Genomic DNA, 112,538 nt, shown 5'->3' on the forward strand with positions numbered 1-112,538 from the left:
CAAAACCGCCGTCCTCCAGCGCCTTGCCGATCGTCGCCAGGCAATTACGCGTCTGCGCCTCGACGCTGTCCGGCATCGTCATGGTGGCATAGTCGTACCCGGTCGTGCCGGACACGAAGCACCAGTCGCCCTGCACCACCGCGCGCGAATAGCCTGCGGTCTTTTCGAACGGCGAGCCGGTGGAGATGAGTTTGCGCATGGTGAGGCCTCGCGGATGTTAGTGGCATTTTGCAGGGAAAGGGCTGGGGTGACCATGGGCCAAAGCAGGTGGATCAGCGGTGCAAACGCTTGTTGACGTCAGCGGGACAGCCACCCCCTCTGGCCTGCCGGCCATCTCCTCCGCAAGGAGGGAGATTGGCAGCTTTGGCGGACCGCCATTCTTTCAATGTTGAAGATTAGCGAAAGTCGTGGTGACGGCCGATCTCCCCCCTTGCGGGGGAGATGCCCGGCAGGGCAGAGGGGGGTGTGAAGGATCGCGGCGAAATGGTTTTGTTCACCGCCACATCCCTAATTCGCTTCGCCCAGCGCCTTGTCCAGCGCCGCCTTCACATCGGCCGGCCAGGTCTTCACGTCAGGCCAAGCGTTCGGCTGGCCATTGTCGCCGCGGCGGGCGAAGTAGAGCTTGTGCTGGGCCGGGTCGACGGCCATGAAGCCGTCATTGCCGCCGCAATCATGCGGCACGCAGCCGCTGGCGTAGAAGGCGCCGGACGCGGTCTTTTCCGTGCCGCCGCCGACCAGCAAGCTGGTCGCCATATCGGGCATGTCCTTGCCGAGCAGCGTCTCGGCTTGCTTGTAGACGGCCTCGTTGTGGAAGGCGTCGATGATGTTCTGGTACTTTTCCGGATCGATGTCTTTCCAGTCCGTGCCAGGTTCGGGCATGTAGGTCAGATTGCCTGAAATCGTCAGCCCGTCCGTCGGCGACCATTGCAAAGCCGGCTTCTGATCGCCCGGCAGCAGATAGGGCACGAAATAGATGGCGTTGTCGGACACCGCCGAGGGCGGCGCGCCGCACTCGTCCTGCTCGACCTTCGTGCTCTGGATGGGGCCGCCTTCCGGCTTCCAGACGATCACCGTCGCCGGCCCGCATTGATTGCCGCCGTCGCCGACATCGAACAGCGCCACCTTGACGCCGCCGACCTCGACTATTCTGTCGAAGAAGACGTCGTAGTTACTGGCCAGCTGCTTGCCGTCATAGGCGAGCACCTTCTCGCCATCTTGCTCCGGCTGCGTGATGGTCAACTGGCCGCCCTCGAACGGCACCGGTGCTTGGCTGTCGTCATCGGCAGCATCGGCGGCGCCCGTCCCCTGGTCGGTGGCCGGCTTTTCGGCCGACGGCGCCGGTTGCGCGGCCGGTGTCTCAGTCTGGGCAAACGCGCTCGCGGCGGGCATCAGCAACAAGGCCAACCCGCAAACGCCGGCGAGAGCAATTCCCCTGGGAATTGCGTCGAAACAAGGAGGTAGAGCGGTTCGGCGTTTCCGGGAAACGGTGAACCGCTCAAGAAGCGAACGTGTCATGACTGTCCTCCCCTCAGTCGCCGCAAACCCGGCCTGGGCGGCCGGGTTATATCTTCAGCAGGGTACCGCTCAGGCCCAGGGGCGCTGTTCGGCGTTCTTCTTCTCGAACGAGGCGATGGCGCCGGCCTTCTCCATGGTCAGGCCGATATCGTCGAGGCCGTTCAAGAGGCAGTGGCGCTTGAAATCGTCGAGGTCGAAGGTGACGACGCCGCCGTCCGGGCCACGGATTTCCTTGGCTTCGAGATCGATCGACAGCGTCGCATTGGAGCCGCGCGAGGCATCGTCCATCAGCTTCTCCAGATCTTCCGGGCTGACGGTGATCGGCAGGATGCCGTTCTTGAAGCAGTTGTTGTAGAAGATGTCGGCGAACGAGGTCGAGATCACGCAACGGATGCCGAAATCGAGCAGCGCCCACGGGGCGTGCTCGCGCGACGAGCCGCAGCCGAAATTGTCGCCGGCGACCAGGATCTGCGCCTTGCGGTACGCCGGCTTGTTGAGCACGAAATCCGGGTTTTCCGAGCCGTCGTCCTTGTAGCGCATTTCGGCGAACAGGCCGGTGCCGAGCCCGGTGCGCTTGATCGTCTTGAGATAATCCTTCGGGATGATCATGTCGGTGTCGACATTGACGATCGGCATCGGCGCGGCGACGCCGGTGAGCTTGGTGAATTTTTCCATGGCTTTGGCCCGTTTTTTCGTTGCGGGGGAATTTGCTGAGGCACGGTTTACACAAAGCCGCGGGCAAATAAAAGGCAATCGTTTATATGTGGAAGCCCACGCCGGCCGCGCAAAAACGGCTTCGAATTCGCCGGCCGATGATGCAGTCTGGCGGTCATGGCTCAAAGCCCCCTCGTCCTTTACGCGTGCGAAGCAGCGCTCGACATCGCCGAATTCCGCCGCGTGCTGGTGGAATCCGGCCTTGGCGAGACACGGCCGATCGATGACACCGCCAGACTGCAAGCCATGCTGTCAGGTGCCAATCTGGTGCTGACCGCGCGTCTCGACGTGGAGGGCAAGCCGCTGGTCGGCGTTGTCAGGGCCGTCACCGATTTCTCCTGGGTCTGTTACATATCGGAGCTCGCCGTCTCCCGGTCGGCACAGGGGCTCGGCATCGGCAAGGGCCTGCTCAATGAGGCACGACGGCAGCTCGGCCCCTCCGTCGCCATCAGCCTGATCTCGTTACCCGACGCCGTCGGCTTCTACGAGCGCATCGGCATGAAGCGAATGCCCGACGCCTTCTGGTCGTCCCGCAAGCGCTGACTTCTTCTCCGCTGACCGCATCCAGACGTCAGATGGCGCGCGGTCTTGCGGCTTGACATGCAACCAAATGGTTGCATATTAGAGCCATGAGCATGGATGCCGTTTTTCGCGCCCTGGCCGACCCGACACGCCGGCAATTGCTGGACAGCCTCCATGCCAGGAACGGGCAGACCTTGAATGCGCTGTGCGCGGAAATGGCCATGACGCGCCAGGCAGTGACCAAGCACCTGGCGATCCTGGAGGAGGCAAACCTCGTCTCCACCATCCGTCGGGGCCGTGAGAAGGAGCACTACCTCAACCCGGTTCCGATCAACGAGATCGCCGAGCGCTGGATCGGCAAATTCGAGAGGGGGCGGCTGACCGCCCTCAGCGACTTGAAGAAACGCCTCGAAAGGGAAGACTGATGATGAGCAACAGCTTCGTTTATGTGACCTACATCCGCACCACGCCTGAGAAGCTTTGGCAGGCGCTGACCGACCCGGAGTTCAACCGGCAGTTCTTCCTCTGCTCTTATCAGGAGAGCGAGTGGAAAGTCGGCTCAAGCTGGAAGCTGATATTCCCGGACGGCCGCGTCGCCGACAGCGGCGAGATCCTCGAGATCGACCCGCCCAAGCGCTTGGTCATCAAATGGCGAAACGAATGGATGCCCGAGGTGAAAGCCGATGGCTACACGCGCTGTACCTTCACCATCGAGCAGGACGGCGAGTTGATGAAGCTTGCTGTCACCCATGAGGCGGATGGGCCGCATAGCCTGATCGGCAACGTCGCCAAAGGCTGGCCGCTGGTGTTGGCCAGCCTGAAGAGCCTGCTCGAAACCGGCAAGGGTTTTGAGCGTCCGCCCTCCAAGTTATAAAGGATCGTTCCGGTTATGAACGAATTTCGGACGGAGGCATCCATGACGTATGTTCCCATGGTGCATAGCATAACCAATGGCGAGACGATCATGGCATCGGCCGAGATTGGCGCGCCTGTTGAACACGTGTTCCACGCTCTGGTTAGCGATGAGGTCGAGCGCTGGTGGGGGTCCGCCGACACCTACCGCGTGGTCGACTGGTCGGCCGATCTTCGCGTCGGCGGCCGCTGGACGGTAGTCGTCAGGACGGCCGACGGCAGAAGCCGGCCGGCCGGCGGCGAATTCCTCGACATCGAGGCGCCGCGCCGGATCGTGCAGACGCGGGCCTATGCGTGGGACCACCCGACACTTGGCCGGCGAGAGACCAAAGTGGCGTATCTGCTGGAACCGATCGCGATCGGCACGCACATTACGATCTGCCATGGCGGCTTTGCCGGCCTGAACGAAGCGGCGACCGAGCATGCCGAGGGGTGGGGACGGGTGCTGGCGTGGCTTCAGGCGTATGTCGAGGCTGGAAGGCTGGCGGCTTAGGCAGCGACGAGGCCGCAGCGGTCCTTCGCGCGCTGGTCTGCCGGCGTCAAATCACGTTCAATTCCCGGAACGCCCTTCCTTCCGCAACCCGGCCATACCCGAACGCCGAGCAATCCACCGTCCGGTAATCGCCATGCACGATCAGTTCGGCCAGCGCCTTGCCGACCGCCGGCGCCTGCTGCAGCCCGTGACCCGAAAACCCATTGGCGAAGATGAAATTGCCAACCTCGGGATGCGGGCCGATCACCGCGTTCTGGTCGAGTGTGTTGTAGTCGTAGTGGCCGGCCCAGGCGCGCGTCGACTTGATTGCCTCGAAGGCTGGAATGCGGGCCGCCAGCACGGGCCAGATCACCTCTTCGAAAAGCGGCCAGTCGACCTCGAAATCCCCCGACGCGGCCGGGCCGTCGCCCTCTTCGGGTTCCGCGCCGCCGGTGAGGTAGACCGAGCCTTCCGGGCGGACATAGATGCCGGAGGGATCGACCAGCAGCGGCATGTCGGCATACTTCTCGCGCGCCTCGAAGACGAAGACGTTGCGCTTGCGCGGCTCGACCGGCAGCTCGAGCCGGGCAAAAGCCGCGACCTTGCCGGCATTCGGCCCGGCGGCATTGACGACGATGCCGGCCTCCAGCGCCTGGCCGTTGTAGAGCCTGACGCCGGTGATGCGGTTGCCGTCGCGCGCGATGCCGGTGACATCGGCGGTGATGAAATCGATGTTCTTGTCGCGCAGCGCCTTGCGGAACAGCGTCAGCATCGCATGCGCGTCGAACCAGCCTTCGCCGGTGCGGCCATAGGCGCCGGCGGAAATGCCTTCGGTCGACAGCCAGGCGAAGCGCCGCGTCAGCTGCTCGGCGTCCTCCAACACGATGTCGGCGCCCTCGGCGATCTGCGCCTCGTGATTGGCCTTCAGGATCGGCAGCCCGGCTTCTCCGGCGAGGATGAGATAACCGCCCTCGCGGAAACCGATATCGGCATCGGTGCCGAACTCTTCCTTCAGCCGCCGGAACAGTTTCAGCGTGAACTGCGACAGCCGGATGTTTTCCGGAATGGAGAATTGCTGGCGGATCGAGGCCATGGACAGCGTCGTTGCCGCCTGCGCGAATTGCGGATCGCGCTCGATCAGCGCGATCGAGCCGGAAAACCCTTCCTCGCGCAGGTAATAGGCAATGGAGGACCCGACGATGGCCCCGCCGATGATGACGATGTCGTAGCGCACGCTTTATGCCTCTCCAAGCCTAGAGCATGATCCCGAAAAGTGGCCGCCGGTTTCGGAAAAGATCATGCTCACTCTCATACTACCGGCAGAATGATCTCGAAGCGCGTGCCGGGCTCGCTGTCAACCAGCCGGATCATACCATCATGCGCTTTCAGGAGGGCCAGCACGATGCCGAGCCCCATGCCGGTGCCGCCGGTAGAGCGCCGCGTGGTGAAGAACGGTTCGAAGATGCGTGCCCGGTTGCTCGGCGAAATGCCGGCGCCGTCATCCCCGACCAGCACCGTCGCCTTGCCGCCGGCGCTTGCAGCGATGATCGAAACCTGCGTCGCGCCGTGCCGGGCCGAATTGTCGATGAGATTGCCCAGCACGATCGCCGCATTCTCCGCCGATATGCGCAAGGCCAGATCGCCGCCGGCCTCGACGCGAACCGCCAGCCTGGTGTCGACCGGGAGCAGGGCAAGCGCTGCACCGATCGAGGTGCTTTGGCCGCTGGGCGCGAGATTTTCCGCCCGTGCCAGGTCGAGCAGCTTCCGCACCAGCAGGTTGAGCCGACCGGCATCGGTGACGATGTTGTCGGAAAAGCGCCGGCGCTCGGCATCGTCCATCGCCGAGCCGGAATCGCGCAGCAGCTCGGCCGCGCCCTGGATCGCCGTCAGCGGCGATTTGAGTTCATGCGAGACATGGGTGGCGAACGTCTGGATCGAGTCCGATCGCGCCTGCAGTTTTTCGGCCATGTCGAGGAAGGCGGCGGAAAGCTCGGCCATCTCGTATGTGCCGTGGTGGTCGAGCGGCCGGATCGCGTCGCGGTCGCCGGCGGCGATGCGTTCGGTGCGGTCGATCAGCGCATAGATCGGCCGGCTGACGGTGCGCAGGAAGACCAGGCCGATGAGCAGCGTGCCGCCGAGGATGGCGATCGCCGCCAGGGTCACCTTGCCGCGCTCGCCATAGAGATGCTTGACGATGTTGTTTGGCGTCCGCGACACATAGACCACGCCGGCGACCTTGCCGTCGACGGCCACCGGCAAAGCGACGAAGACACGCACCTTGGTGCCGCGGCTGACCGAATAGAGCGGCGGCGTCGGCTGGTCGGGAATGCGCAGCCGGAGCGCGCTGGCATAGCGGCCGCCGAGCGCGGCGCGCACCTCCTCGACCTCGCCGAGCGACTGCCCGACCTCGCCGCGCCCGGCGATGACGACACCCCGGGGGTCGAGCAGCCGGAAACCGGCCAGCGTGGTTTTCTGCGTGGCGTCGAGAATGCCCGACAGCCGCGTTCCGATCGTGGCGAAAGCGGGATCGGCGATTGCGGGCGTCGCCGCCGGCCGAGTCGGAAGCACATAATCCGAGGCGAGATCGAGGCGCGGCTCGATCGGCCGGTAGGGGCCGTCGGGATTGGCGCTTCGGATTGAGATCCCATTTGCCCCAGGTGTCGGCGCGCCAAGCTTTTCCGGCGCAATGGCGGCGTCGCGAACGTCCTGCGCGTAGATGGCGGCAATGGCCGCGCCTTGCGCGATCAGTTCCGCCTCGGTCTGCCGGATCAGCTGGTTCTCGTAGAGCCGGAAGAAGAACAGGCCGACCAGCGGCAGCGCCATCACCATGATCAGGATGGCGACGACGACGGTGGCAAGCCGTGGCCGCCATTTGCGGCCTATCCATTTGCGCGAACTGGTCAGCCGCATCGGCCGAGCCGGAAGCCGACGCCATGCACCGTCTCGATGGCGTCAAGGCAACCCGCCGCCGCCAGCTTGGCGCGGATGTTGCGGATATGGCTGTCGACGGTGCGATCGGCGACATGGACCTTGCCGGCATAGGCATTGGCCATCACCGCGTCGCGGTCGAGCACATGCGCCGGCCGCGCCAGAAACCCTTTCAGGATCGAGAATTCTATACCCGTCAGCGACAGCGGCTTGCCATCGAAGGCGGCGCCGTGGCTGGCCGGCACCAGAATAAGCTTACCATGCGCGAACTGCCTGTCGTCGGCCGGTTCGGGCGCCATCGGCCGGGCGCGCCGCAGGATGACGTTGACGCGGGCGACCAGTTCGCGCGGGGAAAACGGCTTCGTCACATAATCGTCGCCACCCATTTCGAGCCCGAGGATGCGGTCGATCTCCTCGTCCCGCGCGGACAGGAACAGCACCGGCACATCGGATGTGTGCCTGAGCCGCCGGCAGACCTCCAGCCCGTCCATCTCCGGCATGCCGATGTCGAGCACGACCAGGTCGGGTGTGTGCCGTTCGATCGCTCGCAGAGCGGCCGCACCGTCGGAAACGGCAGCCGTCTTCATGCCGGCTTTTTCCAACGCAAAGCAGATCACCTCGCGGATATGCGGGTCATCGTCGGCGACGAGGATGTGATGCGGCATGGATCAGCGGTCCCGCGCGGTAGGTTGCGAGGGCTGAGGAAGCACGAGCGACCCCTTGCTGTCGAGATCGCGCAGCAGGCGCCAGTCTCGAAAGCTCCAGGCCCGCCAGTTGTTCTGGACGCTGCGATACCAGCTTTCGTCGCTGTCGCGCACACGCTCCAGCTCGCGGACAGCGCCGGCGGCAGGCGTCTTGTCCTGGTGATCGAAGAACCGGTCGAGCGCCGGAAACGCGCCTGGGCCAAGCGAGCGCAGATACCAGGCGTCGAGGGGAATGCCCTGGCCGGTCATTTCAAGGGAATGGTCGACATTGTAATTGGCGATCGTTGCCGCGAAGTTGATGAAGCAACAGCCATAAAGCGCCAGGGATAACGTCAGAAGATTGGCGGAGAACAGCCATTCGTTGGATTTTTGCAGGGCGATGCGGGCGATGATCAGCGCAAGGCCCGCCGCCACCAGAGCCATCCAGACGAAAGCCGCGATGCGCCAGTAGGTCAGCGCATAGATGCCGACATAGAGGTCAAGCCGCAGGATCGACGAGATGACCAGCATGATGTTCTGCGCCACCCAGGCATAGACCAGCCGGCGGATGACCGGATCGGCCGAGGTCGCGCTGCCGGGCCGCAGCGCCGCGAGGACGAAACCGGCGGCGAGCAGCGCGGTTACGATAAGCGGATAGGCGCCGCGATGCGCATAGGCGGCGTAGCTCAAGCCGTCGGGAAGGCCCACCCCGCCCCACAGATAGGTGAAGTCGAGCCCGGTCTGCAGCGCGAACAGCACGTTGAAGACAACAAGCGCGCGCAGGATGGCCGCCTTGCCGAAAACGATGTCCTCGATGACGTGAATTTGCGGATTGGTCGCCGGCTGAGCAGCTGGGACATGGTTTGGCCGGGAAACGCGCCGACGAAATCGCGGCAGGCGTGGCCGCAAAAAGGCCCAGACGCCGGCGAGCACGAACAGCCAGAAGGCAATCCGCGCCAGCTGGATGAGATCGAGCAGCTTCAGAAGGTCGATCAGCGACAGCCAGTAGCCGATGACCGGATTGGCGGTGCCGAACAGCGCCAGGAAGACGGCGCCCAGTGTCAGCGGCATCACCCAGACGGCGATCGCCGCCAGCCGGACGCGGCGCCGGCCGAACCGGCGCGCTGTCCTGCGCCAGCGGATGAAATCGCCAACGAACCGAAACGGCGCCGCGAGCCAAAACAGGGCGATCTGCCGAGCAATGCGGGCGATGCCGTGCCGCAGGCGTCCGCTCAGCGAAAGCGCGAACACGACAAGGGCCGCAAGCGCGATCGAGACGGACAAGGCGCTGGCATTTTCGGCGAGCGGCAGCAGCGCGACCAGCAGCACGGCGGGCTTCAGCCAGACCCTGCTATCGCTGAGGGCCGCGGGATGCACGGCCACGACCGCGGCGGCGATCAATATGGCAAACAGCAAAACCGTGATGCCGACCGGCTGGCCGTAGAACAGGAAATCCGCCAGCACGACCAGCAGCAGCGCAATGCCGAAGCGGCTGCTATAGCTTGGTGCCGCTGTGAAAAACGACGTCATGATCTGACCTTCCTGGCAGCATCTGGCCTGATAGCTTCCGGCCGCATTGGCGGCTGGCTCTTTCGGACAAAGGGGACGAGTATCGCCGCAGGATTCCCGCGCGGCGGATCGGCCAGCCACCATCCGTCGCTGCGCAACCGGTAGGGCAGACGGGGGCTTGCTCGCTTTTGCATGCCGCCTGTCTCGCAGGCCGACGGGGAAACCGTGCGGCGGATGCAAGGAGGTTTCCCGCAGTCGCGTGCAGTTTTCGTGCAGAGGCCGCGCCTGAGGGCGCCGCCCCAGCCAGGCTCCTTTCCTCTCCCTCCGGAGGGGGGAGAGGTGGCTCGGCGCAGCGGAGACGGAGTGGGGGAACCACCTGGCAACCGCCGCGACCGACATAGCAAGGGCACCAGGCGCAAGCCTCGCCTTGCGCCCAAGGGTCGACCCCCACTCCGTCGAGCTTCGCTCGACACCTCTCCCCCGATCGACGGGGGAGAGGAAGGGCCCCCTTCCGCAACTGCTGCGGAGGACGGGCAGGCAAGGGGCAGCATAGTACCGGCCTTCCGCTTGCCTCGACCAACCACACGCGGCATAGATCGGGGCATGACCGAAATCTATCGCCCGCGCCGCTCGGTGCTCTACGTCCCGGCCTCCAACGACAAGGCGCTGGCCAAGATCGCGCAGCTTTCCTGCGATGCCGTCATCATCGACCTGGAGGATGCCTCGGCCCCGGCCGACAAGATCGCTGCCCGCGGAAAGTTGGCGAAGATCTTCGCCGATGCAGATCGCCGTTGCGAGATGGTGGTGCGCATCAATGCGCTGTCCAGCGAATGGGGCGCCGACGATCTGCTGGCCGCCGCAAGCTGCGAACCCGACGGCATCCTGTTGCCCAAGGTCGATACGCCGCGCGACCTGCTCGAGGCCGGCGATGTGCTCGACGACAATTTTGTCCCCGATAGCGTGAAACTGTGGACGATGATCGAGACGCCCAAGGCGCTGCTCAACATCGGCGCGATCGCCGAACTTGGCCGCGATCCGGCCTCGCGCCTTGATTGTTTCGTTGCCGGAACGAATGATCTGGTCAAGGACACCGGCGTGCTGGCGACGCCGGACCGCCGCTACCTCGTGCCCTGGCTGATGCAAATGGTGCTGGCCGCCCGTGCCGGCGGCCTCGACATGCTCGACGGCGTCGCCAATGACTTTCGCGACCTCGACGCTTTCGCCCGCGAATGCAGGGAATCCGCCGCCATGGGGTTCGACGGCAAGACCCTCATCCATCCGGCCCAGATCGAAGCCGCCAACCGCGCCTTCGTGCCAACAGCGCAAGCGGTGGCCGAGGCGCGCGCCGTGAAGGACGCATTCTCGCTCGCCGAAAATGCCGGCAAGGCCGTGATTGCGCTGAATGGCAGGATGGTCGAGCGGCTGCACCTGACGCAGGCTGAAAAACTGCTGGCGAAGGCCGCCGCCATCGGCGCATGATATCGGCCCTATGCTCGCGGGCTATGAATATTCACGACAGGACTGAAAAATGAAACTCTATCGCTTTCTGACGGCCCCCGACGATGCCAGCTTCTGCCACAAGGTGACGGCGGCGTTGAACAAGGGCTGGCACCTGTTCGGCTCGCCGACCTACGCCTATGACAAGAAAGCCAAGACGATGCGTTGCGGCCAGGCCGTGGTGAAGGACGTCGAGGGCCAGGAATATGGGCCGGATACCAAGCTCAGCGACTGGTAGACTCGATCAAAGACAGCGTCAGGCAGCCTCGGCGATTTCAAGACGCACGGTAAGCCCGGCCAGCGCGGCAAGGTTGATCAAGGTGTCCAGACTGAAATTGGCGATCCTGCCCCGCAGGAGGTCGTTGAGGCGCGGCTGGGTAATCCCGAGCCGGTTGGCCGCTTCAGCCTGGGTAACGTCCCAACTGTGCACCCGCTGTTCAATCGCGATCAGCAAATTGGAACGCATAGTCATGTTGGCGGCCTCGGCTGGAGTATTTTCCAGCGCGTCCCACACGTTCTCGAAACTCTGACGTTCCATCGTCATACCTCCACTAGATTTGCTTGAACCGCGATACGGCAAGATCCAGATCTCGTTTCGCCGTTTGTTGCGTCTTCTTCTGGAAGGCGTGCAGCACATAGATAGCGTCACCTATGCTCGCGACATAAAGCACCCGGAACGCGCCGGCATCGTCACGGACGCGGATCTCCCGCACGCCGGGGCCTACTGTCGTCATCGGCTTCCAGTCGCTTGGCTCAAACCCGAGCTGAACCTTATGCAACTGGACACCCGTTTCCTTGCGCGCCGCTTCTGGAAAATCCCGGAGCTGCGCAAGGGAATCTCCAAGAAATCTAGTCGCTTCACCGGCATGCGAATCTTATATCAAAACTTGTATAATTTAACAAGGCGATGGCGCACGTGATCGGCTCTCGGCCTGCTCCGACGCAGGCTGTATTGAGATTCAGGTCAGGCCGAGTCGAAAATGGTGGTGCCCGAGAACCGGAGCGGAGCGTACTTTTGGGTACGTGAGCACCGGAAGCGCAGGGGATCACCATTTGCAGGCCGGCCTCACCTGAATATCGGCACAGCCTACTCGGCAGCCTCTTCGATCCGCTCCATATCATCGTCCGACAGGCCGAAATGGTGGCCGATCTCGTGGATCAGCACATGGGTGATGATGTCGCCCAGCGTTTCCTCGTTTTCGGCCCAGTAGTCGAGCATGGCGCGGCGATAGAGCGTGATGCGGTTCGGGCCTTCGCCGGTCTGCGGGTTCCAGCGTTCGGCGATGCCGCGTCCCTCGAACAGGCCGAGCAGGTCGAACGGTGTTTCCAACGACAAATCGTCCATGATCTCGTCGGTCGGGAATTCGGCGATCTGGATGACGATCTCGCCGGTCAGCTTGCGAAACTCCTCCGGCAGATGGGCGTAGGCCTCCAGCGCCAGGAACTCCAACTCCTCCATCGAGGGTGCAAGTTCGCCGTGCCAGGTGCGGGTTTTGTAGATACGAGCCATGCTTTGTCCTTTGATCCCGGCATATAGGCTTTCGCACCGGAATCGGCAAACGGTGCGGCCGGTGCGCCCCGCGCTTGCGGATAGCCAGGAATAAATTCCTTGTGACTCTGCTTGACTCTTCGGACCGCCTCTGGAATCTATTAGAACATAACAGGAACAATTGTGAGTGGAAGCTGACCGTCATGGCGATGACCGCCGTGGCGCGGGAGACTGTTTTTGCCCTGCGCCGCCAGATTGCGAAGATCGAGGGAACCCTGCCCGAGCGCCTGCAGGCGCCGGCCGCCGCGCCCCTTGGTGCTGGCGCCAGCCCCGATCCCGTCTCCAACCTTGATCTCACGCCCGCCGATCTCACCTCCAGCCTTGATCTCACGCCCAGTCTTGATCTTACGCCCAGTCTTGATCTCACCATCGTCCGCCGCGGCCTTGCCGCGGCGGCACCGGATGCCTTCCTGCCGATCGGCGTCGGCCGCCTCGATGCGGCCCTGAGCGGCGGCCTGCCGAAAGCCGCGCTCAGCGAAATCCATGGCCTGGAAACCCGCGATGCCGGGGCCGTCGCCGGTTTCGCCCTGTCGCTCATCAGCCTGATCCTCAAGCAGGCGCGGGGATTGCCAATCTTATGGATCGGCACCACGGAAATCTTCCGCGAGGCCGGCTTTCCCTATGCCAAGGGGTTGCATGCCTCGTTCGGCATCGAGCCGGAGCAATTGCTGTTTTCCGAGGCGCCCAGGCTTGTCGATGCGCTGTGGGTCGCCGAGGAGGCCGCCAGGATGACGGCGCTCGCTGCTGTCATCCTGGAAATCCGCGGCAATCCGCAGCGGCTGGACCTGACCGCGACGCGCCGGCTGCATGCGCGGGCGATGAGTGCCGGCCGGCCGGTGTTCCTGCTGCGGCAGGCGGCCGGGCCCGAGCCGACGGCGGCGCCCGTCCGCCTCATCGTCGCGTCGGCGCCGGCGGTGCCGCGCGCCACGGTCGCCGGGCCGCTCGCCGGTTCGATCGGCCGCCCGGCCTTCACCATCACCATCGGCAAGAGCCGCACGGCCCTGCCTGGACAATTCACACTGGAGTGGAACCCCGATGAACGCGGATTCGATGAAAGAGCGGGCGACGAAAGAAGGCGCGAAAGAGACCGGGCAAAGGATCCTGTCCCTGTGGTTTCCCTATCTGGCGGTGGAAAGGATCCTGCGCCAGCGTCTGGGGCGGTCCTGGCGTTCCCGGCCTTCGGATCACCTGACGCCATCTCACCCGCCGCTGGTGATCAGCCACCGCCACGGGAACGCACAGCGTATCTCGGCCCTCGACGAGCGGGCTGAGGCGCTGCACCTGAAACGCGACATGGGCATTGCCGACGCGCGCGCCATGTACCCGTCGATCGACATCGTCGAGGCCGATCCCGAGGCCGACCGGCGCCTGCTCGAAGGCCTTGCCGACTGGTGCGACCGCTACACCCCGCTGGTGGCGATCGACGGCACCGATGGGCTGTTTCTCGACGTCACCGGCTGCACCCATCTGTTCGGCGGCGAACGCGCCATGCTGGACGACATCCTGTCGCGCTTCCTTCATCAGGGTTTTGCCGTCCGTGCCGGGCTTGCCGCGACACCGGGCGCGGCCTGGGCGGCAGCGCGCTTTTGCGGCGACCGCATCGTCGTGTCAGGCGAGGAGGAGGCCCTGCTCGCGCCCTTGCCGCTGGCCGCACTGCGCATAGCGCCGGAAACCCGCACCAGCCTGGAAAGCGTAGGCCTGCGCACGGCGGGCGCCGTCATGGCGGCACCGCGCGCCCCGCTTGCCCGCCGCTTCGGCGGCTCGCTGCTTTTGCGCCTCGACCAGGCGCTTGGCCGCCTCGACGAGGCGGTCTCGCCGCGCCTGCCCGTCGCGCCGCTTTCGGTCGAGCGCCACCTCGCCGAGCCGGTCACCGTGACCGAGGAGATCGAGCGGCTGGTGGGCATGCTGGCGACGACCTTGAAGGCCGATCTCGAGCGCCGCGGCGAGGGTGCCCGGACGCTGGCACTGCTGCTCTTTCGCGTCGACGGCGCCGTCAGCCGCATTGCGCTCGGCACCTCGCGGCCGATGCGCGATCCCCGGCTGATCCAGAAACTCTTCCATGAAAGGCTGGCCGCGCTCGAGCAGCATATCGATGCCGGCTATGGTTTCGACCTGGTGCGGCTTTCCGTGCTGGCGGCCGCCGCCTTCGACATGCAACAGGCCGATCTGACCGGCGAGGTGAACGACGACGGCGCCGACATCGCGCTGTTCGCCGACCGCATACGCGCCCGGCTCGGCGAGGGCGCTGTCCTGCAGCCGGTCGCCGTGGAAAGCCATCTGCCGGAACGCGCTGTCGCGACCATCCCTTTCACCGAGGCCCCGCGCCGGACCACGCCGCCAAGGAAGCCGGACAGGTTGCAGGCGCCGATGACCATCTTCCCGCCGGAACGGCCGATCCGGCTGTTCCGCGCGCCCGAGCCGATCGAGGTGCCGGCCACCGAAATGCCCGAGGGACCGCCGCTGAATTTCCGCTGGCGGCGCGCACTCTACCGGGTGACGCGTGCCGAGGGGCCCGAGCGCATCGCCGCCGAATGGTGGCGCGAGGCGTCGGACGATGCCGCGGCATCGACACGCGACTATTTCCGCATCGAGGATGCCGACGGCCGCCGCTACTGGCTCTACCGGCAAGGGCTTTACGGCGGCGCCTCGCAGATCCCGCCGCGCTGGTTCCTGCACGGGGTCTTCGCATGAATGCGCTGACCGTCATCCCCTATGCCGAGTTCGGCATCCAGTCGAATTTCTCCTTCCTGCGCGGCGCTTCCAAGCCGGAGGAGCTGGTGGTCGCGGCCAAGCTGCTGGGCTTCTCCGCGATCGGCCTTGCCGACCGAAACACGGTGGCCGGCGTGGTGCGCGCCTGGCAACAGGCCAAGGTCGAAAAGCTTTCCTATCATCCCGGCTGCCGGCTGGTCTTCTGCGACGGCACGCCGGACATTCTCGCCTATCCCAGGGACCGCAAGGGCTGGGGGCATCTTTGCCGCATGCTGACGCAAGCCAACCTGCGTGACGAAACCGAAAAGGGCGCCACCTTGCTCCAGCGCGGCGACCTGCTCGAATGGGGGGACCTTATGTCGCTCGCGGTCCTGCCTGATCCGATGGCGGGCGCTGAAGACAGTCTCGCCCTCATCCGCCAGCTCAAGGACCGCTTCGGCAGAGCCCTGCGGCTGGGCGTCTCGCCCGATTATGCCGGCAATGACCGTTTCCGCATCGAACAGGCAGCCGCGTTTGCCGGGAGTGCCGGCATCACGCTGATGGCGACCAACGACGTTCTCTACCACACCGCCGAGCGTCGCCCGCTGCAGGACGTGCTGACCGCGATCCGCCTCAACACGCCGGTCGCCGAGGTTGGGCTGCAGCTCACCGCCAATGCCGAGCGCCATCTGAAGCCGCCGATGGAGATGGCCCGCTTGTTCCGCCGGCATCCGCAGGCGCTGGCCGAGACCTTGCGGTTCGCGGAAGAGCTGACCTTCTCGCTGAGCGATCTCCAATACAACTACCCCGACGAGCCGACGGAATCCGGCCTCGGCCCGCAAGCCGAGCTGGAAAGGCTGGCGCGGGAGGGAGCCGCCAGGCGCTACCCGGCCGGAGTGCCTGCCTCCGTGATCAAGCGCATCGGGGAAGAACTCGCTCTCATCGAGCGCCTCAACTACGCCCGCTATTTCCTCACCGTCCATGACATCGTCAAATACGCCCGCAGCCAGGACATACTGTGCCAGGGCCGTGGTTCGGCCGCCAATTCGATCGTCTGCTTCTGCATCGGCATCACCGAAGTCGGGCCGGACAAGATCGATACGCTGTTCGAACGCTTCATTTCCGAGGAGAGGAACGAGCCGCCCGACATCGACGTCGATTTCGAGCATGAAAAGCGCGAGACCGTCATCCAGTACATCTACGAGAAATACAGCTCCAAGCGCACCGCGCTAGCCGCAGCCGTCATCAGCTATCGCGGCCGCTCGGCGCTGCGCGAAGTGTCGAAGGCGATGGGCCTGTCCGAGGATGTCAGGGCGTCTCTGTCCGGCTCGATCTGGGGCTGGTCGACCTCCGAGCTTGGCGAGAAGGAAGCCCGCGCCGGCGGCCTTGACCGGACCGACCCCGTATCGAGGCACGTGATGGAACGCGCCAACGAGATCATGGGTTTTCCCCGTCACCTCTCCCAGCATGTCGGCGGTTTCGTCATCACCCGGGACCGGCTCGATGAGATCGTGCCGATCGTCAAGACGGCGATGGATGAGCGCAAGATGGTCGAATGGGACAAGGACGATCTCGACGCGGTGAAGATCCTCAAGGTGGACATCCTGGCGCTCGGCATGCTGACCTGCCTGCAGCGCGCCTTCACCTTGCTTACGGAGCACTATCCGAAGGCGCGGGATCCGTATGGGCAGCCCTATGTGCTGGCCACGCTGCCGCCGGAGGACAAGCAGGTCTACAAAATGATCTGCCGCGCCGACACGATCGGCGTCTTCCAGATCGAATCGCGCGCCCAGATGTCGATGCTGCCCAGGCTCAGGCCACAAAATTTCTACGACCTCGTCATCGAGGTGGCGATCGTGCGGCCCGGCCCGATCCAGGGCGACATGGTCCACCCCTATCTGCGCCGCCGCCAAGGCAAGGAGGAGGCCGAGTATCCCAAGCCGGAACTAAAAGAGATCCTCGGCAAGACGCTGGGCGTTCCCTTGTTCCAGGAACAGGCGATGAAGATCGCCATCGTCGCCGGCGGCTTCAGGCCGGGCGAGGCCGACGAATTGCGCCGCGCCATGGCCACCTTCAAGCGCACCGGCACGATCGGCAATTACCGCCAGCGCATGATCGACGGCATGATGGGCAAGGGCTACACGAAAGACTTCGCCGAGCGCTGCTTCAAACAGATCGAGGGTTTTGGCGAATATGGCTTTCCCGAAAGCCACGCCGCCTCCTTCGCCTTGCTCGTCTATGCCTCCTGCTGGTTCAAGACCTTCTATCCCGACGTGTTCTGCGCCGCGATCCTGAATTCGCAACCGATGGGGTTCTACCAGCCGGCCCAGCTTGTCCGCGACGCGCGCGACCATGGCGTCGATATCCGCGAGGTCGACGTCAATTTCTCCGTCTGGGACTGCACCCTGGAGGAAACGCCTTTCGACCCGGCCCGCATCCTGCCGCGCCATGCCGAAATGCGCGGTGCCATCGAGACGGCCCATGCCGTGCGGCTTGGCTTCAGGCAGATCAAGGGACTGTCCAAGGAACGCATGGAGCAGTTCGTCACAAGGCGTGGCGACGGTTACTTGTCCGTCCGTGACGTCTGGCTGCGCTCCGGCCTCGATGTCGACGAGATCGAGCGGCTGGCGCAGGCCGATGCCTTCCGCTCGCTCGGCCTCGACCGCCGCGACGCGCTGTGGGCGGTGCGCGCGCTGGACGGCAAGAGTGCCGCCGAGAAGCTGCCGCTGTTCGACCAGCCGGCCCTGCGCCTGCGCGAGCTGGAGCCGGAGACGAAGCTGCCGAAAATGCCGCTCGGCGAGCATGTCATCCACGACTACCGCTCGCTCGGCCTGTCGCTCAAGGCGCATCCGGTGGCCTTCCTGCGCGAACGGCTCGACCGCGCCGGCATCACGCCCAATGCCAACCTTTCTTCCGTGCGCGACGGCAGGCGGGTCTCCGTCGCCGGCCTCGTGCTGGTGCGCCAGCGCCCCGGCAAGGGCAACGCGATCTTCCTGACGCTGGAGGACGACAAGGCCGTCGCCAACGTCATCTTTTGGGAGAGAACCTTTACCCGCTTCCGCCCCATCGTCATGGGCGCGCGGTTCGTGAAGGTCAGCGGGAAATTGCAGTCGGAATCCGGTGTCGTCCACATCGTCGCCGAGAAGATCGAGGACCTGACACCCTGGCTGACCGTGCTGCTGGAGAAGGTCAGCCAAGCGGGAGCGCCGGACGCTGCTTCTCAGGGGCACGTCTCCAGGGATGGTGCGGATCGCGATGGCCGCCCCGCGCTGCGCAACGCGCCGATCAAACAGGATCTCGCGGCGTTATCCGGAGAAGCGGAACAGGTCATGCCCAAGGGGCGCAATTTTCAGTAGCGGCTCCACAGTGCCGGCCATCCGAAAAGCGCCGCGACCCCCCGCGCACCTCTCCCCCACTTGGGCAGGGCACAAGGGTTGGCGAGTTTGCGCCTTTCCTCTCCCCCGTCGATCGGGGGAGAGGAAGGGTGCCAAGGTTGGCGAACAGGGGGAGATCGGCAGCTCCTGCAACGCTGGAGATTGGCGAAAGCCGCTGAGCGCATAATCTCCCTCCTTGCGGGGGAGATGGCCGGTAGGCCAGAGGGGGGTGCTGTCCCGCCAGCCTCGCCAGCTTCTGCACCCCAGCGGCGCCCGAACCTACGATGTCCCACCCAATTTCGGCGGCGACAGCACATCCTCCGCCGAAATCGTCCGTGCCTCCGATGGCAGCATGATCGGGATGCCGTCGCGAACCGGATAGGCGAGCTTGGCGACCCGAGAGATCAGCTCGCCCCGCTCCGGATCCCAGGCGAGCGGCCCTTTGGTCAGCGGGCAGGCCAGGAGTTCCAGCAGCTTGGGGTCGACAGTGCTCTTCCTTCCGTCACGCCCATCCGCCATCGTGCCCTCCTCCAGCTTCGCGCCGAAGATGTGTTGATATCCGGGTCAGGCCGAGTCGAAAATGGAGGCTTGCGAGAACCGGAGCGGAGCGTACTTTCGTACGTGAGCACCGGAAGCGCAGCAAGCCGCCATTTGCGGCCGGCATCACCCGGACATCGACCCATCTTACTGCAAGCTCGAGCCAAAATCTTCATTCTCGCGCGCCAGCGCCATCTCCGTGATGGCGATCAGCGTTTCGGCGCGCGTCTTCAGGTCCGCCGCTTCGAGCAGCGCCTGCTTTTCGGCCGGCCCGTAGGGCGCCATCATCGAAAGCGCGTTGACCAGCATGGCGTTCTCGGCGCGGCTGACGCTTTCCCAGTCGGCCTCCAGGTCGTTGGCCTGCAGATAGGCGCGAAATGCTCTCAGGAGCGCGGGCCGGTCGATCTCGTCCGCCGCCTGGTCCTCATCAAGGTCGGCGAGGAAAGGCGCCGGCTTGGCCTGGCGAAACGGCGTCTTGACCGTCAGTTCGTGGGTGATGCGGAACCGGCACACGCCCTGCAGCGAAATCAGGTAGCGACCGTCGCCGGTTTCGGAAAAGGCGATGATGCGCCCGGCGCAGCCGACATTGCAGAGCTCCGGCTCGCCATCGTCGCGCAGCGCGCCGTCGAGGCGAGGCTGGATGACGCCGATGAGCCGCGAACCGGCAACCGCCTCGTCCACCATCTGCAGATAGCGCGGCTCGAAGATGTTGAGCGGCATGCGGCCGCCTGGCAGCAGAAGCGCCCCCTCGAGCGGAAAGATCGGGATCGCTGACGGCAAATCCTTGGCGAGCCGGTAATGCGCGTTTCCCGCTTGCACCTCGTTCCTCCGATCGCTTCCATAAGAAAGCGCGTCAACTCTGCCAAGTTCCAGCCTGCCAGTTCCAGCCTATCTGGCGCTTTGGCCTGATCTCGCAAGCCTGTGCGACAAAACAACCGATAACCGGCTCAGGAAAACAGCAGCGACGACAATTTGCGCCGCGCCGCCAGCGTCGCCTCGTCGGTCATGCCCCAGGCCTCGAAGAACTGCAGCAATTGCGTCTTGGCGCCGTCTTCGTTCCACGCGCGGTCGGACTTGATGATGGCGAGCAGATTGTCCGCCGCCGCCGTGCGCTCGCCCCTCGCGTTCTGGATCATGGCCAGATCGAAACGCGCCTGATGGTCGTTGGGATTGTCGGCCAGGCGGCGCTCGAACTCGGCCGGATTGCCAAGCGAAGCAGCTTGCGCCGCCAGCGCGATCTTGGCGCGCACGGCGGCAAGCGCCGGCGCATCCTTCTTGGCCTCCGGTGCCGTCGCCAGCAACGCTTCGGCGCCGTCCGTGTCGCCGGCCTCGAACAGCAACTCGCCCAGCCCGGCGATCGCCTCGATCGTATCCGGCGCCTGCCCCAGCACGGCGTCATAGATGTCGGCGGCGGTCTGCATGTCGCCGGCGTCACGCGCCTCGGTCGCCGCCGCCAGCGCCTCGGCCACGGCCGGCGCGCCATTGCCCTTGCCGCCGACCTTGGTGATGAATTCGGCGATCTGGCTCTCGGGGATGGCGCCCATGAAGCCGTCGACCGGCTGGCCATCCTTGAAGGCGATGACCGCCGGAATGGACTGGATGCCGAGCTGGCCGGCGATCGAGGGATGATCGTCGATGTTCATCTTGACCAGCTTGACCTTGCCGCCGGCGGCCCTGACCGCTTTTTCCAGCTGCGGGGTGAGCTGCTTGCAAGGCCCGCACCACGGCGCCCAGAAATCGACCAGCACCGGCTGGCGGCGCGATTCCTGGATGACGTCGGCGGCGAAGGCGGCGGTCGTGGTGTCCTTGATGACATCTCCAGCAGCAGCGGGACCGGCAGCAACAGGTCCGGCAGGCGCTTCGCCAAGCGCGACTTTCGCGCGCGCCGGCTCGGTTCCGCCATACTGGACCGAGGTCGAATACTGGCCGCCATTGCTGCCGAATGACCCGCCAAACGGATTGTTGTCGCTCATCTCGTCACCCTTTCGGTTGCGCCGCCGGCCCGCGGGTCGGCGCAAAGTCTTCATTGGAAGTCGGTTTCGCCATCCATGTGGCGATCACGCCGAGACTTTCAAGATAGCAGCATCATGCCCGGTTGCCTCGACGAATCTGATCAGGTCGGCCGCCGCGATCGATGTCGTCGCTTCATTGGTCAGCGGATGCGCGTTGATGACGGCATGCTCCATCAAATCCTTGTCGAGCACCAGCTTGACCCGGTTTTGCCTGTCGTTGATGACGCCAAACACGGTAACCGCGCCCGGCGCGACGCCGAGAAGCTCCATCAGCATCTCCGGTTTGCCGAACGAAACCCGGCCGGCGGCGCCGATCAGCTGGTGGATCTGCTTGAGATCGACGACGGCGTCCTCGCCGACGGTGACCAGGAAGAAATTGTCCTTCTTGTCCTTCAGGAACAGGTTTTTGGTGTGCCCGCCGGCGATTTCGCCGCGCAGCGCCTGCGAATCGGCGACCGTGTAGAGCGGCAGGTGGCGTATCGTTGAAACAGCGATCCCGAGTTCGGCCAGGAATGCAAAAAGTTCGGCTTCGGTTTTCGGCATCGATCTTCTTCTTCGTCCGTTTGCTTGCCTTGCCGTTTACGGCCAATAAGGCGACAGACACAAGACCATCGCGCAAGGCGACGGTGAAATCCGCCCGGCACGGGCGGTTTGCCGGCATCACCCCGGAGCTTGTAAAAAGGCTCGCGATTCCCTGTTGCAATCGCCGCGCTCTTCAGCCATATAGGCCCGGCTTGCGGCCAAGACGCCGTGTGAGCGGGTGTAGCTCAGGGGTAGAGCACAACCTTGCCAAGGTTGGGGTCGAGCGTTCGAATCGCTTCACCCGCTCCAATTTCCTTCAGGGGAATCAAGCATCTACGAAAAGGCCGGGCTGTTGTCCGGCCTTTTCGTTTATCGGGGCGGGAACCGGAAAGCCCGGAAAAGCGGAGCCTTTGGGCGGACCAAAGCCAGGGTGACCAGCAGCGGCCGGCATTTGCACGGATCAGCTCAGAATGTCACGCGAGCCACGATCTTCGCCGGCTTTGCCTGGGGAATTGCGGGCGCGATCGTCTCCGGAACCTGGAAAGCCCTCAAATTCCGTGCCTTGCTGGTCGATCCTGGTATGGCTGCCTCCGCGGCGGCGATGTCCTTCGCGCTGACCTGCAGGGACTTGCAAGCGCCTTTCTCATCCCAAAGGTTCCTGGCGACGACGCTTCCGACGGCAGCCGTTATGGCACTTGGCGCCACGTCGTTGGGGGCCACTTGTCGAGCCTTGATCAGCGCCTTGATCGCTTCGCCGAGAATTGCGGCGGAATCGTCGAATTCTATGCCGCGAACCTGGTCGAACCGGTTCTCGCTGCTGCCGTCCACTATGCAATGGTGGGCGATAAAGACCCAATCATGAATCATATAGGCCGGCGCGTAGCCCCAAGGCGACAGCCCCTTGAAGACCTGCGCGATTTTCGGGATCGAACCGCCATCCGTGTACATCAGACCCGGCTGGATCGTGCTCCCCGGAGCAGACGGATCTGATCGATGGAAGATCAATGGGTCTCGTGGATCGGGCACGAACAGGAAATTTCCGTCGCCCGAACTGTTGCCCTCACCGACCCACATGACGAAAAGGCTTCCCGACAGCTGGCCCGTGGTGAGTTTCTGATAGTCGATTGAACCGCACCCCGCCGCCATGGCGACGAGCAGTCCCAACAGGCCCATGGCTGTCCTTTTCAGGGCACCGGCTTTGTCGATCCTCATGAAATCTCCCCCCTGCGCAAGTTTTGACATGGAATGCCATTGTTGTCTCGGTCGAGCCTTCCGCGAGGCCGCCACGCGGCTGCTCCGCTCAGGGATGATGAAGTTCGAGCAAACGGCTTGATTGTCCGCACCCGCAATGCTCCGTTGCCGCTTCAAGCATGCGGAGAAAGACTATGACCGGCTTTGTCGACCGCCAGCGCGCCGCGCATTTGATGCAACGGGCCGGCATCGCGGCGCTGGTGCTCTCAGCGCCCGAGGCGTTCCACTATGCGACCGGCGCCTGGATCGGCCCGGCGGGCCTGTTCCGGCGCGCCGGAGGCGGCTTCGTCGTCATCCCGGCCCGGCAGGACCTGCCGATCGGCGTCGTGGTCGCCGACTTCAACGCGGCGCAGCTGCGGACCGCCGCGCCCGAGGCGGTCGTGCGCTCGCACCCGATCTGGATCGAATCCGCACCGGTCGAGACAGTATCTCACGGCCTTCCCCTGGCCGGGCGCATCGAGGCGGGCCTCGCCTCGCTCGGCCGCGCGCCGGATTTCTCCCGTCCCGCCACGTTCGACCTCTCCGGTTCGGTGCGCCAATTGCAGTCCCTGCTCGCCGAATTCGGGCTGGCGCGCGCGACGCTGGGCGTCGACCTCGACTTTATCCCCGCCGCCGATTTCGCCGCCATCCAGGCCCTGCTGCCGGATTGCCCGATGGTCGACGGCTCGCCGGTGCTGGACAGGCTGCGGGCCATCAAATCGCAGCGCGAGGTCGATCTCCTGCAGCAAGGCATTTTTCTCTCGGAAGCCGGGCTGGAGCGGCTGCAGGTGGATGCGATGGCCGGCATGCGCCAGGCCGATCTCGTCGCGCTCTACCGGCAAGGCGTCGCCGACGCGGCGGCCGGGCTGTCCCATACGGTGGCGACGGCGGAATATGTGACGCTGGGCGCCCGGGCCAAGGGCGCCGACGCCAAAGCCACGGCCGGCGATCCCTTGAAGTGCGACATGGTCTGCACGGCCGGGTTCTATGCCTCGGACATGTCGCGCAATTTCACCTTCGGGCCGCCTTCCGCCGACCAGGCGGAACTGCACGCCATCGCCGAGCGCGCCTTCGAGGATGGGCTGGCCGCGCTAATGCCGGGAAACACGCTTGCCCATGTGCACCGGGTGACCACAGAAAGCCTGGCACGGCAAGGGCTGCGCTCCTACCGCCGCGGCCATTTCGGTCACAGCGTCGGTCAATCGGTCTTCTCCGAACAATGGCCGTTCATTGCCGTCGACAGCGATGTCGAGATCGAGGCCGGCATGGTGCTGGCCTTCGAGATCCCGCTCTACATAGACGGCCTCGCCAGCTTCAATCTCGAGGACCAGTTCCTGATCACGCCGGATGGACCCCGGCCGATGAACCGGCTGCCGAGGCGGTTGGAGGGGATTGGGTAGAGGAGCACCGTTGGCACTCTACGGCGCCCCCCTCTGCCCTGCCGGACAGAGGGGGCGCCACAGAACTCGACGGTGATCGCCTGGCGCCCCTAACCACTCACCGGCGGCCGCCTCTCCCTCCACGGCATCGCCTGCTCCAACTGCGCCGACGCGGCCAGCACCGTCGCCTCGTCGCCATAGCGGCCGACCAGTTGCACACCGATCGGCACGCCGCCTTTCGACCAGCCGAGCGGCAGCGAGATCGCCGGCTGGCCGGAAATGTTGAAGGGGAAGGCAAACACCGCATCCGTCCATTTGGCGTTGTAGCGGTCGATGTCGGTCTCCGACATGTCGTAATAGCCGAACGGCCGTGGCAGCTGCGTCAGCGTCGGCGTGATGAAAAGATCGTAGGCGCTGAGATCGCCAACAATGTCGCGGCCGACCTGCCTGAGCTGCTCGACATCGGTGATGTGCCTGATGCCGCTGGTCGCACGGCCGCGCTCGATGATCGCCCAGGTCACCGGCTCGACGTCATCTGGCGTTACCGGCCGGCCGATCACCGTTTCATGGTAAGCGAAGGTCGCCGCCGTCTGCACGCAGGTCATGTTGGTGTAGGTCGCCCAGACGGCATTGGCGTCGAGCGGCATGTCGTGCTCCTCGACGTCGTGACCCAGCCCTTCAAGCGTCGCGACGGTCGCCAGCACCGCCGCCTTCACCTCCGGGTCGATCGCCGTGCCGTTGGGCGGCGCCACGGAAAAGCCGATGCGCAGCTTCTTTGGGGCCCGCGCCGACAGGTTGAGCCAGGAGCCGGCCGGGACCGGCGGCGTATAGGGGTCGCCCGGCAGCGCGCCGGACACCGCATCGAGATAGGCCGCGGTGTCGCGCACGCTGCGCGAGCAGCACAGGAAATAGGCGCCGCCATACCAGTAGTCGCCGAATGGCGCGAGGCTGACGCGGCCGCGCGACGGTTTCAAGCCGACGATGCCGCAGCAGGAGGCCGGAACGCGGATCGAACCGGCGCCGTCGCTGGCCTCGGCGATCGGCACCATACGCGCGGCGATGGCCGCCGCCGCGCCACCGCTCGAGCCGCCGGGTGTGATGCCCTCCTTCCACGGGTTCTTCGTCGTACCGTAGAGTTTTGGTTCCGTGGTGATCGACCAGCCATTTTCGGGCGCGTTCGACTTGCCGATCAGCACCAGCCCCGCCGCCTTCATGCGGCGCACGACCTCGGTGTCGAAGTCGGCGACGATGTCTTTCAGGTAGAAGCAGGAATTGGTGTTCGGCGCGCCAGCCCAGGACGAGGCGAGTTCCTTGAGCAGGAACGGTACGCCGGCGAAAGGCGCCGATCTGTCGACCGTTTGCGCCTGCGCGCGGGCCATATCGTAGAGGCGGTGGATCACCGCGTTGAGCGCCGGGTTGAGCCGCTCGACCAGCGTGATCGCCGCCTCGACCAGCTCCGCCGGCGAGACCTGGCCGCCGCGCACCAGTCCCGCCAGATCGAGCGCATCGGACTCGGCATAGGTTTTCAGCAGACTGTCGGTGACCATCTCTCTCTCCCTTGCATGTTCCCGCATCGCCGAGGGCGAGCCCAGCCGTCGCGGTTGGATCATGCTGTGGTGGGGCTGGTTCCTCCTCCAGCGCCAGCCACCGGTTTGCGTCAGGCCAGCTCGACGGTGCGCCCCAGCGCGATGCTCTGTTCGGCGGCAAGCACGATGCGCAGGCTGTTGACCGCCGCATCCATCTGCTCGGTCAAATCGAGATCCTCGCGGATGGCGCGCAGGAAGAATGCCTGCTCGCGATCGCACAGTTCCTGATGCCCGGGCTCGTCCTCCATGCTGACGATCTCGTCCGGTTTGGAGAAGTTCTTGTCGCCGTCGACGGAGGCATAGTGGATCTTCAACGCATCGGTCTTGGTGTGGCGGTCGATGTCGGCCGAATTCGACACTTCGGCGTCCTTGTCATTGCTCGCGGCCTGGCCGGCGACGATCGACACCGCGCCCTTGGGCCCGACCACGTCCTTCACGAAATAGGCCGTCTCGCTCATCATCGGGCCCCAGCCGGCCTCGTACCAGCCGACCGAGCCGTCATCGAAGGTGACGTGCAGATGGCCGTAATTCTGCTTGTCGGCCTCCGCCCACAATTTGGCGCCGATGCCATGCACCCGCACCGGCTTGGCGCCGGTCAACTGGCACATGACGTCGACGTAGTGCACGCCGCAATCGACGATCGGGATCAGCGAATCGATCAGGTTCTTGTGCCAGTGCCAGGCGGTGCCGCTGCTCTGCTGGTTGAGGTTGAGGCGCATGACCAGCGGCTTGCCCAGCGTCTTGCCGACCTCGATGAACTTGATCCACGAGGGATGGACGCGCAGGATATAGCCGAGCACCAGCTTGCGGTTCTTCGCCCGTGCGGCGGCCACGACCTTTTCGGCGTCCTCGATGTTGGTGGCGAGCGGCTTTTCCATGAACACATGGCAATCGGCCGCGATCGCCTTCAGCGCATATTCGGCGTGCGTGTTTGGCCAGCTGTTGATCGACACGGCGTCCGGCCTGGTTTCCTTCAGCGCCAGATCGAAATCCTCATAGAGCGGATAGCCGGCTAATTCGGCCGGTATCTTCGTGTTGCTCTTGATCGACCGGCTCATGATGCCGACGATCTGAAACCCGTCCGACCGGTGATAGGCGCTGGCATGCGACGCACCCATATTGCCGAGACCCACCACCAGCACTTTTACCTTGTCGGCCATTTCAGCCCTCCTGAATTCTTCATTGAATGTGCGCGGCGATCGGCAGCCGCTCGTATGTCTATCCGGGACAATCACCTCAGGTCAGCGCCGCCGCCCTTGGCCCGCTTGGCTCCTTTCCTCTCCCCCGTCGATCGGGGGAGAGGTGTCGAGCGAAGCTCGACGGAGTGGGGGTCGACCTTCGCGCCCACCTGAGGTTACTTGCTCGCCAGATCGTGCCTATCTTGCGACGACTGCGCGTTTGGCGAACGCCTTCCCCCACTCCGTCGCCGCTGCGCGGCGCCACCTCTCCCCCCTCCGGAGGGAGAGGAAAGGAGCCAAGCGGGCCAAGGGCGGCGCTCACCTCGGCGCTGACCCTCACTTCACCGCCGAATCGAACAGATGCGCCTTGATCTTCTCGACATCGAGCGCGGCAAAACCTTCCGACAGCTTGACGCCGTCGGCATCGGCCTTGACCTTGGCCTTGTCGAAGTCGTTGGCCGCGGGAATAAGATCGTTGGTGCAGACGTCCTCGGCCTTCACCGGATTGGTGATCTGGCCGATCTTGTGGATCTCGTCGAAGAAGCCCTGCCAGCTCGCCATGTCGTGCGAACCCCAGCCGCCGCGCTTGTCCATGTCGCCACGGAAGACGTTGATCTGCTGCAGGATCGAGGTGGTGCCGAGCTCCGGCCCGAGATTCTTGGCCAGTGTCGGGAATTGCTCGAACACCGCTTCGACGGCCGCGCGTGGATTTTGATAGCCAAACTCCAGGCCCATCGCCCAGCCGCGAAGGTATTTCTCCAGGAATGCCTTCTTGTCGGGATCCTCGAGGTCGGCGGCGCGCACCACGAACGTGTTGGCCGGCAGCTTGGAGTTCTTCACGCCGAGCCAGTATTCGAAGTCGAGGCCCTTGGCGATCCATTCGGCGCGCAGCCCTTCCCATGACAAGGCAGCGTCACCCTGGCCGCCGGCAAGCGCCGTGCCCCAGGTCGGCCAGCCGGCCTCGACATATTTGACCTTCTTGATGTCGACGCCTTGCGCGGCGAGCAGCGGATCGGTGATCGACTGCCAGGCGGCGGAGCCGAGCAAGATGGTCTTGCCTTCGAGCTTCTTCAGGTCGTTCGACCCCTCGCCCTTGCGGAAGGCGATGCTGAACGTGTCGCGCGCGCCCATGTGGAACACCGACTTCAGCTTCATGCCGTTCTGGATGGCGAAGGAGAACACGCCGGGCGACGGGAAGCCCATGTCGGCCTGGCCGACATCGACGAACTTCACGGTCGCGGTGCCGTCCGACGGCCCCGGCTGCATGTCGGTCTCCAGCCCGTCGAAATAGCCGGCCTTCTTGGCCGCCCAGTAGGGATAGTCGTCGAGCACTTCGAGCGTGCCGCGCGGCGATATCCAGGTGAATTTTCCATAGGCCTCGGCCTTCGCCTTGAAGCCAGTGGCGCCGAGCGCCGTCGCGGTCACCAGGCCGGCGCCGGTCACCTGCAGGAAAGTGCGGCGGCTCATTCCCGCCTGGCGGATGAAATTGTCTCTGGTCATGGCATTCCCCTTTTTGTTTGACGTCAGTCTGCCACCCGCCTCCCGGGCGTCTTGCTTCAGATCTTCATGCCTCCCAGCTCGCCCACTTCTTGCCGATCAGGAAGAACAGCACGTAGATCAGAATGCCGAGCGTCGACAGGATCAGCACCACGGCGAAGAACTGCGGCATCTGGATCATCGACGAATAGGTGGTCAGCCGGTTGCCGAGGCCGAAGCCGCCGCCCACCATCTCGGCGCCGACGGCGGTGAGCAGGCCGAAGATGGCGCCGATCATCAGGCCGACCAGGATCATCGGCAGCGCCATTGGCGCGCGGATCTTCCAGAATATCTGCAAGGTGCTGGCGCCATAGGAACGCGCCAGCGCGATCTTGGCGCTGTCGACGCGGCGAAAGCCGGTGGCGGCGTTGATCATCACCATCGGCCCGGCGGCCAGCGCCACCGCGATGATGCGCGGCGTGTAGCCGAAGCCGAAGCGCAGGATGAGCAGCGGCACCAGCGCCAGCATCGGCGTGGTGACCAGCAGCAGAATGTAAGGCGCGACGATTTTTTCCGCGAACGGGAACTGGGTGATGACGGCGGCCAGCACCAGGCCGACGACGGCGCCGATGGCAAAGCCGGACACCAGCTCGACCAGCGTGTAGCCGAGATGCGGCGCGATCAGCGGGAACTCGTCGAACAGCGCAGAGGCGATCGAGCTTGGCGGCGGCATAATGTAGAGCGGCACATGGAACAGCCGCAGCGCCAGTTCGATGCCGCCGATGATGACGACGGCGACGGCGACGATGGCCGCCACTTCCTTGCCCGACTTGATGCCGGGACCGCTGGCGAAGGCCGACAAATTAGTCAGGCTGACATCGTGGCCGTCACCCGACTTGGCGCCCGACTTGGACTTGGAGAATTCCGGAATGGCGTCGCTCACGGCCTGATCCTCACGATCTCGGCGCTGGTGCGCTCCTGTTCCGGCGGCTTCGGCCTGGCGCGCTCGCCGACGATGTCCATCTTGATCCGGTTGGTGAGGTCGAAGACCTCCTTGGTCGCCATGATCTCCAGTGAGCGTGGCCGCGCGAACGGCACCCGGTATTCCCTGGCGACACGTCCCGGCCGCGCGCTCAGCACCACCACCCGGTCCGAGAGAAAAATCGCTTCCTCGATGCTGTGGGTGATGAAGACGATGGTGGTCTTGGTGTCGAGCCAGATCTCCTCGACCAGCCGGTTCATCTCCTCGCGGGTAAAGCTATCGAGCGCGCCGAACGGCTCGTCCATCAAAAGCACCGAGGGCTTCAGCGCCAGCGCCCGCACGATCGCGGCGCGCTGCTGCATGCCGCCCGAAAGCTCGCGCGGGAACTTGCCGCCGAAGCCGTCGAGCCCGACCCGGTTGAGCAGATGCGCGATCCAGGCGCGATCCGGCTTCTCGCCCTTGATCTCGAAGGGAAAGCGGATGTTGGCGTCGAGATTGCGCCAGGGCAGGAGGTTCGCTTCCTGGAAGACGATGCCGATATCGGGATGCGGCCCGGTGATCGCTTTGCCATCGAGCCGGATTTCGCCGCTGGTCAGGCCATGCAGGCCCGACATCGACCACAAAAGCGTGGTCTTGCCGCAGCCGGACGGGCCGACGATCGAGACGATTTCATTGGCGCGGACATCGAGGCTGCAGCGGTCCAGCGCCAGCAGGTCGCCGGACGCCGTGTGATAGATCTTGGTCGCTGCCTGCACGCCAAGCTTCGGCGTTGTTATCTCGCCCGCGTTCATCCGCCCCTCGGAGACTGCGTGATGATCCCAATGGTCATCGGACTGCCGAAAATCAGTCTGTAACTATCCTACTTTGCTGTCAAGCGCCGGCGGTGGTAACCGTATCATCAAAATTCCACCCCGATGCTAATACATTGTTTTTGCGACATTTTCTATATCTTGAATTCCGTGTTGCTTTCCTACATACTTGTCGAGAGGAGCGCGAACATGCCCTGCGGCACGCAACGGTTGCACCGTGGCCGGGCGCATGGAACGACAGCGTGCAAACATGATAAGAGGTCAGATCCAAAGGGGCGGAGGAAGACCCACTTCATGACCGAAGCTGCGAGCCACGAAGAGCCTGTTCCAGATCACGACCATGATGGGCGCGAGCCTGTCAGGCGCATTCCCGACATCATCTCGCTGGTCAAGGATTCCTACAGCGAGTTGCGCCGGGCCGAGCGCCGCGTCGCCGATGTCGTGCTCGACGATGTCAAATACGCGGTCGACGCTTCCAACGCCGCCCTTGCCCAGCGCGCCGGGGTCAGCGAACCGACGGTGACGCGGTTCTGCCGTGCCATCGGCTGCGAGGGCGTGCGCGATTTCAAGCTCAAGCTGGCGCAGAGCCTGGTCGTCGGCGCGCTCTATCTGGCCAAGTCGCCGGCGCCGGGCAGCGGCAACGGCATGCCGTTCTGGAATGCCGTGTTCGGCGAGGCGCGCCGGGCGCTGCAGGAGGCCGAGCGGCAGCTCGATCCGGTTGAGCTGGAGAAGGCCGCCGAGCTGATCGCCAAGGCGCGCCAGGTCACGGTGTTCGGGCTGGGCGGCAGCTCTTCGGCGCTGGCGCAGGAAACCCAGTACCGGCTGTTTCGCTATGGCATCACGGTCAATGCCCAGTGCGACCCCTATTTGATGCGCATGACCGCCTCGACCTTAAAGCCCGGCGACCTGGTGATCGCGATCTCGGCGACCGGGCGCACGCGCGAGGTGATCGAGGCCGTCGAACTCGCCAAGCATTACCGCGCCAACGCCATCGGCGTGACCGCGCCCGACACCGAACTCGCGCGCGCCTGCGACGTCAGGCTGGCCGCGGCGGTTCCGGAATATCCCGACACGCTGAAGCCGACGGCCTCGCGCTATGCCTTCCTGGCCATGATCGACCTTTTGGCCGTGGCCTCGGCCTACAAGCTCGACGCCTCGGCCCGCGAGACGGTCCGCCGCATCAAATACAACGCCCAGATCCACCGCACCGGCAAGGAGATGGAGCCGCTGGGAGATTAGGTGCGACTTTCCCTTCTCCCCTTGTGGGAGAAGGTGGATCGGCGCGCAGCGCCGAGACGGTTGAGGGGTGCGTGACGGAGCGCCGTCGGCGCCAAGCTGGAGCACCCCTCATCCGACCTCGCTTCGCGAGGCCACCTTCTCCCACAGGGGGAGAAGGTAAGGCCAAGTTGCGCCAATGGGAAACCAAAGAGGAAAAGACATGCTCGAAATAGCACCGACGAAACAGGCAGCCGCATGGCTCGAATCCCTGGCACGCGCGCTCGCGGCCGGTGACGTTGCCGCGGCGAGCAACCTGTTCGTCGACGACTGCTACTGGCGCGATCTGCTGACCTTCACCTGGAACGTCACCACCATGGAAGGCCGCGAAGCGATCGCCGACATGCTCAAGTCAACACTGGCGACGACCAGGCCGACGGCATGGCAGCTCACCGGCGAAGCGACCACGGACGAAGGCACGATCGAGGCCTGGTTCACGTTCGAGACCGCGGTGGCCTGGGGACAGGGCATCATGCGCCTGCGCGACGGCCGTTGCCGGACCTTGTTCACGGCGATGACCGACCTCAAGGGATTCGAGGAGCGCAAGGGCGCGGAACGGCCGCTCGGCGTGCGCCACAAGGCCGACCCCGAACGCGAGACCTGGTCGGAGGCGCGGGCGCGCGAGACGCGCGAGCTCGGCGCTTCCGAGCAGCCCTATTGCCTGGTCATCGGCGGCGGCCAGGGCGGCATCATGCTCGGCGCGCGGCTGAGGCAGCTCGGCGTACCCTCGATCGTCATCGAGAAGAATGCCAGGCCGGGCGATTCCTGGCGCAACCGCTACCGCACCCTCGTGCTGCACGACCCGGTCTGGTACGACCATCTGCCCTATATTCCGTTCCCGGAAAACTGGCCTGTCTTCACGCCCAAGGACAAGATGGGCGACTGGCTGGAAATGTACACGCGCGTCATGGAGCTCAACTACTGGGTCGCCACCAAATGCCTCGGCGCTTCCTATGACGAGGCGCAAAAGGTCTGGACCGTGGTGGTCGACCGTGTCGGCCGGCAGATCACGCTGAAGCCGAAGCACATCGTCTTCGCCACCGGCGCCTATGGCCCGCCCCGAAAGATCGACCTCGCCGGTGCCGACCGGTTCAAGGGCGAATTGCTGCATTCCAGCCAGTACGCCAGCGGCGAGAAATTCCGCGGCAAAAAGGTTGCGGTCATCGGTGCGGCGAGCTCGGGGCATGATGTCTGCGTCGATCTTTGGGAAACCGGTGCAGACGTCACCATGATCCAGCGCTCGCCGACCACCGTGGTCAAATCGGACACGCTGATGGAAGTCGGCTTCGAGATCTTCTCGGAAACCGCGCTGGCGCGCGGCATCACCACCGAGAAGGCCGACATGATCGTCGCCTCGACGCCGTTCGCGCTGGTGCCCAAGGGCCAGCGCGCGCTCTATGAGGTGATCAAGGCGCGCGACGCCGCCTTCTACGACCGCCTGCGCGCCGCCGGCTTCGCCATCGATTTCGGCGACGACGAGACCGGCCTGCTGATGAAGGCCTATCGCACCGGCTCCGGCTACTACATCGATGTCGGCGCTTCGGACCTGATCATCGACGGCAAGATCGGCATCCGCAGCGGCGTCGCCATCAAGTCGCTGACGCCGAATGGCATCCTGTTCGAGGACGGAAGCGAACTCGAGGCCGACGCCATCGTCGCCTGCACCGGCTACCAGTCGATGAACGAGAATGTCGCCGCGCTCGTCTCGCGCGAGGTCGCCGACAAGGTCGGCCCGTGCTGGGGCCTCGGCTCGGGCGTCAAGGGCGACCCCGGCCCCTGGCAAGGCGAGCTGCGCAACATGTGGAAGCCGACGGCGCAGGAAGCGCTCTGGTTCCACGGCGGCAATCTGGCGCTGTCGCGCTTCTATTCGAAATACGTGGCGCTGCAGATCAAGGCCCGGATGGAGGGCATCGCGACGCCGGTTTACGGGAAACCGAGCAACGCCGCGTAAGATCGACCCCCACTCCGTCGAGCTTCGCTCGACACCTCTCCCCCGATCGACGGGGGAGAGGAAAGGCGCGCGTTAGCCAGCCTTGGCACCTTCCTCTCCCTCCGGAGGGGGGAGAGGTGGCTCGGCGAAGCCGAGACGGAGTGGGGGAAGCCGCTCGCCAAACGCGCCGCCGCCGCAAGACAGGCACAGCCCTGCCGAGATCGGCTAATCAATCGTGCCGATGCCCGAAATGCCGGGCCGCCACCTCGACATGCGTATGCGCGGCATGCGCCTCGAAACGCTCCGTCTCATCATGGTCGGGCGTCTCGTTCGGCCACCATGTGCCGCCGATGACGATGCCTTCCGACACCAGCCGCTGGTCGGCGACCAATGAGGCGCCGACCGCGTCGACGAAGGTGCAGCGGCCCGGCCGCTGCCGGAGCACGGCGACGTCGCCGACCGTGCCCACAACCAGCGTGCCGAGGTCCGGTCTTGCGATCGCCCGCGCCGGCCCTTGCGTCGCCGCGCGCAGGACCTCGACCAGCGGCATGCCGAGCGCCATCAGCTTCGACATGCAGACCAGAATGTCGAAGGCCGGCCCGTCGACGCAGTAGAGATGCACGTCGCTCGAGATCACATCCGGCGCCAGTCCTTCGGCGAGCATTGCCCGGGCGACGTCGAAATCGAACGAGCCCATGCCGTGGCCGAGATCGAAGATGACGCCGCGCTCGCGCGCCAGCCGCATGTCGGGCCGCACCGCGCCGGAGGCGAAGACCGGCGCGTTGGGAAACGGCCGGAAGCAATGGGTGAGGATATCGCCCCGGCGCAGGCGCGGCAGCACTTCGGAGCGACCGGGCGGCGGCTCGTCAATATGCGCCATCAGAGGCAGGCCGGCTCTGTCGGCGGCTTCCAGCGCGAGATCGACAGGCGCGATACCGCTGGTGCCGCCGGCATGCTTGCCGGAGCGGACTTTGACGCCGACCACGACATCGGCGTGCTCGCGCGCGGCGGCAACCACCTCGCGCGGCTCGCAGAGCCTGAGATCGCCGCATTCGCCGACCGACACCGTCTGCGAGAAGCCGAAGATGCCGGCAAAGGAAATATTGACATAGGCCAGGATGCGCACCTTCGAGCGCTCCATGACATGGCGGCGGAAGCCGAGGAAATTGCCGGCGCCGGCACTGCCCGCGTCGATGAAAGTGGTGGTGCCGCTCTTGGCCGCCAGCCGGTCGGCATCGACGCCGAGCGAGGTGCCGCCCCAATAGACGTGGCTGTGCAGGTCGACCAGGCCGGGTGCCACGATGCAGCCCGTCGCGTCGACCATCCGCGTGGCCCGATCAGCCGGAATGTCGGCATCGACCGCGGCGACGCGGCCACTGGCGATGGCGACATCGCGCGGCGCGTCGAGGCCAGCCGCTGGATCGATCAGCCGTCCGCCCTTCAGCAGGAGGTCGAATTGCATTGAAGTAGCCTCCGCTTCGTTAGGCTTCGCTCAAAGAGGTCTGTAGGCGACGGCCTCGACTTCGATCTTGATGTCGATCATCAGCCGCGACTCGACCGTGGTGCGGGCCGGCGGGTTCTTCGGGAAGTGCCTGCCATAGACGGCGTTGAAGGCGCCGAAGTCGCGCGCGTCCTCGAGCCAGACCGTGGTCTTCACCACATCGTCCATGGTGCAGCCGGCCAATGCCAGCGCGGCCTTGACGTTGGCAAGCACCTGCTCGGTCTGTTCCGTAATGCCGCCCTTGACCACGATGCCGTCGCTGCCGACCGGAACCTGGCCCGAGACATAGACGAAGTCGCCGGCCCGCACGGCGGGCGACAGCGGCACATGCGACGTTCCAAAAGTCTGCTTGGGCAAGGGTGACCTCCTGTAATGACGCGACACCGCGACCTGGCGCGACCGCCTTTGGCCGAGATTTACCCCGATCGGGACGATCCGGATAGAGGCCTTGTTGGAAAGCAACATTCTTCGAAATCCACGTTGCTTTATTACACGAGCGCTTGCATCGTGCGCGCGCCGGGCGGCTCACGAAACCGCTGCGGACTCGTGCCTTCCCGACTGGAGAAACCGACAATGACCTTCGACAAGAACCCGTTTCCGCCAGGCGATGCCGACCGCCACGCGCTGTGGGAGATGCTGGTGCGGCGCGACATCGACGCCTTCATCGGCCAGGACTGGCCGATGGTCGAACATGATTTCGTCGCCGAAAGCTTCTTCGGCATGCATGCGCATTTCCTGCCCAACGCCGACGCCTGGCGGCTGCAATTCCCCAGGCTGGAAATCTATCGCGACGAGTGGCTGCGCCAAGCTAGGGAAACGGCGGCGACGGAATTCTCCGAACCGCTGCGCGAGGCACTGTTTCGCGTCACCAATCTGCGCGACATCGATGTCGACGGCGACCGCGCGGTGCTGCACAAGAAGTTCGACGGCACCGTCTCCAAGGCGGATGGCAGCGTCGACCGGCTGAAATGGCAGACGCTGTATTTCTGCAGGAAGGTCGACGGCAGCTGGAAGATCGCGGGCTTCGTCGGCTACATGCCCTATCCGCTGGGCGGCTGAAGCAATTCCAGGAAAAGTGTGAAACGGTTTTCCGTCCGGAATTGCGTCCGCTCTGAAGCCGCCCTGGAGACAGGCCGCGGCACCGTGATCAGTAGAGCGTTATGAAAGCCGGGAACAGCAGGCCGGTGTGCCTGAAATACTCGATCAGCTCGATGGCCGGGAAGATGGCGAGGAAATAGAGCCCGTCGAAGAATGTGCGCTTGAGCGCCCGGGGCGAGAACTGCAACTGATCGTCGTCGCGGTAGAGCAGCGGATTTGGCCAGAACCGGGGAGTGGCCTTGATATAGGCGGCATAGGCCGGGCCGAACTTGCCCAGGAGGTATTCGGCCTCCTTGCGCGCCGTGACGCGGAAGATGAGGAAGCTGACCACGCCAAGCGCGACGGCCGCCACCAGCGAGCCGTAGAGCAATCCGATGCCGATCGCGCCGATCGTCGAGAAGAAATAGAGTGGGTTCTGGCTCATCGAGAACGGTCCGGTCGAAACCAGTTCCTCGTTCTTCTTGCCGCCGACATAGAGGATGCTCCAGAGCCGGCCGGCGACGCAGGCGAGCACCAGGCAGAAGCCGAGGAATTCGAGCGTTTCGTGGCCGTTCGAGCCTTCGCTCAGCACCGGCTTGGTGAGGAACAGAAGCAGCACCGCCAGTACCGCCGCCACCCGCACGAAGATCAGCCGCTTGCGCTGGACGAAGGCCTGCGTGACCGGCTTGAGGGAAGCGTAGCTCATTCGTCTTTTCCTGGGGCGTTCATTGCGATCAGGCATTGGGGCACGCCATTGATGGCGGATACAAGGCCGTGGCCTTCTATCAGCGCAACACGAGAGGTTCGTAAAGGCTTTTTGCCAGCCACTGACCATTCTTACGAATTTGTATGCCACCGGACAGGCTGGAGTGAAGTCGCTTCCCTATTGTCGAGATGCCGGACCGCCATTTAGGGGCTGGCTTCGATTACCGCAGCCGGACCGCCTTCATCAGATAGGCCGGTATCAGCAAAGGGAATGGTTTCATGAGAAGATTTGCACCTGCCGTTGCAGTGGGCATCCTCGCCGTCTCGGCCTCGATTTCCACCGTTTATGCGGCCACCGCGCCTTGCGAGGAGACGCTGAAGGCCCTTCGGGCCGCTGAAGCGGCAGCCAAGCTCAGCGCCACCGACAAGGCCAAGGTCTCGGAGCTGGAGGCCAAGGGCATCGAACGCTGCAACGCGGATGACGACAAGCGCGCCGACGATTTCTTCGCCCAGGCCATGAAGGTCATGGGCAAGTAACCCGCCACAGCCATCGAGGATTTCGGCCATGCTCGCGCCTCACACCCATCCCGCCGCACCCGCCCACAACAGGGTTCCGGACGTCACCCTCGATTTCTGGCTGATCAAGCTGATGGCGGTGACCATGGGCGAAACGGCTGCCGACTATCTCGCCGTCAATCTCGGGCTCGGGCTGACCGTCACCTCGCTGATCATGACCGGCGTCCTGATCGTTGCCCTTGTCCTGCAGTTCGCGCAGAAGCGCTACGTGCCCTGGGCCTACTGGCTGGCGGTGGTTCTGATCAGCGTCGTCGGCACGCTGATCACCGATAACCTCGTCGACAATTTCGGCGTGCGCCTGCAGACCACGACGATCGCTTTCTCGGTCACGCTCATTGCGACTTTCGCCGTCTGGTACGCCAGCGAAAGAACACTGTCGATCCACACCATCTTCACCACCCGCCGCGAGATCTTCTATTGGCTGGCGATCCTGTTCACCTTCTCGCTCGGCACCGCCGCCGGCGATCTTGTCGCCGAGAGCTTCGAGATGGGCTATCTGACGTCGGGTCTCATGTTCGGCGGCGTCATCGCGCTGATCGCGCTTGCCTATTATCTCATCCATCTCGACGCCATCCTGGCCTTCTGGCTCGCCTACATCCTGACGCGGCCGCTCGGCGCCTCCTTCGGCGATTTTCTGTCGCAGCCCGCCGAATATGGCGGCCTCGGCTTCGGCACCACCTTCACCAGCCTGATCTTCCTTGGCTGCATCATTGCCCTCGTTCTCTACATGACCCTGAAGAAGACCGATGACGAGGCCGACGAAATCCTGCTCGAGTCGGATTAGGCACAGGGCGGATGCGCCAGCGTTGACAATCGTTGAAACCGCTCACCACTTCGTCATCCACGGGCGGAGCAAGGAGCGCAGCGACGCGGCGCAGACCAGAGGATGACGAAGGGAAGGAAGGCGCTACCAGCCAAAGCCGTCCTGCCATCCTAGGAACGGAACCGGGCCGGTGATAGCTTGTCGCCAATATCGGCAATCAACCGGAACAATGATGCGACTTCTGCTTGTCGAGGACGACCACAGGACGGCCGACTACATCGTCAGGGGGCTGACCGAGGCCGGGCATGTCTGCGACCTGCTGCGCAACGGCCATGACGCGCTGTTCGCGGCGACCAGCGGCACCTACGACGTGATCGTGGCCGACCGGATGATCCCCGGTCTCGACGGCTTGTCCCTGGTCAAGGCGATCCGCGCGGCGGGGGTACGCACGCCGGCGATCTTCCTCACCTCGATCGGCGGCATCGACGACCGCGTCGAGGGGCTGGAAGCCGGCGGCGACGACTATCTGGTCAAACCCTTCGCCTTTTCCGAGCTGCTCGCCCGCATCAACGCGCTCGGACGCCGCCCGGCGGCGCAGGAGCAGAAGACGGTTCTGCGGGTCGCCGACCTCGAGATGGACCTGATCATGCGGCGCGTCGTCAGGCGGGGCCAGCCGATCGACCTGCAGCCGCGCGAGTTCAGCCTGCTGGAAGTGCTGATGCGCGGCGAGGGCCGCGTCATCACCCGCACCATGCTTCTGGAGCGCGTCTGGGATTTTCATTTCGACCCCAGGACCAGCGTCGTCGAGACCCATATCAGCCGGCTGCGCGCCAAGATCGACAAGCCGTTCGAGACCCAGCTCATCCACACCGTCCGCAACACCGGCTACAGCCTGCACGCATCGCCTTCGCCATGACCGCGACGTGGGTCCGCCTGCTGCGCAGCACGCCGTTCCGGCTCGCGCTGACATTCGCCTTCCTGTTCATGCTGGCCTTCGTGCTGTCGGGCGCCATCGTCTACCAGATGATGAGCGCCGATCTCGCCGAGCAGCTCGACGACACCATCCGGGAGACCTATTCGGTCATCGCCGCGACCTATGCCGACAAGGATCTCAAGGAGCTGGTGGAGACCGTCGAAAGCCACTCCGCGCGCAGCCTGAAGAAAGAACAGCTGTTTTCGTTGACCGACGTGGACGGCAATCGACTGGCGGGCAACTTCACCGCGGCGGGACTTCCCGACGGGTTCTCGGCCTTCGACGCCGTATTGCCCGGCGTACCGCCGGACACCGAATATCGCGCCTTTTCCGGCGCGGTTGGCGGCAACACCCTGACGGTTGCCTTCAGCCTTTCCGAGACGGAGGAACTGGAGACGATCATGCTGATGAGCTTCGGCTGGGCCACCCTGATTATCACCGGCCTGGCGGTGGCCGGCGGCGCCCTGCTCGCCTCGCGCGTCCAGCGCCGTCTCGATGGCATTGCCGCCACCATGGTCGATGTTTCGCATGGCCGGCTGGACACCCGCATTCCGCTGACCGGCAAGGGCGACGACATCGATCTCGTCTCCATCCAGGTCAATGCCGCGCTCGACCGGCTGTCGGGCCTGGTCGAAGGTATGAAGCAGGTCAGCGCCAACATCGCGCACGATTTGAAGACGCCGCTCAACCGGCTGCAGATGATCCTGGAGAGCGCCGCCGACAAAGCCGGGCCGGACCAGGACGTTTCCGGCGATCTGGCGGATGCGCGCGCCGAGGGCCATCAGATCAACGAAACCTTCGATGCGCTGCTGCGCATCGCGCAGATCGAGGCCGGCGCGCGCAAGGCGCGCTTCACCGATGTCGATCTCGGCGAGATCCTGGAAACCATCGCCGAGATCTATGCCGACGTCGCCGACGATGACGGCAAGTCGCTGTCATTGGTGCAGCCGCGGGAGGCGACGGACCGCATCCATGGCGATCGCGAGCTGCTGACGCAGATGTTCGCCAACCTGGTCGAAAACGCGCTGCGCCATTGCCCGCCGGGCACGACGATCAAGCTGTCGGTCGCGCGCCGCGGCGGACATGTCGTCGGCAGCGTCGCCGACAATGGACCGGGCATCCCGGCCGAGGAGCGTGAAAAAGTGTTCCAGCGGCTCTACCGGCTGGACCACAGCCGCTCGACGCCAGGCAGCGGCCTTGGCCTCAGCCTCGTCAGGGCCATCGCCGACCTGCATGGCGCATCGATTGCATTGGAGGATTGCGAGCCTGGGCTGGCGGTGGCGGTGAGCTTTCCTTTGGTGACAGACTAACTTCTGGCGAAGGCCGGAGATACAGCCAATCTCCCCCCTTGCGGGGGAGATGCCTGGCAAGGCAGAGGGGGGTGCTGTCCCGCCAACCTGTCGATGTCTGGCGACCAATCGGTAGGCTCACGCCTACAACAAACCGGGCGAGGCCGGCGTTCCTTCACACCCCCCTCTGGCCTGCCGGCCATCTCCCCCGCAAGGGGGGAGATCGGCTGTATCGCCCTCACCGCTCTATCCTTGTCGACAGGATGATCGACGACGAGGTCCGCTCGACACCCTCCATGGCGCCGATCTGGTCGAGCAGGGCGTCGAGGTCGCGGATCGACGGCGCGTCGACGATGACGATCATGTCGAAATTGCCGCTCACCGAATGCAGCGTCCTGACCGGCGGCAATGCCTGCAGGGCGCGCACCACCTTGTCGGCGAGCTTCGGCGTCACGGTGAGCAGCACATGCGCCTTGACCAGCCCCTGCTCGTAATCGGCGGAGAGCTTGACGCCGTAGCCGGCGATGATGCCGCGCTGCTCCAGCCGCTCGATCCGGCTCTGCACCGTGGTGCGCGACACGCCGAGCTGCCGCGCCAGTTCGGCTGTCGACGCACGTGCGTTGGCGCGCAGCAGGGAAAGCAGGGCCTGTTCGGCTTCACTGAGCATTTCGACGAATCCCTTCGGCAATTCAGCTAAAGATAGGTTTCACTCTGCCAGATTCCACGCTTCCTTTCGACAGGCAAGCTGCGATTCTGTTGCACAATCAGCTTTGGTTCGAGGGATTCAGTCATGAAGAAAATCATCGTCGTCGGCGCGGGCAAGATCGGCTCGACCATTGCCGAGATGCTCGCCGTAACGGGCGACTACCACGTCACCCTCGTCGACCGCTCGGCGGCGCAGCTCGCCGCGGCCGAAGTGCCCGATGGCGTCGAGACGCTTGAACTCGACATCGCCGCAACAGGCACGCTCGAAGCAGCGCTCGCCGGCAAGTTCGCGGTGCTGAGCGCGGCACCCTTCCATCTCACCACGCGGATCGCCGAAGCGGCGGCCAGCGCCGGCGTGCACTATCTCGACCTGACCGAGGACGTCGTCTCGACCCGCCGCGTCAAGGAGCTGGCGCGCTCGGGCAAGAGCGCCTTCATTCCCCAATGCGGCCTGGCGCCGGGCTTCATCTCGATCGTCGCCAACGATCTCGCCAGCCGTTTCGACACGCTGGAAAGCGTGCGCATGCGCGTCGGCGCGCTGCCGCAATATCCATCCAACGCGCTGAACTACAATCTGACCTGGAGCACCGACGGCGTCATCAACGAATATTGCGAGCCGTGCGAGGCGATCGTCGAGGGCGAGCTGGTCGAAGTGCCGCCGCTGGAGGAGCGCGAGGAGTTCTCGCTCGACGGCGTCACCTACGAAGCGTTCAACACCTCGGGTGGGCTCGGCACTTTGGCCGAGACGCTGAAGGGCAAGGTGCGCACGCTGAACTACCGCACCATCCGCTATCCCGGCCACGCCGCGATCATGAAGGCGCTGCTCAACGATCTTGGGCTCCGCCATCGCCGCGAGGTGCTGAAGGACATTTTCGAGAGCGCCCTGCCGGCGACACTGCAGGACGTGGTCATCGTCTTCGTCACCGTCTCCGGCCGCAAGAACGGCCGCCTGCTGCAGGAAACCTACGCCAACAAAATCTATTCGAAGCGCGTCGGCAGCGTGGTGCGCAGCGCCATCCAGATCACCACCGCATCCGGCATCTGCGCCGTGCTCGACATGCTGGCCGACGGCAGCCTGCCGGCAACCGGCTTCGTCAAGCAGGAAGAGATCGCGCTGGACGCATTCCTAGCCAACCGCTTCGGCCGCGCCTACGCCCAGCACGAGATGGTGAGCCGGCTAGCGGGCTGAGGTGGCGCTCAGGTTCGCGCCATTCCTCTCCCCCGTCGATCGGGGGAGAGGTGTCGAGCGAAGCTCGACGGAGTGGGGGTCGACCTGGCTCAGGCGTTGCTATTCAAGCCGAAACGATGCCTCGCCCTGATCGAGGCCCTGTGGTGAGTTGCCAGCGGCGGCGCATTTGAGGACCGGCTTCCCCCACTCCGTCGCTGCTTCGCAGCGCCACCTCTCCCCCCTCCGGAGGGAGAGGAAAAGTGCCCTCAAATATGCAGCGCGTGGCCCAGCGCCTTGAGCGCCGCTTCCTGGAATCCCTCGCCCTGCGTCGGATGCGCATGGATCGTGCCGGCGATGTCCTCCAGCCGCGCGCCCATCTCCAGCGCCAGCCCAAAAGCCGCCGACAATTCCGACACGCCCTGCCCGACCGCCTGGATGCCGAGCACCAGATGGTTGTCTGCGCGGGCGACGACACGAACGAACCCATCCTCGCCCATCTTCGTCATCGCCCGCCCATTGGCGGCGAACGGGAACAGGCCGATCTTGATCTCGCCGCCGAGCGCCTTCGCCTCTTCGGGTGACAGGCCCGCCGTCACCAGCTCCGGATCGGTGAAGCAGACGGCGGGGATCGAGCGCTTGTCCCAGCTGCGCTTATGGCCGGCGACGATCTCGGCGACCATTTCGCCTTGCGCCATCGCCCGGTGCGCCAGCATCGGCTCGCCGGTGACGTCGCCGATGGCGAAGATGCCGCGCATCGAGGTGCGGCACTGGTCGTCGATGCGGATGAATTTTCCGGCCATGTCGAGGTCGATCTGGTCGAGCCCCCAGCCTTCGGTCACCGGCTTGCGGCCGACCGTGACCAGGATCTTGTCGGCGGCAATTTTGGCGCTCTTGCCGTCCGCGGTCTCGACCAGCAGCGCATCGCCCTTGACGCCCTTGGCCTTGGCGCCCAGCATCACTTCGACGCCGAGCTGGGCGAGCCGTTTCACGACAGGCCGGGTGAGTTCGGCGTCATACTGCGCCAGCACGCGCGGCAAGGCCTCGACCACGGTCACCGCCGTACCCATCTTGGCAAAGGCCATGCCGAGTTCCAGCCCGATATAACCGCCGCCGACCACCGCGAGCCTCTTCGGCACCTCGCTCAAAGCCAGCGCTTCGGTCGATGAAATCACCGGCCCGCCGAATGGCAGGAACGGCAGTTCGACCGGCGCCGAGCCCGTCGCGATGACGATCGCCTCGGCGCGGATAACCTGTACGCCGGTCTCGGTCTCGACCGCGACGGTCTTGCCGTCACGGAATGTCGCCCAGCCATGCACGGTCTTCACGCCGGCCTTCTTGAGCAGGCCGGCAACGCCGCTGTTAAGCCGGCTGACGATGCCATCCTTCCAGGCGACGGTTTTGCCGAGGTCAAGCGTAGGCGCGGCGACCGAAATACCGAGCGGGCTCTTACCGCCGGCCATGTGCGCGACCTTCTCGAACTCTTCCGCCGCATGGATCAGCGCCTTCGACGGAATGCAGCCGACATTGAGACAGGTGCCACCGGGCTTGCCGGCCTCGACGATAACGGTATCGACGCCGAGCTGCCCGGCACGGATGGCTGAGACATAGCCGCCCGGACCGGCCCCGATGACGAGCAGCTTGCAGGAGATTTCTTTCATGGCAGCTGCGTCCCTTTGGTGATGAGTGCGACGCCTTCCCTTCTCCCCTTGTGGGAGAAGGTGGATCGGCGCTTTAGCGCCGAGACGGATGAGGGGTGTTCCAGCGGAGTGAGGCGTTGGTGTTTCAGCGGAATGAGACGTCTGCGTTCCCTGGAACACCCCTCATCCGTCGCCTTCGGCGCCACCTTCTCCCACAAGGGGAGAAGGGGGAGCCTGGATCCCGACGCTTCGTGCTTCGCGATCAACATCCCCCTCAATCCACGAAAATCAGCGCTGGCGTTTCCAGCAGCGCCTTTATCCGCTGGATGAACACCGCCGCGTCCCAGCCGTCGATCACCCGATGGTCGAAGCTCGATGATAGGTTCATCATCTTGCGCGGAATGAACTGGGTGCCGTCCCACACCGGCCGCACCATCATCTTGTTGACGCCGATGATCGCCACTTCCGGGTGGTTGATGACCGGCGTCGTCGCCACACCGCCCATGGCGCCCAATGAGGTGATGGTGATCGTCGAACCGGACAGCTCGTCGCGGCTCGCCGTACCCGACTTGGCGGCCTCAGCCAGCCTGACGACCTCGGCGCCGCAATCCCAGATGTCGCGCGCCTCGGCATGCTTGACCACCGGCACCACCAGGCCCGACGGCGTCTGCGCGGCGATGCCGATGTGGATACCGCCATGCTGGTGAATGATGCCCGCCTCGTCGTCGAACAGCGAATTGAGCTGGGGCTGCTCCGATATCGCCTTGACCATCGCCCGCATCAGGAATGGCAGCAGCGTCAGCTTGGGCCGCTCCGCCTTGGCCGCCGGCTTTTCCTTGTTGAGCGCGGCGCGCAATTCCTCCAGCGCGGTGACGTCGATCTCCTCGACATAGGTGATGTGTGGGATGCGCGACTTGGACAGCGTCATCTTCTCGGCGATCTTGCGCCGCAAGCCCACCACCTTGATGTCCTCGACCGCGTCGTTGCGGGCAAGGCCCGATGCCTTGGCCACCTGCGGCCCACGCGCCAGGAAAGCCTCGATGTCCTCATGGCCGATGCGGCCGGCCGGGCCTGTTCCCGCGACCTGCCTGAGATCGATACCCGCCTCTTTCGCGCGCAGGCGAACAGCTGGCGATGCCAACGGCTTTTCACCTTCCGGACGCGGCGCGCCGGAGACGGATATCTTTGCCGAACTTTTCGAAGCGGCCGGGGCAGGCTTCGCCTCCGGCACACTGGCCTTCGACTGAGCTTTCGTGGTCGGCGCGGCGCTCTCGGGCTTCGGCGTCGGAAGCTTCGCCGGAGGCTCGGCGGCCACCGGCTCGACGTTGGCGCCGCCTTGCGGCCTCACATTGCCCTCGCCTGCTACTTGCAGCCGAACGATCGGTGAACCGATCGCCACCGTGTCGCCGATCTCGGCGCCCAGCCACAGGATCTCGCCATCGACGGGCGATGGAATCTCGACCGTCGCCTTGTCGGTCATGACGGCGGCGAGCACGGTGTCCTCGCGCACGATGTCACCGACCTTGACGTGCCATTCGACAAGTTCGGCCTCGGCGACGCCCTCGCCGACATCGGGCAGCTTGATGATGTGTTCGCCCATCTTAAGCTCCCATCGTTTCAATAAGGGCTCGGCCGACCCGCGCCGGTCCGGGGAAATAGTCCCACTCCTGCGCGTGCGGATAGGGCGTGTCCCAACCGGCGACGCGGGCCACCGGCGCTTCCAGATGGTAGAAGCAGTTTTCCTGCACCAGCGCCGACAGCTCGGCGCCGAAGCCGGAGGTCAGCGTCGCCTCATGCACGACGACGCAGCGCCCGGTCTTCTTGACCGAGGCCACGATCGTGTCGAGGTCGAGCGGCAAGAGCGTCCTCAGATCGATGATCTCGGCATCGATGCCGGTCTCCTCGACTGCTGCCTGCGCGACATAGACCATGGTGCCGTAGGCAAGCACGGTGATCGCCGAGCCGGCCCTGCGGATCGCCGCCTTGCCGAGTGGCACGGTATAATGGCCGTCGGCGACCTCGCCGAGCTCGTGCTTCGACCACGGTGTCACCGGCCGGTCGTGATGGCCGTCGAAGGGGCCGTTGTAGAGTCGCTTCGGCTCGAGGAAGATCACCGGATCGGGATCCTCGATCGCCGCGATCAGCAGCCCCTTGGCGTCATGTGGATTGGACGGCACCACCGTCTTCAGGCCGGACACATGGGTGAACAGCGCTTCCGGGCTCTGGCTATGCGTCTGGCCGCCGAAAATGCCGCCGCCGGTCGGCATGCGCACCACGATCGGGCAGGTGAAGTCGCCATTCGAGCGATAGCGCAGTCTGGCTGCTTCCTGGGTCAGCTGGTCGTAGGCCGGATACATGTAGTCGGCAAACTGTATTTCCACGCACGGCTTCAGGCCGTAGGCGGCCATGCCGATGGCCGAGCCGACAATGCCGGATTCGTTGATCGGCGCATCGAAGCAGCGGCTCTTGCCGTATTTGGCCTGCAGGCCCTGTGTGCACCGGAAGACACCGCCGAAGAAGCCGACATCCTCGCCGAACACGACGACCTTGTCGTCGCGCCCCATCGACACATCCATGGCATCACGGATCGCCTCGATCATGGTCCGCCTTGGCATGGCTTCAGACCCCCGCCTGCTGGCGCTGGCGCCGGAGATGCGGCGGCATTTCGGCGTAGAGCCCTTCGAACATGTCTCGCGTCGACGGCTTGCCCCCGGCATGCAGCGTGCCGTGGCTTTCGGCCTCCTTCTGCGCCGCGATCACCGTGTCGAGGATTTCCGCCTCTGCCTGCGCGTGCCGTTCGTCCGACCAGACGCCGAGCCGGATCAGGTGGTTCTTCAGCCGCATGATCGGGTCGCCGAGCGGCCAGGCGTCGGATTCGGTCTTCGGCCTATAGGCGGAAGGATCGTCCGAGCTGGAATGGGCGCCGGCGCGGTAGGTCACATATTCGACCAGCGTCGGCCCAAGATTGCCGCGCGCCCGCTCCGCCGCCCATTTGGCCACGGCATGGACGGCGAGATAGTCGTTGCCGTCGACGCGCAGCGACGGGATGCCGAAGCCGAGGCCGCGCGCGGCAAAGGTGCCCGAGCCGCCGCGTGCAATGCCCTGGAAGGTCGAGATCGCCCACTGGTTGTTGACCACATTGAGCACGACCGGCGCCTTGTAGGTGGAGGCGAACACCAGTGCGGAGTGGAAGTCGGACTCCGCCGTCGAGCCGTCGCCGATCCAGGCAGCGGCGATCTTGGAGTCGTTCGAGATCGCCGAAGCCATCGCCCAGCCGACCGCCTGGATATACTGCGTCGCCAGGTTGCCGGAGATCGAGAAGAAGCCGTGCTCCTTCGATGAATACATGATCGGCAACTGCCGGCCCTTCAGCGGGTCGGCCTCGTTGGAATAGATCTGGTTCATCATCGTGACCATCGGATAGCCGTCGGCGATGAGCAGGCCGGCCTGACGATAGGTCGGGAAGTTCATGTCGCCCGGCGATAGCGCCTTGCGGAAGGCGCAGCTCACCGCCTCTTCACCGAGATGCTGCATGTAGAAGGAGGTCTTGCCTTGCCGCTGCGCCATCTGCATGCGCGCGTCGAAGGTCCTGAGCGTCATCATGTGACGCAGGCCCTCCAGCAGCTCCTCGTCGGTGAGCAGCCCGGCCCACGGACCGACCGCTTCGCCATCGCGGTTCAGCACGCGGATGATCGAGAAGGCCATGTCGCGGATGGTGCGCGGATCGACGTCGATATCGGGGCGCGGCACCGAACCGGCCGAGGCAATGGTCACATTGGAGAAATCAGGCGTGCCGCCCGGCCGCACTTCCGGCTCGGGAACATGGAAACGCAACATCCCAGCATCGGTCATGACCTTTGTCCTCCAATGTTGCCTGGTGCCGATATTTGCACATCCGCGCCGCCAGACCAGTGCGAATTCGCTGGGGCAGGCCTCGCGCATCGGACCGGCCACGCCGACATCTCGCGCACCAAGATGAAGATATGTCCGCGAAATTTCTTGTCGATGTTGAGGGCTGGCGCGCAATTAGGGCCAAGATTGCCGGGAGTTTGTCGGAAGATAAGGCGATTGGCTGGCAAGCTCGCGCCCTTCCTCTCCCCCGTCGATCGGGGGAAAGGTGTCGAGCGAAGCTCGACGGAGTGGGGGTCGACCTGCTTTCGACCGATTGCCGCTTGCTCCAGTTCTCGCTCGCCAGCGTGTGCCTATCTTGCGCGGTGCGACTGACGAGCGGCTTCCCCCACTCCGTCGCTGCTTCGCAGCGCCACCTCTCCCCCCTCCGGAGGGAGAGGAAGGGTGCCAAAGCTGGAAGCCGCCCCCGCATCATGCTAACCCACCCTTCATGGCACAGAAGAAAGCTTTCGAGGTCGATTCCTGGCTCGCTCGACCTGACGCGCGCATCTCAATCGTCCTGCTTTACGGCCCCGATCGCGGCCTCGTTTCCGAGCGCGCGAAAGCCTTTGCCGCAAAAACCGGCCTGCCGCTCGACGATCCCTTCTCGGTGGTCCGGCTCGAAGGCTCGGAGGTCGATCGCGACGAGGGCCGGCTGCTCGACGAGGCCCGCACCGTGCCGATGTTTTCCGACCGGCGCCTGCTCTGGGTGCGCAATGCCAGCGGCCAGAAGGCGCTGGCCGACGATGTCAAGGCGCTGGCGGCGGAGCCCGCGCGTGATGCCATCATCCTCATCGAGGCCGGCGATTTGAAAAAGGGCGTCGGGCTGCGCGCCGTGGTCGAGGCCGCAGACATTGCCATGGCGCTGCCCTGCTATGCCGATGAGGCGCGCGACATCGATACGGTCATCGATGACGAGCTGCGCAAGGCCGGCATGTCGATGACGCTGGAGGCGAGGCAGGCGCTGCGCCGTAATCTCGGCGGCGACCGGCTGGCCTCGCGCGGCGAGATCGAGAAGCTTGTTCTTTACGCCCATGGCCAGAAGGAAATCGGGCTCGAAGAGGTCCGCGCCATGTCCGGCGACGTGTCGGGCGCTTCGTTCGACGACGCGGTCGACGCGCTGCTCGAAGGCAAGGTCGGCGACTTCGACACCGCCTTCACCCGTCACTGCCAGTCCGGCGGGCCACCTTTCCTGGTGCTGTCCTCGGCCATGCGCCAGCTGCAGCAGATCCAGGTGATGCGCGGCCAGATGGAACAGGGCGGCCGCAACGCGGCCTCGGTCGTCGCCGGCGCCCGCCCCCCGGTTTTCTTCTCGCGGCGCAAGCTCGTCGAGAAGGCGCTGGAGCGCTGGAGCAGCGACGCGCTTGGCCGTGCATTGACCCGGTTGCAGACGGCAGTATTGCAGACGCGGCGGCGGCCGGATCTGTCGGTGGCGCTGGCAAGACAGGCGTTGCTGGGGATCGCGGTGGAAAGCGCGAGGCTGGGGCAGCGTGGCTAATCTCCCCCCTCGAGGGGGAGATGTCGCCGAAGGCGACAGAGGGGGTCGGCACGACCGGACGCCAACCTCTTCTTCCCCTTCAGCAGGTCGGCGCTTGATGGAGACGACCTCCTCTGGCCTGCCGGCCATCTCCCCCTCAAGGAGGGAGATTGGCAGCCTCGCCGATTTCGCCAATCATCGAGACTGAAAAAGAGAAGGGCTGGCAACGCCAGCCCACGCCGAATCCCGAAGGTAATTCGCCGGCTAACTACCGTTCCTGCTTCAACCGCCGGCACAGCTCGTCGAGCTGCTCCAGCGACCGATAGGAAACCCGCAACTCGCCGCCCTTGCCCTTGTGATCGATGGCCACGATCATGCCGAGCGTGTCGGTCATCAGCTTTTCCAGCGCCAGCGTGTCGGCATCCTTTTCCGGCGCGCCCTGCGGTTGCTTCGGCTTGGCCGGCGTGGGACCGACCGGCATCTGCGCCAACGCCTCGGCCTGGCGCACCGAAAGGCCCTCTTCGACGATGTGCTTGGCCAGACCGGCCGGATCCTCCGCGGTGACCAACGTACGGGCATGACCCGCCGACAGCGCGCCGTCGACCAGCATGTCGCGGATCACATCCGGCAGCTTCAACAGCCGCAGCGTGTTGGCGACGTGGCTGCGGCTCTTGCCGATGACATTGCCGAGGTCGGCCTGGGTGTAGCCGTGCTCGTCGATCAGCTGCTGATAGCCCTGCGCTTCCTCGACCGCGTTGAGGTCGGAGCGCTGGACGTTCTCGATGATCGCAAGCTCGAGCGCGGTGCGGTCGTTGACCTCGCGGATGATGACCGGGATCTCCGTCAGACCGGCGCGCTGCGCCGCCCGCCAGCGCCGCTCGCCGGCGATGATCTCGTAGCGGCCTGCCTGCGTCGGCGACGGCCGCGCCACCACCGGCTGCACCACGCCATGTTCGCGGATCGACTGGGCGAGATCGGTCAACTCGGCATCGCCAAAATGCCGGCGCGGATTTTTCGGATTCGGGCTGATGAACTCGATCGGCACCTTGCCGTCGGCGCTCATGCCGGGCTTTTCGGGTGCCGCCGGCCGGTCGATTTCGCCGATCAGTGCAGCCAGCCCACGGCCCAGTCTCTTTCTCGAAAGGTCTTCGCTCATCTCTTTTCCAAGTCTTCTTTATTCAAGGTCTCAAGATCGTTTCGGTATCGAATCGGCTGTTGATCCTGCATCCGGTCTAATCAAGCGGCACGCAATTTGCGCTCGCGACGGATCACTTCCGAGGCCAGTTGCAGATAGGCCTGGCTGCCGGAGCACTTCAAATCGTAAAGGATTGCCGGCTTGCCGTAGGACGGCGCCTCGGACACCCGCACATTGCGCGGAATGATGGTCTCATAGACCTTGTCGCCCATATGCTGCCGCACGTCCTGCACCACCTGGTTGGCGAGATTGTTGCGGCCGTCATACATGGTCAGCACGATGCCCTGGATGGTGAGATCCGGATTGATCGAGCGGCGGACCTGCTCGACGGTTTCCAGCAACTGGCTGAGGCCTTCGAGCGCGAAGAACTCGCATTGCAGCGGCACGAGAACAGAATCGGCCGCGGCCATTGAATTCAAAGTCAAAAGATTGAGTGACGGCGGGCAGTCGATCAGCACATAGCCGAACGGCGCTCCGCGCTCGGTCGCGGCGCGCAGCGCGTTGCGCAGTTTGAGCACCCGGTCGGGCGCCGAGGCGATCTCCATTTCGATGCCGAGCAGGTCGAGCGTCGACGGCACGATCGACAGGCCTGGCACCGCGGTCGGAATGGCCGCTTCTTCCAGATCCAGCTCGCCGGTCAGCACGTCATAGGACGACACCGTCCGGTCCTTGCGGTCGATGCCGAGGCCGGTGCTGGCGTTGCCTTGCGGGTCGAGATCGACGATCAGCACCTTTTCGCCGATCGCCGCCAGCGCGGTGGCAAGGTTGATGGCGGTGGTGGTCTTGCCGACGCCGCCCTTCTGGTTGGCTACGGTGATGATTCGGGGGCCGTTCTTCATCATGGATTTATGCCAGAAATTCATTTTTCGGGTCGCCAATGGCTCGACAAGTCTAGATCAGACAGGTCGCAGGTCGGACAGTTCGAGGATGACGCCATGCGGGTCGGTCACACTGGGATGTTCTACCAGATCGAAGGCCCATCGGTTAACGCTTTCTTGCACTTCGGCGCGATAATCCCGGCCTTTGTGGAACAGGCCGCGCGCGCCGGTCGTCAGCCAGGGCGCCGACAGATCCAGCAGCGTCGGCAGCGAGGCCAAGGCCCGCGCCGTGACGATTTGCGGTGTCGAAACAAGCGCATGGCTTTCGTCGATGCGGCGGGCCACCACACGGGCCGGCAGGCTGAACTGACCAACCACGGCCTGCAGGAACGACGCCTTCTTGCGGTTGCTTTCCACTAGGTCGATGCTGGCGCCGTCGCGGTCGGCGAGCAGAAAAGCCATCACAAGGCCGGGAAATCCGCCGCCCGAACCGATGTCGACCCAGCGCTTGGCATCAGGCTCCAGCCGCGCCAGCTGCGCGCTGTCCAGGATGTGTCGTTGCCAAACGTCGCCCGATGTCGACTGCGCCACGAGATTGATGCTGCGGTTCCATTTCTGGAACATCTCTTCGAACGCCACCAGGCGATCGAATGTTTCACGTGAAACCGGACCGGCCGCGTCCTGCAGGCTCTCTAGTGAGCTCACGCAACAACTCTTCGTTCGCGCTGCGGCCTCTGTGCAGCCTCATGGTGCCGGACATGGGCGACGATGATCGCCAGCGCCGCCGGCGTCATGCCCTCCATGCGCTGGGCGTCTGCAATGGAGCGCGGCCGCCGCGCCTGCATCTTCTGCTTCAATTCATTGGACAGGCCAGGCACACCGGCGAAATCGACGGTTTCCGGGATCAGCCGGCTCTCCTCATGGCGAATCTGCGCAACATCGGTCTTCTGCCGATCGAGATAGACGGAATATTTCGCCTCCGTTTCGAGACGCTCCGCTGTCTTGGCATCGACCGCGCCAAATCCCGGCTCGACCCTGGCCAGCCAGGCCACATCGACATCGGGATAGGCCAGCAGCTCATAGCCGGACCGGCGCACACCATCCCTGTTGATCTCCAACCCGTGCCGCGCCGCCTCATTGGGGGTCATCGTCAGCGCCGTCGCCAGCGCTCGCGCCTCGTCTAGCCGGCGCATGGCCTCGCCGTACCGCTGCATCCTTTGCGCCGAGGCGATTCCCAGCTTTGCAGCGAGAGGCGTTAGCCGCTCATCCGCATTGTCGGCGCGCAGCGACAGCCGGAATTCGGCGCGCGAGGTGAACATCCGGTAGGGTTCGCTGATGCCGCGGCTGGTTAGATCATCGACCATAACGCCGATATAGGCCTCGGTGCGGCTGAGCACGATCTGCTCGCCGCCCGATGCGCGCCGCGCCGCGTTGAGCCCCGCAAGCAAGCCCTGGCCCGCGGCTTCCTCATATCCGGTTGTGCCATTGATCTGTCCGGCCAGGAACAGCCCGGCGACACGCTTCGTCTCCAACGTCTGATTGAGCTCGCGCGGATCGACATGATCATATTCGATGGCATAGCCGGGCTGCAGCATCACAGCCCGCTCCAGCCCGGGAATGGTCTTCAGGATGTCGAGCTGCACATCCTCCGGCAGCGAGGTCGAAATGCCGTTGGGATAAACCGTGTCGTCGTCGAGCCCTTCCGGCTCGAGGAAGATCTGGTGGCCGTCGCGGTCGCCGAACTTGACGATCTTGTCCTCGATCGACGGGCAATAGCGTGGCCCCACGCCCTCGATCGAGCCGGAATACATGGCGGAGCGACCGAGATTGGCACGGATCAACTCATGCGTGGCCGTGGTCGTGCGGGTGATCCCGCACTCGATCTGCGGCGTCTCGATGCGATCGGTCATCAGCGAGAACGGCACGGGATCCTCGTCCGCCGCCTGGCTTTCCAGCGACGCCCAATCGATAGTCTTCCCGTCCAGCCGCGGCGGCGTGCCGGTCTTCAGGCGGCCGAGCGTAAAGCCCACACGGCTCATCGTCGCCGATAGGCCAAGGCTCGCCTGCTCATTCATGCGGCCGGCGACAATCTTCTTCTCGCCGATGTGAATGAGCCCGCGCAGGAAGGTGCCCGTCGTCAGCACCACAGCGCCGCAGGCAAGTCGCCTTCCATTGGCCAGGAGCACAGCGGCGATCCGTCCCTCTTCGATCTCGAAGTCGAGCACTTCGGCCTCGATCACGTCGAGATCGTTCTGCTGCCGAATCGCTTCCTGCATGGCAAGGCGATAGAGCTTCCTGTCAGCCTGGGTGCGCGGTCCGCGCACCGCCGGGCCCTTGCGGCGGTTGAGCAGGCGGAATTGGACGCCGGCAGCATCCGCAACCCGGCCCATCAGCCCGTCCATGGCGTCGATTTCACGGACGAGATGGCCCTTGCCGAGCCCGCCGATCGCCGGATTGCAAGACATCACGCCGATCGTGTCGAAGCGCAGCGTCACCAGCGCCGTCCGGGCGCCGGCGCGCGCGGCAGCACTGGCCGCCTCGCAACCCGCATGGCCGCCGCCCACCACAACCACCTCATAGTGATCGGTCATTTCCAAATCCTGGACTCGAATAGAATGCAGGGACACATGTCCCCGCAAGATCAAGCTGTCAAGAAAACTTCGCGGCTAGTTTCACGTGAAACAGGGCAATGCGTCTATACCCTCCCCCTTGTGGGGAGGGTCGCTGCGAAGCAGCGGGGCGGGGGTGCGGCGCTGACCCCCACCCGGACCTGCGGTGCGACCTCCCCACAAGGGGGAGGTAGGGCGTGGCGCCGTGTTTTCGCTGAGTCACCACGGCTGGCGATGTTTCACGTGAATCACCAACCGTCCCTTTCAGGCGCGTGCGTGTTTCACGTGAGTCATTTTCCGATGCAGAATTGCGAGAAGATAACGTCGAGCATATCCTCGACGTCGATGGCGCCGACAATCCGGCCCAGCCGATCGGCGGCCAACCGCAGCTCCTCGGCACGCAGCTCCTGGCCGGCAACGCCACTGTCGATGGCGCGAACCAGATGCCGCTTCGCTTCGTCGAGCAATTCGACATGGCGTAGCCGCGACGGCAGGATATCGCCAACGTTCCCAGCCGCATCCGCGGCGCGCCGGCCGATCTCCGTCAGCAACGCATCGACTCCGGCCCCATTCATAACGGAAATGACGAAGTCATACCGTCGGGCCGCTTCCGCGGACGCTTGCGCGTCCAACAAATCGAGCTTGGTTCCGACGCGTAATGCCGGGATCGTCGCGGACAACGGCCCGATATCCCCGGAGTCCGCTACGTCTTCCAACACCAGCAGGAGATCGGCGCGGCCGGCCTTCGCCCTCGCCCGCTCAATGCCGATCGCCTCGACTTTGCCCGGCGCTTCCCGCAACCCCGCCGTATCCGTCAGCCGGACCCGCAGCCCTCCGAGATCCAGAGCCACTTCGAGCAGATCCCGCGTCGTGCCCGGTTCATCCGTTACAATAGCAGCATCCCGGCGCGCCAAGGCGTTGAACAGGCTCGACTTGCCGGCATTGGGCGCACCGAGAATGACGACCTCGAACCCATCGCGAATGATCTCGGCGGCATGGAATCCGGCAATGTGCCGATCGATCTCGTCGATCATTACCCGCACGTCAGACCAGACCGTATCCGAAACGGAACCGGGCACGTCGTCCTCGTCGGCAAAGTCGATTTCGGCCTCGATCATGGCCCGCGCATGGATTAGCCGCCGACGCCAACCGAGATAGAGTTCGCTCTGGGCGCCCTCGGCATTGCGGATGGCGAAGCGGCGCTGCGCCTCGGTCTCGGCGTTGACCAGATCGGCGAGGGCCTCGGTTTCGACCAGGTCAACCTTGCCGTTCAGGAAGGCGCGGCGCGTGAATTCACCGGGTTCTGCGTACCTTACGCCGTCAAAACCGGCGATCGTCTGCAGCATTCCAGCGACAACAGCGCGCCCGCCGTGGACATGGAATTCGGCGACGTCCTCTCCGGTGAAACTGGCCGGACCGGGGAAGAAGACGACCAGGCCGTTGTCCAGCACCGTTCCATCCGGCGCTTTGAACGCGCGCAGGGTCGCCGCGCGCGCCTTAACCATCCCGCCAGCAATCGTTTCGACTACGAATCGAGTCTGCGGGCCGGAAATGCGCAGCACCGCGACCCCAGCCGGCAGCCGGCCGCTCGACAGTGCAATGATGGAATCGCCTGAAAACATTTGCCCGCTTTGTTGAACCGCCCTAGCTTCCGCCACACGTTGAACCGAGTGTGCCCGAGTCGCCTGCCGTGACATTGCCCGCGAAAAACCTGCTTGCCGACGAAGCCAGCCCCTATCTGCAGCAGCATAGCGGCAATCCCGTCCATTGGCGGGCCTGGTCGCCGGCTTCTCTCGAGGAGGCAAAAGCCCTGGACAGGCCGATCCTCCTCTCCGTCGGCTATGCCGCCTGTCACTGGTGCCACGTCATGGCCCATGAAAGCTTCGAGAATGACGACGTCGCCGCCGTCATGAACCGTCTGTTCGTCAATATCAAGGTCGACCGCGAGGAGCGTCCCGACATCGACCAGATCTACATGGCGGCCTTGTCCTCCATGGGCGAACAGGGTGGGTGGCCGCTGACCATGTTCCTGACGCCGGACGGCAAGCCGTTCTGGGGCGGCACCTATTTTCCGCGTCAGGCGCGCTATGGCCGTCCAGGTTTCATCCAGGTGATGGAGGCCGTCGACAAGGCCTGGCGCGAGAAGCGGACAAGCCTGCACCAGAGCGCCGATGGCCTGACCACCCATGTCGAGGCCCGGCTTTCGGGTATGCATTCCAGGGCGCTTCTCGATCGCGACACGCTGTCCGAACTCGCCGGCCGCATCGACGGCATGATCGACCGCCATCTCGGAGGCCTGCGCGGCGCGCCAAAATTCCCCAACGCGCCATTCATGCTCACCCTGTGGCTGTCCTGGCTGCGCGACGGCAATGCCACCCACCGCGACGACGTGCTGGTCAGCCTCGAGCGGATGCTGGCCGGCGGCATCTACGATCATATCGGCGGCGGGCTCAGCCGCTACTCCACCGACGCGGAATGGCTGGTGCCGCATTTCGAAAAGATGCTCTACGATAATGCGGAGTTGATCCGCTTCTGCAACTGGGCCTTTGCCGCAAGCGGCAATGATTTGTTCCGGGTACGAATCGAAGACACCGTCGATTGGCTGCTGCGCGAAATGCGCGTCGATGGCGGCGCCTTTGCCGCCAGCCTCGACGCCGACAGCGATGGCGAGGAAGGGCTGTTCTACACCTGGAGCAGAGACGAGATAGAAGCCGCCCTCGGCGACGATTCTGCCTTGTTTTTCAAGTACTTCACACCTGCCAGCCCGCCAGCTTGGGAAGGCAAGCCAATCATCCACCAAACCAGCGCCCAGCTGTCCGAGAGCGTTGCCGATCGTGAACAGCTCATCCCGCTCAAGGCCAGGCTTCTTGCCGTGCGCGAGGGGCGCGTCCGGCCAAGCCTCGACGCCAAGACGCTCACCGACTGGAATGGCCTGATGATTGCGGCGCTGGCCGAGGCCGGCCGCTCGCTGGCGCGGCCCGACTGGATCGATGCCGCAGCAAAAGCCTTCGCCCATATCAGCGCCGCCAGCCGCGACGACCGCTTGCCGCATTCGATGCTCGGCGCCCGGAAACTGTTCCCGGCTCTGTCGAGCGATTACGCGGCCATGACCAATGCCGCGATCTCGCTGTTCGAGGCGTCCAGCGATTGGAGCTATATCGACCAGGCCGGCCGGTTCGTCGAACAGCTCGACCTCTGGCACGCCGATGCCTCGGGAACAGGCTATTATCTGACCGCCTCGGACAGTACAGACGTGCCTATCCGCATCAGGGGCGATGTCGACGAAGCCATTTCATCAGCCACCAGCCAGATCATCGAGGCGCTGGTCCGGCTCGCCTCCGTCACAGGCGATGTCGACCTGCAGGAGCGTGCCTGGATGATCGCCGAGCATGCCGCCGGCCGCGCCGAGCACCAGGCCTATGGCCAGGCCGGCATCGTCAATGCCTGCGCGCTTGCCATCGAACCGCTGAAACTGGTCATCGTGGACGCGCCGGAGGATCCAAAGCTCGTTCCGGTAGCGAATAGAAGCCCCGACCCGCGGCGCGTCGATATCATCGTGCCGATCGGTACGGCAGCGAATCGACCCTTGCTGCCCGGTGGAATCCTGCCGCCGACCAACAGGCCCGGCGCCTGGCTGTGCACCGGTCAGGTCTGCCTTCCCGCCGTGACCGATCCGGAAGAGCTCGAGCGTCTCCTGCGTCGCCGATAGATCAGGTGCCCTCAGCCCGCGACGCCGGAGCCAAAATTGCCGTTTCAGCCGGCGCCGCGGCGGGCCGCGACTTGAACAGCAAATCCTTGGCGGCAACCATCGCGCCTATCGTGATGAGCACGCAGGCGAGCGCCACCGACCAATGGAACACGCCGAACCCTGCCAGCAGCAGCACGATCACCGAAAACAGCGGCGCGGCGTAGGACAAGGCGCCGAGGATCATGATGTCCCCGTGCTTGCAGCCATAGTCCCAGGCGTAGAAGCCGGCGCCCAGCGGGATCGCACCGAGGACGAGGATGGCACTCCATTGCGTCACGGTCTGCGGCCAGACGGTGGTCTCGAGCGTCAGGTGAAGTGCGAAGGCGACCGCCGCAGTGATGAAGCAATAGCCGGCCACGACATCGGTCGGCACCTGGCCGAACCGGCGTGACAGCACCGAATAGCCGGCCCAGATGAAGGCGCAGAACAGCGCTATGACATGGCCCTTCATCACGCCGTTGGCGAGGCCGATAGTGCCGCCCTTGGTGATCACCACGATCGCGCCGGCAAGACCAAGGACAACACCGATAATGTGGTGTACCCGCAGCCTTTCACCCGGAAGGAAGGCGGCGAAAACGACGATCAGCAATGGCCAGAGATAGGCAATCAGGCTGACCTCGACGGGCGGCGCCGACTGGATCGCGAAGAAATAGGCGCAATGGTAGATGCACAGTCCCGCAACCCCTGTCGCCCAGACCGGCCATGGCTGCCGCAGCGACCGGATAGCCGCCGGCCGGAAGATCCAGCTGCTTGCACCGGCGAGCGCCCCAAGCAGGAATGTCATGGCCGCAAGTTGAAAGGGCGGGATCGGCCCCGCTGCAGTCGACAGCAGCGCCAGGAAGGACCAGGTCAGGATGGCCGAAAAGCCGATCAGGGTCGGGATTGTCTTGTTCACATCGTCGGCACCTGCGAAGTGCTACTCGTCGCATGAAGACGGCGTTGTGTGCTGCCGCATATGGCCATTCGGTATCGGGAATGCGACCTGATCCCGCCAAAGCAAAACCCCATCCCGGTCTCCCGGAATGGGGCTCAATGCAAAAATCCGAACGTTTCGGACCGACCGTTACGTGTTCATCGAATCGAAGAAATCGGCGTTGGTCTTGGTCTGCTTCAGCTTGTCGATGAGGAACTCGATTGCGTCGGTGGTTCCCATCGGCGCCAGGATGCGGCGCAGCACGAAGATCTTCTGCAGGTCCGCGCGCGGCACCAGCAGGTCTTCCTTGCGGGTGCCGGACTTGAGGATGTCCATCGCCGGGTAGATGCGCTTGTCGGCGACCTTGCGGTCGAGCTGGATTTCGCAGTTGCCCGTGCCCTTGAACTCTTCGAAGATGACTTCGTCCATGCGGCTGCCGGTGTCGATCAGCGCGGTCGCGATAATGGTCAGCGAGCCGCCTTCCTCGATGTTGCGGGCCGCGCCGAAGAAGCGCTTCGGCCGCTGCAGGGCGTTGGCGTCGACACCGCCGGTCAGCACCTTGCCGGATGACGGCACCACGGTGTTGTAGGCGCGGCCGAGGCGAGTGATGGAATCGAGCAGGATGACGACGTCGCGGCCATGTTCGACCAGGCGCTTGGCCTTCTCGATGACCATTTCGGCGACCTGCACGTGGCGCACCGCCGGCTCGTCGAAGGTTGAGGATATGACCTCGCCCTTCACCGAGCGCTGCATGTCGGTCACTTCCTCCGGCCGCTCGTCGATCAGCAGCACGATCAGATAGCATTCCGGATGGTTGGCGGTGATCGAGTGGGCGATGTTCTGCATCAGCACCGTCTTGCCGGTGCGCGGCTGCGCGTTGATCAGCGCGCGCTGTCCCTTGCCGATCGGCGCTACCAGGTCGATGACGCGCGGCGAGATGTCCTTGCTGGTCGGATTGTCGATCTCCATCTTCAGCCGCTTGGTAGGATAGAGCGGCGTCAGATTGTCGAAGTGGATCTTGTGGCGGATCTTTTCGGGGTCGTCGAAATTGATCGTGTTGACCTTGAGCAGCGCGAAATAGCGCTCGCCCTCCTTCGGGCTACGGATCGGCCCCTCGACGGTGTCGCCGGTCTTCAATGAAAAGCGGCGGATCTGCGAGGGCGAGATGTAGATGTCGTCGGGACCGGGCAGATAATTGGCATTGGCCGAGCGCAGGAAGCCGAAGCCGTCCTGCAGCACCTCGACCACGCCGTCGCCGATGATCTCGATCTCTTGGGCGGCCAGTTTCTTCAGGATGGCGAACATCAGCTCCTGCTTGCGCATGACGCTGGCGTTTTCCACCTCGAGCGATTCGGCATAAGCGATCAGCTCTGGCGGTTTCTTGTTCTTGAACTCTGCGAGTTTCATTTCTTGCATAGACGGACTCTGAATCTGCTTTGGGGAAAATATATCGGCGGGATGCGACAAATGCCGGACGCGGCCGAAAACAGTGAAGGGCGGCGCATGACGGGAAGGAAGACCCGTCTTTTATCGTCGGTCGGGTGAAAGAGCAAGCTGCGTTTTACCCGACCGATGGAGGCCTAGAACGGCTTGACGACAACCAGGATCACGATTGCTATCATCAGCAATGTGGGGATCTCGTTGATCATCCGCCAGTGCTTCGCGGACTTTTCGTTGGCATCCTCGGCGAATTTCCGCACCGCGCCGGCCAGATAGCCGTGAACGGCGGACAACAGCAGCACGAAACCGATCTTGGCGTGCAGCCAGCCGCCCTGGAAACCAAAGCCTTTCCAGGCCAGCCACAGGCCGAACATCCAGGTTGCGATCATCGCCGGATTGATGATGCCGCGCAGCAGGCGCCGCTCCATCACCTTGAAGGTCTCCGACTGGACCGAGCCCTTCTCGGCATCGGCGTGATAGACCAGCAGCCGCGGCAGATAGAGCATGCCGGCCATCCAGGAAATGACGGCCAGGATATGGATCGCCTTCGCCCAGGGATAGAAACCGTCGGGCGCGACAAAAAACAAAAGCGCCGTCAGCACGATCAGCGCGGCGATGCCGACGGTCATGCGCATCATCGCCTGGCCGGTGCTGCCCCCACTGTTAGTCGTGTTGCCTGAATTGTTCATCTCTTTTGGCCGAGCCATCAGCGTGCCGCGCTCCTCACCAGTTTCACCATCGCCTCGACATGCGCCACCGGCGTCTCCGGCGTAATGCCATGGCCGAGATTGAAGATCAGCGGTCCATCCCCCAACGCCCCGAGAATCGCGTCGACGCCATCGGATAATGCCTTGCCGCCGGCCACCAGCCGCAAGGGATCGAGATTGCCCTGGACGGCACCAGAGCGCTGCAAGTCCTTTGCTGCCGCCAGGGGCACCGTCCAGTCGATCCCCAGCCCCGTCACACCGGTCTTCTCGCGGTAGCTCTGGTAGCGGGCACCGGCGCCCTTGGGAAAACCGATGATCGGCACATCGGGATGGACGGCTCTTACCTGCCTGACGATCTCGGCCACCGGCTCGACGCAGAACTGTTCGAAGGAGGCATCGTCGAGCACGCCCGACCAGGAATCGAAAATCTGCACCACGTCCGCACCCGCCTCGATCTGGCGGATCAGATAGGCGGCGGAACGATCGGCCAGCACTTTCAGCAGCCGTTTGAACGCCGCCGGTTCGCGGTAAGCAAACAGCCGCGCCGGCGCCTGGTCAGGCGTGCCATGGCCGGCGATCATATAGGTCGCCACGGTCCACGGCGCGCCGCAGAAGCCGATCAGTGTCGTCTCGCCAGGCAATCTTGCCCGCAAGCGGCGAACCGTCTCGTAGACCGGTTCGAGATTCACGTGAAACACATCGCTTTCGAGAGCCAAAATCTCCGCTGCCGAGATCGGCGTCAAAAGCGGTCCTCTGCCCTCCTCGAAGCGCACGTCACGGCCAAGCGCATGCGGAACGACAAGGATGTCCGAGAACAGGATCGAGGCATCGAAGCCGAAGCGTTCGATCGGCTGCAGCGTCACTTCGACCGCAAGGTCGGGGTCATAGCAGAGGTCGAGGAACGAACCGGCCCGCCGTCGCGTTTCACGGTACTCCGGCAGATAGCGTCCGGCCTGGCGCATCATCCAGAGTGGTGGAGGAAAAATCGCCTTGCCCTTCAGGACATCCAGCATGATCCGGTTCTGGGGCATCGAGCGCTCGCTTCTCCAAGCCTCTTTCTAATCAAATATTCTTATATCTAAGATTCTTCTGATTCTAAGAGTCTGTTGGTTCTGGTGGTTGCCACCTGTCCCGCTTCGCCTCGCAAAAAGCCAGCAAGCATATTGTCGCGCGCTCGTTTGGCCGGATTGTTGGGTTCTGGGGACAGTCGGGAATCCATCATCGCTTCCAAAGCCTTAGGACCCGGCCGGAAAACCCGGCCCTGTGGACAGGCCAAGGCCAAGCAAATCCGTCCACGGACTTGTCCCCAGCCCTCCGACGAAGCTGACAGCACATCGAATTGTGGACAAAGTGGCATCTGATACAGTCGCCTCCAACGAGCCAGGCTCGCTGTCCGACCTTATCCACATCCGCCCACAGCCCCAGGTGATCCCTGTGAACAAACCCCAGAGCTTCTTTCACCTGCACCTGATTTCCGACGCGACCGGCGAAACGCTGCTCGCTGCCGGCCGGGCCGCTTCGGCGCAATACAAGGACGCGCGCGCCATCGAGCATATCTATCCGCTGATCCGCACCGAAAAGCAGGTGGCGAAAGTGTTCGAGGACATCGAGGAGGAGCCCGGCATCATTCTCTACACCGTCGTCGACCAGAAACTGGCGCGCGGCATCGATGAGCGCTGTGCGGCGATGGGCCTGCCCTGCGTCTCCGTGCTGGAGCCGGTGCTCACCGTCTTCCAATCCTATCTCGGCACGCCGGCCGGCCGGCGCGTCGGCGCCCAGCATGTCCTCGACGCCGAATATTTTCGCCGCATCGATGCGCTCAACTTCACCATGGACCATGATGACGGCCAGTTGCCGCTCAACATGGATGATGCCGATGTCGTGCTGATCGGCATCTCGCGCACGTCGAAGACGCCGACCAGCATCTATCTCGCCAATCGTGGCATCAAGACCGCCAACATTCCGATCGTGCTCGGCGTGCCCGTCCCCGAAAGCCTGGTCGCGGCCAAGACCCCCCTGGTGGTCGGGCTGATCGCCACCGCCGAACGCATCTCGCATGTCCGCCAGAACCGCATCCTGGGCAACAGCAGCTCCTACGTGCCGACCGATTATGTCGATCGCGCCGCCATCAACGAAGAACTCGCCTACGCCCGCCAGATCTGCACGCGCCATGGCTGGCCGATGATCGACGTCAGCCGCCGCTCGATCGAGGAAACCGCGGCGGCGATCGTTGCCCTGCGGGGGAAGTCGCGCTAGGGCAGACGAGATAAGTGAGCATTCCGTCACGCACCCCTCATCCGTCGCCTTCGGCGACACCTTCTCCCGCAAGGGGAGAAGGAAGAACTCGGCGCTGGCGTCCCGCAGATTACCACCAGTTGGCGATTTGCAGCGGCGTCAGCGCAGCACCTCCCTTCCCCTTGCGGGAGAAGGTGGCCGAGCGAAGCTCGGTCGGATGAGGGGTGCGTGACGGAACGCCAACCCTGGTGAACAAGCATGACCGAGAAAATCATCCTCGCTTCCGGCAGTCCGTTCCGCAAGGCGATGCTGCTTGGTGCCGGCATCGACGTCGAAGCGGTGCCGGCCGATGTCGACGAGCGCGCGCTCGAGGCGCCGTTGCAGGATAGCGGTGTTTCGCCGGAAGACGTCGCCCTGGTGCTGGCCGAGGCCAAGGCCACCGAGGTGAGCGAGCGCCGGCCCGGCGCCCTGGTACTCGGCTGCGACCAGACCTTGTCGCTGGGTGACGAGGTGTCCCACAAGCCCGCCGACATGGAAGGCGCGCGGCGTCATTTGCTGGCGCTGTCTGGCAAGACCCACCAGCTCAACAGCGCTGCCGTCCTGGTGCGTGACGGCAAGGTGCTGTGGCGCCATGTCGGCATTGCCTCCATGACCATGCGCAAGCTCGATCCCGCCTTCATCGGCCGCCACCTCGCCCGCGTCGGCGCCAGGGCGCTGGCCAGCGTCGGCGCCTACCAGGTCGAGGGCGAAGGCGTCCAGCTCTTCGAGAAGATCGAAGGCGACCATTTCACCATTGTCGGCCTGCCGCTTTTGCCGCTGCTGGCCGAACTGCGCACGCTGGGAGCGATCGATGGCTGAGGCGACGAAGAAGGCCTTTGTCACTGGCCATCCGATCAAGCATTCGCGCTCGCCGAAGATCCACGGCCATTGGCTGGCCAAGCATGGCATCGACGGCAGCTACGAGGCGATCGATGTCGCGCCGCACGACTTTGCCGAATTCCTGGCAACCCTGCAGGCCAACGGCTATCGCGGCGGCAATGTCACCATCCCGCACAAGGAAGCCGCCTTTGCGCTGGCCGGCCGCCGCGACCAGGCGGCGGAGGAGATCGGCGCCGTCAACACGCTGTGGTTCGAGGACGGCACGCTGTGGGGCGGCAACACCGATGGCCATGGCTTTGCCGCCAATCTGGATGATCATGCGCCGGGCTGGGCAAGCAAGGGATCGGCGGTGGTGCTCGGTGCTGGTGGTGCCTCCCGCGCCGTCATCCACGCGCTGAAAGAGCGCGGCATTTCCGACATCCGCATCGTCAACCGAACGCTCGCCCGGGCGGTGGAGTTGCGCGATCGTTTCGGCGCCGGCGTTTCGGCGCACGGCATGGCTGAGACCGGCGAACTGCTTGCCGATGCCGGCCTGCTGGTCAACACCACGGCGCTCGGCATGGTCGGCAATGAGGGCCTCGCCGCCGATCCGACGCTGCTGCCGAGCCATGCGATCGTCACCGACCTTGTCTATGTGCCGCTGGAAACACCGCTGCTTGCCGCCGCGCGCGCCAGGGGGCTGAAGACCGTCGATGGGCTCGGCATGCTGCTCAACCAGGCCGTGCCCGGTTTCGAACACTGGTTCGGCGTCAGGCCGAAGGTCACGGCCGAGCTCCGCGCGATCATCGTCGCCGACCTGGTGCCGAAGCCATGATCGTGCTCGGCCTCACCGGTTCGATCGGCATGGGCAAGTCGACGACGGCCAAGATGTTCGCCGAGGCCGGCGTGCCGGTCCACGATTCCGATGAGACGGTACACCGCCTCTATGCCGGCAAGGCAGCGCCTCTGGTCGAGGCGGCTTTCCCGGGAACAACCGCTGCCGGCGTGGTCGATCGAGCAAGACTTGGCGCCCGTGTACTTGGTGACCCCGCCGCGCTGAAGCAGCTCGAAGCCATCATCCATCCGCTCGTGCGCGCCGACGCCGACGCCTTCCTGGCCAGGCATCGTACCGCGGGCGAATCGATCGCCGTGCTCGATATTCCGCTGCTGTTCGAAACCGGCGGCCGCAACCGCGTCGACAAGGTCGTCGTCGTCACCGCACCCGCCGAAGTCCAGCGCCAGCGCGTGCTGGCACGGCCTGGCATGACCGAGGAAAAGCTGGCGGCGATCCTGGCCAAGCAGGTGCCGGATGCCGAAAAGCGCAGGCTGGCGGATTTCGTCATCGACACCGGTGAGGGGATGGATGCCGCGCGTGCTGAGGTCGATGCAATCATCAGGCAGCTGACAGGGGGTCGCTGACGCTTTCTTCCTTCTCCCGCAAGGGGAGAAGGGAAAACAGGCATTTCCCATTGCCATTTTGTTCCGGTCTCGCGATTCTGCCCCCAGGAGCACCTGATTCGATGCGCGAGATCATCTTCGATACCGAAACCACCGGCCTGGATTCGCGCGACGACCGCGTGATCGAGCTGGGCGGCGTCGAGCTGGTCAACCGGTTCCCGACCGGCCGCACCTTCCATCACTACATCAACCCTCAAGGGCGCGCGATCCATGCGGAGGCGCAGGCCGTGCACGGCATCAGCGCCGCGGACCTCGCGGGCAAGCCGACCTTTGCCGAGATCGTCGAGGAATGGCTGGCTTTCACCGACGGCGCCAAGCTGGTAGCGCACAATGCGACCTTCGATATCGGCTTCCTCAACGTCGAATTCGGCCGGCTCGGCCATCCCGTCGTCGATCCCGGCCTTGTCGTCGACACGCTGGCACTGGCGCGCCGCAAGCACCCGATGGGCCCCAACTCGCTTGACGCGCTCTGCCGGCGCTACGGCATCGACAACGCCAAGCGCACCAAGCACGGCGCCCTGCTCGATTCCGAACTGCTGGCCGAGGTCTATATCGAGCTGATCGGTGGCAAGCAGGCCGCCCTCATCCTGGACAGCGCGACCGCGCCGGCGCAGCGCGGCGAAAATGTCCGCCACATCGAAATCATTGCCGCCGTTCGTGCCGCGCCCTTGCTGCCGCGCCTGACCGAGGCCGAACGCGTTGCCCATGCCGCCATGGTCGCCACGCTCGGCGAAAAGGCGCTGTGGCTGAAGGCCACATCATCCGAGGCAAAGGCCGCGGCGTCGTAAGAGTCAGTACGGCCACTCGCCGCGACCCAGAGCCGCGATAGCCGAAATGATGCGCCCAAAAGCTTCCGCCGCCGCCGGCACCGTGGTGCGGGCGCGCAGAAAACTGTGCACCAGGCGTTTTTCTTCATGCCACCATGCCTTGCCGCCGGCCGCCAGGATGTGGTCGCGATAGGTCTCGCCATCGGATGACAGCGGATCGCATTCAGCCGTGACGATCGCCGTCGGTGGCAGGCCGGAGAAATCTCTGTCGCGCAGCGGCGAGAATGTCGGGTCGTCGGGCGATTGCCGCTTGGCCGACCGCACGTCGCGGTAGAAGGCAATGTCGCCGACGGACAGCAGCGGCGCGTTGGCGTGTTCGACATAGGAGCCGGACCTCTCGTCGCCGCCGAGGCCGGGATAGATCAGCACCTGGCCGATCGCAGCGCGGGGATGACCGCGCGTCGCCTGCGCCACCGCCGCGGCCAGATTGCCGCCGGCGCTCTCGCCGCACAGCACCAGCGGGTCACCGGTCTTGGCCGCCGCCCATTCGAAGGCGGCCAGCGCATCGTCGAAAGCGGCGGGGTGGACATGCTCTGGCGCCAGCCGGTAATCGACCGACAGCACGGCAAAGCCGGTGCCGGCGCAGATCTCCGCGCAGATGTCGTCATGGCTGTCGAGCCCGCCAAGGATGAAGCCGCCGCCATGGAAGTAGAGCACCGTCGCGCGCGGCGCGGTGCCGGTGAGCTGGTAGCGCCGGACGGCAATGTCGCGGCCGGCGGCAGCGATCAGCCCGTCCTTGGCGACCACGCCGGGCGGATAGGGCTGGCGCAGCGCCCGGCACATGCGGTCGTAGACCGCGCGCTGCTTGGCGATCGGCTGGTCGACGATCTCAGCCGGGTACCAGGCATTGATGCTGTCGATATAGGCCCACAGCGCCGGATCGAGCCGTGTCTCGTATTCGCCGCGGCTGGTCTTGTCAGTCATGCCGGCAATTCAAAGCTCGGCATAGAGCGCGGCTGCATTGTCGAAGCTGAAGCGCAGCGGCACCGAGCCCTCGACCTGCCAGGCCGTCACGCTTTCGCCCGCCAGCAGCCGGCAGGCGCCGTCGGTGTCGATGACCGCGCCGCCATAGAGCCGGTTGGCGAGGTTGAGGATGCCGGTCTGGTGCATGGCCGCGCTGCCGCTGCCGCAGGCATCCTTGACCAGCAGCACGCGAAATCCCCTGGCCACGGCGTCCTTCACGGATGCGTCGATGCAGGCCTCCGTCCAGACGCCGGCGACGACAAGCCATTCGATGCCGCTTGCCTTCAACTGATCGGCACCCGGCCCCGAACGGAAGGCGCTGGCCTCGGCCTTGATCAGCAGCGCCTCGCCCTCGGCCGGCGCCACCTCTTGGCAGATTTCGGTCAGCGGGTCGCTCTTGTCGGAGAAGGCCGACTTGCCGTCGGCCCCGACCGGGTGAAACGGCCGGTCCTGTTTGTCGAGATCGACGATATAGGCCCAGTGATAGAGCGGCACATGGTTCTGCCGCGCCGCCGCCTGCAGGCGCTGGACGTTGGCGAGAATGCCGGCAAAGCCCTCGACCAGATAGCGCGGATCCTGCCGGTGCTCCTCCTGCAGGTCGATGAAGACGGCGGCCACGGTGCCGCGTTTGATGGAGATCGGGCTTTTCATGCGGATGCGCCTGGGTGTTGCATGGGCAAGGCAGTCAAAGACCCTTCCGTATGCCGGCAGGACAGGAACGAGGCGCTCATTGGTTACCACCGTCAAACCTGCTTCTCCAAAAACTCGTCCTCATAGGGGAAGCGCGACAGAAGCTCCGTACCAGTCTCGGTGATCAGGATCTCGTCCTCCAGCTTGACGCCCTCGCGGCCGCCCTTCTCGCCTATATAGCTTTCCACGCTCACCACCATGCCTGGCACGATATGGCCGTCGCGGCCATAGGTCTCGTAATCCATGGCATGGGCAATGAACGGTGTCTCGCCATGCATGCCGACGCCGTGCATGACCGAGGTGTAGCGCTGGTCGACGAAACGGTCCGGGATCTTCCACGCCTTCTCGGCGATCTCGCGGAACGCCATGCCGGGTTTGACGATCGAAATGTTGTGCTGAACCTGGTCGTGCGCCATGCGGTAGAGCGACTTCTGGTAGTCGGTCGGCTTGCCCGGCCCGCAGCGGAAGGTGCGCGAGAAATCCGAATAATAGCCGTAGCAGCCGATCGTGTCGGTATCGAGCGCCAACAATTCGCCGGGCCGGATCTTGCGGCCGCTGGCCTCGTTGAACCACGGGTTGGTGCGCTGGCCCGACGTCAACAGCCGCGTCTCGATGAACTCGCCGCCCTGGCGGATCACCTCGCCATACATGATGGCGAACAACTCGTTTTCGGAGACGCCGGGCTTGATCGCCTCGCGCACCGCATAGACGGCAGCCTCGGCGCCGGCCATCGACACCTGCAGGCACTTCACTTCCTCCGGCGTCTTCACCGCGCGCACGGCAAGAATCTCGCCCTGGCAATCCTTGACCTCGCAGCCGCGTTTTTCCAGCGCCAACGCCTGCAGATGGCTGCAGCGGTCGAGCCCGAGCTTCATCGAGCCGCCGCCATGCTTCTTCAACAGTTCCGCGATCTCGTCGGCGAACGGACCGGCGGTCTCGTCGTCGCGGCCGGAGACCGACGACCAGACGAGCTTGGAAGGACGCGCCTCATCGATCGTGTCGAGCACCATCGAGACATGGTAGCTCTGCGGGTATTCGAACAGCACGATCGGCCCTTCGGTCGGAATGAAGAAATACCGGGTCGAGTTGCGGAGGAAATAACCGAACATGTTGCGCGAGCCGGTGGCGTAGCGCTGGTTGTAGGGGTCGAACAGGACGACACCGCCATAGCTCGCCTCGCGCATCCAGCCGCGCAGCTTGGCCAGCCGGCCTTTGCGCAGCGCATCCGCATCGATGAAGGACGGCTCGGTGTCCGACAGCCACATGCCGCCCGCCGGATCGGCCGCCGCGGGGTGGCGCATGCGATCCTTGAAGTCGACGTCCTCGGTGCTGTCGGGGTCGAAAACGACGATGCTCATGGGTGGCTGGCCTTGGGTGGGTTGCGAGGTGGGAGCATGGCGCAGGAGGCGTGGAAGGATTGTGCGGAAAACCGCGTGTGTTGCGCGGAATGCCGCTGGGCCAATGAGAGATGCTGTCCCGCTAACCTCTCATAGCGTCAGTGAGCGCAAACTAATGCCTCCGCGCCAGTTTCGGCGCGTGCCCATGCTCCTCGCGAAAGGCCCGGGCGAAGCTCGACATCGAGGCGAAGCCGCAGGCCAGAGCCACGTCGCGCACGGCGAGCGTCGAATGTGCCAGCAGGTCGGCGGCGCGTTTCAGCCTGAGCCGCCGGTAATAGCCATTGGGCGAGATGGCGAGTTCGGACCGAAAGCTGCGTTCGAGCTTGTCGGAGGAGACGCCGAGCCGCGCCGTCAGCTCCGCCATGCCGAGCCGCTCCTCCACCGCGTCCTCCATAATGGCGATCGCCGACAGCACCAGTTCGTTCTGCACGCCGGTGCGCAGCCTGAGCGGCATCAGCTTGCGGTCGACGCTGGAACGCAACTGGCTGTGCACGAACCATTCGGCGACGCCGGCGGCGAGTTCCGCGCCGTAATCCCTGGTGACGATCTCCAGCATCATGTCGAGGCTGCCGACGCCGCCGGCCGAAGTGAAGCGCTTGCGGTCGATGACATAGAGGTCGCGCCGCAGCTCGATGTTTGGGAACGCCTCGGTGAAGGCGGCCTGGCTGGTCCAGTGCAACGTGCAGGCATGGCCGTCGAGCAGGCCCGCGCGGGCGAGGAAGAACGCCGCATCCGCCACCGCACCGATATGGGCGCCATTGCGCAGGCTGCGGCGGATCCAGCTCGCGGCGTCCTCGGCAACCAGATGATCGGCATCGCCGCCCGAGCACACCACGATGCGGTCGACCTTCGGCGCGTCCTCCGCGTAAAAACCCGGCTGGATGACGACGCCGTTCGAAGCGTCGACCGCCCCTTTCGTGCCGCCGACGATGATCCAGCGATAACACTGCCGCTTGGCCAGCACATTGGCGGCGCGCAGCGGCTCGATCACCGAGCTGAACGCCATCATCGGAAAGCCGGGAAACACCAGCACCGCGAAGGTGAGGGGTTCGGTGGGTTTCGGAGGTTCGCGCGTGGCCATGGGCGCTACAATTCGGGCAGATGGTGTGCGGGGTCAACCGGGGATGGGCTATCCCCCCAGCGCCTGATCCAGATCCGCGATCAGATCATCGCCATCCTCGATTCCCGCCGATAGCCGCACCAGCGAATCCGATATGCCGATCTCTGCCCGCTTCTCCGACGGGATCGATCCATGCGTCATCAGCGCCGGGTGTTCGATCAGGCTCTCGACCCCGCCGAGGCTTTCGGCCAGCGTGAACAGTTGCGTGCGTTCGAGGAAGCGTTTTGTCCCGGCAAGATCGCGGTCCAGCACGACGGTGATCATGCCGCCGAAGGCGTACATCTGCTGGACGGCGATGGCGTGCTGCGGGTGGCTGGCGAGGCCGGGATAGATGACGCGGCGTATGTCCTTGCGGGCTTCCAGCCACTGCGCGATCTTCAGCCCGTTGTCCGAATGCCGTTCCATCCTGAGCGCCAGCGTCTTCAGGCCGCGCAGCGCGAGAAAACTGTCGAACGGGCCCGATATGGCGCCGATCGCGTTCTGCAGGAATTTCAGCTGGGCGGCCAGCTCCTTGTTGTCGCCGACGACGGCGACGCCACCGACCATGTCGGAATGGCCGTTGAGATATTTGGTCGTCGAATGGACCACGATGTCGATGCCGAGTTCCAGCGGCCGCTGGATATAGGGGCTGCAAAACGTATTGTCGGCGACCGAAAGGATGCCCTTGCGCTTGGCCAGTGCGGCGACGCCTTCGAGGTCGACGATGCGCAGCAGCGGGTTGGTCGGCGTCTCGACCCAGAGCATCTTGGTCTCCGGCCGGATCGCGGCCTCCACCGCCGCAAGATCGGTGAAATCGACGAACGAGACCTGCAGGCCGGCAGAGCGCTTGCGCACCCGCTCCATCAGCCGGAAGGAACCGCCATAGATGTCGTCGGTGGCGACGATATGCGCGCCGCTATCGAGCAGCTCCAGCACGGTGGCGATCGAGGCCAGCCCGGAGGCGAAGGCGAAGGCCGCCGAGCCGCTTTCGAGGTCGGCCACGGCGCGCTCGAAGGCAAAGCGCGTCGGGTTCTGGCTGCGGGCATATTCAAAGCCCTTGTGCACGCCGGGCGACTGCTGGCCATAGGTCGAGGTAGCGTAGATCGGCACCATCACGGCACCTGTCAGCGGATCGTGGCTCTGGCCGCCATGGATCGTGCGCGTCGAAAAAGCCAGTCGGTTCTTGCCCGATGGCGAGGGATTTGCAGTCATCGTGCGCGCCTCAAATGGTTGATCAAGTCGATGCGGGTAATCAGGCCGACGAACTCGTCGCCGTCGAAGATGATGGCGACCTCATTGCGGTCGAACACCGGCAGCAGCGCATCCAGCGTCTGGCTGGCCTGCAGCGTGTGCAGGTTGGAAGTCATCGCCGTGCGCACCGGCATGTTGAAGCGTTCCCAGCGTCCGTCATAGGGACCGTCGACATGAGCAAGAATATCGCTTTCGTCGACGATGCCGACGAGCTTGCCATTGTCGAGCACCGGCAACTGCGAGACATCGGATCGGCGCATGCGGCCATAGGCGTTGAGCAGGCTTTCGTCCGGCCCGATAGAGACGGTGTCGCCGGTGCGATGCGTGCGCATGACGAGGTCGCGCAGATCGCCATGCTGTTCGTGCTCGGCCAGCCCCTGCTCGGCCAGCCAGAAATCGTCGAACACCTTCGACAGATATTTGTTGCCGCTGTCGCAGACGAAGGTGACGACGCGCTTGGCCGTCGTTTGCTCGCGGCAATAGCGCAAGGCCGTCGACAAAAGCGTGCCCGACGACGAACCGGCCAGGATCCCTTCCCGGGACAAGAGGTCACGCACCGCCAGCATGCTCTGCTTGTCGGTGATCGAATAAGCCTTTTTGACCAGCGACAAATCGGCATTGGGCGGCACGAAATCCTCGCCGATGCCTTCCACCGTCCAGCTGCCGGCCTCTTCCATCTTGCCGGTCTTGATCAAGGGCGCCAGCACCGAGCCGACGGGATCGGCGAGCACCATTTCGGTCTTCGGGGAAACCTTGGCGAAGTAACGGCCAAGGCCGGTCAGCGTGCCGCCCGAGCCGACGCCGACCACCACCGCGTCGACATCGCCATCAAGCTGCGAAAAGATTTCCGGGCCGGTGGTGGTTTCGTGGGCCAGCGGATTGGCCGGGTTGGCGAACTGGTTGGCATAGAAGGCGCCGGGCACCTCGGCAGCGATCTTCTCGGCCATGTCCTGGTAATATTCGGGGTGCCCCTTGCCGACATCGGAGCGCGTCATGCGCACCTCGGCGCCCAGCGCGCGCAGATGCTGGATCTTTTCACGCGACATCTTGTCGGGCACGACCAGCACGATGCGGTAGCCCTTGGGGATGCCGACCTGGGCAAGGCCAAGGCCGGTATTGCCGGCGGTCGCCTCGACGATGGTGCCGCCCGGCTTCAGCCTGCCCTCCTTCTCGGCTGCGGCAATCATCGACAGCGCGATACGGTCCTTGATCGAGCCGCCCGGATTCTGGCTTTCGAGCTTGATGAACAGCCGGCACTTGCCGGTATCGAACTTGGTCAGCTCGACCACCGGCGTCTGGCCGATCAGGTCGAGAACCGATTTATAGGGCGAACGCAGACGGGATGTCGCGCTTTCCGAGAGGTCGCTGTCAGGCGCGGCGATCTTGTGCTTGCTCATATCGAAACTCCCTGATCAAGCGACCGCCTCGCAGGCTGGGCGGCAGCGTAGCCTCTTTTCCGGCCGTTTACAGTCGGAAAGAAGATAGAACGTGCCAATCGGCCGGCCAGATAAGGAATGAAATTCCGGGTCTGGCGGTGGCGTACACCAGCCTCCCAATCCAACGATTGGCGGGACGCACCCCCCTCTGTCCTGCCGGACATCTCCCCCGCAAGGGGGGAGATTGGCCGTCATCTCGGCTTTCGCCTATCTCCAACGGCAAAAGTTGGGGCCACCAGAGAAGCTGCCGATCTCCCTCCTTGCGGGGGAGATGGCCGGCAGGCCAGAGGGGGTGCTGTCCCGCCGGCATCAAGAGGTTTGTCTCAGCCTAAGAGCCGCTTGCTCAGCCGCGCGCACTGCACGCGGATATCGGGGATGGCGTCGATTTCGAAGAAAGTGCCCCTGGTCAGCGGGCCGACGGCGAGGATCTTGGCCGAAACCGTGCCGTCGCTGGCGACGATCTCGCAATTGGCCGACACGTCGAGGCCGATGCGCAGCGGGTCCGGCCGGGCCAGCCCGCGGTCGACCAGCGAGCGCACCACGCTGTTCGACGAGGTCGAGATGTCGCGCACGATGCCCGAGCAATCATAGATGCGGGCGACGTCGAAGGTCTCGAGGCGCTGCGTGTGGCGCGACTGGACCTTGACCGTGAACTCCGCGCCGCGTGCGATGTCGATGACGCGTCCGGCAACCAGCCGGATGCGGCCGGACTGCACGGCCTGCGTCACCCGGGCGTAGACTTCGGGCGCCATGCGGTGGCGGTGGATGTCCCACCACGCCTTGGTGTGCTCGACGAAGCGGCGCTTGGCCGAGGATGGCCAGTTCTGCCAGATCGTCTGGTTGAACGGCCTGAGGCCGTCGACCACGTCGCGCCAGTCGACGCCGGCCTTCTGGTTTTCCTTGATCAGCTTGCGGAACCAGCCGACGAAATAGGAAAGCTGGGTGCCGAGCGGGATGTCGGCGACGTCGAGCTTGATCGGGTTGCCCTTGCGGTGCGGCGAGGGCAGCAGGCCGCGCCGCGACACCGCGACGATGTCGCCGCGATGGCCGCGCTGTTCCAGCGCCAGGAACGCATCGACCATGCTGAGGCCGGTGCCCAGCACCATGACGCTGCTGTCGGGGGCGAGCGCGGTGTCGGCTTCCGAGCCCATCCGGATCGCATGGCCTTGGGCCGGCTCCTCGTCATGGCCGGTGGCCAGCACCGCAAGATGGGCGACGACGCTGGTGCCGTTGGCAAGCGCGACCTCGACGCCGGACGCGGTGGGGGTGATCGACAGGCTTTCCTCGCGGATCAGGCGAAGCCGCCCCGTCTCAAGTTCGCGGGCCTCTAGCTCGTCGAGCAGTTCGCCGAGATAACGCGCATAGACGCTGCGCGGCGCATAGACCGGCGCCTGGTCCTGGGTGGCAAGGCCGCGCTCCAGCAGCCAACGCCAGAAATTGCCGGGATCGTCGGCATAGGCGCTCATGCCGGCGGCGCTGACATTGAGCACATGCGCCGACAGCAGCGTGGAATAGGCGATGCCCTGGCCGAAATGCGGGCGCTTTTCGACCAGGGTCACGCGCAGATCGGGATTGGGCGATTTCAACAGATGCGCCGCCAGCACGACGCCGCTGGCGCCGCCGCCGACGATGATGATGGAATTGGCGCGCCCGCTCATGCGCGTTCCAGCCCCATGCGAACTGTCAGGATGCGAACTGTCAGGCCTGGATCTTGACCGCGACTGCAAGGTCGTCGCTGCCCGTCGCGTCCGCAAGGTCGTCGAGGCCGATGTCGCGCATTTCGGCCAGGCTGCGCTGGTCGAGCACCTCGGCGATCGCCTGCCGGACCTCGAGCATCAGATGTCGGACTTGGCATGTCGCCTCGTTGCAGTCTTCACAGCGCTGATATTGTGTGCGGCTGGCGCATGGAATCGGCGCCAGCGGTCCGTCGAGCACGCGCACGACGTGGCCGATCTTGATCTCGTCGGCCGGCCGCGCCAGGCGATAACCGCCATCCTTGCCCTTGCGGCTCTGGACGAAGCCGGCATTGCGCAGCTCGCCCAGGATGGCGTCGAGGAATTTCTTCGGGATGTTGTTGCCGGTCGCGATATCGCCGACGAAAGCGAGCTGTCCGGCCGGCATCCGCGCCAGGTGGACCAGCGCCTTGAGGCCGTACTTGCCTTTTTTGGTGAGCATGAACCGAACGTTTCTCTGTCATGCGATGGCTTCGAGCCATCCGTTGCGAAACGCCTGGCGTGCCTCCCCGCCGCGTCCAAGCATCCATGACACATAAATTCTAGTGACATGATATACAAGCCGAGAACTGTTGATCTTGCTTCGTTTTCAAGCCGTTTCGGCCATTTTAATCGGCTTTTGTGCTCCTGGGAGCACAGAAATGCGGCTTGCGTGCCCAGAGGCCCGCGGCTGGAGCCCGGCGCCGCCGGCGATCGCCGTGATAGGGTCGGTCTGGCCTCTCATCGTCGTCTCCAGCCCTCTATGTCGATAAGATTACTATACATAGCCTCCGGTACGTGGAACGGGTTGTCAAATCACAAGCCATTTGAAGCATGGATTTGCCTCCTGTTTGCCAAATTGGGAATTCTCCCCTGCAATTGCGGCATGAAGGTATCGGCTATCTTCGGCTGGTCATCCCGTGATCGTGCCCTCCCAGGTGCGAATCGTCAAAGCGGCGATGCCAGCGATGCGACAAGCCTGACGAGATCGACCTGGCGGCGAACATCGGTCTTCTCGAAAACGTGCAGAAGGTGGGTCTTGACCGTCGCGCTCGCCAGGCCGAGGGCCTTTGCGATCTCGCGCTGGGTGCGGCCGGCGACGATCAATTCCACGATGCGAACCTCGGCGGGGGTCAGGCCGTAGAGGGCCGCGAACGCATCGAAGGGAAGACTTATCGGTCTGTCGACCGGGGCGACGAAGAGGGCTGCTATCGCCCGCCGGAACAGGCTGGGACGACTTTCGCGCCGTTTCAGCGGCAGGACATGAATGATGCGCGGCTCTCCCGACAGGCCACGTGTCGGAAAACCGGTGCCGCCGCGGCGCCCGAGCGCGGCCTCGTTGCCGGCGGCCTGGGCGACCGCGTCCTCTATCGCCGACGAGATCGCGGGCGAGGCGTCCGAGACGACAAGGCGGCCATTGCTGACCTTGATGGGATCCTTGCGGGCCAGCATGGCCTCGGCGACCGGATTGGCGTGGACCAGGGTCATCAGTTCATCGACCAGCACGACGCCGACCGAGAGGCCGTCCAGCACCGACGACACGTTGGCGGCGGCTATCGATTGCAGTTCGAGCAGCTGGCCGATGGCGATGGCGCGCCGGAAATGCGGGGCCAGGAGACGCAAGGCGTCGAGTTCGGCGCTTCCGACGATGCCGGCCGTCTCATGCCGTCCGAAGGAAAGCGTGGAAACCATGCGCGCATTGCGCTCCAATCCGATCGCGACCGCGTCGACCACCCCTTGCGGCTGGGCCCATTCGAGAAAATAGCGGCTGGCGACAAGCGCGGCATCCGGCACGGCCTGCGACTGCGCGATCGGCTCCTCGAGCGGATATTGCTTTACCTTGGTGTCGCCACCCCAGAGATCGACGAGGTCCTGGCCGTAAGCGGGAAGCTCGCCGAGCTTCACCGAATCGATGCCGGTCGCAACGCCGAGCGTAACCTCCCCGCCCGGAAGCGGATACACGCCGAGAACCGCGTAGCAGAAGTCCAGCTCGGTGCGGATGCTTTCAACCACCGATTGCCATCGCGCCGGATCGAGGACGCAATCGTAGATCCTGCCGATGAGTTCCGAAATGCGCTCCGCCGGATAGGAGCGGCCAGTCATGTCGCCAGTCATGCCGGCCCACACGGGTTGACGGTCACTGTCAAGCATCGCGTGCTGCTGCGCCGACATCGCTTCAACGGGATCAATCCCTCGTTCGAGTTTTGCGATTTGCTGTCTGAAGTCGACGCGGAGGTGGGGGGCACACCGAAAGCCAACTGAAAGTCAGTAGAAAAAAATAGAAGTTGGGAGTCAAGCCTAATCCAAATGGTGGACGCCGGGATGCCTGTTTTGTGATTGAGTGCGCCGGCTTGAGGTTGAACTGAGTTCAAGGCACGTGACACGCATCGGGAGAATTGCATTTCTCCGCCGCCAGTAATGCGTCGGCACATCAGCCAGGTCTTGAACGCTACGGGACGGAACGGCGTCTATGCGCAGACACATTATATCTAGCTAATACTTGGAGAGAACTTCAAGACGACGTGCTTGTCAGCCCCGCCAACTGCCGTCTTACCCGAAGAACATCGAAGCAGCTCGCGAAAGCGGGGCGCCCGTTGCCGGCCTTGGCCGGCATCTGGCCAGGGTGTCGCCTGGCCGGGAATCCCGACGACGTGCGGCCAAAGGAAGATCTGTCGGCATGTCCTGCGCAACGGAACTTTTCCTGAGTGCGATGCGTGGGGCCTTGCTGGGTTTCGCGGTCGCGGCTCCCATCGGTCCCACCGGCCTTTTATGCGTGCAGCGCACGATCGCGGGCGGCATCGCACCGGGTCTGGCGACCGGCTATGGGGCGGCGACCACACACTCGGTCTATGCCTCCATTGCCGCGGCCGGGCTTGGGGCGGTGGCGCATATGCTGATCGGCTGGCACATGTTGCTGCAGCTCTGCGCGGGAATGTTCCTGCTCTACATGGCGGTGACGGCGGCGCGGCTGACGCCGTCGCTGGACGCTGGCCAGCAGCGGCGCATGCCATCGGGCCGGGCCTATGTGACAGGGCTGTTCTGGACGCTGGGCAACCCGATGACGCTGCTAGGCTTCTTCACGCTCACGCCCGGGATATTGGGAGCCGGCATCCCGTCCTGGGAAAGCCTGGCCATTGTCTCGGCCGGCGTGCTGCTCGGCTCGGCGGCCTGGTGGACGACGCTGACACTGGCCACCAACCATCTGCGCAAGCGGCTCAGCGCGCGCGGGCTGCGCACCGTCAATCTCGTCTTCAGTTCGGGCCTGTTGGTCTTCGCGCTGTCGCTGCTGGCAAGCGCGCTGCGGCTGGAGTTGCTCTAGCGGCGGCTGCATGCGCGTGCCGCTTCACGGCTTCGCCGCCTTCTTCGGCTGCACGGTCATCGAGGGTGCATCCGGCGGCGGGGCGGCCTCGTCAGGTTTCTGTTGCCCGGCGACGGGTGTGTCGGGCGCTTGCGGCGCTCCTGAGGTGAGGTTGACCGACACGCCGTAGATCTTCCACTGCCGGTTCGCCGGTTCGAACAAAAGCTCGAAATTGACCTGCATTGGCACCGACGGGAAAAACCCAGCCATGTGCAGCATGCCGCTCGGCTCGATCTGCGGCAGCAAGGTCAGTTGCGGCTCGAGCACCGCGACGGCGCCGAAGTCGAGCCCCTGCTTGCGCTGGCTGGCGAAGATGTCGCCGAGTTGGGCGGCACTGTTGGCCTGGAAATTCGGCGAGCCGAGATCGCGCAGCACCGTGTAGTTGCCGGTCTTGTTGGCCTGGTCGAGCGCCAGCAGCGTGCCCCGCATCAGGATCAGCACGCCGTTGCGGTCGATGTTGGCCGGGCGGGCGGCATGGACCTTGTCGCCCTTCTCCGTCTTTTTGGCCTGCGCCACCGCAGCGCCCTGGGATGCCGCCAACAGTCCGAGCGACAGCAAGCCTGTCGCGGCGGCCCGCGCCATTCGCCTGACCGATGAAGATTGCGGGTGCTTCATGTGGCCTCTGGAGTTTGCCCAAGATCGAGCCGCCAGCGGCTTTTTCAAGCCAGCCCCCTCGCACCTCGGATCATGCCGACCGCATCAGTTCAGCGTCCATGACGCCCCGACGCTGACGCCGACATCGCCATGGCTGGTGGTGGCCGACAGAGCGGCGTTGAGGCGGAAATCCTCGCTGGTGTTGTAGCCGAGGCCAAGCGCCAGGCCGGATTGACCCTTGAAGTGGCCGAAGCCGCCGGCGAGCGACAGTTTTTCAGGCCTGTCGTCGTAGCGCAGCCCCGCCGTCGCCAGCGCCAGTGCGATGCCGGCACGCGCTTCCGTGCGGTTTTCGCTGATCTGGTCGCCGAGATCCTGGAAGCCGGCCTCGAGTGCGCCGATGCGGCCGTCGAGCTGGGTGATGTTGGTGGTGTTGGTCGTTACCCGCGTGTCGAGGTCCGCGATCTCGATCGTGTGCAGCGCAATCGCGGTGGTGTTGTTGGCGATGCGCGTTTCGTGATCGGCGAGTTCGCTCGTGTGGCTGCTCACAGTGCTGTTCAGCGTGCTGATATCGCTGCTGTTCTGGGCGACCTGTGCCGGCAGGTTCGCAAGCGTCGCCACATCGAACGTCGACGCCGCCAGATTGCCGGTGCTGTCCGTCGTCATCAGATAGGTAGGACCGGCCTGCGCGGCCTTGCTTGCCTGCGAAGCGACGCCGGTCAGCGTGTAGGTATTGAGGCCATTGCCAAGCATGACCTGGTTGTCGCGCGTCGTCGTTGCGCCCACGCCGATGGCGATGGAGTTGTCATAATTGGCCGTCGCAGCGTCGCCGAGGGCAATTGCATTCGCGGCATTTGCCGTAGCCCCGTTGCCAACGGCCGTGGCATTGCCGCCGTTCGCCTGGGCCGAGCTGCCAAGGGCGGTGGCGTTCACGGCATTCGCCTGGGCCGCGGTGCCGAGGGCGGTGGCATTGGCCTGGTTCGCCCCGCCTGCGCCGGCCTCGGCCCCAGTGCCGATGGCCGTCGTGTTCGCATTGTTATAGTCGGTGGTCAGGCCGCCCGCCTTCGTGTCGAAAACAAGCCCGCCTGCGCCGGCGTTGACGCCGAGCGCCACGCTGTTGTCCCCGAAGGCACCCGCGCCATTGCCCATCGCAACCGAGAGAGTGCCATTGCTATTGGCGGATCTTCCGCATGCGGTGCCGCCGGATGACGTCTGCGCGAAAGCCGCTCCACCATCCTGACCATTGAAATCCTGGCAAATGACTCCTGCCGCGCGCGCCGTGCCGGGCGCGAAGGCGACGAAGCCGGCAGCCACGACAGCCATGATGGCTGGGGCCCCGAGAGCGGGCACTTGGGAGGATGCCGCGCGCACGAAAGCCGCTGTTGCGGCAGACATCGATGCAATGTGTTGTCGCAGAGGACGCGTCGGCGTCACAGTTCTGATCCTTGTCCCGGCAATGGCGTCTTCCGGTATGCTCGCCCGTTCGCTCGTTTCCGCAATCACGCCCAAAGCCCTCGCCTCATTGCCAAATGATCAACCAAGTCTCGCCGGCTCGCGGTCCCGCGCGATGGCCAGGCCGGTGGAGAGGCTCCGGCCATGGCTGGGCTGAAATAAAGCAGTGCGCTACCGACCGTTCGTGCTGTCGTCCCCGACAGCAGTCGCCTTGCAAAACACCGATGCCCTCGAATTCCGCGCAGGACCGCAGCACCCGACGGGCGCAAACGGACACAAAGAAAATGCCGCGTCTTCCACCATTCGGTGGATAGCGACGGCCAAAGCCCGATGGTACCGCCAAAGACTGGATCACCATCTCCCTTGTGAGATGACAGGGCTTGCCCGATCCGGATCATGCGTTCATTTTGCTGCCATGCAGCAAGGGATGGTGCGATGCACTCTGCTTTCTCGATGGCCCAGTTGTCCGAACTGATCGGGCTGATCTACGACGCCGCGATCGATCCCGCGCGCTGGCCCGTCGCGATCGAGGAGATGCGCATCGCGCTTGGCTTCGGGACCGCCGCCATCCGCCTGCAAGCGTTGCCGTCGGGCGAGGTGCTGGTCAACGTAACCAGCAACATCCCGCAGCCCTATGTCGACCAGATGGTCAGCTACGGCGCTGAAATCGTCGAGCTATGGGGTGGCATGGCGGTGGTGGGCTCGCTGCCGATGGATCGGCCGGCGGTGTTGAGCCAGCTCAATCCCAACCTCGACACCACGACGAACCGCTATTTTGTGGAGCTCGGCAAACCGCAAGGCATGATCGATTCCCTGGCACTGCCGCTCGCGCGGGATGGGCGTGGTCTCGGCTCGCTGTCCTTCAGCCGCCATGTCGATGCCCCTCCCATCAGCGATCTGCAGATCGAGGCCGCCCGCTTGTTGATCCCGCATCTGCAGCGCGCCGCGACGATCAACCGGCTGCTGGACATGGCGGCGATGGCCCGGTCGACCTTCGAGTCGGTGCTCGACACGCTGACGGCACCGGTCTTTCTCACCACCGCGGATCTGCATGTCGTGCATGCCAATCCGGCAGCGCATGCGATTGTCGCCGGGGGCGAGCTGCTGAACATCCGCAACGGGGTTTTGACCCCCAGCGTTTCCGCCGTGTCCAGCGCGCTGGCCGTCGCGGTATCCCAGGCAGCGCAGGACGAGAGCGCCATCGGCCGCAAGGGGTTGGGAGTTCCAATGCGCTGGCGCGACGGCTCGGCTGGAGCCTTGCATGTCCTGCCGCTGCGCCCGGGGCGCGGGGCGTTCGATGCCAGCGTGGTCGCCGCGGTGTTTGTGGCACGCGCGGATACACCCTTTGTCGCGCCGACCGCGCTGGTCGCCGCGCTGTTCGGCCTGACGCCGGCTGAGGCGCGCGTCTTCGAGCAGATCGCGGCGGGCCGCACGGTTGAGGAGACGTCGGATGCTCTCAACATCGGCCGCAGCACGGTCAGGACGCATCTGCTGCGGCTGTTCGAGAAGACCGGCGTGCGGCGGCAGGTCGAGCTGGTTCAACTCGCCGCGTCGCTCGCATCGCCCGTAGCCGCCAGCGTCTGACCGGCTATGAGCAGGCGACAATCTCCATCGGAAATTGGAGACTTGCCCAATACGGATCATGCGTTCAATTTTTTTGCAGTGCGGCAAGGGTGGTGGCGATGCGTTCTCCTCTCTCGATGGCTCGGTTGTCCGAACTGATAGGGCTGATCTACGACGCCGCGATCGATCCCTCGCGCTGGTCCGTCGCCATTGAAGAGATCCGCATCGCGCTCGATTTCGAGAACGCGGCCCTCAACCTGCAAGCGTTGCCGTCGGGCGAAGTGCTGCTCAACGTGACCAGCAACATGCCTCAGGACTACGTCGACCGGATCGCGGACTACGCCGTTGACATTACCGACCAGTGGGGTGGGCTGGCGGTGCTTTTGGCGCTGCCGCTGGATCAGCCCGCGGTGATGAGCCGCGTCAATCCAGGGGCGAGTACGACCAACCGCTACTCGCTGGAGTGGGCCAAACCGCGGGGGTTGGTCGATGTCATGGGGCTGGGGCTCGCTCGCGACGAGCATGGTTTTGGGTCGCTGGGCCTTGGCCGCCACGAGAGCGTGGAGCCGATCGGTGACTATGAGATCGAGGCCGCCCGATTGTTGATCCCGCACCTGCAGCGCGCCGCGACGATCAACCGGCTGCTCGACATGGCGGCGATCGCCCGGTCGACCTTCGAGACGGTGCTCGACACGCTGACAGCACCGATCTTCCTCACCACCGCGGATCTGCGTGTCGTGCATGCCAACCCGGCGGCGCATGCGCTCGTCGCCGGCGGCGACCTCCTCAACATCCGCAACGGCGTTCTCACCGCCAGCGTGTCGGCCGTGTCCAGCGCACTGGCCGTCGCGGTATCGCAGGCGGCGCAGGACGAAAGCGCCATCGGCCGCAAGGGGCTGGGAGTTCCGATACGCTGGAAGGACGGCTCGGCCGGAGCCCTGCATGTGCTGCCGCTGCGTCCGGGGCGTGGAGCGTTCGATGCCAGCGTGGTCGCGGCGGTGTTCGTGGCCCGGGCCGATACGCCCTTTGTCGCGCCAACCGCGCTGGTCGCGGCGCTGTTCGGCCTGACGCCGGCCGAGGCGCGCGTCTTCGAGCAGATCGCAGCCGGCCGCACGGTTGAGGAGACGTCCGATGTCCTCGACATCGGCCGCAGCACAGTCAGGACGCATCTGCTGCGGCTGTTCGAGAAGACCGGCGTGCGGCGGCAGGCGGAGCTGGTTCAGCTTGCCGCGTCGCTCGCCGCGCCCCTAGCTGGTATGGCTCCATAGGCAGGCCGACCCGCAAGCCAACCTGCTCGATCACGCTGGCCAGCGACGCCTTCTTGATCTCCAATGAGATTTTTGTCTTCGCGCGTGCGGCGGGACCGAACAGTTCCGCTTCACAGACGTAAGTGGCGGCGCGTGGATGGGTTGCGTGCCGCTCGCCCCCAACATAGGGGCAGAGCGTTGCTCGAGCGCACCGTAGTTACTCAGGCTTCCCAAGCCAAAAGAGCTTTTCTTTTTCCTCATTGCTTAGTGAATCGTAGGAAAACCTATGCTCTATCCTATGATGTGCGGCGTGATCCGAGTTTTCATATTTCCAGACCGGCATCCAGCCTCTTGGCGTGTATAGTATTCCCAACTTCGCGTTCCTATCTAACCTCGCTTCCTGCGTTTTTCGAAATAGCTCGTTGATGTTCTCTGTTAGTTGAGCCAGATCTGCCGCAAACAATGCGCCATTCTTGTCTGGTGAAACGAAATAGTCGACATTTTCCCTAGCAGAAGCTACACGATGTATTACTATACATCCTCCGCCGGGTTGCTCGCATATTACGACTAAACCTCCGTTTCCATCGGGCGCAAATTCAGCTAACAAATTTTCTATCGGCATCATCTACCCTTTTTCTTTACGGACACCACGTCCAGCTGACTGAAGTTCAATGACTTCCGCTAGCGCTGCCAGGCGGGAAACCAACGTTCCGCCATTGGCGGTAGGCCACCACAAAAGGGATTTCGCGTCGTCCACCGTTCGGTGGACAGCGGCGGCTCAAGTTCGATGATTTCGCTGCCCGAGGCAGTGCCGCGATGTGACGACGGGCGCGCCACAGCCGCCCTTTCCGCTTCGGCACCGCACCACCGATAGCTTTTTTCCAACAAATCTGCCTTCGTTGGAAGGATTTAACTCTACAAGAACGATAGAATTAGCTGACTATCATGGGGCAATCCGGTTTTCTCGTGTTTCATGGAGCCCTTTGATGTCCACCATTTCGCGACGCATCCTTCTCCTGTCGTCGGCGGCCCTTGCCGGCGCCGCCTTCCTCGGTCCGGCCATGGCGCAGGATCTCAAGATCACCATCGGCTATCAGACGGTGGTCGAGCCCTCCAAGGTGCCGCAGGCCGACGGCGCCTATGAAAAGGCGACCAAGGCGGCAATAGACTGGCGCAAGTTCGATTCCGGCGCCGATGTCATCGCCGCGGTCGCATCCGGTTCCGTAGACATCGGCTATGTCGGTTCGAGCCCGCTGGCGGCGGCGGCCAGCCGCGAACTGCCGATCCAGACCATCTTCGTCGTCGGCCTGATCGGGCAATCCGAAGCGCTGGTCGCCCGCAACGGCGCCGGCATCGAGAAGGTCGCCGACCTCGCCGGCAAGAAGGTCGCCGTTCCGTTCGTCTCGACGACGCATTACAGCCTGCTCGCCGTGCTGAAGCATGAGAATGTCGATCCGAAATCGGTCGAGATCCTCAATCTCAGGCCGCCGGAAATCGCCGCCGCCTTCACGCGTGGCGACATCGACGCGGCCTATGTCTGGGATCCGGCGCTCGGCCAGATCAAGACGTCGGGCAAGGTCGTGGTGGACTCTTCGCAGGTCGCCGCCTGGGGCGCGCCGACCTTCGACGCCTGGATCGTGCGCACCGACTTCGCCGAGAAGAACCCGGAAGCGGTGCGCGGCTTCGTCAAGGTGACCGGTGCTTCCTATGCCGAGTACCTCGCCAAGCCGGAAACCTGGTCGGCGTCGTCGCCGCAGGCCGAAAAGATCGCCAAGCTCACCGGCGCCAAGCTGGAAGAAGTGCCGGAACTCCTGAATGGCTATGTCTTCCCGACATTGGAAGAGCAGGCCTCCGACAAGTTCCTCGGCGGCGGCACCGTCAAGGCGATCGCGGCGGCGTCCGCTTTCCTTAAGGAGCAGGGCAAGGTCGACGCCGTGCTGCCGGACTATTCGAAATACGTGACATCGAAATACGTCACCGAGGCGCAGGCCTCGAACTAGAGCAGCCCACCGTTTAACGGAAACGGTGAACTGCTCTAACTCTTTGTTTTGACGCAATTCCGGACGGAAAGCCGCTTCACACTTTTCCTGGAACTGCTCTAGCGCTCAACCAGACACGCGCGCTTCTTCCCGACGCTGCGTGTTGCCTGCCCCGAAACCGCTGATGAAATGGATTTCGGGGCGGGCGGATTTCCCTCAAATTTGCGAGGACCCATGCCGCATCTCGTGCTCGACCCCCATCTCGTACTGGACAAGGTCTCGGTCCACTATGACGGCCAGCCGGCACCAGCCGTGGAGCGGGTGTCGATCGACGTCGCCAAGGGCGACTTCGTTGTCCTCGTCGGCCGTTCCGGCTGCGGCAAGACCTCGCTGCTGAATGTCGCGGCCGGCCTGGTCGCGCCGGCGCGCGGCACGGCCACGATCGATGGCCGTCCGATCACGGCGCCCGGTTCGGACCGGGCGGTGGTCTTCCAGAACGATGCGCTGTTCCCGTGGCTGACCGCGCGCGAGAATGTCGCCTTCGCCCTCAGGCTGCGTGGCGTGCAGCCGGCGGAGCGGGCACGGCGCGCCGATGAGCTTCTGGCGCTGGTGAAACTCGACGGCGCTGGCGACAAGCGCATCTGGGAGCTTTCCGGCGGCATGCGCCAGCGTGTCGGGCTGGCCCGGGCGCTTGCCGCCGAACCCGAATTCCTGCTGCTCGACGAGCCGCTCGGCGCGCTCGATGCGCTGACGCGCGAACGCATGCAGACGACGCTGCTCGATCTCTGGACGGCAAGCGAGGTCGGCGTGCTGATGGTGACGCACGGCATCGAGGAGGCATTGGTGCTCGCCACCCGAATCGTCGTGCTGGCGCCCGGACCGGGCCGCGTGGTGCGGACCTTCGAGCCCGGCTTCTCCAGGCGCTACGCGTCAGGCGAGGCCATCCGCGCCATCAAGGCCGATCCGGCCTTTGCCGAGGCGCGCGGCGAACTGACCGACGCCATCTTCGAAGGAGAGACGGCATGACCATTTCCTCCTACAGCGAGCGGCCCGGCTCCCGCATCGAGGAGGCTGACGGCCTGTCGGTGCCGTGGTCCAGGCCGAGCCCGAAACGGACGGGCGTCTCGGCCCGCATCGTCAGCGCGGTCACCATCCTGGCGGTGCTGGCTCTATGGGCGCTGTCGGCCCGGCTGCAGCTGGTGTCGCCGGTGTTCCTGCCCTCGCCGCTCGCCGTGTGGAACAAGTTCATCGTCGTTATCCGAGACGGCTTCGTCGACGCGACGCTCGCCCAGCATGCCGTCGCCAGCCTTGGCCGGGTGTTTGCCGCGCTGATCGCGGCCATCCTCGTCGGCGTGCCGGTTGGCCTCGCCATTGGCATCAGCACGGTCGGACGCGGCATCTTCGATCCGCTGCTGGAATTCCTGCGGCCGATTCCGCCGCTCGCCTACTTGCCGCTGGTCATCATCTGGTTCGGCATCGGCGAGCCGTCGAAGATCCTGGTGATCACCATCGCCATGCTGGCGCCGGTTGCATTGTCGACCGCCTCCGGCGTTCGCGGCGTCTCGCAGGAGCGCATCAACGCTGCGCGCTCGTTGGGTGCCACGCATGCGCAAGTCGTCCGCCACGTCATCCTGCCCAGCGCGCTGCCCTCGATCCTGACCGGCCTGCGCATCGCGCTCGGCGCCGGCTGGTCGACGCTGGTCGCGGCCGAACTGGTGGCGGCGACGCGCGGGCTCGGCTTCATGATTCAGTCGGCCGCCCAGTTCCTGGTCACCGACGTCGTGGTGATGGGCATATTGGTGATCGCGGCCATCGCCTTCGTGCTCGAATTCACCATCCGCAGGATCGAGCGCGTGTTCGTCCCGTGGGCGGGACGCGAATGAAAAGCGAAAGGAGAACGACGATGACCCATTCCACCGCCGTGCTGTTCGCCCATTTCGGCAATTGGCTGCTGGGCCTTGCGTCCAACGACGAGGAGGCCAGGCGTGACGCCCCCCGCTCGCCGGCGCCCGTCCGGCTCCAGCCCGGGCGCGACCGCCTGCCGCCACGCGACGAAAGTTTCTACTGGGCCTGGCAATATTGGTCGCAGTGAGAGAGCAGGATGCGCTGACCGGCTGTTCGGTTAGGTCCGTCTTGCAGCGGCTGCGCGACTGGCGAGCGGCTTCCCCCACTCCGTCTCGGCTTCGCCGAGCCACCTCTCCCCCGTCGATCGGGGGAGAGGTGTCGAGCGCAGCTCGACGGAGTGGGGGTCGACCCTTTCGTCGCAACTCACCCCTGCCGGTTTGCCCATACCAGCCCGCCCAGGCCGACCAGCATGGCGGCGATGCCGATATAGAGCCATTGCGACTGGCCGGTCATGAAACTGCCGCCGACCATGCCGATGCCTTGCAGCGACCACAGCGCGCCGATGGCCAGCACGATCAAGGCCAGCAGATTTTTGGCCAGCAGATTTTTGGTCGGTCTCATTGACGGATCTCGCTTTCCCAGTCGATCGCTCGTGGCGCCGTGACCACGATGAAAGAGCCAAAGGAAGTGGCTCAATCCTGACGATTTCTACTTGGAGATTAATCCCCGATATTGTCAAACGGATCTCGGATAGCAGCGAAAAGATCATCGCGAATTGATCAAATCTCGCCAAGAAATCCCTGACAGACTGTTACCCGGCGACTCCAAACGTGTGCTCTTGCCATGGAACTGCCAGATGACTGCCGCATTTCCTGCCTTATTTCGCACCTAACGGCTGGGGTCTGTCAAAAACGGAGCCTTCCCCCAAATATGAAGAACACAAAACAGACCGCGCTTGTCGCGGTAACGATCGCTGCTGGCCTGTTGGTCGGCGCTTCCGCAACTTCGGCGACCGCTGCCGCTCAGTGTGGCCGTGCCTCGTGGTACGCCCTGCATTCCAGGACCGCATCGGGCGAGCGCATGAACCCGTCGGCGCTGACCGCGGCCCACCGCACGCTGCCTTTCGGCACCAAGCTGCGGGTGACCAACAAGAACAACGGCCGCAGCGTGGTCGTGCGCATCAACGATCGCGGCCCGTTCATCAAGGGACGCGTGCTCGACCTGTCGAAGGGCGCGGCCGGCCAGCTCGGCTTCATCGGCTCCGGCCACACCGCCGTCTGCATGGCACGCGTTTGAGATATCTGGGTCCGGCACAGGCCGGGCCCAGCAAGACCCCCGCCTTCGCAGCCGCACACTGAGCCGGCTCGCCCCGTTCAGGGCCGATTCCCAAGCCTTGGACGAAAGAAGGGCATAGATCACGCCACGTGACGTATTGCATCGCAGCAATTAGTTGTTAACTTCGCCGCGAGACATTTAGGCTCGGCGCGGCTCGTCGTCCCTTCGGTCGTGGCAGCAGCGGGGTTCTCGATGTTCTACCAGCTCTATGAAATGAACCACGCCGCCTTGCAGCCCGCGCGTCTTTACGCCGACGCGGTGCGGCTGTTCTATTCCAACCCGCTCAATCCGTTTTCGCATACGCCCTGGGGCCGTTCCATCGCGGCAACCGCCGAACTGTTCGAGCGCACCACGCGCCGCTACGGCAAGCCGGTCTTCGGCCTCGACAAGACCGTGGTCGACTGGAAGAGCGTCGCGGTCGCCGAAAAGACCGTCTGGTCGAAGCCGTTCTGCAATCTCGTCCGCTTCGAGCGCGCGGTTCCCGCCGGGCGCCGGCCGGATCCGAAGCTTCTGATCGTGGCGCCGATGTCGGGCCATTACGCGACGCTGCTGCGCGGCACGGTCGAAGCCATGCTGCCCTACGCCGATGTCCACATCACCGACTGGGTCGATGCCCGCATGGTGCCGCTGTCGGACGGCAGCTTCGATCTCGACGATTATATCGACTACGTCATCGATATGCTGCACACACTCGGTCCGGACACGCATGTGATGGCTGTATGTCAGCCTTCCGTGCCGGTTCTGGCCGCGGTGGCGCTGATGGAGGCCAAGGGCGATCCTTTCGTGCCCTCGACCATGACCCTGATGGGCGGCCCGATCGACACCCGCCGCAACCCGACCGCGGTCAACCTGCTGGCCGAGGAAAAGGGCATCGACTGGTTCCGCGACAATGTCGTCATGCAAGCGCCCTGGCCGGTGCCGGGCTTCGGCCGCGAGGTCTATCCCGGCTTCCTGCAGCTCTCCGGCTTCATGAGCATGAACCTCGACCGCCACATCATCGCCCACAAGGACTTCTTCATGCACCTTGTGAAGCATGACGGCGACAATGCCGAGAAGCACCGCGATTTCTACGACGAATATCTGGCGGTGATGGACCTGACGGCGGAATTCTACCTGCAGACGGTCGACACCGTCTTCGTGCGCCATGCCTTGCCCAAGGGCGAGATGACGCATCGCGGCACGAGGATCGATCCGTCCGTCATCCGCAACGTCGCTTTGTTTACCGTCGAGGGCGAGAACGACGACATTTCGGGCCTTGGCCAGACCAAGGCGGCGCAGGATCTGTGCGTCAACATCCCGGCCGACAGGAAGGCGCATTACATGCAGCCGGCGGTCGGCCATTACGGCGTCTTCAACGGCTCGCGTTTCCGCTCCGAGATCGTGCCGCGCATCGTCGATTTCATCACCAGCTATGGCCGCCAGACCCGGGTAGCGGTCAAGCCGAAGCTGGTCCGCACCGCCAAGCGATAGGCAATCGCGGCAAGACCGTTGACCGGTTTTGTCTCCGCAACGACTTCAAAAGACGAAAAAAAGCGGCGACGGCCGCCGGAATCCGGACCAATAGGCGCAAAGGCCGGCCACAAGCCCGATTCTGTTGCACAATAGACGCTGTTCCTCCCCGCGGGTAACCATGCTGCAAATCAGACTGTCGTCGTAATTGACACGGACTGTAAATCGCCCTTAACTTTTCGTTAACAACAGGGTGAGCGGGGACAATGAATTCCTCAACGATGGCGCGAAGGCTGCGCGCGTGCGCGGCAGCAGCCGGGCTGGCGGTAACGGGAGGCTGGGTGGCGCCGGCTTTGGCGGCCGGAGCAATGGCGACGGGGGGTCTTACCTCGCAGCCGATCGGCCACTACGATTTCTGCAGGCTGCATCCCGGTGAATGCTCGATCCGTCCGCCCAGGCTGGCGCCTGCCGCCTTGACCGACGGCTTGATGCGCAAGCTGGTCAATGTCACCTCCAGGGTCAACGCCGCCGTCAAGCCGATGAGCGACATGGATATCTACGGCAAGGACGAGGTCTGGGCCTATCCCGACAAGGGCGTCGGCGATTGCGAGGACTATGTCTTGGAAAAGCGCCGCCAGCTCTCCCGCATGGGCGTCTCGCTGGCCAACCTCCTGATGACCGTGGTGCGCAAGCCCGACGGCGAAGGGCACGCCGTGCTGACGGTGCGCACCGACGGGGGCGACTATGTGCTCGACAATCTGACCGACAAGGTCAGGCCATGGGACCAGACCGGCTATCGCTTCCTCAAGCGGCAGGCAATCGACAACACCGGCCGCTGGGTCTCGATCCGCGGTGGCCAGCAGGTCCTGGTCGGGTCGGTGCAGTAGGTTTCGCGGCCCTCCTGGGTGGTCGCACGCGTTGCTTCGTCATCCTAGGGCGCGAGCCGTTACAAAAATTTCCGCACCTCCATGAACCATTTCGGTCCGGCCGGCGACACACAGCCGTGAACCGAAACCAAACATGGAGACTTCAAATGACTGCTTTTCTGCGTAACACCCTCCTCGCCGCCGTCGCGCTGTCGGGCCTGGCCGGATCCGCTCTGGCTGGCCAGACCGTTCCAAGCTGTGCCAACACGCAAAACAACGACGTTTGGGCCGGCCGCTGTTGCGGCGCCGGCACGTCGGAATGCCTGGGCGGCGGCAATGGTGGCCGTGACCATCAAGGCAATGGCGGCAGGGGCGGCAATGGCGGCGGCAGCACTGCCGGCAAGAATTGATCTCGCTACAGCGCCCGCCGGCTGTCGCCGGCGGGCGCTGTTTTGCGTTGGGACGAATGCCCAGTCGCCTCGGTATCCCTGCAAAGCCCGCTACGGCCGTCTGCCGAGCGCCGCGCGGATCGATGCGGTGATGTTGCGCAGCTCCGCCTCGTCGAGCTTTTCGATGTTCTCGGCCAAAAGGTTGGCGAGCTCGGTGGCGGCCGGGCTCAGGCCCGACGTGTCGAGCCTGACGCGCGGATGCGAGGCCTCGGCCAGCCGCGCCAACTCCTCGGCATCGTCCCAGATGATGTTGAAATAGCCGATGATCTTCTGGATCAGCGTCCAGGTCGGCGCGCCGCGCCGGCCATGCTCGAGCGCCGACAGATAGGCCGCACTGACGCCGATCGCCGCCGCCATGTCCTTCTGGCTGACGCCGCGCTCGCTTCGGAGCGCCCGCAGCTTTTCGCCGAACGGGGTCATGCGCCAGGCCTCGTGGCTTCGGGCCTCACGTGCGCGCCCGCCGCAGCCTGATATAGAGCGCGCCCGAACCGCCATGGTTGCGGGCCGCATGGTCGTGGCTGGAGACCAGCGGCCGGAATGCCGGCGTCGACAGCCAGGCCGGCACCGCGCGCCGCAGCACGCCATCGCCGCCTGAGGACGACCCCTTGCCGGTGATGACCAGCACATAGCGGATGCCGCCGGCATGTGCCCGGTGCAGGAACGAGAACAGCAGCGAATAGGCCTCGTCCTGCGTCATGCCATGCAGGTCGACGCGGCCCTCGATAGGCAGCCGGCCCTTCGACAGTTTGTCCAGCGTCGGGTCGTCGAGGCGGTGCGTGACATGCTGTGCCTTCGGCTTTGCGGAACCGGCGGCATTGGTGGCGGGCTGGGCCGGTTGCGACGGCGTCGGCCTGGCTTCCAGCGCAATGTCTGGAATGTCGACGGCGGTTCTGCCCTTCAGCGGCTTGGCTGAGCGCGCCACCAGGTTCCACAGCACGCGGTCATCCTCGCTGAGCTTGTTCTCATGCGGTTTATCCGGGCGCTTGCTCATCACGCGCCCTCGACCAGCGGGCGCGGCACCAGTGCAAAAAAGTCGGCGGCGTTGCGCACCACGCCGGCGATCTCGCCGGCGGCATCGCCCGAACCGGCGAACAGATCGCCGCGCGCCGGCCCGGTGATGGCCGAGCCGGTGTCCTGCGCGATCATCAGCCGCCGGAACGGTCTTTTGTCGAAAGCGGTGAGCGTCGGCGCGTCGATGTAAAAGGGCGTGCCGAATGTGTGCAGCAGCCGGTCGACGGCAATCGATCGGCCGGGCGTCAGCGGCACCTTGGCGGCGGCGATCGGGCCAAGGCTAGAGTCATCCACCGCTGCCTCGCGGAAGAAGATGTAGGAGCGGTTCTGCCACAGGATCTCGTCGACGCGGTCCGGATGCGCCTTGAACCAGGCGCGGATCGACTGCATCGTCACCTCGGCGAGCGGGATTTCGCCGAGCTCGCTCAGGATCTTGCCAGGCCCGGTGAAGCGCTGGCCGGATTTGGCGGCATAGGTGACGCGGCAAAGCCGGCCGTCGGTCATGGCAAGCCGCGCCGCCCCCTGCACATGGATGAAGAAGGCATCGACCTTGTCGGCCAGCCAGGCGATCTCCAGCCCTTGGCCGGCGAGCGCACCGCGCTCGATGGCGCCGCGGTCGAAATATTCAGCCAACCCGTCCGGGAGCCCGCGAGCGAAGGCCAAATAAGTATCCATCCCGTCAGGCCGGTTGGCGTCGTCGACATCGACGAGATCGGCCGGCCGCGACATGAGCGGCACGGAAAAGCGCTGCGTCCGCACTGGCGACGCCTCGACCTGCGGCTCGTAGAAGCCGGTGACGAGGCCGGTCTCGGCCCGCACCAGCATGGGGACGAAATGGCGTTCGAAGAACGTGCGGGCGAAGAACGCGCGGGCCTGCGCCCCGCTCGGCGAAGAGGCGCCGCGTGCATCGGCATAGGCCTCCGCGAAAGCGCCGAAATCGACGCCGAGCGCACCGCTCCGGTAAGGCTTGGCCAGGACGTGGAAAGCGGAACGGCGAAAGGCCTCGAACGCCGGCAGATGGTCGTCGTCGCCCCAGCCGGGGAGATCATCGAAAGACTTTGCCGAAAAGAGAGGCGATAGCGACACCGGAGCCCGCCGTTGTTAGGGCTCAGTCTTCTTCTTCGGTGGCGACGAGCTTCCAGTTCGGATCGCGCGAGCGCGTGTCGCGGGCGAAGGTCCAGACGTCCTTGACCTCGGCCACGGTTTCGGGGTCGCCGTCGATGACGGTGCCGGCCTTGTCGCGCGTCGCCGAGATCAGCTCGCTGATGATGCGCAACGTGACATGCGCCTCGCCGCCCTTCATCTCGGCCGACACGATATCGGCCTTGTCGATGCCGACGAAGGACGACTGGATCTTCTCCGACTTGGCCTCGCGCTCGCCGATCGCGGCGACGAAGCCGTCGAAAACCTCGCGCGACAGAAGGTTCTTCAGCGTTTTGCGGTCGCCATCGGCATAGGCCATGACGATCATCTCGTACGCCATCTTGGCGCCGTCGACGAAACCCTTGGGATCGAAGGACGGATCATTGTCCTTGATCGTGCGCAGGCCCTTGTTGAGGTCGGTGTCCGGCTTGGCGAAGGCATCGATCGCCGCATAGGCGTCGGGTGCTGCCGGCTCGCCCGGCAGCCGCTTGCGCGGCAGCGACACGACGTTCTCGGGCTTCTGGGCGGCGTCCTTGTCGCCGGTGCGCGCCGCCGTATAGGGATCGAAAGGCGGCCGCTCGCTACCGGTCCGACGGCCCAGCACATTGCGCAGCTGGAAGAAGATCACCACCGCCGCGATCAGGAAGAAAATCGTGCCGAAGTCGAAGAATCCCATATCTTCCGCCAATCAATCCCTGCCTCGTGGCCGGACCGCCCGGCCCGCAAGCCCACGGTCGCATAGCGTTCAACATTCAAAGCATATAGAACGCAAGGCGCAATCATTCAAATCAAAGGCAGGCATACCTATCTAACAGCCCTAGTGCCAGCGGCGATTGGTCGCCAGCGGGCAAAACATCGAAAACGACCAAAACCACCGAAAGATTGGCAAGACTTGCGCATTTCGCTGCTTCCCCTTTTTCTTCTCGCACTTCCGCTGCTGGAAATCGCCGGTTTCGTCGTCGTCGGCCGTGAGATCGGCGCGCTGGCGACGGTCGGCTTGGTGCTGGCCTCCAGCCTCGCCGGCGTGCTTTTGCTGCGGCACCAGGGTTTCGGCGTCATGTCCCGCATCCGCACCGAGATGAACGACGGCCATGATCCCAGCCGCCAGCTCGCCCATGGCGCCATGATCGTGGTCGCCGCGATCCTCCTGATCATCCCGGGTTTCATCACCGACATCATCGGCCTGCTGCTGTTCCTGCCGCCGGTGCGCGACCTTGCCTGGAGCCGGCTCAAGGGCCGCATCGTCGTCGCCACCAATTTCTCGACCGGCGGTTTTCGCGGACGCCAGCGCGACAAGGTCATCGACCTCGACGACGGCGACTATTCGCGCGAGGACGATTTGAAGCGCGGCCCGGATCACAATTCGCCCTGGCGGCGGCTCAAGGACGATTGAGACAGCGGCTGCAGCGTTCTGATTTGTTATGAACGGCCAGCGCCGCCCCAGCCAGGCTCCTTCCTCTCCCTCCGGAGGGGGGAGAGGTGGCTCGGCGAAGCCGAGACGGAGTGGGGGAACCACGTGGCAAGCGCCACGAACGAATTGAAAAGGGACCAAGGCGCAAGCATTGCCCGCCTTGCGCCAACGTCGACCCCCACTCCGTCGAGCTTCGCTCGACACCTCTCACCCGATCGACGGGGAAGAGGAAGGGAGCCCTTCCTCAACGGCTGCGGAGGACGGGCAGCCATCGCCCCGCACCCGAAGGCGGCAAACCTTGTCTTGTCATGCCGACCATGGTAGCGAACGCCCGATTTCAATTCGGTCAGCAACGCTGCCCAGGCAAAAGGAAAAGGCTCATGGCCAGCAATGATGACGCGCCGGTCGGCGCGGCCAACGGAAACGGCAACGCGGCGCAGCAGCCGTCGCTCAACGTCCTGGCCCAATATGTGAAGGACCTGTCCTTCGAAAGCCCCGGCGCGCCCAATTCGCTGCGCGGCCGCGACAAGGCGCCCGGCATCGCCATCAACGTCAACGTTAACGCCAACCCGCTCTCCGACAAGCAGTTCGACGTCAATTTGACGCTGAACGCCAAGGCCTCCTTCGACCAGGAAGTGCTGTTCAACGTCGAGCTGGTCTATGGCGGCGTCTTCGCCATTTCGGGCTTCCCGCAGGAGCACATGCTGCCGATCCTGTTCATCGAATGCCCGCGCCTTCTGTTCCCTTTCGCCCGCCAGATCATCGCCGAGGCGACCCGCAATGGCGGCTTCCCGCCGCTGATGCTCGACCCGATCGATTTCGCGCAGATGTTCCAGCAGAAGATGGCCGAAGACCAGGCCGCCGCTTCGAAGACCCAGGTCAGCTGATTTCAGCCTGAGCGGACGTTTTGGAAAACCCGGCCTCGCGCCGGGTTTTTTGTTGGGCGCCTCTATGTTGCTATGCTGGCGGGCCAGCAGCCATAGGCGGCACCGTTCTGACGAAATACAACGACCGAGCCATGGGTCGACCCCCACTCCGTCGAGCTGCGCTCGACACCTCTCCCCCGGTCGACGGGGGAGAGGAAAGGCGCGAGCTTGGCGACGTTGGCGCCCTTCCTCTCCCTCCGGAGGGGGGAGAGGTGGCTCGGCGAAGCCGAGACGGAGTGGGGGAAGCCGCTGGTGAACGCGAAGCCGCGGACCAGACGTGATGGAACTCGGCGATCGGGATTGGCTCTCACGCCACAATCACCCCCTGCGGAGCACCGCATAACTCCTGCGGATTCCAGAACACTCCCTAGCGTCACCCAGCCCTATCATTCCCACCAGCAAATGGCGCCCCCGGCGGTCGCAGCCCCCGCGTGGCGACCGGCCGGAACGCTCAACAACAGGGGAATGACCATGAAATTCATGCTGACCGACCGCAAACTGCACCCGCAAGCCGGGCCCGTCGCCGACGATTTCAGGAAGGGCGGCATCAACCGCCGCGAATATCTGGCGCTCATGGCCGGCCTCGGGGTCAGCGCCGCCGGTGCGCTGGCGCTCGGCGGTCTCGCCCCAACCCTGGCCCGCGCGGCCGAGCCGAAGAAGGGCGGCACCTTGCGTGTCGCCATGAACGTCAAGGGTTTCAAGGACCCGCGCACCTTCGACGGCGTGGAAATGTCGAATGTCGCCCGCCACTGCAACGAATATCTGGTGCGCTGGAACACTGATTTCTCGTTCGAGCCCTGGCTGCTCGAAAAGTGGGAGATGAGCGACGACGCCAGGACGCTGACGCTGCATGTGCGCAAGGGCGTCACCTGGTCGAACGGCGACGCCTTCAACGCCGACGATGTCGTCCACAATCTCACCCGTTGGTGCGAGGCCGGTGTCGCCGGCAATTCGGTCGCCGCGCGCATGGGCGCGCTGGTCGATGCCGACACCAAGAAGGTGGTCGATGGCGGCATCGAGAAGGTCGACGACTTCACCATCAAGCTCAACCTGCCCAAGCCAGACATTTCGCTGATCGCCGGCATGGCCGACTATCCGGCGCTGATCATGCACCGCTCCTATGACGGCGACGGCGATCCCATGAAGGCGCTGGCCATCACCACCGGCCCCTGCGAGCTGGTGAGCTGGGATGCCGAGACCGGCGCCGAAGTGAAGCGCAAGTCGAAGCCCTGGTGGAAGGGTGAATTCTACCTGGATGGCATTAAATGGGTCGATTACGGCTCCGACCCCAACGCCATGCTGTCGGCGTTCGAATCCGGCGAGATCGACACCGACCACGAAACCGCCTCCGACGCCGTCTCGCAGACCGACCAGATGGGGCTGATGAACTCCGAGATCGCCACCGGCTCCACCATCGTCGCCCGCTTCAATGTCGGCAATGCGCCCTATGAGGATGTCAAGCTGCGTCGCGCCGCCCAGCTTGCCGTCGACAATGCCGCCGTGCTGAAGCTCGGCCTCGACGGCCGCGGCAAACCCGCCGACAACCACCATGTCGGCCCCATGCATCCCGAATATGCCGATATCGGCCCGGCCAAGCGCGATGTGGAGGCGGCGAAGAAGCTGCTGGCAGAGTCCGGCAAGGCAGACCATGAGTACGACCTCATCTCGGTCGATGTCGAATGGCAAAAGAGCACCGGCGACGCGATCGCCGCGCAGATGCGCGAGGCCGGGTTGAAGATCAAGCGCACCGTGCTGCCCGCCGCCACCTTCTGGAACGACTGGAGCAAATACCCCTTTTCCTGCACCGAATGGCTCGGCCGCCCGCTCGGCGTCCAGGTGCTGGCGCTCGCCTACAAGTCGGGCGCCGCCTGGAACGAAAGCGCCTATGCCAGCAAGGAGTTCGACGAGCTGCTCGACAAGGCGCTGGCCACCCCGGATGCCAAGGCGCGCAAGGAGATCATGGCCGGCATCGAGAAGAATTTGCGCGATTCAGGCATCATCATCCAACCCTACTGGCGCTCCGTCTACCGGACCTACCGCAAGGGCATCGAAGGCTGCGAACAGCACCAGGCGCTGGAACAGCATTTCGAGAAGGTTTGGATCGAGTCCTGACACGCCCGCCGAGCTCACTTTTGGGCGACAGGCATAAGGGCCTGCGGGTTCCCATCCGCAGGTCACCAGTCATGACCGGGCATGCGAGCAAGCCCGGTCTAGCGCCGCAGGGCCACGTCCAGTTTTTGACGGTATTGGATGCGCGCCTCACGCGATTGCACCAGTGCCGGCGGTGTCGGCGGCAGCGTCGGCGGCGATACCGTGGAGCCGACGATACGCTTCAACGTCGAACGCAGCGTGGTGTCATCATTGTCGAAATCGCCGTGATGGCGCGCGTGGCTGGCGCTTCCTGGTGATATCAGCCATTTGCGCGCCGGCTTCTTCCAGAAATCCTTGGGGATCGTGCCTGCGTCAACCTCCCTGCCCAGCAGCGGAACACCGCTTTGTATGCCCGGAATATGCGGCCGGTCCTCAAAGGCATTGCTGACCAGATAGAGCAATGACTTGTGGTAGATATTGGCGCAGTCGTCGTCCTGTTCGGTGGCGTCATCCAACGTATAGAGGTCGAACGCCTCTATGACGCCCTTCTCGATCAGCGGCTTGTACACCGTATTGAACAGCTTCAGCGTGCAGGCTGGCGCCCAAAGGCTGACGCTCTTTATCTTGACGCCCGCCTTGCCCAATCTCGCCGCCAGCGGCGCGAGGAAAATGGCTCCCGCGCTATGGCCCACCAGGTGGATTTCATCGATCTTGCCCGCGAGGTCGATGAGATGGCCGGCAGCCAGCCTCGCGGCCCCGTATTTCTGGCTGGAGGCCTGCTCGGCATTTTTCTTCATCTCGTCCCAAAGCGCCTTGCCGCCGAGATTTCGCGCGACGACCTCGAGCATGTCGTCGACCCGATCGAGCATGAAATCCTTGGCCTTGTCGAGGATGCCCTCGTCGCGGCGCCTTGTCATCGCATCCTGGAGGATGTCGCGGATGGTGCTCCACACGTCGGAGCGCCAGATGAACGACAATGGATAGACCTGGGCCTTGAGCAAGGGGCCAAGGTTGTTGGCCACGGTCTGGATCGCGGAATCGATAGGAACCAGCCCGCCATGCGCATAGAGCAGGACACGCTTGGTCCGCCACGTGCTCATCGCCGCCGGCATACGCTCGGTCATCAGTGTCTTGAGCCCGTCCTCGGTCAGCCCATAGGTGTCCTTGCTATCGAGGATGCCGTCGTTCTTGGAGGTGATGATATAGGGCCGCAGATCGGCGTAGACCTGGCTTTCGTAGCTGCGCGGAGCGCCCGCGCGCATCATTGCCGTGGCGACGGGCGGCCCGAGGTCGATGGGCGCCCCTAGTGCCGCCACCCAGACGTCCTTGCCGTTGGCCAGCCAGTCGGCATAGGACAGGTTTGAAAGCCCGCCTTCGCCCCAATCGGGTCCCCAGCTGTTCTGGATCCAGAAGCCGCGCAAATCGTATCCCACGATGGCGAAGGCATGGCCGCCGATGGTTCCCGGCCGGAACGTGATCGCCGCATCGCCCTTGCCAACCTGCTGCCAGCCTTCGTGCACGGCCGCTGTCGCGTAGAGCACGCCGACTTCGCTGATCGCCGAGTGCATGGCGACCAGGTCCTTGTGATTGACGCGAAAATACGCACCCAACGGGCGCCGGATCGCATCCGCCGACCGCTCGGAGCTCAATTTGGGGTCCGGCACCTTCTCCTTCCACAGGGTCATGGCGCAAAGCCCATGCTTGAACCAGCCCTTCATGGCGCCGCGCGCGCTGGATCCGGCATAGTCTTCGCCGGGCCATTCATCATAGCGCTTTGCCATGGTGTAGAGCATCCAGGCGCTCACCTCGTCCGCGTTCGGGTTCTCGCCGCGGACGCGCAACAGATAGTTCGCCGCCGTGGCGAGCCCGAAGCCCGTGCAAGCCCCTTCGCTGCCCTGGTTGAGCACTGGAATGCGATGGGATCGATACGTCGCCAGGTCCGAGACCGGCGCCACGCGTATGAGTGTCGGGACAAAAATAGTGTCCCTGAAATCAACAGTATCGGGAAGTGCATCGAATGTGCGTTTCCTCGGTGCTTTGCGCGTTCCTTTAGCCACGTTCATCCCCCCTTGGTTGACTTGACCAGCCCAATGCGTGGTGCCCCAAAATGACTTCGATTTCTGGGAGAACGACATGCACCGGAAACAAAGAGCTGAGGCGCGTCGCCTGAATCCGTTCAAGCGCGGTGCGCTTTAGTAGCCCTGCGCAAGTCAGACAATCACGGAAAGCCACTTTTGGGAATACGCATGGATCGAATTCTCTAGCTCTTCTTGCCGTGGCGAATGATTTTCATGTCCACCATAGGACAAACGGCAGCCGATTCGCCGGGAAGAGCATTCCGGCTCCAGCCTGCATCCGACCCGCTTGATTGCCGTTATTGCAATGGAGGCGCCGAACGTCTCGCCGGCCGCCGGATCGCCGCGCCGACGGGCGCGGACATCGGGGGAGCTGGCGAGAGGCGCCGCCAGCATCGGGCTTTGCCGACTACATTTGGCCGGGGCATCGATTGGGGAAATGGCCGGCGCGATGCCGTTGTGACAATTGCCTGAGCCCCGCGCCGGCCACCCAGCGACCTTGTTCAGGTCCGCCGCCCGATTTGTGTACCGGTCCGATATTGCACGAGCAACCGAGCCGGGAACTTGGTACGGTTTCGTACCGTCGTGTCGGATTGATCTTGGGAGAGCGCTCGGGCGGCGCGGGCGGTGAAGGTCTTCCCTTCTCCCCTTTATGGGAGAAGGTGGCCTCGCGAAGCGAGGTCGGATGAGGGGTGTTCCAGCTTGGCGATACGTCAACGGTAGTGCCCTGAAGCAAGCAGAACTTTTACCGCCTCACTCCGCTGGAGCACCCCGTCTCGGCGCTGCGCACCGATCCACCTTCCCCCACAAGGGGGGAAGGAAGGCGCGTCAGCGCCCTACTTGATATGTTGCGTCAGCCGCCCGAAGCGCTCATCGCTCGAATAGCCGGCGGCAGCGCGGGGAAGTCCGCCCGGGAAGGCCTCCCGCGGACTCTATTTCCCGCAGGGTTGCGAGATCGCGCAGGTAATGGCCGTCACGGCCGAGAGCTTCTCGCGCTTGTTCAGCGACGGCTTTTCATAGATCTTTTTCATGGATAATCCCCTGGCCCCCATGGCCGGCGCTCAATGACGCCGGTAGTCGCGCGATGTCAATGCGGGGCGGATGCCGGATCGGGCGGTGCAGCGGTGAAGCGCGTTCTTCCCTTCTCCCCTTGCGGGAGAAGGTGGATCGGCGCGCCAGCGCCGAGACGGATGAGGGGTGTTCCAGCTTGGCGATACCGTCAGACAATTACGAGATCGAAATAGAAAAACACCAACGCCTCACTCCGCTGGAGCACCCCTCATCCGTCTTGCCGCTTCGCGGCAATCCACCTTCTCCCGCAAGGGGAGAAGGTAAGGCGCCCCCTCACCGCTCCCGTAGCAGCGTCCAGATCCACCCGACAAAAGTCAGCACCAGGAACGGATAGCCGGCGGCGGGCAGCGGCGCCGAGGTCGGCAGCAAGGGCGCGCCCCAGAGGATCATGCAAGCCGAGACGACAAACAGCACGGCGGCCACGAGCCCGGTGAGCCGCATCCACAGGGCAAATGTCCTTGGCGCGCTGACCATGACCAGGGCGGCCGCCCAAAGCGAGATGCCGCCGACATAGGAAGGCACGCTGGCCTCCAACCCGGCCGCATTGCCGGCCATCAGCAGCGTCTCGCCGGCCAGGAAGGTAAGGAAGCCCGCGGCGACGCAATCATTGCCCAGCCGCTGATATTTCATCGTCAGCAGCGCCGTCGCCACCACCAGCGCCGCGCCGTCGATCGTCCAGAGTGTTTCACGCAGCGGCGCGCTGGCGACGAAGGTGCCGGCCAGGCCGAAGGCACCGCCGATGGCGAGGCCGAGAGCGGCGATGGTGTCTGAAGGATTACGCATGTGATGTTTCCCCCAAGCTGTTCGAGGAGCGCCAGGATGTGCTCTCATAAAGGCAGCCTATCGCCTTCTAAATGTCGTCCGGTGCTGATACATAACTTAGCCATTACTTGGTTATGGAATATTCTCATGGTCGACTTCATTGGCGCCGATCCCAACATTTTCTCCGAACGGATGTTGGAGGCAGGATATTTCCCGGAGAACCTACCCCCCGTCTTTAGAATAGAGAACTTACATGAGGCCTCACTCGGTCCTTTGGCCACCGCGGAATACCTGATCTCCAAGTCAGCTACAGAGCCAGCCCGCTTTGACGCAACGAAGCGCAACGGCCAGCGTCGAACGTTTTCGATGCCTAACCCGCTTTTTATGGTCGATTGTGCAAAGTATTTCATAGCGCGAGCCGATGAAATTGATGAGCATCTGTCTCTTTCAACGGATTCCTGCTCAATACCCGTTTTCAGCGAAGTGGCCTCGCGCCCCCAAAAGATAGATAGCTTCGGTGATTTTTATGGCAAGAGACGAAAAGAGTTCGCCTCTTCAAAGTACATTATAAAAACAGATATATCACGATTTTTTCATTCGATATATACCCACTGCCTTCCTTGGGCGCTTCACGGGAAGGCTGCCTCCAAAGCAGATCGAAAAATTGAGTCGGAAACTATTTTTGGAAATCGCCTCGATTTCATCGTCCGGCAAAGTCAAGATGGGCAGACAATCGGCATCCCCGTAGGACCTGATTTTTCTCGATTAATCTCAGAGATAATTGGCGTTCGGATCGATCTAAACTTCCGCGAGCGAGTCGGTCCTGAGGTGCCTATGCTAAGGCTGGTCGACGACATCTATATTGGATCCGATAACCTTGATGAAGCATACGCTGTTCTCGGCACCATACGAGACGCGATCAGACTTCTAGAGCTGGATACCAACGACTCAAAAACGGTGGTGATTGAGGCCAGCAAAGATGTCGAGCCGTTCTGGCCGGTTGAGATTAGACGCTCGCTGGAGAGGTATAAAGAGTACGCCAAAGCCGACGTTTCGGATTTTGTTCACACGTTGGACGAGGTTCTTTCCGTGTCCAATCTGCGCTCAGATGAGGCCATAATTAAATATGCGCTAAGAAAAATAGACGACCTAAAGATATGGCAGTTTCATTGGAATTCGCTTGAGCCATTCCTCATTAGGTGCTGCATCTCATTCCCTCATAGTTGGGACTATGTCGCTCAGATGGTCGCATGGCGGCACCTAAATGACGGCGTTGACGTAGCGCTTTGGAGAAGAGCCATTGAAAAATCACTGATCCAGCACGTTAGGTCTGGTCACGATTTCGAGGTTGTTTGGGCACTTTGGTTGGCGAGGCAGCTTGAAATCCCCCTCGCCAAAGCCCTCTTCAGTGAAATATTCGATCGATGCGGGCCGTTCTCGATGCTTTTGGCTTTGGACGTTCACAAGGTGGCTAAGATGGAAGAAAAATTGCCCATCGACAAAATACTGGAAAAGGTCGGGGACAAGCCTCTTCTCGGTCCTAACTGGGTGTTCTCATTTGAAGCAGACCGCCAGTTTGGCCTCAAACTTAAAACCAAGAATCTTCAAGGGCACGAGTTCTTCAAGCAGCTCTACGACAATAATGTCTCATTCTACGATGCAGACTTCGACTTAGAGAAGGACCAGGACATCAAAGGCGGAACTGCAAACGCAATCAAGAAAACGTCGTCTTACGACGATTTGTCCGAACCAGAAGAGCCCGACGACGACGATTTCTAGCGAAGGCCGATTTCGGCAGAGCCTAGTCGAACAACGGCAATTCGACGTCGCGAAGCGGCCTGATCCTCTTCACCTTAAGCTGACGTCGTTCGATCTCGTCCATGGCAGAAGCGACGACACCAAGCTGATCCGTAAGACGTTCATCGGACCACATCTCTAGATTCTGCGACGAATATACCTTGCGATTTCGCGAACCGCCGTCTTCGTCCGACGAACAGTCGACATATTCGACGTCGCAGGTTTCACCATAGAATTCCTGCTCCAAAAGGAATTTTCTGTGCACTGAAAACATGCCACAATATACATCCTTAGAAAGAAAGAAGGACTTCCTGTATTGAAGGAAGTAGAGCTTGACGACGCCGCTCTCAGTAAAAAAGAATGGAATGCGAAAGGTAGCAAATCGGTCCCGGGCGAAAGGAAATCGGCGACCTGTTAAATCAAAAACCTGCGTCCTGCGATTGAACGCCAGAGGACTAGCCAAAGCAATTACATCTTGATTCGGTTTGTAGCCAACACGCTCCTTTGTCGAGAGCGGCGCTGCCAACAATTGATCGATCTGATGAAACCCTTTGTATGCTTTCCGTACAGCCTTCACGGCCCGCAGGTAGTTGAACTTGCCCCCATCTATAGGGTTGTAAAATTCCAGCAGCGACCGCACTGCTGTCTGCACGCTTGTCGTGTCGGCCCGCAAGACCTCAACGAGGGGAGGGTTGGTAAGGGGAATCACGTGTTCACTCCTTGTTCACCCGAACGATAGAGCCTTCCTCCAGTTTTTTCAAACCATTCAAGAATGAGTTTGTCAGGGATCAACATCCCCGGAACCGCGTTTTTTTCGGCCGTGTTCCAAATGATATCCCAAGGCGTGCCCTTTTCGTGCGTCAGATCCGACAGTTTGTACGGATGGAACTCAGAATAATAGGCGAACACGTTTTCCAAAAATACGAGGCGTTCTCCGTCAATCGCGGTTTCAGCGTCAACAAACGCACCAGTCGAAACATTTAATTTCTGCAAGCGCTCCGTAATCGGCCCAGCACCGAAGCGCTTGATTTGATCGTAGACAACTCTGTTTACGGGGCCGTGCTTCCAGGCTTCAAATTTCTGACCTATTAATGGTTCTTTATATTTTGCGAGATGCCACGCATGGGCAAAATATAGAATTTTTAGCAATGCCATAGAAGTCAGTCGACGGCCTTTGGCTTCGGCCATATCGAGGAAGAGATTGGATATCTCGCGGGCGTCGTAGTTCATCTCGAGTAGAACATAACAGGAACGAACATGGTCCTCAATCCCCCATCTTCAGCGCCTGGATAAACGCCTCCTGCGGAATATCCACCTTGCCGAACTGCCGCATCCGCTTTTTGCCTTCTTTCTGCTTGTCCAGCAGCTTGCGTTTGCGCGAGACGTCGCCGCCGTAGCATTTGGCGGTCACGTCCTTGCGCAGTGCCGAGATGGTTTCCCGCGCGATGACCTTGCCGCCGATGGCGGCCTGGATCGGGATCTTGAACAGATGGTGCGGGATCAGCTCCTTGAGCTTCTCGACCATCTGCCGGCCGCGCTTTTCCGCCGCCGTGCGGTGCACCAGCATGGACAGCGCATCGACCGGCTCTTCATTGACCAGGATAGACATCTTCACCAGGTCGCCCTCGCGATAGTCGGTCAGGTGATAGTCGAACGAGGCGTAGCCCTTGGAGATCGATTTCAGCCGGTCGTAGAAATCGAAGACCACTTCGTTGAGCGGCAGGTCATAGGTCAGCATGGCGCGCTTGCCGACATAGGAGAGGTCGGCCTGGATGCCGCGCCGGTCCTGGCAAAGCTTCAGGATGCCGCCGAGATAGTCGTCGGGGGTCAGGATCGTGGCGCGGATCCATGGCTCCTCGATCGCCGAGATCTTCACCACGTCGGGCATGTCGGCCGGGTTGTGCAGCTCCTTCATCGAGCCGTCATTGAGGAGCAGCCGGTAGACGACGCTCGGCGCCGTGGCGATCAGGTCGAGGTTGAACTCGCGCTCCAGCCGCTCCTGGATGATTTCGAGGTGCAGCAGGCCGAGGAAGCCACAGCGGTAGCCGAAGCCGAGCGCGGCACTCGTTTCCATTTCATATGAGAAGGAAGCGTCGTTGAGGCGCAATTTGCCGACGGCGGCGCGCAGATCCTCGAAATCGGCGGCGTCGACCGGGAACAGGCCGCAGAACACCACCGGCTGCGCGGGCTTGAAGCCGGGCAGGGCATGCGCGGTCTGGCGCTTGTCCTCGGTGATGGTGTCGCCGACGCGGGTGTCGGCCACTTCCTTGATCGAGCCGGTGAAGAAGCCGAACTCGCCGGGGCCGAGCTCGTCGACATTGATGCGGGCGGGCGTGAACACGCCGGTGCGCTCGACCAGATATTTGGCGCCGGTGCCCATCATGCGGATGGTCTGGCCCTTCTTCAACACGCCGTCGATGATGCGCACCAGAACGATGACGCCGAGATAGGCGTCGTACCAGCTGTCGACCAGCATCGCCTTCAAGGGTGCCGACGCATCGCCCTCGCGCGGCGGCGGCAGCTGGTGGACGATGGCCTCCAGCACATCGGGAATGCCGAGCCCGGTCTTGGCCGAGATCAGCACGGCGTTGGAGGCGTCGATGCCGATCACCTCCTCGACCTGCTCGCGGATGCGCTCGGGCTCGGCGGCCGGCAGGTCGACCTTGTTCAGCACTACGACGATCTCGTGGTTGTTGTCGATCGCCTGGTAGACATTGGCCAGCGTCTGCGCCTCGACGCCCTGTGAGGCGTCGACGACCAACAGCGAGCCCTCGCAGGCGGCCAGAGAGCGCGACACTTCATAGGCGAAGTCGACATGTCCGGGCGTGTCGATCAAATTGAGGATATAGTCCTCGCCATTATTGGCGCGGTATTTCAGCCGCACCGTCTGCGCCTTGATGGTGATGCCGCGCTCGCGCTCGATATCCATCGAGTCCAGCACCTGCTCCTTCATGTCGCGCAGCTCCAGCCCGCCGGTGGACTGGATCAGGCGGTCGGCCAGCGTGGATTTGCCATGGTCGATATGGGCGACGATGGAGAAATTGCGGATGTGGTCGAGGGGCGTGCTCATGCCGCGCGCTTTAGCAGGGGCGGCCAGCGGCGGCAAGGCTTGCGGGCCAAGGGCCGCCCTGTCGATCACAAAGCGGTGAGCCGCGCCAAAAAGCCCGCAATACCGGCCCGGCGGCCAGGAATGCTTAAACTTTGATCGATCACGTTAGACCTTGGTTTCCCGGCTGCGTGGTACCTGCGCAGCCTCTAATATCCTTGGGGGTTAGGAAATGCGCAGGGTTGCCAGCGGGTTCGCCCGTTCACGCAGCGGGTCGTTGATGCCGCTGTTCTTTCTCATGCTGGTGCCGATCATATCCGCCGTCGGCTTCTCGGTCGACTATACCAGCGCGGTCCAGACCCGGTCCAACCAGCAGCAGGCGCTGGATGCGGCGCTGCTGTCGATCACAACCATGGATACCACCTCGACGCTGGCGCAGCGCCAGGCGGCGCTGCAGGATTCCTTCATCGCCAACGGCGGACAAGGCACCGCGACGCTGAACAGCTTTGTGGCTGGTACCACCACCGCCGCCGCCACCGCCCGGGCCACGGCAAGTTTCGCCATGCCGACCATTTTCATGAAAATCGCCAGGATCGACACCGTGCCGGTTGCCGTCGTGTCGGCGGTCAGCAAGCCGCCGTCGCTGGTAAACGCGACCTTCAAGGTCACCGGGGTGTCGGGTTACTGGAACAAGACGATGACGCTCTACGGCACGCAATTCGGTGCGACTGTGGCCAAGCCGCTGATGACGATCGACTACACCTATGGCAACACCAAGGACCCCAAGGGCTACGGCACCACCAACGTCAGCGTCCTCACCACCGATTCAACCGGGAAAACCGTCACCACCTTGGTTCAGAACCAGGTCTGCACCGTCGGCAACAATCCGCCCACCGGCGTGACCCTCAAGACCGACGCGAGCGGCACGAAATATTACTGTGTCGATACGATGTACCCGGCCAATAGCGCCGGCGCGGCGGTCGATGTCAGCACGATGGGCGGCCTCTATCTGCAGATGGACGTGCCGTCGGGTAACCCGAAGAAGCTGATGTCGAACGATCCGGCGACATCCAACCGGCTCTATAACGGGGCATACGCGAACAGTCTGACCGAGACCGCGACCGGTCAGACCGTCGATATCTTCAGCATCGTGCCCTGCGGCGCGACAAGCTACCAGGCCTGGGAAGACGGCGGCAACCCGGTCCCGGCGCCGGTCAGCAACGCCGACTTCTTCTACAACGTCACCGGCAAATGCGACTTCAACAAGCGGCCCTCGGCCACGGCACTGACGCAGTAGGAGGCAGCCGATCTCCCCCCTCAAGGGGGGAAATGTCGCCAAAGGCGACAGAGGGGGGCGCTGGACGGAGCGCTGCGGCGGACTAATCTGGCCCCATGCCGCATCAACCCGTCGCCCCCGCCAAGCGCAATTTTGCCCGTTCGCTCCGGCGCGACGTGACGGAAGCGGAAGCCAAGCTTTGGCAGGAACTGCGCGACCGCAGGCTCGATCGGATAAAATTCCGGCGTCAAATGCCAATCGGAAAATATGTTGCCGATTTCGTTTGCCCCGAAGCTCGGCTGATCATCGAGATCGACGGCAGCCAGCATGCGGACTCGGAAACCGACCGGATCCGCAAGAGAGAGCTCGAGGCGAAGGGTTTTCGCATCCTGCGCTTCTGGAACGACGATATCCTGAGAGACATGAACGCCGTCTGCGACACGATCATCGCCTATGCGGGGGACAGGAGTTTGCAGCCTTGGCGATAGGAGCGCCTTCTTCCCTTCTCCCCTTGTGGGAGAAGGTGTCGCCGAAGGCGACGGATGAGGGGTGCTCCAGCTTGGCGCCGACGTCTCACTCCGCTGGAACACCCCTCATCCGTCTCGGCGCTGCGCGCCGATCCACCTTCTCCCACAAGGGGAGAAGGAAGAACTCCAGCTCCGATCACAAACCGGTGAGCGCTGTAACGAAGCGGCGGGGTATTGGCGGCGTGGGTCCGCATGGCCTAACATGCCGGTATGTCGGCTCTTGGAGCAGAACGCGATGTCAGGCCCCGTGCTGCGTGTGTCCATTTTGCGTTGCGATGCCGCGAAGTTCGCGCTGTTGCGAAGGATGATGCTGGACGCCGAGGCAGCGCTGCGGCCCGGCATCGAGGCCATGCCCGGGCTGCTGGACTTCTACGCTGGCGCGGACGAAGCGACATCGTCGCTGATCAACACCAGTGTGTGGGACACGCTGGAGCATGCCAGGCAACTCGATACCTTCCAGCCCATGCTGGATGCTGGAAAACGATTTGTCGCGGAAGGCGCGACGTTTGAGCGGCCGATCATGCACTACACGCCATTGTGGCGTTTTGGGCAGTTCGCATAAGCCTGAGTAATGGCTGCCTCTTCCTTCTCCCCTTGCGGGAGAAGGTGGCCTCGCGAAGCGAGGTCGGATGAGGGGTGCCCCAGCTTGGCCAAGACGGAGATCCTTCGCGCACCCCTCAACCGTCTCGGCGCTGCGCGCCGATCCACCTTCTCCCGCAAGGGGAGAAGGGAAAAACTCCAGCCCACGATCACGAACCGGTGAGCGCTGTAACGAAGCTCGTGGCGGCGGCGAAGTGGGGATATCGGCGGCGCATCGCAGCGCCGTCCCCACGGAGCAAAGTCGATGCCGAGATCACCAGCCGGAAGGTTCGCCCTGTTGTCCAGCCTGGGCGCGCTTGCGCTCACAGCTTGCCTTGGCGCGGCGGCCGCGCAGCCGCTCACCGTGGTCGAGCTGTTCACCAGCCAGGGCTGTTCGTCCTGCCCGCCGGCCAACGCCAACCTCATCAAGGTCAAGGACCAGCCCGGTGTGCTGGCGCTGTCCTTCAACGTCACCTACTGGGATTATCTCGGCTGGAAGGACACGTTCGGCAGGCAGGAATTCACCCAGCGCCAGGTCCGCTACGAGCCGGCGCTCGGTCGCGACGGGCCGTTCACGCCGCAAGTGGTGGTCAATGGCCATGCCGATGGCGTCGGCGCCGCGTCCGGCGAAATCCAGCGCCTGATTTCCAGCGCCGGCCACACCAAGGGCCCGTCGCTGTCGCTCGATGGCGGCAAGGCGGTGATCGGCGCCGGTTCGGCGCCGGGCGGCAAGGCCGATGTCTGGCTGGTGCGCTACACCAAGGGCGTCGTCGAGGTGCCGGTGGCGCGCGGCGAAAACACCGGCCGCACGCTGCCCCACGCCAATGTCGTGCATGCGCTGACAAGGCTCGGCAGCTGGACCGGTGACGCCACCGCGCTCGATCTGCCGGCGGCTTCCGGCGACTTGAGCACCGCCGTGCTGGTGCAATCGCCGGGCGGCGGGCCGATCCTGGCCGCGGCGACCAACTAGAGTTCACCGGAGCGAAGATCCCGCTCCCGCAGAATTTGCGCAACGCCGCACGAGCGGCGCCGCAAGACCCCGGCCGCCGAAGCGCGAGCCCACCCAAGGAGACCACCATGACCGTTCTTTCCCGCCTGACGCTGCCGGCGCTCGCTCTCGCTCTATGCTCGACGGCACTGCTGGCCGGTGGCATCGCCCGCGCCGACGACGCCACCAACGCGATGAAGCCAGCCGCCGATGCGATGAAGCCCGCCGCCGATGCCATGAAGCCGGCAACCGATGCGATGAAGCCGGCCGATCCGATGGCCACCAACGCCATGAAGCCCGCCGACAACGCCATGAAGCCGGCGGCGGACGCCATGAAACCCGCTGCCGACGCGATGAAGCCGGCGGGGGATGCCATGGCTCCGGCCAACTGAACATTGGCCGTGGCCGCTGTCCCTGGCGGGCTCCCTGTCCAGCCGGGGACAGTCCCTGGAGTTCTCGTAAAGTGCATGTCCGGCAAGTGCATGGCGCACATGAATGTGAGCCCATTCCGCAACTCACGGATCGCGCCGTCGTATCTGATCCAATAGACTGGTCCCAATGCAAGCCATAAGGAGTGCAACCATGATCAACACCAAGAACCGTTCGATCGGCTTTGTCAGGGGCGCGCTGGCAGCCTTGGCGCTCGCCGCGGCGGGCGCCACCTTCTGGCTGACGCCGGCCGTCTCGGCGGAGGACGCCGTGGTGATCCCGCCGCCCGCAATGGACGAGAAGGCCGCCGGCGGCAGCGAAAAGGCAATCTTCGCCGGCGGCTGCTTCTGGGGCGTGCAGGGCGTGTTCCAGCACGTCAAGGGCGTCAGCATGGCCGTTTCCGGCTACACCGGCGGCGCCAAGGACGACGCCGTCTACGAGACGGTCGGCTCCGGCCGCACCGGCCACGCCGAATCCGTCGAGATCACCTATGATCCGTCGAAGGTCACCTATGGCCAGCTGCTGCAGGTCTATTTCTCGGTCGCCCACAACCCGACCCAGCTCAACTACCAGGGTCCGGATTCCGGCACCCAGTACCGCTCGACGATCTTCGCCGAAAACGACGCGCAAAAGAAGATCGCGCAGAGCTACATCGCCCAGCTCGACCAGGCCAAGCTGTATCCCAAGCCGATCGTCACCACGATCGAGACCGGCAAGACCTTCTACCCGGCCGAGAACTACCACCAGGACTTCCTGACGCTGAACCCGACCTATCCCTACATCGTCTACAACGACCTGCCCAAGGTGGCGAACCTGAAGGCGCTGTTTCCCAATCTCTACAGCGAGAAGCCGGTGCTGGTGCAGGCCGCCAGCAACTGAGGCATCCAGCGGTTTGCAGGCAAACGGATGAAGGTTTGCGCGGGGAGCTAACACTCCCCGCGCCCCGGGACCAACCGGTAGGCCACCCGCCCCCAGCCCAGTATATGGGCTGACGCCGATCGGTCCTTGGCCTGGCGTGGGCACGCTTGGGATCGTCCCACACCAGGGCTGAAGCAATTCCAGGAAAAGCGTCAGACAAGCGATGGAGCCGGGCGCGATGCCGGCATTCCGGTTCAGTCGCTCATCGTCACCGCGTCGCACGACACGTTCGGGTTCATGTCGGCGAAGGTGCCGGTCGGGTTCTTCTTCCACGCCCAGACATGCAGCTCGTAGAACGGTCCAAGGCCATAGCGGTTGGGCGCGCTGTCGAAATTGAACAGCTGGCCTTCGAGCGAGGCCGGCCCTTTCGAGGTGATGTATTCCACCGCCACCAGCTGCAGCTTGCCGTTGGCCATCGGCTCGTACATCACGGCCTCGGGCTTTGCCAGATCGACCGCATCGTCCTTCAGGTAGGCCGCGTTGACATAATGGATGCCCATGGCGCCGCCGGTGATGCCGCTGGCGCAAGGGATCGGCGCGTAGCCTTCGCCGACGGCGGTCAAGACGCTCTCGAAGCGGCTGTTGGCCGCCCGCACCTTCGCATCGAGCCCGCCGCTGTCATGGGCACTCGCCGCCGTTGCCGCGATCGACAGGACCGACAGGTTGATGAGGTGCTTGGTCCACAGATGGATGTTCATTTTCTCTCCATTCATTGTTGAGGGTGCACAGGAGCGGCCTGCCGCTCCTGCTGCGAAGTCGGATCTGGCTGGATCAGCGGTCGAACCGGGTGAAGTCCCAGTATTGCGGCGGCAGCTCCACGAGCTCCGGCAGGCCGATGTCGCGTCTCAGATAGTCGTCCTGCGGAGGCAGCCGGCGCCGACGCGGGCGCAATGATGGGAACAGCAATGAGGCAAGCCACCGCAGAACCCGGCCCAATAACGGGCCGCGTCCGACTGGTCTCGAAGCCGCCGACACCTCGCTGGACGCGTGGTCAGGCAAGCCACCATGGCCGCGAAGGGCAGTTGGATGCTCATCGTCGGGCTCAACGGTAAAAGTAAGGGTCAAGAACCCGCACCTCCGTGATCTTGTCGACCGGCAGCATGTTCTTCTGGGCGGTGGCGCGGATCGCCTCCGGGGAGGGCGCGTCATAGACGCAGAAACTCTGCTTCTTGTCGGCCGAGACGAAGGACTGCACCCAGGTGACGCCCTTCTCGGCGTTGCGCATGATGACGCCGCCCATCGCATCGGCGCCGGCTTCATTCATCGGCACGTTGAGACCATCCGGAAAAGTACGTTCAACAACATAGCGAGGCATATCGGGTTTCCCTTTTTCATGGATTCGACACTCGGTTTCGAGCGCTGGGGCCTTTGATCACGCTCGCCAAGCCCGCGCATCGGAACCATTCCCCATATTTGCCGGGACGATTCCCCATGTTTGCAACGTTGGTTGTCCGGAGCCACACAGCGGATACCGAACCCACCTATAGTGACGGCTGAACGCGACGCGACGGCAAATCAGGCCACAATCGAGCGGATGATGATGCTTCTGGAACGGCAGACACAGCTGGAGCACCTGGACGGCCTGTTGGCGGAAGCCACGCGCGGCCACGGCCACGTAGCGGCCTTGTCGGGCGAGGCGGGCGCCGGCAAATCGGCGCTTGTCGAGTCCTTCATCGCCGAGGCCGGCGAGCGGGCGCGCATCCTGCGCAGCGCCTGCGAGGACCTGTCGATCCCTGATCCGCTTGGCCCGCTCTACGATCTGGCGCGAGAGGCGCAATGGCCGCTGCCGCAGGCGATCGACGCCCGGCAGGGCCAAAGACTGCCCCTGTTTTCCGACGCCCTCGCAGTGTTCGAGAGCAAGGGCCGGCCAACATTGCTGGTGATCGAGGACCTGCACTGGGCCGACGACGCGACCCTCGATTTCATCAGGTTCCTCGGCCGGCGGATTGCCAACACCCAC

At 64.0% G+C, this 112,538-nt stretch carries 107 protein-coding genes, 1 tRNA gene and 1 pseudogene (2 of these 109 running past the window's edge); 48 read left to right on the forward strand and 61 right to left on the reverse strand.

What is annotated here, in order from left to right; all coding sequences use genetic code 11:
* The 3 genes from FJ978_RS11710 to leuD form a co-directional block, all read right to left on the reverse strand.
* Positions 1–199, reverse strand: partial view of a RidA family protein gene (locus FJ978_RS11710; protein ID WP_013892185.1) — the 5' portion only. It extends 185 nt beyond the left edge of the window; only the first 199 of its 384 coding nucleotides appear in the window; it begins with the start codon at positions 197–199; its stop codon lies beyond the left edge, outside the window.
* 308 nt (positions 200–507) lie between these two features.
* Positions 508–1,440 carry a hypothetical protein gene (locus tag FJ978_RS11715; RefSeq protein ID WP_140572423.1) on the reverse strand — a complete coding sequence of 311 codons (933 nt, stop codon included), beginning with the start codon at positions 1,438–1,440 and terminating at the stop codon, positions 508–510.
* A gap of 144 nt (positions 1,441–1,584) precedes the next feature.
* Positions 1,585–2,190 (reverse strand): 3-isopropylmalate dehydratase small subunit, encoded by a 606-nt coding sequence (gene leuD / locus FJ978_RS11720; protein WP_127856909.1) that lies wholly within the window; start codon positions 2,188–2,190, stop codon positions 1,585–1,587.
* 156 nt (positions 2,191–2,346) lie between these two features.
* Between leuD and FJ978_RS11725 the strand changes: the two genes are divergently transcribed.
* The 4 genes from FJ978_RS11725 (at position 2,347) to FJ978_RS11740 (ending at position 4,156) form a co-directional block, all read left to right on the forward strand.
* On the forward strand, positions 2,347–2,772 hold the full coding sequence (locus tag FJ978_RS11725) for a GNAT family N-acetyltransferase (RefSeq protein WP_140572238.1): 426 nt from the start codon (positions 2,347–2,349) through the stop codon (positions 2,770–2,772).
* A gap of 86 nt (positions 2,773–2,858) precedes the next feature.
* Positions 2,859–3,176, forward strand: coding sequence for a metalloregulator ArsR/SmtB family transcription factor (locus tag FJ978_RS11730; protein WP_140572239.1), 318 nt, complete (start codon positions 2,859–2,861; stop codon positions 3,174–3,176).
* A 2-nt stretch (positions 3,177–3,178) separates the two neighbouring features.
* Complete coding sequence (locus tag FJ978_RS11735; protein ID WP_181176807.1) at positions 3,179–3,625, forward strand: SRPBCC family protein; 447 nt, start codon at positions 3,179–3,181, stop codon at positions 3,623–3,625.
* A gap of 42 nt (positions 3,626–3,667) precedes the next feature.
* On the forward strand, positions 3,668–4,156 hold the full coding sequence (locus FJ978_RS11740; protein ID WP_140572241.1) for an SRPBCC domain-containing protein: 489 nt from the start codon (positions 3,668–3,670) through the stop codon (positions 4,154–4,156).
* 46 nt (positions 4,157–4,202) lie between these two features.
* Here FJ978_RS11740 and FJ978_RS11745 read toward each other — a convergent pair whose 3' ends face one another.
* From FJ978_RS11745 to FJ978_RS11760, 4 genes are all read right to left on the reverse strand, one after another.
* Entirely contained in the window at positions 4,203–5,369 is a 1,167-nt protein-coding gene (locus FJ978_RS11745) for an FAD-binding oxidoreductase (RefSeq protein WP_140572242.1), read from the reverse strand.
* Between the two features lie 74 nt (positions 5,370–5,443).
* Positions 5,444–7,045, reverse strand: coding sequence for an ATP-binding protein (locus FJ978_RS11750; RefSeq protein WP_140572243.1), 1,602 nt, complete (start codon positions 7,043–7,045; stop codon positions 5,444–5,446).
* Positions 7,036–7,728 carry a response regulator transcription factor gene (locus FJ978_RS11755; RefSeq protein WP_140572244.1) on the reverse strand — a complete coding sequence of 231 codons (693 nt, stop codon included), beginning with the start codon at positions 7,726–7,728 and terminating at the stop codon, positions 7,036–7,038. The genes FJ978_RS11750 and FJ978_RS11755 overlap by 10 nt, the downstream gene beginning before the upstream one ends.
* A 3-nt stretch (positions 7,729–7,731) precedes the next feature.
* Positions 7,732–9,276, reverse strand: a complete 1,545-nt coding sequence (locus tag FJ978_RS11760; RefSeq protein WP_140572245.1) for a DUF4173 domain-containing protein — start codon at positions 9,274–9,276, stop codon at positions 7,732–7,734.
* A 582-nt stretch (positions 9,277–9,858) separates the two neighbouring features.
* On the opposite strand from FJ978_RS11760, the gene FJ978_RS11765 reads away from it, so the two are divergent.
* Entirely contained in the window at positions 9,859–10,734 is an 876-nt protein-coding gene (locus FJ978_RS11765; RefSeq protein ID WP_140572246.1) for a CoA ester lyase, read from the forward strand.
* Positions 10,735–10,783: 49 nt separating this feature from the next.
* Positions 10,784–10,990 carry a DUF1737 domain-containing protein gene (locus FJ978_RS11770; RefSeq protein ID WP_023769479.1) on the forward strand — a complete coding sequence of 69 codons (207 nt, stop codon included), beginning with the start codon at positions 10,784–10,786 and terminating at the stop codon, positions 10,988–10,990.
* 18 nt (positions 10,991–11,008) lie between these two features.
* On the opposite strand, the gene FJ978_RS11775 is transcribed toward FJ978_RS11770, so the two are convergent.
* The 3 genes and pseudogenes from FJ978_RS11775 to FJ978_RS11785 form a co-directional block, all read right to left on the reverse strand.
* Entirely contained in the window at positions 11,009–11,290 is a 282-nt protein-coding gene (locus FJ978_RS11775; protein WP_140572247.1) for an XRE family transcriptional regulator, read from the reverse strand.
* Positions 11,291–11,303: 13 nt separating this feature from the next.
* Positions 11,304–11,600: pseudogene (locus tag FJ978_RS11780) on the reverse strand (type II toxin-antitoxin system RelE/ParE family toxin); the annotation flags it as partial.
* A 239-nt stretch (positions 11,601–11,839) separates the two neighbouring features.
* Positions 11,840–12,262, reverse strand: coding sequence for a metallopeptidase family protein (locus tag FJ978_RS11785; protein ID WP_013892171.1), 423 nt, complete (start codon positions 12,260–12,262; stop codon positions 11,840–11,842).
* Between the two features lie 182 nt (positions 12,263–12,444).
* On the opposite strand from FJ978_RS11785, the gene FJ978_RS33170 reads away from it, so the two are divergent.
* Genes FJ978_RS33170 through FJ978_RS11800 form a run of 3 tightly spaced genes read left to right on the forward strand, consistent with a single transcriptional unit; the run spans position 12,445 to position 18,345 of the window.
* A complete protein-coding gene (locus tag FJ978_RS33170) occupies positions 12,445–13,572 on the forward strand; it encodes a hypothetical protein (protein ID WP_140572248.1) in 1,128 nt (375 codons plus the stop codon).
* Complete coding sequence (locus FJ978_RS11795; protein ID WP_140572249.1) at positions 13,514–14,992, forward strand: DUF6504 family protein; 1,479 nt, start codon at positions 13,514–13,516, stop codon at positions 14,990–14,992. The genes FJ978_RS33170 and FJ978_RS11795 overlap by 59 nt, the downstream gene beginning before the upstream one ends.
* Positions 14,989–18,345, forward strand: a complete 3,357-nt coding sequence (locus FJ978_RS11800; RefSeq protein WP_140572250.1) for an error-prone DNA polymerase — start codon at positions 14,989–14,991, stop codon at positions 18,343–18,345. Before FJ978_RS11795 ends, FJ978_RS11800 begins: the two co-directional genes overlap by 4 nt.
* A 297-nt stretch (positions 18,346–18,642) precedes the next feature.
* On the opposite strand, the gene FJ978_RS11805 is transcribed toward FJ978_RS11800, so the two are convergent.
* From FJ978_RS11805 to FJ978_RS11820, 4 genes are all read right to left on the reverse strand, one after another.
* A complete protein-coding gene (locus FJ978_RS11805; protein WP_013892168.1) occupies positions 18,643–18,882 on the reverse strand; it encodes a Trm112 family protein in 240 nt (79 codons plus the stop codon).
* A 165-nt stretch (positions 18,883–19,047) separates the two neighbouring features.
* Positions 19,048–19,719 (reverse strand): LON peptidase substrate-binding domain-containing protein, encoded by a 672-nt coding sequence (locus FJ978_RS11810; protein ID WP_013892167.1) that lies wholly within the window; start codon positions 19,717–19,719, stop codon positions 19,048–19,050.
* 128 nt (positions 19,720–19,847) lie between these two features.
* Positions 19,848–20,873, reverse strand: coding sequence for a thioredoxin (gene trxA, locus FJ978_RS11815; RefSeq protein ID WP_140572251.1), 1,026 nt, complete (start codon positions 20,871–20,873; stop codon positions 19,848–19,850).
* Between the two features lie 84 nt (positions 20,874–20,957).
* Positions 20,958–21,455 carry a prolyl-tRNA synthetase associated domain-containing protein gene (locus tag FJ978_RS11820; RefSeq protein ID WP_140572252.1) on the reverse strand — a complete coding sequence of 166 codons (498 nt, stop codon included), beginning with the start codon at positions 21,453–21,455 and terminating at the stop codon, positions 20,958–20,960.
* 213 nt (positions 21,456–21,668) lie between these two features.
* Between FJ978_RS11820 and FJ978_RS11825 the strand changes: the two genes are divergently transcribed.
* A tRNA-Gly gene (locus tag FJ978_RS11825) sits at positions 21,669–21,743 on the forward strand.
* Positions 21,744–21,899: 156 nt separating this feature from the next.
* On the opposite strand, the gene FJ978_RS11830 is transcribed toward FJ978_RS11825, so the two are convergent.
* Complete coding sequence (locus tag FJ978_RS11830) at positions 21,900–22,721, reverse strand: hypothetical protein (protein ID WP_140572253.1); 822 nt, start codon at positions 22,719–22,721, stop codon at positions 21,900–21,902.
* 98 nt (positions 22,722–22,819) lie between these two features.
* Here FJ978_RS11830 and FJ978_RS11835 point away from each other — a divergent pair, with 98 nt between their 5' ends.
* Entirely contained in the window at positions 22,820–24,064 is a 1,245-nt protein-coding gene (locus tag FJ978_RS11835) for a Xaa-Pro peptidase family protein (RefSeq protein WP_140572254.1), read from the forward strand.
* Positions 24,065–24,153: 89 nt separating this feature from the next.
* On the opposite strand, the gene FJ978_RS11840 is transcribed toward FJ978_RS11835, so the two are convergent.
* From FJ978_RS11840 to FJ978_RS11865, 5 genes are all read right to left on the reverse strand, one after another.
* Positions 24,154–25,590: an amidase gene (locus FJ978_RS11840; protein ID WP_140572255.1), complete on the reverse strand. Its 1,437-nt coding sequence runs from the start codon at positions 25,588–25,590 to the stop codon at positions 24,154–24,156.
* A gap of 110 nt (positions 25,591–25,700) precedes the next feature.
* Positions 25,701–26,789: a Gfo/Idh/MocA family oxidoreductase gene (locus FJ978_RS11845; protein WP_140572256.1), complete on the reverse strand. Its 1,089-nt coding sequence runs from the start codon at positions 26,787–26,789 to the stop codon at positions 25,701–25,703.
* 354 nt (positions 26,790–27,143) lie between these two features.
* Entirely contained in the window at positions 27,144–28,307 is a 1,164-nt protein-coding gene (locus FJ978_RS11855; protein ID WP_140572257.1) for an ABC transporter substrate-binding protein, read from the reverse strand.
* A gap of 64 nt (positions 28,308–28,371) precedes the next feature.
* A complete protein-coding gene (locus FJ978_RS11860; RefSeq protein WP_140572258.1) occupies positions 28,372–29,226 on the reverse strand; it encodes an ABC transporter permease in 855 nt (284 codons plus the stop codon).
* Positions 29,223–30,056, reverse strand: a complete 834-nt coding sequence (locus tag FJ978_RS11865; RefSeq protein WP_140572259.1) for an ABC transporter ATP-binding protein — start codon at positions 30,054–30,056, stop codon at positions 29,223–29,225. The genes FJ978_RS11860 and FJ978_RS11865 overlap by 4 nt, the downstream gene beginning before the upstream one ends.
* A gap of 312 nt (positions 30,057–30,368) precedes the next feature.
* Here FJ978_RS11865 and FJ978_RS11870 point away from each other — a divergent pair, with 312 nt between their 5' ends.
* Together FJ978_RS11870 and FJ978_RS11875 are read left to right on the forward strand one after the other, a co-directional pair.
* Positions 30,369–31,313, forward strand: coding sequence for a MurR/RpiR family transcriptional regulator (locus tag FJ978_RS11870; RefSeq protein WP_140572260.1), 945 nt, complete (start codon positions 30,369–30,371; stop codon positions 31,311–31,313).
* 199 nt (positions 31,314–31,512) lie between these two features.
* On the forward strand, positions 31,513–33,300 hold the full coding sequence (locus FJ978_RS11875) for an NAD(P)/FAD-dependent oxidoreductase (protein ID WP_140572261.1): 1,788 nt from the start codon (positions 31,513–31,515) through the stop codon (positions 33,298–33,300).
* 208 nt (positions 33,301–33,508) lie between these two features.
* On the opposite strand, the gene FJ978_RS11880 is transcribed toward FJ978_RS11875, so the two are convergent.
* Positions 33,509–34,741 (reverse strand): amidohydrolase/deacetylase family metallohydrolase, encoded by a 1,233-nt coding sequence (locus FJ978_RS11880; RefSeq protein ID WP_140572262.1) that lies wholly within the window; start codon positions 34,739–34,741, stop codon positions 33,509–33,511.
* 30 nt (positions 34,742–34,771) lie between these two features.
* Positions 34,772–35,137, reverse strand: coding sequence for a RidA family protein (locus FJ978_RS11885; protein ID WP_140572263.1), 366 nt, complete (start codon positions 35,135–35,137; stop codon positions 34,772–34,774).
* A 216-nt stretch (positions 35,138–35,353) separates the two neighbouring features.
* Here FJ978_RS11885 and FJ978_RS11890 point away from each other — a divergent pair, with 216 nt between their 5' ends.
* Positions 35,354–35,839 carry a hypothetical protein gene (locus FJ978_RS11890; RefSeq protein ID WP_140572264.1) on the forward strand — a complete coding sequence of 162 codons (486 nt, stop codon included), beginning with the start codon at positions 35,354–35,356 and terminating at the stop codon, positions 35,837–35,839.
* An 88-nt stretch (positions 35,840–35,927) separates the two neighbouring features.
* Here FJ978_RS11890 and FJ978_RS11895 read toward each other — a convergent pair whose 3' ends face one another.
* Positions 35,928–36,563 (reverse strand): isoprenylcysteine carboxylmethyltransferase family protein, encoded by a 636-nt coding sequence (locus FJ978_RS11895; protein WP_140572265.1) that lies wholly within the window; start codon positions 36,561–36,563, stop codon positions 35,928–35,930.
* A gap of 278 nt (positions 36,564–36,841) precedes the next feature.
* On the opposite strand from FJ978_RS11895, the gene FJ978_RS11900 reads away from it, so the two are divergent.
* From FJ978_RS11900 to FJ978_RS11915, 4 genes are all read left to right on the forward strand, one after another.
* Positions 36,842–37,099, forward strand: a complete 258-nt coding sequence (locus FJ978_RS11900) for a hypothetical protein (RefSeq protein WP_013892151.1) — start codon at positions 36,842–36,844, stop codon at positions 37,097–37,099.
* Positions 37,100–37,127: 28 nt separating this feature from the next.
* On the forward strand, positions 37,128–37,922 hold the full coding sequence (locus FJ978_RS11905; protein WP_140572266.1) for a hypothetical protein: 795 nt from the start codon (positions 37,128–37,130) through the stop codon (positions 37,920–37,922).
* Between the two features lie 211 nt (positions 37,923–38,133).
* The gene (locus tag FJ978_RS11910; RefSeq protein WP_140572267.1) at positions 38,134–38,817 is read left to right on the forward strand and encodes a winged helix-turn-helix domain-containing protein; all 684 of its coding nucleotides are present in this window, start codon (positions 38,134–38,136) and stop codon (positions 38,815–38,817) included.
* Positions 38,814–40,184 carry an ATP-binding protein gene (locus tag FJ978_RS11915; protein WP_140572268.1) on the forward strand — a complete coding sequence of 457 codons (1,371 nt, stop codon included), beginning with the start codon at positions 38,814–38,816 and terminating at the stop codon, positions 40,182–40,184. Before FJ978_RS11910 ends, FJ978_RS11915 begins: the two co-directional genes overlap by 4 nt.
* Before the next feature lie 217 nt (positions 40,185–40,401).
* Here the strand turns inward: FJ978_RS11915 and FJ978_RS11920 are convergent, their stop codons facing one another.
* A complete protein-coding gene (locus tag FJ978_RS11920) occupies positions 40,402–40,830 on the reverse strand; it encodes an Lrp/AsnC family transcriptional regulator (RefSeq protein WP_140572269.1) in 429 nt (142 codons plus the stop codon).
* Between the two features lie 123 nt (positions 40,831–40,953).
* On the opposite strand from FJ978_RS11920, the gene FJ978_RS11925 reads away from it, so the two are divergent.
* On the forward strand, positions 40,954–42,057 hold the full coding sequence (locus FJ978_RS11925; RefSeq protein ID WP_140572270.1) for a saccharopine dehydrogenase family protein: 1,104 nt from the start codon (positions 40,954–40,956) through the stop codon (positions 42,055–42,057).
* 245 nt (positions 42,058–42,302) lie between these two features.
* On the opposite strand, the gene lpdA is transcribed toward FJ978_RS11925, so the two are convergent.
* The 4 genes from lpdA to FJ978_RS11945 all read right to left on the reverse strand — a co-directional run bounded on the left by lpdA (position 42,303) and on the right by FJ978_RS11945 (position 47,525).
* Complete coding sequence (lpdA, locus tag FJ978_RS11930) at positions 42,303–43,694, reverse strand: dihydrolipoyl dehydrogenase (protein ID WP_140572271.1); 1,392 nt, start codon at positions 43,692–43,694, stop codon at positions 42,303–42,305.
* 253 nt (positions 43,695–43,947) lie between these two features.
* A complete protein-coding gene (locus tag FJ978_RS11935) occupies positions 43,948–45,273 on the reverse strand; it encodes a dihydrolipoamide acetyltransferase family protein (RefSeq protein ID WP_140572272.1) in 1,326 nt (441 codons plus the stop codon).
* 1 nt (position 45,274) lies between these two features.
* A complete protein-coding gene (locus tag FJ978_RS11940; protein ID WP_013892143.1) occupies positions 45,275–46,288 on the reverse strand; it encodes an alpha-ketoacid dehydrogenase subunit beta in 1,014 nt (337 codons plus the stop codon).
* A 4-nt stretch (positions 46,289–46,292) separates the two neighbouring features.
* Positions 46,293–47,525: a 3-methyl-2-oxobutanoate dehydrogenase (2-methylpropanoyl-transferring) subunit alpha gene (locus FJ978_RS11945; protein ID WP_140572273.1), complete on the reverse strand. Its 1,233-nt coding sequence runs from the start codon at positions 47,523–47,525 to the stop codon at positions 46,293–46,295.
* Positions 47,526–48,012: 487 nt separating this feature from the next.
* Between FJ978_RS11945 and holA the strand changes: the two genes are divergently transcribed.
* Positions 48,013–49,059, forward strand: coding sequence for a DNA polymerase III subunit delta (gene holA, locus FJ978_RS11950; protein ID WP_140572274.1), 1,047 nt, complete (start codon positions 48,013–48,015; stop codon positions 49,057–49,059).
* Positions 49,060–49,306: 247 nt separating this feature from the next.
* On the opposite strand, the gene FJ978_RS11955 is transcribed toward holA, so the two are convergent.
* The 5 genes from FJ978_RS11955 to mnmE form a co-directional block, all read right to left on the reverse strand.
* On the reverse strand, positions 49,307–50,194 hold the full coding sequence (locus tag FJ978_RS11955) for a ParB/RepB/Spo0J family partition protein (protein WP_140572275.1): 888 nt from the start codon (positions 50,192–50,194) through the stop codon (positions 49,307–49,309).
* A gap of 80 nt (positions 50,195–50,274) precedes the next feature.
* Positions 50,275–51,075, reverse strand: coding sequence for a ParA family protein (locus FJ978_RS11960; protein WP_140572424.1), 801 nt, complete (start codon positions 51,073–51,075; stop codon positions 50,275–50,277).
* Between the two features lie 54 nt (positions 51,076–51,129).
* The gene (gene rsmG / locus FJ978_RS11965) at positions 51,130–51,756 is read right to left on the reverse strand and encodes a 16S rRNA (guanine(527)-N(7))-methyltransferase RsmG (RefSeq protein ID WP_140572276.1); all 627 of its coding nucleotides are present in this window, start codon (positions 51,754–51,756) and stop codon (positions 51,130–51,132) included.
* On the reverse strand, positions 51,753–53,642 hold the full coding sequence (gene mnmG / locus FJ978_RS11970) for a tRNA uridine-5-carboxymethylaminomethyl(34) synthesis enzyme MnmG (RefSeq protein WP_140572277.1): 1,890 nt from the start codon (positions 53,640–53,642) through the stop codon (positions 51,753–51,755). The genes rsmG and mnmG overlap by 4 nt, the downstream gene beginning before the upstream one ends.
* A gap of 308 nt (positions 53,643–53,950) precedes the next feature.
* Complete coding sequence (mnmE, locus tag FJ978_RS11975; RefSeq protein ID WP_140572278.1) at positions 53,951–55,282, reverse strand: tRNA uridine-5-carboxymethylaminomethyl(34) synthesis GTPase MnmE; 1,332 nt, start codon at positions 55,280–55,282, stop codon at positions 53,951–53,953.
* A gap of 68 nt (positions 55,283–55,350) precedes the next feature.
* Between mnmE and FJ978_RS11980 the strand changes: the two genes are divergently transcribed.
* Complete coding sequence (locus FJ978_RS11980; protein ID WP_140572279.1) at positions 55,351–57,369, forward strand: thioredoxin domain-containing protein; 2,019 nt, start codon at positions 55,351–55,353, stop codon at positions 57,367–57,369.
* A 1-nt stretch (position 57,370) separates the two neighbouring features.
* On the opposite strand, the gene FJ978_RS11985 is transcribed toward FJ978_RS11980, so the two are convergent.
* From FJ978_RS11985 to hemE, 4 genes are all read right to left on the reverse strand, one after another.
* Entirely contained in the window at positions 57,371–58,303 is a 933-nt protein-coding gene (locus tag FJ978_RS11985; protein WP_140572280.1) for an EamA family transporter, read from the reverse strand.
* Positions 58,304–58,471: 168 nt separating this feature from the next.
* Positions 58,472–59,737 carry a transcription termination factor Rho gene (gene rho, locus FJ978_RS11990; protein ID WP_013892132.1) on the reverse strand — a complete coding sequence of 422 codons (1,266 nt, stop codon included), beginning with the start codon at positions 59,735–59,737 and terminating at the stop codon, positions 58,472–58,474.
* 164 nt (positions 59,738–59,901) lie between these two features.
* On the reverse strand, positions 59,902–60,468 hold the full coding sequence (gene hemJ / locus FJ978_RS11995; RefSeq protein ID WP_013892131.1) for a protoporphyrinogen oxidase HemJ: 567 nt from the start codon (positions 60,466–60,468) through the stop codon (positions 59,902–59,904).
* Positions 60,468–61,499, reverse strand: a complete 1,032-nt coding sequence (hemE, locus tag FJ978_RS12000; protein ID WP_140572281.1) for a uroporphyrinogen decarboxylase — start codon at positions 61,497–61,499, stop codon at positions 60,468–60,470. Before hemE ends, hemJ begins: the two co-directional genes overlap by 1 nt.
* Positions 61,500–61,902: 403 nt before the next feature.
* Here hemE and FJ978_RS12005 point away from each other — a divergent pair, with 403 nt between their 5' ends.
* The 5 genes from FJ978_RS12005 to dnaQ all read left to right on the forward strand — a co-directional run bounded on the left by FJ978_RS12005 (position 61,903) and on the right by dnaQ (position 65,807).
* Positions 61,903–62,724 (forward strand): pyruvate, water dikinase regulatory protein, encoded by an 822-nt coding sequence (locus FJ978_RS12005; RefSeq protein WP_031258696.1) that lies wholly within the window; start codon positions 61,903–61,905, stop codon positions 62,722–62,724.
* A gap of 237 nt (positions 62,725–62,961) precedes the next feature.
* On the forward strand, positions 62,962–63,561 hold the full coding sequence (locus tag FJ978_RS12010; protein WP_140572282.1) for a Maf-like protein: 600 nt from the start codon (positions 62,962–62,964) through the stop codon (positions 63,559–63,561).
* A complete protein-coding gene (locus tag FJ978_RS12015; RefSeq protein WP_140572283.1) occupies positions 63,554–64,396 on the forward strand; it encodes a shikimate dehydrogenase in 843 nt (280 codons plus the stop codon). Before FJ978_RS12010 ends, FJ978_RS12015 begins: the two co-directional genes overlap by 8 nt.
* On the forward strand, positions 64,393–64,980 hold the full coding sequence (gene coaE / locus FJ978_RS12020) for a dephospho-CoA kinase (RefSeq protein ID WP_140572284.1): 588 nt from the start codon (positions 64,393–64,395) through the stop codon (positions 64,978–64,980). The genes FJ978_RS12015 and coaE overlap by 4 nt, the downstream gene beginning before the upstream one ends.
* 101 nt (positions 64,981–65,081) lie before the next feature.
* A complete protein-coding gene (dnaQ, locus tag FJ978_RS12025; RefSeq protein ID WP_140572285.1) occupies positions 65,082–65,807 on the forward strand; it encodes a DNA polymerase III subunit epsilon in 726 nt (241 codons plus the stop codon).
* Between the two features lie 3 nt (positions 65,808–65,810).
* Here the strand turns inward: dnaQ and FJ978_RS12030 are convergent, their stop codons facing one another.
* The 9 genes from FJ978_RS12030 to FJ978_RS12070 all read right to left on the reverse strand — a co-directional run bounded on the left by FJ978_RS12030 (position 65,811) and on the right by FJ978_RS12070 (position 76,545).
* A complete protein-coding gene (locus FJ978_RS12030) occupies positions 65,811–66,770 on the reverse strand; it encodes an alpha/beta hydrolase (protein ID WP_140572286.1) in 960 nt (319 codons plus the stop codon).
* Between the two features lie 9 nt (positions 66,771–66,779).
* The gene (locus tag FJ978_RS12035) at positions 66,780–67,460 is read right to left on the reverse strand and encodes an isochorismatase family protein (RefSeq protein WP_140572287.1); all 681 of its coding nucleotides are present in this window, start codon (positions 67,458–67,460) and stop codon (positions 66,780–66,782) included.
* A gap of 92 nt (positions 67,461–67,552) precedes the next feature.
* Positions 67,553–68,857 carry a Xaa-Pro peptidase family protein gene (locus FJ978_RS12040; protein WP_140572288.1) on the reverse strand — a complete coding sequence of 435 codons (1,305 nt, stop codon included), beginning with the start codon at positions 68,855–68,857 and terminating at the stop codon, positions 67,553–67,555.
* Between the two features lie 151 nt (positions 68,858–69,008).
* A complete protein-coding gene (locus FJ978_RS12045) occupies positions 69,009–69,977 on the reverse strand; it encodes a GlxA family transcriptional regulator (RefSeq protein WP_140572289.1) in 969 nt (322 codons plus the stop codon).
* Between the two features lie 48 nt (positions 69,978–70,025).
* Positions 70,026–71,207 carry a PLP-dependent aspartate aminotransferase family protein gene (locus FJ978_RS12050; RefSeq protein WP_140572290.1) on the reverse strand — a complete coding sequence of 394 codons (1,182 nt, stop codon included), beginning with the start codon at positions 71,205–71,207 and terminating at the stop codon, positions 70,026–70,028.
* Positions 71,204–72,643 (reverse strand): pyridoxal-phosphate dependent enzyme, encoded by a 1,440-nt coding sequence (locus tag FJ978_RS12055; protein ID WP_140572291.1) that lies wholly within the window; start codon positions 72,641–72,643, stop codon positions 71,204–71,206. Before FJ978_RS12055 ends, FJ978_RS12050 begins: the two co-directional genes overlap by 4 nt.
* A 362-nt stretch (positions 72,644–73,005) precedes the next feature.
* Complete coding sequence (locus tag FJ978_RS12060; protein ID WP_140572292.1) at positions 73,006–74,340, reverse strand: FAD/NAD(P)-binding protein; 1,335 nt, start codon at positions 74,338–74,340, stop codon at positions 73,006–73,008.
* A 40-nt stretch (positions 74,341–74,380) separates the two neighbouring features.
* A complete protein-coding gene (locus FJ978_RS12065; RefSeq protein ID WP_140572293.1) occupies positions 74,381–74,857 on the reverse strand; it encodes an Rrf2 family transcriptional regulator in 477 nt (158 codons plus the stop codon).
* A 485-nt stretch (positions 74,858–75,342) separates the two neighbouring features.
* Positions 75,343–76,545, reverse strand: coding sequence for a helix-turn-helix transcriptional regulator (locus FJ978_RS12070; RefSeq protein ID WP_246678111.1), 1,203 nt, complete (start codon positions 76,543–76,545; stop codon positions 75,343–75,345).
* 526 nt (positions 76,546–77,071) lie between these two features.
* On the opposite strand from FJ978_RS12070, the gene FJ978_RS12075 reads away from it, so the two are divergent.
* Complete coding sequence (locus FJ978_RS12075) at positions 77,072–77,713, forward strand: LysE family transporter (RefSeq protein ID WP_140572294.1); 642 nt, start codon at positions 77,072–77,074, stop codon at positions 77,711–77,713.
* Positions 77,714–77,737: 24 nt separating this feature from the next.
* Here FJ978_RS12075 and FJ978_RS12080 read toward each other — a convergent pair whose 3' ends face one another.
* Both FJ978_RS12080 and FJ978_RS12085 read right to left on the reverse strand, forming a co-directional pair.
* Complete coding sequence (locus FJ978_RS12080; protein ID WP_246678112.1) at positions 77,738–78,334, reverse strand: hypothetical protein; 597 nt, start codon at positions 78,332–78,334, stop codon at positions 77,738–77,740.
* A gap of 117 nt (positions 78,335–78,451) precedes the next feature.
* Positions 78,452–79,666, reverse strand: a complete 1,215-nt coding sequence (locus FJ978_RS12085; RefSeq protein ID WP_140572296.1) for a YadA-like family protein — start codon at positions 79,664–79,666, stop codon at positions 78,452–78,454.
* Between the two features lie 591 nt (positions 79,667–80,257).
* Here FJ978_RS12085 and FJ978_RS12090 point away from each other — a divergent pair.
* The 6 genes from FJ978_RS12090 to FJ978_RS12115 all read left to right on the forward strand — a co-directional run bounded on the left by FJ978_RS12090 (position 80,258) and on the right by FJ978_RS12115 (position 86,676).
* Positions 80,258–81,379, forward strand: coding sequence for a helix-turn-helix transcriptional regulator (locus tag FJ978_RS12090; protein ID WP_181176819.1), 1,122 nt, complete (start codon positions 80,258–80,260; stop codon positions 81,377–81,379).
* A gap of 125 nt (positions 81,380–81,504) precedes the next feature.
* Complete coding sequence (locus FJ978_RS12095; protein WP_181176820.1) at positions 81,505–82,626, forward strand: helix-turn-helix transcriptional regulator; 1,122 nt, start codon at positions 81,505–81,507, stop codon at positions 82,624–82,626.
* Between the two features lie 965 nt (positions 82,627–83,591).
* Positions 83,592–84,605: a taurine ABC transporter substrate-binding protein gene (gene tauA, locus FJ978_RS12100; protein WP_140572299.1), complete on the forward strand. Its 1,014-nt coding sequence runs from the start codon at positions 83,592–83,594 to the stop codon at positions 84,603–84,605.
* Positions 84,606–84,818: 213 nt separating this feature from the next.
* The gene (locus FJ978_RS12105; protein WP_140572300.1) at positions 84,819–85,610 is read left to right on the forward strand and encodes a taurine ABC transporter ATP-binding protein; all 792 of its coding nucleotides are present in this window, start codon (positions 84,819–84,821) and stop codon (positions 85,608–85,610) included.
* Complete coding sequence (locus FJ978_RS12110) at positions 85,607–86,467, forward strand: ABC transporter permease subunit (RefSeq protein WP_013892109.1); 861 nt, start codon at positions 85,607–85,609, stop codon at positions 86,465–86,467. The genes FJ978_RS12105 and FJ978_RS12110 overlap by 4 nt, the downstream gene beginning before the upstream one ends.
* 20 nt (positions 86,468–86,487) lie before the next feature.
* Positions 86,488–86,676, forward strand: a complete 189-nt coding sequence (locus FJ978_RS12115; RefSeq protein WP_140572301.1) for a hypothetical protein — start codon at positions 86,488–86,490, stop codon at positions 86,674–86,676.
* Between the two features lie 176 nt (positions 86,677–86,852).
* On the opposite strand, the gene FJ978_RS32775 is transcribed toward FJ978_RS12115, so the two are convergent.
* Positions 86,853–87,050 carry a hypothetical protein gene (locus FJ978_RS32775; protein ID WP_181176821.1) on the reverse strand — a complete coding sequence of 66 codons (198 nt, stop codon included), beginning with the start codon at positions 87,048–87,050 and terminating at the stop codon, positions 86,853–86,855.
* Between the two features lie 309 nt (positions 87,051–87,359).
* Between FJ978_RS32775 and FJ978_RS12125 the strand changes: the two genes are divergently transcribed.
* The 4 genes from FJ978_RS12125 to FJ978_RS12140 all read left to right on the forward strand — a co-directional run bounded on the left by FJ978_RS12125 (position 87,360) and on the right by FJ978_RS12140 (position 90,489).
* Positions 87,360–87,725 (forward strand): septal ring lytic transglycosylase RlpA family protein, encoded by a 366-nt coding sequence (locus FJ978_RS12125; protein ID WP_140572302.1) that lies wholly within the window; start codon positions 87,360–87,362, stop codon positions 87,723–87,725.
* A 231-nt stretch (positions 87,726–87,956) separates the two neighbouring features.
* Positions 87,957–89,234, forward strand: a complete 1,278-nt coding sequence (locus FJ978_RS12130) for a polyhydroxyalkanoate depolymerase (RefSeq protein WP_013892104.1) — start codon at positions 87,957–87,959, stop codon at positions 89,232–89,234.
* Positions 89,235–89,479: 245 nt separating this feature from the next.
* Complete coding sequence (locus FJ978_RS12135; protein ID WP_140572303.1) at positions 89,480–90,100, forward strand: transglutaminase-like cysteine peptidase; 621 nt, start codon at positions 89,480–89,482, stop codon at positions 90,098–90,100.
* Between the two features lie 146 nt (positions 90,101–90,246).
* On the forward strand, positions 90,247–90,489 hold the full coding sequence (locus FJ978_RS12140; protein ID WP_013892102.1) for a hypothetical protein: 243 nt from the start codon (positions 90,247–90,249) through the stop codon (positions 90,487–90,489).
* 90 nt (positions 90,490–90,579) lie between these two features.
* On the opposite strand, the gene FJ978_RS12145 is transcribed toward FJ978_RS12140, so the two are convergent.
* Genes FJ978_RS12145 through FJ978_RS12160 form a run of 4 tightly spaced genes read right to left on the reverse strand, consistent with a single transcriptional unit; the run spans position 90,580 to position 93,358 of the window.
* On the reverse strand, positions 90,580–90,948 hold the full coding sequence (locus FJ978_RS12145; protein WP_023779969.1) for a helix-turn-helix transcriptional regulator: 369 nt from the start codon (positions 90,946–90,948) through the stop codon (positions 90,580–90,582).
* A gap of 25 nt (positions 90,949–90,973) precedes the next feature.
* A complete protein-coding gene (locus FJ978_RS12150; protein WP_140572304.1) occupies positions 90,974–91,519 on the reverse strand; it encodes a Smr/MutS family protein in 546 nt (181 codons plus the stop codon).
* Complete coding sequence (locus FJ978_RS12155; protein ID WP_140572305.1) at positions 91,519–92,625, reverse strand: murein transglycosylase A; 1,107 nt, start codon at positions 92,623–92,625, stop codon at positions 91,519–91,521. The genes FJ978_RS12150 and FJ978_RS12155 overlap by 1 nt, the downstream gene beginning before the upstream one ends.
* Positions 92,626–92,647: 22 nt before the next feature.
* Positions 92,648–93,358 carry a Tim44/TimA family putative adaptor protein gene (locus FJ978_RS12160; RefSeq protein ID WP_013892098.1) on the reverse strand — a complete coding sequence of 237 codons (711 nt, stop codon included), beginning with the start codon at positions 93,356–93,358 and terminating at the stop codon, positions 92,648–92,650.
* 216 nt (positions 93,359–93,574) lie between these two features.
* Between FJ978_RS12160 and FJ978_RS12165 the strand changes: the two genes are divergently transcribed.
* From FJ978_RS12165 to FJ978_RS12180, 3 genes are all read left to right on the forward strand, one after another.
* The gene (locus tag FJ978_RS12165; RefSeq protein WP_140572306.1) at positions 93,575–94,075 is read left to right on the forward strand and encodes an FxsA family protein; all 501 of its coding nucleotides are present in this window, start codon (positions 93,575–93,577) and stop codon (positions 94,073–94,075) included.
* Between the two features lie 398 nt (positions 94,076–94,473).
* Positions 94,474–94,980, forward strand: a complete 507-nt coding sequence (secB, locus tag FJ978_RS12170; protein ID WP_013892096.1) for a protein-export chaperone SecB — start codon at positions 94,474–94,476, stop codon at positions 94,978–94,980.
* 510 nt (positions 94,981–95,490) lie between these two features.
* Positions 95,491–97,131: an ABC transporter substrate-binding protein gene (locus FJ978_RS12180; protein ID WP_140572307.1), complete on the forward strand. Its 1,641-nt coding sequence runs from the start codon at positions 95,491–95,493 to the stop codon at positions 97,129–97,131.
* 98 nt (positions 97,132–97,229) lie between these two features.
* Here the strand turns inward: FJ978_RS12180 and FJ978_RS12185 are convergent, their stop codons facing one another.
* The 3 genes from FJ978_RS12185 to FJ978_RS32780 form a co-directional block, all read right to left on the reverse strand.
* A complete protein-coding gene (locus FJ978_RS12185; protein ID WP_246678113.1) occupies positions 97,230–99,065 on the reverse strand; it encodes a C1 family peptidase in 1,836 nt (611 codons plus the stop codon).
* A 1,052-nt stretch (positions 99,066–100,117) separates the two neighbouring features.
* A complete protein-coding gene (locus FJ978_RS12190; protein WP_140572309.1) occupies positions 100,118–100,216 on the reverse strand; it encodes a putative RiPP precursor in 99 nt (32 codons plus the stop codon).
* 313 nt (positions 100,217–100,529) lie between these two features.
* The gene (locus FJ978_RS32780; protein ID WP_181176822.1) at positions 100,530–101,039 is read right to left on the reverse strand and encodes a hypothetical protein; all 510 of its coding nucleotides are present in this window, start codon (positions 101,037–101,039) and stop codon (positions 100,530–100,532) included.
* A 126-nt stretch (positions 101,040–101,165) separates the two neighbouring features.
* On the opposite strand from FJ978_RS32780, the gene FJ978_RS12205 reads away from it, so the two are divergent.
* Positions 101,166–102,797 carry an RNA-directed DNA polymerase gene (locus tag FJ978_RS12205; RefSeq protein ID WP_181176823.1) on the forward strand — a complete coding sequence of 544 codons (1,632 nt, stop codon included), beginning with the start codon at positions 101,166–101,168 and terminating at the stop codon, positions 102,795–102,797.
* A 22-nt stretch (positions 102,798–102,819) separates the two neighbouring features.
* On the opposite strand, the gene FJ978_RS12210 is transcribed toward FJ978_RS12205, so the two are convergent.
* The 3 genes from FJ978_RS12210 to lepA are packed head-to-tail and all read right to left on the reverse strand — an operon-like array spanning position 102,820 to position 105,885.
* Positions 102,820–103,524, reverse strand: a complete 705-nt coding sequence (locus FJ978_RS12210) for a hypothetical protein (RefSeq protein ID WP_140572311.1) — start codon at positions 103,522–103,524, stop codon at positions 102,820–102,822.
* The gene (locus tag FJ978_RS12215; protein ID WP_140572312.1) at positions 103,521–104,045 is read right to left on the reverse strand and encodes a type II toxin-antitoxin system antitoxin SocA domain-containing protein; all 525 of its coding nucleotides are present in this window, start codon (positions 104,043–104,045) and stop codon (positions 103,521–103,523) included. Before FJ978_RS12215 ends, FJ978_RS12210 begins: the two co-directional genes overlap by 4 nt.
* 34 nt (positions 104,046–104,079) lie before the next feature.
* Positions 104,080–105,885, reverse strand: coding sequence for a translation elongation factor 4 (gene lepA / locus FJ978_RS12220; RefSeq protein WP_140572313.1), 1,806 nt, complete (start codon positions 105,883–105,885; stop codon positions 104,080–104,082).
* 208 nt (positions 105,886–106,093) lie between these two features.
* Here lepA and FJ978_RS12225 point away from each other — a divergent pair, with 208 nt between their 5' ends.
* From FJ978_RS12225 to msrA, 6 genes are all read left to right on the forward strand, one after another.
* The gene (locus FJ978_RS12225) at positions 106,094–107,158 is read left to right on the forward strand and encodes a TadE/TadG family type IV pilus assembly protein (protein ID WP_140572314.1); all 1,065 of its coding nucleotides are present in this window, start codon (positions 106,094–106,096) and stop codon (positions 107,156–107,158) included.
* 95 nt (positions 107,159–107,253) lie between these two features.
* Positions 107,254–107,625 (forward strand): endonuclease domain-containing protein, encoded by a 372-nt coding sequence (locus FJ978_RS12230; protein WP_140572315.1) that lies wholly within the window; start codon positions 107,254–107,256, stop codon positions 107,623–107,625.
* A gap of 274 nt (positions 107,626–107,899) precedes the next feature.
* Positions 107,900–108,226, forward strand: coding sequence for a hypothetical protein (locus FJ978_RS12235; RefSeq protein ID WP_140572316.1), 327 nt, complete (start codon positions 107,900–107,902; stop codon positions 108,224–108,226).
* A gap of 282 nt (positions 108,227–108,508) precedes the next feature.
* Entirely contained in the window at positions 108,509–109,213 is a 705-nt protein-coding gene (locus FJ978_RS12240) for a DUF1223 domain-containing protein (RefSeq protein ID WP_140572317.1), read from the forward strand.
* A gap of 107 nt (positions 109,214–109,320) precedes the next feature.
* Positions 109,321–109,623 carry a hypothetical protein gene (locus FJ978_RS12245; protein WP_140572318.1) on the forward strand — a complete coding sequence of 101 codons (303 nt, stop codon included), beginning with the start codon at positions 109,321–109,323 and terminating at the stop codon, positions 109,621–109,623.
* A gap of 190 nt (positions 109,624–109,813) precedes the next feature.
* Positions 109,814–110,539, forward strand: coding sequence for a peptide-methionine (S)-S-oxide reductase MsrA (gene msrA / locus FJ978_RS12250; RefSeq protein WP_140572319.1), 726 nt, complete (start codon positions 109,814–109,816; stop codon positions 110,537–110,539).
* A 233-nt stretch (positions 110,540–110,772) separates the two neighbouring features.
* Here the strand turns inward: msrA and FJ978_RS12255 are convergent, their stop codons facing one another.
* Both FJ978_RS12255 and FJ978_RS12265 read right to left on the reverse strand, forming a co-directional pair.
* Complete coding sequence (locus FJ978_RS12255; RefSeq protein ID WP_140572320.1) at positions 110,773–111,276, reverse strand: hypothetical protein; 504 nt, start codon at positions 111,274–111,276, stop codon at positions 110,773–110,775.
* 344 nt (positions 111,277–111,620) lie between these two features.
* Positions 111,621–111,893, reverse strand: a complete 273-nt coding sequence (locus FJ978_RS12265) for a DUF4242 domain-containing protein (RefSeq protein WP_013892082.1) — start codon at positions 111,891–111,893, stop codon at positions 111,621–111,623.
* Positions 111,894–112,115: 222 nt separating this feature from the next.
* On the opposite strand from FJ978_RS12265, the gene FJ978_RS12270 reads away from it, so the two are divergent.
* On the forward strand, positions 112,116–112,538 hold the start of the coding sequence (locus FJ978_RS12270; RefSeq protein ID WP_246678114.1) for an AAA family ATPase. The gene runs 2,169 nt beyond the window's last position; only the first 423 of its 2,592 coding nucleotides appear in the window; it begins with the start codon at positions 112,116–112,118; its stop codon lies beyond the right edge, outside the window.

Origin of the sequence: Mesorhizobium sp. B1-1-7 (genome assembly GCF_006442705.1) — a bacterium.
GTDB classification, from domain to species: Bacteria; Pseudomonadota; Alphaproteobacteria; order Rhizobiales; family Rhizobiaceae; genus Mesorhizobium; species Mesorhizobium opportunistum.

Bases quoted from the DNA above. Each gene is read 5' to 3' on its own strand.
- leuD (WP_127856909.1), bottom strand. From the start codon at position 2,190: ATGGAAAAATTCACCAAGCTCACCGGCGTCGCCGCGCCGATGCCGATC.
- FJ978_RS11725 (WP_140572238.1), top strand. From the start codon at position 2,347: ATGGCTCAAAGCCCCCTCGTCCTTTACGCGTGCGAAGCAGCGCTCGAC.
- FJ978_RS11730 (WP_140572239.1), top strand. From the start codon at position 2,859: ATGAGCATGGATGCCGTTTTTCGCGCCCTGGCCGACCCGACACGCCGG.
- FJ978_RS11735 (WP_181176807.1), top strand. From the start codon at position 3,179: ATGAGCAACAGCTTCGTTTATGTGACCTACATCCGCACCACGCCTGAG.
- FJ978_RS11740 (WP_140572241.1), top strand. From the start codon at position 3,668: ATGACGTATGTTCCCATGGTGCATAGCATAACCAATGGCGAGACGATC.
- FJ978_RS11750 (WP_140572243.1), bottom strand. From the start codon at position 7,045: ATGCGGCTGACCAGTTCGCGCAAATGGATAGGCCGCAAATGGCGGCCA.
- FJ978_RS11755 (WP_140572244.1), bottom strand. From the start codon at position 7,728: ATGCCGCATCACATCCTCGTCGCCGACGATGACCCGCATATCCGCGAG.
- FJ978_RS11760 (WP_140572245.1), bottom strand. From the start codon at position 9,276: ATGACGTCGTTTTTCACAGCGGCACCAAGCTATAGCAGCCGCTTCGGC.
- FJ978_RS11765 (WP_140572246.1), top strand. From the start codon at position 9,859: ATGACCGAAATCTATCGCCCGCGCCGCTCGGTGCTCTACGTCCCGGCC.
- FJ978_RS11770 (WP_023769479.1), top strand. From the start codon at position 10,784: ATGAAACTCTATCGCTTTCTGACGGCCCCCGACGATGCCAGCTTCTGC.
- FJ978_RS11775 (WP_140572247.1), bottom strand. From the start codon at position 11,290: ATGGAACGTCAGAGTTTCGAGAACGTGTGGGACGCGCTGGAAAATACT.
- FJ978_RS11785 (WP_013892171.1), bottom strand. From the start codon at position 12,262: ATGGCTCGTATCTACAAAACCCGCACCTGGCACGGCGAACTTGCACCC.
- FJ978_RS33170 (WP_140572248.1), top strand. From the start codon at position 12,445: ATGGCGATGACCGCCGTGGCGCGGGAGACTGTTTTTGCCCTGCGCCGC.
- FJ978_RS11800 (WP_140572250.1), top strand. From the start codon at position 14,989: ATGAATGCGCTGACCGTCATCCCCTATGCCGAGTTCGGCATCCAGTCG.
- FJ978_RS11805 (WP_013892168.1), bottom strand. From the start codon at position 18,882: ATGGCGGATGGGCGTGACGGAAGGAAGAGCACTGTCGACCCCAAGCTG.
- trxA (WP_140572251.1), bottom strand. From the start codon at position 20,873: ATGAGCGACAACAATCCGTTTGGCGGGTCATTCGGCAGCAATGGCGGC.
- FJ978_RS11820 (WP_140572252.1), bottom strand. From the start codon at position 21,455: ATGCCGAAAACCGAAGCCGAACTTTTTGCATTCCTGGCCGAACTCGGG.
- FJ978_RS11835 (WP_140572254.1), top strand. From the start codon at position 22,820: ATGACCGGCTTTGTCGACCGCCAGCGCGCCGCGCATTTGATGCAACGG.
- FJ978_RS11840 (WP_140572255.1), bottom strand. From the start codon at position 25,590: ATGGTCACCGACAGTCTGCTGAAAACCTATGCCGAGTCCGATGCGCTC.
- FJ978_RS11845 (WP_140572256.1), bottom strand. From the start codon at position 26,789: ATGGCCGACAAGGTAAAAGTGCTGGTGGTGGGTCTCGGCAATATGGGT.
- FJ978_RS11855 (WP_140572257.1), bottom strand. From the start codon at position 28,307: ATGACCAGAGACAATTTCATCCGCCAGGCGGGAATGAGCCGCCGCACT.
- FJ978_RS11865 (WP_140572259.1), bottom strand. From the start codon at position 30,056: ATGAACGCGGGCGAGATAACAACGCCGAAGCTTGGCGTGCAGGCAGCG.
- FJ978_RS11870 (WP_140572260.1), top strand. From the start codon at position 30,369: ATGACCGAAGCTGCGAGCCACGAAGAGCCTGTTCCAGATCACGACCAT.
- FJ978_RS11875 (WP_140572261.1), top strand. From the start codon at position 31,513: ATGCTCGAAATAGCACCGACGAAACAGGCAGCCGCATGGCTCGAATCC.
- FJ978_RS11880 (WP_140572262.1), bottom strand. From the start codon at position 34,741: ATGCAATTCGACCTCCTGCTGAAGGGCGGACGGCTGATCGATCCAGCG.
- FJ978_RS11890 (WP_140572264.1), top strand. From the start codon at position 35,354: ATGACCTTCGACAAGAACCCGTTTCCGCCAGGCGATGCCGACCGCCAC.
- FJ978_RS11895 (WP_140572265.1), bottom strand. From the start codon at position 36,563: ATGAGCTACGCTTCCCTCAAGCCGGTCACGCAGGCCTTCGTCCAGCGC.
- FJ978_RS11900 (WP_013892151.1), top strand. From the start codon at position 36,842: ATGAGAAGATTTGCACCTGCCGTTGCAGTGGGCATCCTCGCCGTCTCG.
- FJ978_RS11905 (WP_140572266.1), top strand. From the start codon at position 37,128: ATGCTCGCGCCTCACACCCATCCCGCCGCACCCGCCCACAACAGGGTT.
- FJ978_RS11910 (WP_140572267.1), top strand. From the start codon at position 38,134: ATGCGACTTCTGCTTGTCGAGGACGACCACAGGACGGCCGACTACATC.
- FJ978_RS11915 (WP_140572268.1), top strand. From the start codon at position 38,814: ATGACCGCGACGTGGGTCCGCCTGCTGCGCAGCACGCCGTTCCGGCTC.
- FJ978_RS11920 (WP_140572269.1), bottom strand. From the start codon at position 40,830: ATGCTCAGTGAAGCCGAACAGGCCCTGCTTTCCCTGCTGCGCGCCAAC.
- FJ978_RS11925 (WP_140572270.1), top strand. From the start codon at position 40,954: ATGAAGAAAATCATCGTCGTCGGCGCGGGCAAGATCGGCTCGACCATT.
- lpdA (WP_140572271.1), bottom strand. From the start codon at position 43,694: ATGAAAGAAATCTCCTGCAAGCTGCTCGTCATCGGGGCCGGTCCGGGC.
- FJ978_RS11935 (WP_140572272.1), bottom strand. From the start codon at position 45,273: ATGGGCGAACACATCATCAAGCTGCCCGATGTCGGCGAGGGCGTCGCC.
- FJ978_RS11940 (WP_013892143.1), bottom strand. From the start codon at position 46,288: ATGCCAAGGCGGACCATGATCGAGGCGATCCGTGATGCCATGGATGTG.
- FJ978_RS11945 (WP_140572273.1), bottom strand. From the start codon at position 47,525: ATGACCGATGCTGGGATGTTGCGTTTCCATGTTCCCGAGCCGGAAGTG.
- holA (WP_140572274.1), top strand. From the start codon at position 48,013: ATGGCACAGAAGAAAGCTTTCGAGGTCGATTCCTGGCTCGCTCGACCT.
- FJ978_RS11955 (WP_140572275.1), bottom strand. From the start codon at position 50,194: ATGAGCGAAGACCTTTCGAGAAAGAGACTGGGCCGTGGGCTGGCTGCA.
- FJ978_RS11960 (WP_140572424.1), bottom strand. From the start codon at position 51,075: ATGATGAAGAACGGCCCCCGAATCATCACCGTAGCCAACCAGAAGGGC.
- mnmG (WP_140572277.1), bottom strand. From the start codon at position 53,642: ATGACCGATCACTATGAGGTGGTTGTGGTGGGCGGCGGCCATGCGGGT.
- mnmE (WP_140572278.1), bottom strand. From the start codon at position 55,282: ATGTTTTCAGGCGATTCCATCATTGCACTGTCGAGCGGCCGGCTGCCG.
- rho (WP_013892132.1), bottom strand. From the start codon at position 59,737: ATGCAAGAAATGAAACTCGCAGAGTTCAAGAACAAGAAACCGCCAGAG.
- hemJ (WP_013892131.1), bottom strand. From the start codon at position 60,468: ATGGCTCGGCCAAAAGAGATGAACAATTCAGGCAACACGACTAACAGT.
- hemE (WP_140572281.1), bottom strand. From the start codon at position 61,499: ATGCCCCAGAACCGGATCATGCTGGATGTCCTGAAGGGCAAGGCGATT.
- FJ978_RS12010 (WP_140572282.1), top strand. From the start codon at position 62,962: ATGACCGAGAAAATCATCCTCGCTTCCGGCAGTCCGTTCCGCAAGGCG.
- FJ978_RS12015 (WP_140572283.1), top strand. From the start codon at position 63,554: ATGGCTGAGGCGACGAAGAAGGCCTTTGTCACTGGCCATCCGATCAAG.
- coaE (WP_140572284.1), top strand. From the start codon at position 64,393: ATGATCGTGCTCGGCCTCACCGGTTCGATCGGCATGGGCAAGTCGACG.
- dnaQ (WP_140572285.1), top strand. From the start codon at position 65,082: ATGCGCGAGATCATCTTCGATACCGAAACCACCGGCCTGGATTCGCGC.
- FJ978_RS12030 (WP_140572286.1), bottom strand. From the start codon at position 66,770: ATGACTGACAAGACCAGCCGCGGCGAATACGAGACACGGCTCGATCCG.
- FJ978_RS12035 (WP_140572287.1), bottom strand. From the start codon at position 67,460: ATGAAAAGCCCGATCTCCATCAAACGCGGCACCGTGGCCGCCGTCTTC.
- FJ978_RS12040 (WP_140572288.1), bottom strand. From the start codon at position 68,857: ATGAGCATCGTCGTTTTCGACCCCGACAGCACCGAGGACGTCGACTTC.
- FJ978_RS12045 (WP_140572289.1), bottom strand. From the start codon at position 69,977: ATGGCCACGCGCGAACCTCCGAAACCCACCGAACCCCTCACCTTCGCG.
- FJ978_RS12050 (WP_140572290.1), bottom strand. From the start codon at position 71,207: ATGACTGCAAATCCCTCGCCATCGGGCAAGAACCGACTGGCTTTTTCG.
- FJ978_RS12055 (WP_140572291.1), bottom strand. From the start codon at position 72,643: ATGAGCAAGCACAAGATCGCCGCGCCTGACAGCGACCTCTCGGAAAGC.
- FJ978_RS12060 (WP_140572292.1), bottom strand. From the start codon at position 74,340: ATGAGCGGGCGCGCCAATTCCATCATCATCGTCGGCGGCGGCGCCAGC.
- FJ978_RS12065 (WP_140572293.1), bottom strand. From the start codon at position 74,857: ATGCTCACCAAAAAAGGCAAGTACGGCCTCAAGGCGCTGGTCCACCTG.
- FJ978_RS12070 (WP_246678111.1), bottom strand. From the start codon at position 76,545: ATGCTTGACAGTGACCGTCAACCCGTGTGGGCCGGCATGACTGGCGAC.
- FJ978_RS12075 (WP_140572294.1), top strand. From the start codon at position 77,072: ATGTCCTGCGCAACGGAACTTTTCCTGAGTGCGATGCGTGGGGCCTTG.
- FJ978_RS12080 (WP_246678112.1), bottom strand. From the start codon at position 78,334: ATGGCGCGGGCCGCCGCGACAGGCTTGCTGTCGCTCGGACTGTTGGCG.
- FJ978_RS12085 (WP_140572296.1), bottom strand. From the start codon at position 79,666: ATGGCTGTCGTGGCTGCCGGCTTCGTCGCCTTCGCGCCCGGCACGGCG.
- tauA (WP_140572299.1), top strand. From the start codon at position 83,592: ATGTCCACCATTTCGCGACGCATCCTTCTCCTGTCGTCGGCGGCCCTT.
- FJ978_RS12105 (WP_140572300.1), top strand. From the start codon at position 84,819: ATGCCGCATCTCGTGCTCGACCCCCATCTCGTACTGGACAAGGTCTCG.
- FJ978_RS12110 (WP_013892109.1), top strand. From the start codon at position 85,607: ATGACCATTTCCTCCTACAGCGAGCGGCCCGGCTCCCGCATCGAGGAG.
- FJ978_RS12115 (WP_140572301.1), top strand. From the start codon at position 86,488: ATGACCCATTCCACCGCCGTGCTGTTCGCCCATTTCGGCAATTGGCTG.
- FJ978_RS32775 (WP_181176821.1), bottom strand. From the start codon at position 87,050: ATGAGACCGACCAAAAATCTGCTGGCCAAAAATCTGCTGGCCTTGATC.
- FJ978_RS12125 (WP_140572302.1), top strand. From the start codon at position 87,360: ATGAAGAACACAAAACAGACCGCGCTTGTCGCGGTAACGATCGCTGCT.
- FJ978_RS12130 (WP_013892104.1), top strand. From the start codon at position 87,957: ATGTTCTACCAGCTCTATGAAATGAACCACGCCGCCTTGCAGCCCGCG.
- FJ978_RS12135 (WP_140572303.1), top strand. From the start codon at position 89,480: ATGAATTCCTCAACGATGGCGCGAAGGCTGCGCGCGTGCGCGGCAGCA.
- FJ978_RS12140 (WP_013892102.1), top strand. From the start codon at position 90,247: ATGACTGCTTTTCTGCGTAACACCCTCCTCGCCGCCGTCGCGCTGTCG.
- FJ978_RS12145 (WP_023779969.1), bottom strand. From the start codon at position 90,948: ATGACCCCGTTCGGCGAAAAGCTGCGGGCGCTCCGAAGCGAGCGCGGC.
- FJ978_RS12150 (WP_140572304.1), bottom strand. From the start codon at position 91,519: ATGAGCAAGCGCCCGGATAAACCGCATGAGAACAAGCTCAGCGAGGAT.
- FJ978_RS12160 (WP_013892098.1), bottom strand. From the start codon at position 93,358: ATGGGATTCTTCGACTTCGGCACGATTTTCTTCCTGATCGCGGCGGTG.
- secB (WP_013892096.1), top strand. From the start codon at position 94,474: ATGGCCAGCAATGATGACGCGCCGGTCGGCGCGGCCAACGGAAACGGC.
- FJ978_RS12180 (WP_140572307.1), top strand. From the start codon at position 95,491: ATGAAATTCATGCTGACCGACCGCAAACTGCACCCGCAAGCCGGGCCC.
- FJ978_RS12190 (WP_140572309.1), bottom strand. From the start codon at position 100,216: ATGAAAAAGATCTATGAAAAGCCGTCGCTGAACAAGCGCGAGAAGCTC.
- FJ978_RS32780 (WP_181176822.1), bottom strand. From the start codon at position 101,039: ATGCGTAATCCTTCAGACACCATCGCCGCTCTCGGCCTCGCCATCGGC.
- FJ978_RS12205 (WP_181176823.1), top strand. From the start codon at position 101,166: ATGGTCGACTTCATTGGCGCCGATCCCAACATTTTCTCCGAACGGATG.
- FJ978_RS12215 (WP_140572312.1), bottom strand. From the start codon at position 104,045: ATGAACTACGACGCCCGCGAGATATCCAATCTCTTCCTCGATATGGCC.
- lepA (WP_140572313.1), bottom strand. From the start codon at position 105,885: ATGAGCACGCCCCTCGACCACATCCGCAATTTCTCCATCGTCGCCCAT.
- FJ978_RS12225 (WP_140572314.1), top strand. From the start codon at position 106,094: ATGCGCAGGGTTGCCAGCGGGTTCGCCCGTTCACGCAGCGGGTCGTTG.
- FJ978_RS12230 (WP_140572315.1), top strand. From the start codon at position 107,254: ATGCCGCATCAACCCGTCGCCCCCGCCAAGCGCAATTTTGCCCGTTCG.
- FJ978_RS12235 (WP_140572316.1), top strand. From the start codon at position 107,900: ATGTCAGGCCCCGTGCTGCGTGTGTCCATTTTGCGTTGCGATGCCGCG.
- FJ978_RS12240 (WP_140572317.1), top strand. From the start codon at position 108,509: ATGCCGAGATCACCAGCCGGAAGGTTCGCCCTGTTGTCCAGCCTGGGC.
- FJ978_RS12245 (WP_140572318.1), top strand. From the start codon at position 109,321: ATGACCGTTCTTTCCCGCCTGACGCTGCCGGCGCTCGCTCTCGCTCTA.
- msrA (WP_140572319.1), top strand. From the start codon at position 109,814: ATGATCAACACCAAGAACCGTTCGATCGGCTTTGTCAGGGGCGCGCTG.
- FJ978_RS12255 (WP_140572320.1), bottom strand. From the start codon at position 111,276: ATGAACATCCATCTGTGGACCAAGCACCTCATCAACCTGTCGGTCCTG.
- FJ978_RS12265 (WP_013892082.1), bottom strand. From the start codon at position 111,893: ATGCCTCGCTATGTTGTTGAACGTACTTTTCCGGATGGTCTCAACGTG.